Origin of the sequence: Pseudomonas sp. KK18 (assembly GCF_037094675.1) — a bacterium.
Lineage (GTDB): Bacteria > Pseudomonadota > Gammaproteobacteria > Pseudomonadales > Pseudomonadaceae > Aquipseudomonas.
The window spans coordinates 1,432,469-1,547,051 of sequence record NZ_CP146605.1; the positions used below are offsets into that span (position 1 = coordinate 1,432,469).

Annotated in this window: 107 protein-coding genes (2 of these 107 cut by a window edge); 57 read left to right on the forward strand and 50 right to left on the reverse strand. The window is 60.9% G+C overall.

The features are described from left to right. From rseP to ispD, 16 genes are all read left to right on the forward strand, one after another. Positions 1-810, forward strand: the 3' portion of a protein-coding gene (rseP, locus tag V6607_RS06285) for a sigma E protease regulator RseP (protein ID WP_008432227.1). 543 nt of this gene lie to the left of the window's left edge; the window shows 810 of its 1,353 coding nt (coding positions 544-1,353); its start codon lies beyond the left edge, outside the window; the stop codon is at positions 808-810. A gap of 74 nt (positions 811-884) precedes the next feature. Beyond that, on the forward strand, positions 885-3,272 hold the full coding sequence (bamA, locus tag V6607_RS06290; protein WP_008432225.1) for an outer membrane protein assembly factor BamA: 2,388 nt from the start codon (positions 885-887) through the stop codon (positions 3,270-3,272). Between the two features lie 45 nt (positions 3,273-3,317). Next, positions 3,318-3,821, forward strand: coding sequence for an OmpH family outer membrane protein (locus tag V6607_RS06295; protein ID WP_003219314.1), 504 nt, complete (start codon positions 3,318-3,320; stop codon positions 3,819-3,821). 3 nt (positions 3,822-3,824) lie between these two features. Further along, a complete protein-coding gene (gene lpxD / locus V6607_RS06300) occupies positions 3,825-4,880 on the forward strand; it encodes a UDP-3-O-(3-hydroxymyristoyl)glucosamine N-acyltransferase (RefSeq protein WP_008432224.1) in 1,056 nt (351 codons plus the stop codon). A gap of 110 nt (positions 4,881-4,990) precedes the next feature. Continuing rightward, a complete protein-coding gene (fabZ, locus tag V6607_RS06305; protein ID WP_003219309.1) occupies positions 4,991-5,431 on the forward strand; it encodes a 3-hydroxyacyl-ACP dehydratase FabZ in 441 nt (146 codons plus the stop codon). Beyond that, positions 5,428-6,204 (forward strand): acyl-ACP--UDP-N-acetylglucosamine O-acyltransferase, encoded by a 777-nt coding sequence (gene lpxA / locus V6607_RS06310; RefSeq protein WP_003219308.1) that lies wholly within the window; start codon positions 5,428-5,430, stop codon positions 6,202-6,204. Before fabZ ends, lpxA begins: the two co-directional genes overlap by 4 nt. Continuing rightward, complete coding sequence (gene lpxB, locus V6607_RS06315) at positions 6,204-7,346, forward strand: lipid-A-disaccharide synthase (protein WP_166742187.1); 1,143 nt, start codon at positions 6,204-6,206, stop codon at positions 7,344-7,346. Before lpxA ends, lpxB begins: the two co-directional genes overlap by 1 nt. Next, entirely contained in the window at positions 7,343-7,975 is a 633-nt protein-coding gene (gene rnhB, locus V6607_RS06320) for a ribonuclease HII (RefSeq protein WP_003219305.1), read from the forward strand. Before lpxB ends, rnhB begins: the two co-directional genes overlap by 4 nt. A 75-nt stretch (positions 7,976-8,050) precedes the next feature. Further along, positions 8,051-11,572: a DNA polymerase III subunit alpha gene (gene dnaE / locus V6607_RS06325; RefSeq protein ID WP_008432221.1), complete on the forward strand. Its 3,522-nt coding sequence runs from the start codon at positions 8,051-8,053 to the stop codon at positions 11,570-11,572. Between the two features lie 139 nt (positions 11,573-11,711). Beyond that, positions 11,712-12,659 (forward strand): acetyl-CoA carboxylase carboxyltransferase subunit alpha, encoded by a 948-nt coding sequence (locus tag V6607_RS06330; RefSeq protein ID WP_003219302.1) that lies wholly within the window; start codon positions 11,712-11,714, stop codon positions 12,657-12,659. Between the two features lie 175 nt (positions 12,660-12,834). After that, positions 12,835-14,154 (forward strand): tRNA lysidine(34) synthetase TilS, encoded by a 1,320-nt coding sequence (gene tilS, locus V6607_RS06335; protein WP_134325831.1) that lies wholly within the window; start codon positions 12,835-12,837, stop codon positions 14,152-14,154. Positions 14,155-14,427: 273 nt separating this feature from the next. Beyond that, on the forward strand, positions 14,428-16,059 hold the full coding sequence (locus V6607_RS06340; protein WP_003219298.1) for a CTP synthase: 1,632 nt from the start codon (positions 14,428-14,430) through the stop codon (positions 16,057-16,059). A 5-nt stretch (positions 16,060-16,064) separates the two neighbouring features. Further along, the gene (kdsA, locus tag V6607_RS06345; RefSeq protein ID WP_003219295.1) at positions 16,065-16,910 is read left to right on the forward strand and encodes a 3-deoxy-8-phosphooctulonate synthase; all 846 of its coding nucleotides are present in this window, start codon (positions 16,065-16,067) and stop codon (positions 16,908-16,910) included. Positions 16,911-17,066: 156 nt separating this feature from the next. Further along, positions 17,067-18,356 (forward strand): phosphopyruvate hydratase, encoded by a 1,290-nt coding sequence (gene eno, locus V6607_RS06350; RefSeq protein ID WP_003219294.1) that lies wholly within the window; start codon positions 17,067-17,069, stop codon positions 18,354-18,356. A gap of 171 nt (positions 18,357-18,527) precedes the next feature. Then, entirely contained in the window at positions 18,528-18,806 is a 279-nt protein-coding gene (ftsB, locus tag V6607_RS06355; protein ID WP_003219292.1) for a cell division protein FtsB, read from the forward strand. Further along, on the forward strand, positions 18,803-19,513 hold the full coding sequence (gene ispD / locus V6607_RS06360; RefSeq protein WP_134325832.1) for a 2-C-methyl-D-erythritol 4-phosphate cytidylyltransferase: 711 nt from the start codon (positions 18,803-18,805) through the stop codon (positions 19,511-19,513). Before ftsB ends, ispD begins: the two co-directional genes overlap by 4 nt. A gap of 26 nt (positions 19,514-19,539) precedes the next feature. Here ispD and V6607_RS06365 read toward each other — a convergent pair whose 3' ends face one another. Beyond that, on the reverse strand, positions 19,540-20,436 hold the full coding sequence (locus tag V6607_RS06365) for a LysR substrate-binding domain-containing protein (protein WP_003219287.1): 897 nt from the start codon (positions 20,434-20,436) through the stop codon (positions 19,540-19,542). Between the two features lie 109 nt (positions 20,437-20,545). Between V6607_RS06365 and V6607_RS06370 the strand changes: the two genes are divergently transcribed. From V6607_RS06370 to rpoS, 8 genes are all read left to right on the forward strand, one after another. Beyond that, positions 20,546-21,658, forward strand: a complete 1,113-nt coding sequence (locus tag V6607_RS06370; RefSeq protein WP_134325833.1) for an S-(hydroxymethyl)glutathione dehydrogenase/class III alcohol dehydrogenase — start codon at positions 20,546-20,548, stop codon at positions 21,656-21,658. A gap of 8 nt (positions 21,659-21,666) precedes the next feature. Next, complete coding sequence (gene fghA, locus V6607_RS06375) at positions 21,667-22,512, forward strand: S-formylglutathione hydrolase (protein ID WP_003219284.1); 846 nt, start codon at positions 21,667-21,669, stop codon at positions 22,510-22,512. A gap of 54 nt (positions 22,513-22,566) precedes the next feature. Beyond that, on the forward strand, positions 22,567-23,040 hold the full coding sequence (gene ispF / locus V6607_RS06380; protein ID WP_003219282.1) for a 2-C-methyl-D-erythritol 2,4-cyclodiphosphate synthase: 474 nt from the start codon (positions 22,567-22,569) through the stop codon (positions 23,038-23,040). Beyond that, positions 23,037-24,095 (forward strand): tRNA pseudouridine(13) synthase TruD, encoded by a 1,059-nt coding sequence (truD, locus tag V6607_RS06385; RefSeq protein WP_338743465.1) that lies wholly within the window; start codon positions 23,037-23,039, stop codon positions 24,093-24,095. Before ispF ends, truD begins: the two co-directional genes overlap by 4 nt. Continuing rightward, positions 24,083-24,832, forward strand: coding sequence for a 5'/3'-nucleotidase SurE (gene surE, locus V6607_RS06390; protein WP_003219278.1), 750 nt, complete (start codon positions 24,083-24,085; stop codon positions 24,830-24,832). The genes truD and surE overlap by 13 nt, the downstream gene beginning before the upstream one ends. A gap of 41 nt (positions 24,833-24,873) precedes the next feature. Then, the gene (locus V6607_RS06395) at positions 24,874-25,509 is read left to right on the forward strand and encodes a protein-L-isoaspartate(D-aspartate) O-methyltransferase (protein ID WP_010176736.1); all 636 of its coding nucleotides are present in this window, start codon (positions 24,874-24,876) and stop codon (positions 25,507-25,509) included. 210 nt (positions 25,510-25,719) lie between these two features. Next, positions 25,720-26,556: a peptidoglycan DD-metalloendopeptidase family protein gene (locus tag V6607_RS06400; protein ID WP_032898924.1), complete on the forward strand. Its 837-nt coding sequence runs from the start codon at positions 25,720-25,722 to the stop codon at positions 26,554-26,556. Between the two features lie 105 nt (positions 26,557-26,661). Further along, on the forward strand, positions 26,662-27,666 hold the full coding sequence (gene rpoS, locus V6607_RS06405) for an RNA polymerase sigma factor RpoS (RefSeq protein ID WP_003219274.1): 1,005 nt from the start codon (positions 26,662-26,664) through the stop codon (positions 27,664-27,666). 334 nt (positions 27,667-28,000) lie between these two features. Here rpoS and V6607_RS06410 read toward each other — a convergent pair whose 3' ends face one another. After that, positions 28,001-28,210, reverse strand: a complete 210-nt coding sequence (locus V6607_RS06410; protein WP_002554837.1) for a cold-shock protein — start codon at positions 28,208-28,210, stop codon at positions 28,001-28,003. A gap of 378 nt (positions 28,211-28,588) precedes the next feature. Here V6607_RS06410 and dcd point away from each other — a divergent pair, with 378 nt between their 5' ends. Then, positions 28,589-29,155, forward strand: a complete 567-nt coding sequence (gene dcd / locus V6607_RS06415; RefSeq protein ID WP_003219273.1) for a dCTP deaminase — start codon at positions 28,589-28,591, stop codon at positions 29,153-29,155. Positions 29,156-29,262: 107 nt separating this feature from the next. Beyond that, positions 29,263-29,466, forward strand: a complete 204-nt coding sequence (locus tag V6607_RS06420; RefSeq protein ID WP_003219272.1) for a hypothetical protein — start codon at positions 29,263-29,265, stop codon at positions 29,464-29,466. A gap of 31 nt (positions 29,467-29,497) precedes the next feature. Here the strand turns inward: V6607_RS06420 and pdeM are convergent, their stop codons facing one another. The 11 genes from pdeM to V6607_RS06475 form a co-directional block, all read right to left on the reverse strand. Next, the gene (pdeM, locus tag V6607_RS06425) at positions 29,498-30,154 is read right to left on the reverse strand and encodes a ligase-associated DNA damage response endonuclease PdeM (RefSeq protein WP_003219271.1); all 657 of its coding nucleotides are present in this window, start codon (positions 30,152-30,154) and stop codon (positions 29,498-29,500) included. Continuing rightward, positions 30,154-32,631, reverse strand: coding sequence for a ligase-associated DNA damage response DEXH box helicase (locus V6607_RS06430; RefSeq protein WP_134325835.1), 2,478 nt, complete (start codon positions 32,629-32,631; stop codon positions 30,154-30,156). The genes pdeM and V6607_RS06430 overlap by 1 nt, the downstream gene beginning before the upstream one ends. 895 nt (positions 32,632-33,526) lie before the next feature. Then, positions 33,527-34,291 carry an ATP-binding cassette domain-containing protein gene (locus V6607_RS06435; RefSeq protein ID WP_102606227.1) on the reverse strand — a complete coding sequence of 255 codons (765 nt, stop codon included), beginning with the start codon at positions 34,289-34,291 and terminating at the stop codon, positions 33,527-33,529. A 13-nt stretch (positions 34,292-34,304) separates the two neighbouring features. Next, complete coding sequence (locus V6607_RS06440) at positions 34,305-35,423, reverse strand: succinylglutamate desuccinylase/aspartoacylase family protein (RefSeq protein ID WP_134325836.1); 1,119 nt, start codon at positions 35,421-35,423, stop codon at positions 34,305-34,307. A gap of 9 nt (positions 35,424-35,432) precedes the next feature. Continuing rightward, positions 35,433-36,143, reverse strand: coding sequence for an ABC transporter permease (locus tag V6607_RS06445; RefSeq protein ID WP_003209532.1), 711 nt, complete (start codon positions 36,141-36,143; stop codon positions 35,433-35,435). After that, positions 36,140-36,868 carry an ABC transporter permease gene (locus V6607_RS06450; protein WP_134325837.1) on the reverse strand — a complete coding sequence of 243 codons (729 nt, stop codon included), beginning with the start codon at positions 36,866-36,868 and terminating at the stop codon, positions 36,140-36,142. Before V6607_RS06450 ends, V6607_RS06445 begins: the two co-directional genes overlap by 4 nt. A gap of 57 nt (positions 36,869-36,925) precedes the next feature. Further along, complete coding sequence (locus V6607_RS06455) at positions 36,926-37,705, reverse strand: transporter substrate-binding domain-containing protein (RefSeq protein WP_134325838.1); 780 nt, start codon at positions 37,703-37,705, stop codon at positions 36,926-36,928. A gap of 329 nt (positions 37,706-38,034) precedes the next feature. Further along, positions 38,035-39,669 (reverse strand): ATP-dependent DNA ligase, encoded by a 1,635-nt coding sequence (locus tag V6607_RS06460; RefSeq protein WP_134325839.1) that lies wholly within the window; start codon positions 39,667-39,669, stop codon positions 38,035-38,037. Further along, on the reverse strand, positions 39,666-40,670 hold the full coding sequence (locus tag V6607_RS06465; RefSeq protein WP_003213671.1) for a ligase-associated DNA damage response exonuclease: 1,005 nt from the start codon (positions 40,668-40,670) through the stop codon (positions 39,666-39,668). Before V6607_RS06465 ends, V6607_RS06460 begins: the two co-directional genes overlap by 4 nt. A 199-nt stretch (positions 40,671-40,869) precedes the next feature. Continuing rightward, positions 40,870-43,311, reverse strand: coding sequence for a penicillin acylase family protein (locus V6607_RS06470; protein ID WP_134325840.1), 2,442 nt, complete (start codon positions 43,309-43,311; stop codon positions 40,870-40,872). Between the two features lie 233 nt (positions 43,312-43,544). After that, positions 43,545-44,189: a glutathione binding-like protein gene (locus V6607_RS06475; RefSeq protein ID WP_003213676.1), complete on the reverse strand. Its 645-nt coding sequence runs from the start codon at positions 44,187-44,189 to the stop codon at positions 43,545-43,547. A 96-nt stretch (positions 44,190-44,285) separates the two neighbouring features. On the opposite strand from V6607_RS06475, the gene V6607_RS06480 reads away from it, so the two are divergent. After that, on the forward strand, positions 44,286-44,837 hold the full coding sequence (locus V6607_RS06480; protein WP_134325841.1) for a cysteine hydrolase family protein: 552 nt from the start codon (positions 44,286-44,288) through the stop codon (positions 44,835-44,837). A gap of 158 nt (positions 44,838-44,995) precedes the next feature. Here V6607_RS06480 and V6607_RS06485 read toward each other — a convergent pair whose 3' ends face one another. The 5 genes from V6607_RS06485 to V6607_RS06505 form a co-directional block, all read right to left on the reverse strand. Further along, positions 44,996-45,784: an ABC transporter ATP-binding protein gene (locus V6607_RS06485; protein WP_134325842.1), complete on the reverse strand. Its 789-nt coding sequence runs from the start codon at positions 45,782-45,784 to the stop codon at positions 44,996-44,998. Continuing rightward, complete coding sequence (locus tag V6607_RS06490) at positions 45,781-46,839, reverse strand: iron ABC transporter permease (RefSeq protein ID WP_134325843.1); 1,059 nt, start codon at positions 46,837-46,839, stop codon at positions 45,781-45,783. The genes V6607_RS06485 and V6607_RS06490 overlap by 4 nt, the downstream gene beginning before the upstream one ends. 161 nt (positions 46,840-47,000) lie before the next feature. Then, entirely contained in the window at positions 47,001-48,116 is a 1,116-nt protein-coding gene (locus V6607_RS06495) for an ABC transporter substrate-binding protein (protein ID WP_134325844.1), read from the reverse strand. 28 nt (positions 48,117-48,144) lie between these two features. After that, positions 48,145-48,825, reverse strand: coding sequence for a Fe2+-dependent dioxygenase (locus V6607_RS06500; RefSeq protein WP_134325845.1), 681 nt, complete (start codon positions 48,823-48,825; stop codon positions 48,145-48,147). Between the two features lie 3 nt (positions 48,826-48,828). Next, entirely contained in the window at positions 48,829-51,210 is a 2,382-nt protein-coding gene (locus tag V6607_RS06505; RefSeq protein WP_003213690.1) for a TonB-dependent siderophore receptor, read from the reverse strand. A 196-nt stretch (positions 51,211-51,406) separates the two neighbouring features. Here V6607_RS06505 and V6607_RS06510 point away from each other — a divergent pair, with 196 nt between their 5' ends. Both V6607_RS06510 and V6607_RS06515 read left to right on the forward strand, forming a co-directional pair. After that, positions 51,407-52,117 carry a response regulator gene (locus tag V6607_RS06510; protein ID WP_003213692.1) on the forward strand — a complete coding sequence of 237 codons (711 nt, stop codon included), beginning with the start codon at positions 51,407-51,409 and terminating at the stop codon, positions 52,115-52,117. Then, on the forward strand, positions 52,114-53,505 hold the full coding sequence (locus tag V6607_RS06515) for an ATP-binding protein (protein ID WP_134325846.1): 1,392 nt from the start codon (positions 52,114-52,116) through the stop codon (positions 53,503-53,505). The genes V6607_RS06510 and V6607_RS06515 overlap by 4 nt, the downstream gene beginning before the upstream one ends. A gap of 140 nt (positions 53,506-53,645) precedes the next feature. Here V6607_RS06515 and V6607_RS06520 read toward each other — a convergent pair whose 3' ends face one another. The 4 genes from V6607_RS06520 to V6607_RS06535 all read right to left on the reverse strand — a co-directional run bounded on the left by V6607_RS06520 (position 53,646) and on the right by V6607_RS06535 (position 55,377). Next, positions 53,646-53,846: an SEC-C metal-binding domain-containing protein gene (locus V6607_RS06520; protein WP_003213695.1), complete on the reverse strand. Its 201-nt coding sequence runs from the start codon at positions 53,844-53,846 to the stop codon at positions 53,646-53,648. Further along, a complete protein-coding gene (locus V6607_RS06525; protein WP_003213697.1) occupies positions 53,843-54,343 on the reverse strand; it encodes an LEA type 2 family protein in 501 nt (166 codons plus the stop codon). The genes V6607_RS06520 and V6607_RS06525 overlap by 4 nt, the downstream gene beginning before the upstream one ends. A 61-nt stretch (positions 54,344-54,404) precedes the next feature. Further along, the gene (locus tag V6607_RS06530) at positions 54,405-54,875 is read right to left on the reverse strand and encodes a YchJ family protein (protein ID WP_003213699.1); all 471 of its coding nucleotides are present in this window, start codon (positions 54,873-54,875) and stop codon (positions 54,405-54,407) included. A gap of 4 nt (positions 54,876-54,879) precedes the next feature. Further along, positions 54,880-55,377 carry a DUF6231 family protein gene (locus V6607_RS06535; protein WP_008432105.1) on the reverse strand — a complete coding sequence of 166 codons (498 nt, stop codon included), beginning with the start codon at positions 55,375-55,377 and terminating at the stop codon, positions 54,880-54,882. Positions 55,378-55,557: 180 nt separating this feature from the next. On the opposite strand from V6607_RS06535, the gene V6607_RS06540 reads away from it, so the two are divergent. From V6607_RS06540 to V6607_RS06550, 3 genes are all read left to right on the forward strand, one after another. Continuing rightward, positions 55,558-56,253 carry an OmpA family protein gene (locus V6607_RS06540; protein ID WP_008432103.1) on the forward strand — a complete coding sequence of 232 codons (696 nt, stop codon included), beginning with the start codon at positions 55,558-55,560 and terminating at the stop codon, positions 56,251-56,253. A gap of 128 nt (positions 56,254-56,381) precedes the next feature. After that, positions 56,382-56,675 carry a DUF1145 domain-containing protein gene (locus tag V6607_RS06545; RefSeq protein ID WP_087694264.1) on the forward strand — a complete coding sequence of 98 codons (294 nt, stop codon included), beginning with the start codon at positions 56,382-56,384 and terminating at the stop codon, positions 56,673-56,675. Next, positions 56,668-57,426 (forward strand): hypothetical protein, encoded by a 759-nt coding sequence (locus tag V6607_RS06550; RefSeq protein ID WP_003213707.1) that lies wholly within the window; start codon positions 56,668-56,670, stop codon positions 57,424-57,426. The genes V6607_RS06545 and V6607_RS06550 overlap by 8 nt, the downstream gene beginning before the upstream one ends. A 102-nt stretch (positions 57,427-57,528) precedes the next feature. On the opposite strand, the gene V6607_RS06555 is transcribed toward V6607_RS06550, so the two are convergent. Next, on the reverse strand, positions 57,529-57,993 hold the full coding sequence (locus V6607_RS06555) for a CopD family protein (RefSeq protein ID WP_003213709.1): 465 nt from the start codon (positions 57,991-57,993) through the stop codon (positions 57,529-57,531). 99 nt (positions 57,994-58,092) lie between these two features. On the opposite strand from V6607_RS06555, the gene dinG reads away from it, so the two are divergent. The 6 genes from dinG to V6607_RS06585 all read left to right on the forward strand — a co-directional run bounded on the left by dinG (position 58,093) and on the right by V6607_RS06585 (position 66,625). Further along, entirely contained in the window at positions 58,093-60,237 is a 2,145-nt protein-coding gene (gene dinG, locus V6607_RS06560) for an ATP-dependent DNA helicase DinG (protein WP_008432096.1), read from the forward strand. Positions 60,238-60,332: 95 nt separating this feature from the next. Then, on the forward strand, positions 60,333-62,660 hold the full coding sequence (locus V6607_RS06565; protein WP_134325847.1) for a beta-galactosidase: 2,328 nt from the start codon (positions 60,333-60,335) through the stop codon (positions 62,658-62,660). A 92-nt stretch (positions 62,661-62,752) separates the two neighbouring features. Further along, positions 62,753-63,898 carry an EstA family serine hydrolase gene (locus tag V6607_RS06570; RefSeq protein WP_003211696.1) on the forward strand — a complete coding sequence of 382 codons (1,146 nt, stop codon included), beginning with the start codon at positions 62,753-62,755 and terminating at the stop codon, positions 63,896-63,898. A gap of 142 nt (positions 63,899-64,040) precedes the next feature. Beyond that, positions 64,041-65,204, forward strand: coding sequence for an OmpA family protein (locus tag V6607_RS06575; protein ID WP_134325848.1), 1,164 nt, complete (start codon positions 64,041-64,043; stop codon positions 65,202-65,204). Positions 65,205-65,231: 27 nt separating this feature from the next. Then, a complete protein-coding gene (gene pdxH / locus V6607_RS06580) occupies positions 65,232-65,879 on the forward strand; it encodes a pyridoxamine 5'-phosphate oxidase (RefSeq protein ID WP_003211693.1) in 648 nt (215 codons plus the stop codon). 281 nt (positions 65,880-66,160) lie between these two features. Further along, positions 66,161-66,625 carry a glycine zipper 2TM domain-containing protein gene (locus V6607_RS06585; RefSeq protein ID WP_003189251.1) on the forward strand — a complete coding sequence of 155 codons (465 nt, stop codon included), beginning with the start codon at positions 66,161-66,163 and terminating at the stop codon, positions 66,623-66,625. 75 nt (positions 66,626-66,700) lie between these two features. Here the strand turns inward: V6607_RS06585 and V6607_RS06590 are convergent, their stop codons facing one another. The 3 genes from V6607_RS06590 to nhaA form a co-directional block, all read right to left on the reverse strand. Then, positions 66,701-67,036, reverse strand: coding sequence for a hypothetical protein (locus tag V6607_RS06590; RefSeq protein ID WP_134325849.1), 336 nt, complete (start codon positions 67,034-67,036; stop codon positions 66,701-66,703). Further along, complete coding sequence (locus tag V6607_RS06595) at positions 67,033-68,262, reverse strand: S-type pyocin domain-containing protein (RefSeq protein ID WP_134325850.1); 1,230 nt, start codon at positions 68,260-68,262, stop codon at positions 67,033-67,035. The genes V6607_RS06590 and V6607_RS06595 overlap by 4 nt, the downstream gene beginning before the upstream one ends. A 156-nt stretch (positions 68,263-68,418) precedes the next feature. Continuing rightward, positions 68,419-69,606, reverse strand: coding sequence for a Na+/H+ antiporter NhaA (gene nhaA / locus V6607_RS06600; protein ID WP_134325851.1), 1,188 nt, complete (start codon positions 69,604-69,606; stop codon positions 68,419-68,421). Positions 69,607-69,819: 213 nt separating this feature from the next. On the opposite strand from nhaA, the gene V6607_RS06605 reads away from it, so the two are divergent. After that, complete coding sequence (locus tag V6607_RS06605; protein ID WP_173406096.1) at positions 69,820-70,917, forward strand: PLP-dependent cysteine synthase family protein; 1,098 nt, start codon at positions 69,820-69,822, stop codon at positions 70,915-70,917. 135 nt (positions 70,918-71,052) lie between these two features. Here V6607_RS06605 and V6607_RS06610 read toward each other — a convergent pair whose 3' ends face one another. Together V6607_RS06610 and V6607_RS06615 are read right to left on the reverse strand one after the other, a co-directional pair. Continuing rightward, complete coding sequence (locus tag V6607_RS06610; RefSeq protein WP_102368251.1) at positions 71,053-72,666, reverse strand: NAD(P)/FAD-dependent oxidoreductase; 1,614 nt, start codon at positions 72,664-72,666, stop codon at positions 71,053-71,055. 107 nt (positions 72,667-72,773) lie between these two features. After that, the gene (locus V6607_RS06615) at positions 72,774-73,445 is read right to left on the reverse strand and encodes a hypothetical protein (RefSeq protein ID WP_003211681.1); all 672 of its coding nucleotides are present in this window, start codon (positions 73,443-73,445) and stop codon (positions 72,774-72,776) included. A gap of 172 nt (positions 73,446-73,617) precedes the next feature. On the opposite strand from V6607_RS06615, the gene V6607_RS06620 reads away from it, so the two are divergent. Beyond that, on the forward strand, positions 73,618-73,977 hold the full coding sequence (locus V6607_RS06620) for a hypothetical protein (RefSeq protein ID WP_003211679.1): 360 nt from the start codon (positions 73,618-73,620) through the stop codon (positions 73,975-73,977). A gap of 16 nt (positions 73,978-73,993) precedes the next feature. On the opposite strand, the gene V6607_RS06625 is transcribed toward V6607_RS06620, so the two are convergent. After that, a complete protein-coding gene (locus V6607_RS06625) occupies positions 73,994-74,593 on the reverse strand; it encodes a short chain dehydrogenase (protein WP_134325852.1) in 600 nt (199 codons plus the stop codon). 104 nt (positions 74,594-74,697) lie between these two features. On the opposite strand from V6607_RS06625, the gene V6607_RS06630 reads away from it, so the two are divergent. Then, positions 74,698-75,606, forward strand: a complete 909-nt coding sequence (locus tag V6607_RS06630) for a LysR family transcriptional regulator (protein ID WP_003211675.1) — start codon at positions 74,698-74,700, stop codon at positions 75,604-75,606. Here V6607_RS06630 and V6607_RS06635 read toward each other — a convergent pair. The 10 genes from V6607_RS06635 to V6607_RS06680 form a co-directional block, all read right to left on the reverse strand. Continuing rightward, on the reverse strand, positions 75,603-76,088 hold the full coding sequence (locus V6607_RS06635) for a DoxX family protein (RefSeq protein WP_003211673.1): 486 nt from the start codon (positions 76,086-76,088) through the stop codon (positions 75,603-75,605). The two genes, V6607_RS06630 and V6607_RS06635, sit on opposite strands and share 4 nt — an antisense overlap. Next, positions 76,085-76,861 (reverse strand): DNA-binding domain-containing protein, encoded by a 777-nt coding sequence (locus tag V6607_RS06640; protein ID WP_003211670.1) that lies wholly within the window; start codon positions 76,859-76,861, stop codon positions 76,085-76,087. Before V6607_RS06640 ends, V6607_RS06635 begins: the two co-directional genes overlap by 4 nt. Beyond that, complete coding sequence (locus tag V6607_RS06645; protein ID WP_134325853.1) at positions 76,858-77,733, reverse strand: DUF692 domain-containing protein; 876 nt, start codon at positions 77,731-77,733, stop codon at positions 76,858-76,860. Before V6607_RS06645 ends, V6607_RS06640 begins: the two co-directional genes overlap by 4 nt. Before the next feature lie 26 nt (positions 77,734-77,759). Further along, a complete protein-coding gene (locus tag V6607_RS06650) occupies positions 77,760-78,065 on the reverse strand; it encodes a DUF2282 domain-containing protein (RefSeq protein ID WP_003211666.1) in 306 nt (101 codons plus the stop codon). 260 nt (positions 78,066-78,325) lie between these two features. Continuing rightward, complete coding sequence (locus tag V6607_RS06655; protein WP_003211664.1) at positions 78,326-79,027, reverse strand: ABC transporter ATP-binding protein; 702 nt, start codon at positions 79,025-79,027, stop codon at positions 78,326-78,328. A gap of 1 nt (position 79,028) precedes the next feature. Continuing rightward, positions 79,029-79,796 (reverse strand): high-affinity branched-chain amino acid ABC transporter ATP-binding protein LivG, encoded by a 768-nt coding sequence (livG, locus tag V6607_RS06660; RefSeq protein ID WP_003211663.1) that lies wholly within the window; start codon positions 79,794-79,796, stop codon positions 79,029-79,031. After that, on the reverse strand, positions 79,793-81,046 hold the full coding sequence (locus V6607_RS06665; RefSeq protein ID WP_003211661.1) for a high-affinity branched-chain amino acid ABC transporter permease LivM: 1,254 nt from the start codon (positions 81,044-81,046) through the stop codon (positions 79,793-79,795). Before V6607_RS06665 ends, livG begins: the two co-directional genes overlap by 4 nt. Next, positions 81,043-81,966: a high-affinity branched-chain amino acid ABC transporter permease LivH gene (gene livH, locus V6607_RS06670; RefSeq protein WP_003211659.1), complete on the reverse strand. Its 924-nt coding sequence runs from the start codon at positions 81,964-81,966 to the stop codon at positions 81,043-81,045. The genes V6607_RS06665 and livH overlap by 4 nt, the downstream gene beginning before the upstream one ends. After that, positions 81,966-82,148: a hypothetical protein gene (locus tag V6607_RS06675; protein ID WP_003211657.1), complete on the reverse strand. Its 183-nt coding sequence runs from the start codon at positions 82,146-82,148 to the stop codon at positions 81,966-81,968. The genes livH and V6607_RS06675 overlap by 1 nt, the downstream gene beginning before the upstream one ends. 45 nt (positions 82,149-82,193) lie before the next feature. Then, entirely contained in the window at positions 82,194-83,321 is a 1,128-nt protein-coding gene (locus V6607_RS06680; protein ID WP_087693197.1) for a branched-chain amino acid ABC transporter substrate-binding protein, read from the reverse strand. 340 nt (positions 83,322-83,661) lie between these two features. Between V6607_RS06680 and V6607_RS06685 the strand changes: the two genes are divergently transcribed. Beyond that, positions 83,662-83,964 (forward strand): DUF2288 domain-containing protein, encoded by a 303-nt coding sequence (locus V6607_RS06685; protein ID WP_003211652.1) that lies wholly within the window; start codon positions 83,662-83,664, stop codon positions 83,962-83,964. 1,035 nt (positions 83,965-84,999) lie between these two features. On the opposite strand, the gene V6607_RS06690 is transcribed toward V6607_RS06685, so the two are convergent. Both V6607_RS06690 and V6607_RS06695 read right to left on the reverse strand, forming a co-directional pair. After that, complete coding sequence (locus V6607_RS06690) at positions 85,000-87,177, reverse strand: hypothetical protein (RefSeq protein ID WP_023659116.1); 2,178 nt, start codon at positions 87,175-87,177, stop codon at positions 85,000-85,002. A gap of 206 nt (positions 87,178-87,383) precedes the next feature. Beyond that, entirely contained in the window at positions 87,384-89,645 is a 2,262-nt protein-coding gene (locus V6607_RS06695) for a bifunctional diguanylate cyclase/phosphodiesterase (RefSeq protein ID WP_008430421.1), read from the reverse strand. Positions 89,646-89,926: 281 nt separating this feature from the next. On the opposite strand from V6607_RS06695, the gene V6607_RS06700 reads away from it, so the two are divergent. Further along, positions 89,927-91,273, forward strand: a complete 1,347-nt coding sequence (locus tag V6607_RS06700; RefSeq protein ID WP_134325855.1) for an MFS transporter — start codon at positions 89,927-89,929, stop codon at positions 91,271-91,273. Between the two features lie 185 nt (positions 91,274-91,458). On the opposite strand, the gene rapA is transcribed toward V6607_RS06700, so the two are convergent. After that, entirely contained in the window at positions 91,459-94,305 is a 2,847-nt protein-coding gene (gene rapA / locus V6607_RS06705; RefSeq protein WP_003210909.1) for an RNA polymerase-associated protein RapA, read from the reverse strand. 216 nt (positions 94,306-94,521) lie between these two features. Here rapA and V6607_RS06710 point away from each other — a divergent pair, with 216 nt between their 5' ends. After that, positions 94,522-94,863 (forward strand): hypothetical protein, encoded by a 342-nt coding sequence (locus tag V6607_RS06710; RefSeq protein ID WP_008430424.1) that lies wholly within the window; start codon positions 94,522-94,524, stop codon positions 94,861-94,863. Here V6607_RS06710 and V6607_RS06715 read toward each other — a convergent pair. From V6607_RS06715 to V6607_RS06725, 3 genes are all read right to left on the reverse strand, one after another. Beyond that, complete coding sequence (locus tag V6607_RS06715) at positions 94,860-96,047, reverse strand: aminotransferase class V-fold PLP-dependent enzyme (RefSeq protein WP_134327633.1); 1,188 nt, start codon at positions 96,045-96,047, stop codon at positions 94,860-94,862. The genes V6607_RS06710 and V6607_RS06715 overlap by 4 nt on opposite strands. 5 nt (positions 96,048-96,052) lie before the next feature. Next, positions 96,053-96,523: a RidA family protein gene (locus tag V6607_RS06720; RefSeq protein ID WP_134325856.1), complete on the reverse strand. Its 471-nt coding sequence runs from the start codon at positions 96,521-96,523 to the stop codon at positions 96,053-96,055. An 88-nt stretch (positions 96,524-96,611) separates the two neighbouring features. Further along, positions 96,612-97,484 carry a LysR substrate-binding domain-containing protein gene (locus tag V6607_RS06725; RefSeq protein WP_102368259.1) on the reverse strand — a complete coding sequence of 291 codons (873 nt, stop codon included), beginning with the start codon at positions 97,482-97,484 and terminating at the stop codon, positions 96,612-96,614. Here V6607_RS06725 and V6607_RS06730 point away from each other — a divergent pair. Further along, a complete protein-coding gene (locus tag V6607_RS06730; RefSeq protein ID WP_134325857.1) occupies positions 97,471-97,779 on the forward strand; it encodes a hypothetical protein in 309 nt (102 codons plus the stop codon). The two genes, V6607_RS06725 and V6607_RS06730, sit on opposite strands and share 14 nt — an antisense overlap. Positions 97,780-97,922: 143 nt before the next feature. After that, positions 97,923-98,039: a cytochrome c oxidase subunit CcoM gene (ccoM, locus tag V6607_RS06735; RefSeq protein WP_003210916.1), complete on the forward strand. Its 117-nt coding sequence runs from the start codon at positions 97,923-97,925 to the stop codon at positions 98,037-98,039. Here ccoM and V6607_RS06740 read toward each other — a convergent pair. The 3 genes from V6607_RS06740 to V6607_RS06750 form a co-directional block, all read right to left on the reverse strand. Further along, positions 98,036-98,266 carry a hypothetical protein gene (locus tag V6607_RS06740; protein ID WP_166742128.1) on the reverse strand — a complete coding sequence of 77 codons (231 nt, stop codon included), beginning with the start codon at positions 98,264-98,266 and terminating at the stop codon, positions 98,036-98,038. The genes ccoM and V6607_RS06740 overlap by 4 nt on opposite strands. A 733-nt stretch (positions 98,267-98,999) precedes the next feature. Continuing rightward, complete coding sequence (locus tag V6607_RS06745) at positions 99,000-100,475, reverse strand: inorganic phosphate transporter (protein WP_003219836.1); 1,476 nt, start codon at positions 100,473-100,475, stop codon at positions 99,000-99,002. 310 nt (positions 100,476-100,785) lie between these two features. Continuing rightward, a complete protein-coding gene (locus V6607_RS06750) occupies positions 100,786-100,986 on the reverse strand; it encodes a hypothetical protein (RefSeq protein ID WP_003219834.1) in 201 nt (66 codons plus the stop codon). A gap of 667 nt (positions 100,987-101,653) precedes the next feature. Between V6607_RS06750 and pcaR the strand changes: the two genes are divergently transcribed. The 11 genes from pcaR to pcaC all read left to right on the forward strand — a co-directional run bounded on the left by pcaR (position 101,654) and on the right by pcaC (position 112,549). Then, complete coding sequence (pcaR, locus tag V6607_RS06755; protein WP_003219833.1) at positions 101,654-102,496, forward strand: pca regulon transcriptional regulator PcaR; 843 nt, start codon at positions 101,654-101,656, stop codon at positions 102,494-102,496. A gap of 148 nt (positions 102,497-102,644) precedes the next feature. Further along, positions 102,645-103,991, forward strand: coding sequence for an MFS transporter (locus V6607_RS06760; RefSeq protein ID WP_003219832.1), 1,347 nt, complete (start codon positions 102,645-102,647; stop codon positions 103,989-103,991). A gap of 147 nt (positions 103,992-104,138) precedes the next feature. Continuing rightward, positions 104,139-104,996 (forward strand): CoA transferase subunit A, encoded by an 858-nt coding sequence (locus tag V6607_RS06765; protein ID WP_003219830.1) that lies wholly within the window; start codon positions 104,139-104,141, stop codon positions 104,994-104,996. Further along, positions 104,993-105,775 carry a CoA-transferase subunit beta gene (locus tag V6607_RS06770; RefSeq protein ID WP_172834582.1) on the forward strand — a complete coding sequence of 261 codons (783 nt, stop codon included), beginning with the start codon at positions 104,993-104,995 and terminating at the stop codon, positions 105,773-105,775. The genes V6607_RS06765 and V6607_RS06770 overlap by 4 nt, the downstream gene beginning before the upstream one ends. After that, positions 105,772-106,977, forward strand: a complete 1,206-nt coding sequence (gene pcaF, locus V6607_RS06775) for a 3-oxoadipyl-CoA thiolase (RefSeq protein ID WP_177437410.1) — start codon at positions 105,772-105,774, stop codon at positions 106,975-106,977. The genes V6607_RS06770 and pcaF overlap by 4 nt, the downstream gene beginning before the upstream one ends. A gap of 28 nt (positions 106,978-107,005) precedes the next feature. Then, positions 107,006-107,710, forward strand: coding sequence for a protocatechuate 3,4-dioxygenase subunit beta (gene pcaH / locus V6607_RS06780; RefSeq protein WP_003219824.1), 705 nt, complete (start codon positions 107,006-107,008; stop codon positions 107,708-107,710). 1 nt (position 107,711) lies between these two features. Beyond that, positions 107,712-108,278: a protocatechuate 3,4-dioxygenase subunit alpha gene (pcaG, locus tag V6607_RS06785; RefSeq protein ID WP_003219820.1), complete on the forward strand. Its 567-nt coding sequence runs from the start codon at positions 107,712-107,714 to the stop codon at positions 108,276-108,278. A gap of 180 nt (positions 108,279-108,458) precedes the next feature. Then, the gene (locus V6607_RS06790) at positions 108,459-109,754 is read left to right on the forward strand and encodes an MFS family transporter (protein ID WP_003219818.1); all 1,296 of its coding nucleotides are present in this window, start codon (positions 108,459-108,461) and stop codon (positions 109,752-109,754) included. Between the two features lie 49 nt (positions 109,755-109,803). Then, on the forward strand, positions 109,804-111,168 hold the full coding sequence (locus V6607_RS06795) for a 3-carboxy-cis,cis-muconate cycloisomerase (protein WP_008431146.1): 1,365 nt from the start codon (positions 109,804-109,806) through the stop codon (positions 111,166-111,168). A gap of 10 nt (positions 111,169-111,178) precedes the next feature. Further along, complete coding sequence (pcaD, locus tag V6607_RS06800; RefSeq protein ID WP_003219815.1) at positions 111,179-111,970, forward strand: 3-oxoadipate enol-lactonase; 792 nt, start codon at positions 111,179-111,181, stop codon at positions 111,968-111,970. A gap of 186 nt (positions 111,971-112,156) precedes the next feature. Continuing rightward, on the forward strand, positions 112,157-112,549 hold the full coding sequence (gene pcaC, locus V6607_RS06805) for a 4-carboxymuconolactone decarboxylase (RefSeq protein ID WP_008431145.1): 393 nt from the start codon (positions 112,157-112,159) through the stop codon (positions 112,547-112,549). Here pcaC and V6607_RS06810 read toward each other — a convergent pair. Together V6607_RS06810 and V6607_RS06815 are read right to left on the reverse strand one after the other, a co-directional pair. Further along, a complete protein-coding gene (locus V6607_RS06810) occupies positions 112,546-113,445 on the reverse strand; it encodes a polysaccharide deacetylase family protein (RefSeq protein ID WP_166742188.1) in 900 nt (299 codons plus the stop codon). The two genes, pcaC and V6607_RS06810, sit on opposite strands and share 4 nt — an antisense overlap. A gap of 78 nt (positions 113,446-113,523) precedes the next feature. Next, positions 113,524-114,583 carry the 3' portion of an OprD family porin gene (locus tag V6607_RS06815; RefSeq protein ID WP_008431143.1) on the reverse strand. It continues 191 nt past the right edge of the window, so the window shows 1,060 of its 1,251 coding nt (coding positions 192-1,251); its start codon lies beyond the right edge, outside the window; its stop codon occupies positions 113,524-113,526.

Sequence of the window (114,583 nt, forward strand, 5' to 3'; positions counted from 1 at the left end):
GTGCGCGATCAGGATTCCACCACCGAAACCTCGCGCGAGCTGGCCCTGGACCACTGGCTGAAAGGCTCCGATGAGCCTGACCCGATCAAATCCCTGGGCATTCGCCCATGGCGTCCGGCCTTGCCGCCGGTGCTGGCGGAGCTGGATCCGAAGGGGCCGGCCCAGGCCGCGGGTCTGAAAACCGGTGATCGCCTGCTGGCCCTCGATGGCCAGGCGCTGAGTGACTGGCAGCAGGTGGTCGACCTGGTGCGTGTACGCCCTGATACCAAAATTGTGCTGAAAGTTGAGCGCGATGGTGCTCAAATCGACGTCCCTGTGACCCTGGCGGTTCGTGGGGAAGCCAAGGCAGCCGGGGGTTACCTGGGGGCCGGCGTCAAAGGTGTCGATTGGCCACCTTCGATGGTTCGAGAGGTCAGCTTCGGGCCGTTGGCAGCGATTGGCGAGGGTGCGAGACGCACCTGGACCATGAGTGTACTGACCCTCGATTCCCTCAAGAAAATGTTGTTCGGCGAGCTCTCGGTAAAAAACTTGAGTGGACCGATAACCATTGCTAAAGTGGCGGGCGCTTCTGCCCAGTCGGGCGTTGTAGATTTCCTGAATTTCCTGGCTTATCTGAGTATTAGCCTTGGGGTTCTGAATTTGTTGCCCATTCCAGTATTGGATGGGGGGCATCTGTTGTTTTATCTGGTCGAGTGGGCGCGTGGTCGCCCCTTGTCGGATCGGGTGCAGGGTTGGGGGATACAGATCGGTATCAGTTTGGTGGTCGGGGTGATGTTATTAGCCCTGGTCAACGATCTGGGACGACTGTAACGCTTCGCTGAATTGCGAATCTGCCGCATTTTGCGGCAGTTTGTTTATTGCCAGTTGGAATAAGAAAGGACTTCATGAAACGTCTGCTGCTAACTGCGGTTCTCACCGTATTGATGATCGCCGAAGTTCACGCCGAGTCCTTCACCATCTCCGATATTCGCGTCAACGGCCTCCAGCGGGTTTCCGCGGGTAGCGTCTTTGGTGCCTTGCCGTTGAACGTCGGGGAACAGGCTGATGACCGTCGCCTGGTGGAATCCACTCGTGCGCTGTTCAAAACCGGGTTCTTTCAAGATATCCAACTGGGTCGCGAAGGTAACGTCCTCGTCATCACTGTCGTCGAGCGACCTTCTGTCGCCAGTATCGAGATCGAAGGCAACAAGGCGATCTCCACTGAGGACTTGATGAAAGGCCTCAAGCAATCCGGCCTTGCCGAAGGCGAGATCTTCCAGCGTGCCACCCTCGAAGGCGTGCGTAACGAACTGCAACGCCAGTACGTTGCCCAGGGTCGTTACTCGGCTACCGTCGAGACCGAAGTGGTGCCGCAACCGCGTAACCGCGTCGGCCTGAAGGTCAACATCAACGAAGGCACCGTGGCGGCCATCCAGCACATCAACGTGGTGGGTAACACCAAGTTTGCTGATGACGACCTGATCGACCTGTTCGAACTCAAGACCACCAACTGGCTGTCGTTCTTCAAGAACGATGACAAGTATGCCCGTGAAAAACTCTCCGGTGACCTGGAGCGCCTGCGTTCCTACTACCTGGACCGCGGCTATATCAACATGGATATCGCTTCGACCCAGGTGTCCATCACCCCGGACAAGAAGCACGTCTATATCACTGTCAACGTCAACGAAGGCGAGAAGTACAAGGTTCGTGACGTCAAGCTCAGCGGCGACTTGAAAGTGCCTGAAGACCAGGTCAAGTCCCTGTTGCTGGTGCAGAAGGACCAGGTGTTCTCGCGCAAGCTGATGACCACCACCTCCGAGCTGATCACCCGTCGCCTGGGTAACGAAGGCTATACCTTCGCCAACGTCAACGGCGTACCGACCCCGCACGACGAAGACCACACCGTGGACATCACCTTCGTTGTAGACCCGGGCAAGCGTGCCTACGTGAACCGCATCAACTTCCGTGGCAACACCAAGTCTGCCGACGAAGTGCTGCGCCGCGAAATGCGTCAGATGGAAGGTGGCTGGGCGTCGACTTACCTGATCGACCAGTCCAAGGTTCGCCTCGAGCGCCTGGGCTTCTTTAAGGAAGTCAACGTTGAAACCCCGGCTGTACCGGGTGTGGATGACCAGGTTGACGTGAACTACGCCGTAGAAGAGCAAGCCTCCGGTTCGATTACCGCCAGTGTCGGTTTCGCCCAGAGTGCCGGCCTGATCCTCGGTGGTTCGATCACCCAGAACAACTTCCTCGGTACCGGTAACAAGGTTTCCATCGGCCTGACCCGAAGCGAATACCAGAGCCGCTATAACTTCGGTTATGTCGACCCCTACTGGACTGCTGACGGCGTGAGCCTGGGCTACAACGCCTTCTATCGTACAACCGACTACAAAGACCTCGACGTTGACGTTGCAAGCTATGCAATCGACAGCTTCGGTGTTGGTGCCAACATTGGTTACCCGATCAGTGAGACCTCGCGTCTGACCTTCGGCCTGACCGCGCAGCAGGACAAGATCAAGACCGGTGTGTACACCGTGGATGAGATCTTCAACTTCGTGCGTAAAGAAGGCGACCAGTTCCTGAACTTCAAGGCTTCGGCCGGTTGGTCGGAATCGACCCTGAACAAAGGCGTACTCGCGACCCGCGGCCATTCCCAGAGCCTGACCCTGGAAGCCACCACGCCGGGCAGCGACCTGTCGTTCTTCAAACTCGACTACCGTGGCCAGTTGTTCCAGCCTTTGAGCGAAAACTACACCATGCGCCTGCACACCGAGCTGGGTTATGGCGACGGTTACGGTTCGACCAGCGGCTTGCCGTTCTATGAGAACTACTATGCGGGTGGTTTCAACTCGGTACGTGGTTTCAAAGACAGCACCTTGGGTCCTCGTGGTACCCCAAGCCGTGGCGTGGGTGTGACCGGTAACCAGGGGACTGTGGCTGACTCGGACAACGACCCGCTGCCATTCGGTGGTAACGTGCTGATCCAGGGTGGTGCTGAGATTCTGTTCCCGCTGCCATTCGTTAAAGATCAACGTTCCCTGCGTACTTCGGTCTTCTGGGATGTGGGTAACGTGTTCGACTCCAAGTGCGAACAGGTCACCAACCCGAATGGCTCGAAGTCCAACACGCAGTGCAACGATGTGAGCTTCAGCAACCTGGCAAGCTCTGTCGGTGTCGGTGTGACCTGGGTTACCGCGCTTGGCCCATTGAGCTTTGCTCTGGCCATGCCGGTCAAGAAACCGGATAACGCTGAAACCCAGATTTTCCAATTCTCCCTCGGCCAGACGTTCTAAGCGTCTGACCCAAGATAACGACAACGGATTCTGTAGGAGTGCATCGTGCGTAAGTTGACTCAATTGGTTCTCCTGGCGACTGTCCTGGTAGCGACCCCGGCCTTTGCCGAAATGAAAATTGCCGTTCTGAACTATCAGATGGCGCTGCTGGAATCCGATGCGGCCAAGAAATATGCCGTAGATGCCGAGAAGAAATTCGGTCCTCAACTGACCAAGCTCAAGACGCTGGAAAGCAGCGCCAAGGGCATCCAGGATCGTCTGGTAGCCGGTGGCGACAAGATGCAGCAAGGCGAGCGCGAGCGTCTGGAGCTTGAATTCAAGCAAAAGGCCCGTGACTACCAGTTCCAGTCCAAGGAGCTGAACGAAGCCAAGGCTGTTGCCGACCGCGAAATGCTCAAGCAGCTGAAGCCGAAACTCGACAGCGCTGTGGAAGAAGTCATCAAGAAAGGTGCCTTTGACCTGGTATTCGAACGCGGTGCAGTCATCGACGTTAAACCTCAGTACGACATCACCCGTCAGGTGATCGAGCGCATGAATCAGCTGAAGTAAGCCATGACTGCGACTATCAAGCTCGGCCAATTGGCCGAGTTCCTGGGAGCCACCTTGCGTGGCTCCGCGGAGAAGGAAATCACTGGGCTAGCCACCTTGCAGGAGGCTGGCCCAGCTCAGTTGAGCTTCCTGGCAAACCCCCAATACCGTAAATACCTGGGCGAAAGCCGCGCCGCAGCCGTGCTGCTGAAGGCCGCTGACGCCGAAGGTTTTGCCGGGGACGCGCTGGTTGTTGCCGATCCGTACCTGGCGTATGCCCGGGTGTCGCACCTGTTCGATCCGAAACCCAAGGCCCCCGCCGGTATCCATCCGACGGCGGTGATCGCCGATGACGCTCAGGTTGACCCTGCCGCGAGCATCGGTGCTTTTGTGGTGATTGAAAGCGGTGCACGCATCGGGGCGGGTGTAACGCTGGGTGCCCAGTGTTTTATCGGCGCGCGCAGCGAGATTGGTGCCGGTGGCTGGCTGGCTCCGCGTGTGACCCTGTACCACGATGTGCGTATCGGTGAGCGTGTGGTGATTCAGTCCGGTGCCGTGATTGGCGGCGAGGGCTTCGGCTTCGCCAACTCGAAGGGTGTCTGGCACAAGATTGCCCAAGTGGGCGGCGTGTTGATTGGCGATGACGTTGAAATTGGCGTCAACACTGCCGTTGACCGCGGGGCCCTGGCCGATACCGTCATTGGTAACGGCGTGAAACTGGATAACCAGATTCAGATCGCCCACAACGTGCAGATTGGCGATCACACCGCCATGGCCGCCTGCGTGGGGATCTCCGGCAGCACCAGGATCGGCAAGCATTGCATGCTCGCCGGGGGTGTTGGCCTGGTGGGCCATATCGAAGTGTGCGACAACGTATTCATCACCGGCATGACCATGGTGACCCATTCGATTACCGAGCCTGGGTCCTATTCATCCGGTACGGCCATGCAGCCTGCGGCCGAATGGCGCAAGAGCGCGGCGCGTCTGAGGCAGCTCGACGATATCGCTCGGCGCCTGAAACATCTGGAAAAGCGTGTTGGGGACGTGACCCCTGACGGTAATGCTTCATCAGATGGCTGATACCATTTCCATATCAAGTGTGCACAGCCGCTAGACTGCCTCCTTGATTTGCTAGAGGGGCGTGCCTTAGTCCGCACGCTCCCAATCTTTATTACAGGCTTCCCCCCGAAATGATGGACATCAACGAGATTCGCGAATACCTGCCTCACCGTTACCCGTTCCTGCTGGTGGACCGGGTCACGGACCTCAATGTTGAGGAAAAGCGCATTCGTGCCTACAAGAATGTCAGCATCAACGAACCGTTCTTCAACGGTCACTTCCCTGCGCATCCCATCATGCCAGGCGTATTGATCATCGAAGCGATGGCCCAGGCTGCCGGTATCCTTGGTTTCAAAATGCTCGACCTGAAGCCTGCCGATGGCACGCTCTACTATTTCGTGGGCTCTGACAAACTGCGCTTCCGCAACCCGGTAACTCCGGGTGACCAGTTGATCCTTGAAGCCAAGTTCATCAGCTGCAAGCGCCAGATCTGGAAGTTCGAATGCCAGGCCTCGGTCGACGGCAAGCCGGTGTGCTCGGCTGAAATCATCTGTGCGGAACGCAAACTATGAGTTTGATTGACCCTCGCGCAATCATCGATCCGACGGCCGTACTGGCCGCCGACGTTGAGGTCGGCCCTTGGTCGATCGTCGGCGCAGGTGTGGAAATCGGCGAGGGGACAGTCATCGGGCCGCATGTGATCCTCAAAGGCCCGACGAGGATTGGCAAACACAATCGTATCTATCAGTTCTCATCGATAGGCGAAGACACCCCGGACATGAAGTACAAGGGTGAAGAAACACGTCTGGTAATCGGTGATCACAACATCATCCGTGAAGGCGTGACCATTCACCGCGGTACTGTCCAGGACCGTGCCGAGACCACCTTGGGTGACCACAACCTGGTGATGGCTTATGCCCATATCGGTCATGACAGCGTAATCGGCAACCATTGCATCCTGGTCAACAACACTGCGTTGGCCGGCCATGTGCACGTTGACGATTGGGCGATCCTGTCCGGTTTTACCCTGGTGCATCAGTACTGCCATATCGGCGCCCACAGCTTTTCCGGCATGGGTACCGCCATCGGCAAGGACGTTCCGGCGTTCGTCACCGTATTCGGCAACCCGGCCGAGGCCCGCAGCATGAACTTCGAAGGCATGCGCCGTCGGGGCTTCAGCGAAGACGCGATCCACGCCCTGCGCCGCGCCTACAAGGTGGTTTACCGCCAGGGGCTGACGGTCGACCAAGCGTTGATCGAACTGACGGAGCCAGCCGCATTGTTTCCGGAAGTCGCGATATTCCGTGACTCTATCCAGTCGTCGACTCGCGGCATCACCCGCTGATCATGGCCAGGCTGCGTATAGCGTTGGTGGCCGGAGAAGCTTCCGGCGATATTCTCGGTGCAGGCCTGATGCGGGCCCTCAAGCTCCAGCATCCGGCGGTTGAATTCATCGGTGTCGGCGGTCCGTTGATGCAGGCTGAAGGCCTCACGTCCTACTTCCCTATGGAACGCTTGTCGGTCATGGGGCTGGTGGAGGTGCTGGGCCGTTTGCGCGAGCTGCTGGCCCGTCGCAAAAAGCTGATCCAGACCCTGATCGAAGAAAAGCCCGACGTCTTTATCGGAATCGACGCGCCGGACTTCACCCTCAATATCGAACTCAAATTGCGTCAGGCCGGGATCAAGACCGTGCATTACGTCAGCCCGTCCGTGTGGGCGTGGCGGCAAAAGCGCGTGCTCAAGATTCGCGAAGGCTGCGACCTGATGCTGACCCTGCTGCCCTTCGAGGCCAGGTTCTACGAAGAGAAGGGCGTGCCGGTGCGGTTTGTCGGGCACACCCTGGCCGATACCATTCCTCTGCAGGCCGACCGTGCTGCCGCGCGTGCCGAACTGGGTTTGCCCGAAGGTCCGCTGGTGGCCTTGATGCCGGGCAGTCGTGGCGGCGAAGTCGGTCGTCTCGGCGCGCTGTTTTTTGATGCAGCCGAACGCCTGCAGGCGCTGAAGCCGGGTGTGCGCTTCGTAGTGCCATGCGCCAGTCCTCAGCGCCGTGCACAAATTGAAGAATTGCTGGTAGGGCGCAACTTGCCGTTGACCCTGCTCGACGGCGGCTCGCACCTGGCACTGGCGGCGTGCGATGCGGTGCTGATCGCCTCCGGCACTGCGACCCTGGAGGCCTTGCTCTACAAGCGCCCGATGGTCGTGGCCTATCGCCTGGCGCCGCTGACCTACTGGATTCTCAAGCGTATGGTCAAAAGCCCCTACATCTCCCTGCCCAATTTGCTGGCCCAGCGTCTGTTGGTGCCCGAGTTGTTGCAGGACGATGCGACGCCTGAAGCCCTGGCGCAAACCCTTTTCCCGTTGATCGACGGTGGCGAAGAGCAGACCCGTGGTTTCGACGAAATTCACCGCACCTTGCGCCGTGATGCGTCGAACCAGGCGGCGGATGCCGTGCTGACGTTGATCGGTCATAAGCAGGAAGCCCTATGAAGACGCAAATGGGCCTGGATTTCAGCCTGGTCGCCGATGCCCTTGACCTGGTTGCCGGTGTTGACGAAGTCGGACGCGGCCCGCTGTGCGGCGCAGTCGTCACCGCCGCGGTGATTCTCGATCCAAACCGTCCGATCCTTGGCCTCAACGATTCGAAGAAACTCACCGAAGCCCGTCGCGAAAAACTCTACGACGAGATCTGCGAGAAAGCCCTGAGTTGGCACATCGCCCGCGCTGAAGTCGAAGAGATCGACAAACTGAACATCCTGCACGCCACCATGCTGGCCATGCAGCGCGCCATTGAAGGCCTGCATATCACGCCAAAAATGGCGATGATCGACGGCAACCGCTGCCCGAAGCTGACGATGCCCGCAGAAGCGGTGGTCAAGGGTGATAGCAAAGTGCCGGCGATTGCCGCTGCATCGATCCTGGCCAAGGTCAGCCGTGACCGTGAAATGGCGGCTTTCGAATTGATCTATCCCGGCTACGGCATCGGCGGGCACAAAGGCTATCCAACGCCCGTTCATCTGGAAGCTTTGGCTCGCCTGGGCCCGACCCCGATCCACCGCCGCTCGTTTGCCCCGGTTCGCCAGGCTTTCGAGGCTCGGGAAAGCCTGATCGAGGTTTAGCAGCAAGGCTGATGTTTTTGCCAAGGCCCGGTACAATCCGGGCCTTGTTGTCTCCACGTTTTGTACAGGATCACTATGCCGGCTTCATTCGTTCACCTGCGCCTGCACACTGAATACTCCCTGGTCGACGGCCTGGTACGGATCAAACCCCTGGTCAAAACGCTGGTGGGCATGAACATGCCTGCCGTGGCGGTGACCGACCAGAACAACATGTGTTCCCTGGTCAAGTTCTACAAGGCCGCCATGGGCGCCGGCATCAAGCCGATCTGCGGTGCCGACCTGTGGCTGTCGAACAAGGACCCGGATAACCCACTGAGCCGCATCAGCCTGTTGGCGATGAACGGCGTGGGTTATCGCAACCTCACCGAACTGATTTCCCGTGGCTTTATCGATGGCCAGCGCAATGGCTCGATCATCATCGAGCGCGAGTGGGTGGCCGAAGCCAGCGAAGGGCTGATCATGCTCTCGGCGGCCAAAGAGGGTGAAATCGGTATCGCGCTGTTGGGCGGCAATCCTCATGAGGCTGAAGTGCTCGCCCGTGAGTGGATGGAGGTGTTCCCCAACCGTTTCTACCTGGAAATCCAGCGCACCAACCGCCCCAACGATGAAGAGCAGTTGCACGCCGCTGTGGCCCTGGCTGAAAAGCTTGGCGCGCCGCTGGTGGCGACCAACGATGTGCGCTTTATCAAGAAGGAAGACTTCGAGGCCCACGAAACCCGCGTATGCATCGGCGAAGGCCGGGCGCTGGACGATCCGCGCCGCTCGAAAAACTACAGCGAAGAGCAGTACCTCAAAAGCGCCGATGAAATGGCCGAGCTGTTCAGTGACCTGCCCGAGGCCCTGGAAAACTCCGTCGAAATTGCCAAGCGCTGCAATATTGAAGTGAAGCTGGGCAAGCACTTCCTGCCCAACTTCCCGATTCCCGATGGCATGACCATCGACGAGTATTTCCGCAAGGTCTCGTTCGACGGTTTGGAGGAACGCCTGAGCGTCCTGCTGCCCAAGGACACCACTGAAGATTATGAAGCCAAGCGCCAGGTCTACGTCGACCGCCTGAATTTCGAGCTGGATATCATTATCCAGATGGGGTTCCCCGGTTACTTCCTGATCGTAATGGACTTTATCCAGTGGGCCAAAAGCAACGGCGTGCCGGTGGGCCCAGGCCGTGGATCGGGTGCCGGGTCGCTGGTGGCCTATGTGCAGAAGATCACCGACCTCGACCCGCTGGAATATGACCTGCTGTTCGAACGTTTCCTTAACCCGGAACGGGTATCGATGCCCGACTTCGACGTCGACTTCTGCATGGATGGTCGCGACCGGGTTATTGAGTACGTGGCCGAGAAATACGGGCGCAACGCGGTAAGCCAGATCATCACCTTCGGTTCCATGGCGGCGAAAGCGGTAATTCGCGACGTGGCCCGGGTACAGGGCAAGTCCTACGGCCTGGCTGACCGCCTGTCGAAGATGATTCCGTTTGAAGTCGGCATGACCCTGGAAAAAGCCTACGAGCAGGAAGAAATCCTGCGGGACTTCATCAAGGTCGATGAAGAAGCGGCTGAAATCTGGGACATGGCGCGCAAGCTCGAAGGCGTGGTGCGTAACGTCGGTAAGCACGCCGGTGGTGTGGTTATCGCGCCGACCAAGCTGACTGACTTTTCGCCGATCTATTGCGACGAAGAAGGCGACGGCCTGGTAACCCAGTTCGACAAGGACGACGTGGAGGCGGCCGGCCTGGTGAAGTTCGACTTCCTCGGCCTGCGTACCCTGACGATCATCGACTGGGCGCTGAAGACCATCAACCGCGACCGCGCCAAGGTCAATGAGCCACCGCTGGATATAGCGTTTATCCCGCTGGATGACAAGCCGACCTACAGCCTGCTGCAAAAAGCCGAAACCACGGCCGTGTTCCAGCTTGAATCCCGCGGCATGAAAGAGCTGATCAAAAAGCTCAAGCCCGACTGCCTGGAAGACTTGATCGCACTGGTGGCCCTGTTCCGTCCGGGCCCGCTGCAATCGGGCATGGTGGATGACTTCATCAACCGTAAGCACGGGCGTGCCGAGCTGGCTTACCCGCACTCCGACTACCAGTACGAAGGTCTCAAGCCGGTACTGGCACCGACCTACGGCATCATCCTGTATCAAGAACAGGTGATGCAGATTGCCCAGGTCATGGCCGGCTATACCCTCGGCGGCGCGGACATGCTGCGTCGAGCCATGGGTAAGAAAAAGCCCGAGGAAATGGCCAAGCAGCGCGGTGGCTTCATTGAAGGTTGCGCCACCAACAACATCGATGCCGACCTGGCCGGTAACATCTTCGACCTGGTGGAAAAGTTCGCCGGTTACGGCTTCAACAAATCCCACTCTGCCGCCTATGGCCTGGTGTCTTACCAGACTGCGTGGCTGAAGGCTCACTACCCGGCGCCGTTCATGGCGGCGGTACTGTCTGCGGATATGCACAACACCGACAAGGTCGTGACCTTGATCGAGGAAGTGCGCACCATGAAGCTGCGCCTCGACGCGCCGGACGTGAACACTTCCGAGTTCAAGTTCACGGTGAACGACGAAGGCCGCATCATCTATGGCCTCGGCGCGATCAAGGGCGTGGGCGAAGGCCCGGTGGAGGCGATTACCGAAGCGCGTCAGGACGGGCCGTTCAAGGACCTGTTCGATTTCTGCGCCCGGGTCGACCTCAAGCGCATCAACAAACGTACTCTGGATGGCTTGATCCGCAGCGGCGCCCTGGATCGCCTGGGCCCGTACTTCCATGACGAGCCGAAGGCGTACCAGGCCAATATCGACCGCAACCGCGCGGTATTGCTGACCGCCATGGAAGAAGCGATCAAGGCCGCCGAGCAGACCGCACGCACCCACGACAGCGGCCACGCCGACCTGTTTGGCGGGCTGTTCGTCGAAGAAGATGCCGACGTCTACGCCAACCATCGCAAGGCCAAGGAGCTGACCCTCAAGGAACGCCTCAAGGGTGAGAAAGACACCCTGGGCCTGTACCTCACCGGTCACCCGATTGACGAATATGAAGGTGAAATCCGGCGTTTCGCCCGCCAGCGCATCATCGACCTGAAGCCGGCGCGGGATACCCAAACCGTCGCAGGCATGATCATCGCGCTGCGGGTGATGAAGAATAAAAAGGGCGACAAGATGGGTTTCATCACCCTCGACGACCGCTCGGGCCGGATCGAAGCCTCGCTGTTTGCCGATGCATTCCATTCCGCCCAGTCGCTGTTGCAGACCGACGCGATGGTGGTGGTGGAAGGGGAGGTCAGCAACGACGACTTCTCCGGCGGCCTGCGCCTGCGGATCAAGCGCGTGATGAGCATGGAAGATGCCCGCACCAACCTGGCCGAAAGCCTGCGCCTGAAGGTCAAGACCGATGCGCTCAAAGGCGATCAGCTACGCTGGTTGGGTGACTTGCTTAAACGCCACCGTGGCGCCTGCCCGGTGACCATGGAGTACACCGGCAACGACGCCAAGGCGATGTTGCAGTTTGGTGAGACGTGGCGAATTGACCCCGCCGATGGCTTGATTCAAGCATTGCGTGACCAGTTCGGGCGTGACAACGTCTTCCTCCAATACCGTTGACGGTCAGGCAGTACGAAGATCGCCTGATCTCGACCGAACATTTAATCTCGACCTAACCGCGCCTCTCCCTTAAGGTAGGGCGCGAATAGACAACCGGCTGGCCAGGCACTCCTTGGCCGTCGACCCAAGACGGACGCTTATGAACCCGAATTTTCTTGATTTCGAACAGCCGATCGCTGACCTGCAAGCCAAGATCGAAGAGCTGCGCCTGGTCGGCAATGACAATTCGCTGAATATCGGCGATGAAATCGCTCGCCTGCAAGACAAGAGCAGCACGCTTACCGAAGACATCTTCGGCAAGCTGACCAGCTGGCAGATCGCGCGCCTGGCCCGCCACCCGCGCCGTCCGTACACCCTGGACTACATCGACCATATCTTTACCGAGTTCGATGAGCTGCACGGCGACCGTCACTTCTCCGACGACGCCGCCATCGTGGGCGGTATCGCTCGCCTGGACGACCAGCCAGTGATGGTCATCGGTCACCAGAAAGGCCGTGAAGTGCGCGAGAAAGTCCGCCGCAACTTCGGCATGCCGCGCCCTGAAGGCTACCGCAAGGCCTGTCGCCTGATGGAAATGGCCGAGCGCTTCAAGATGCCGATCCTGACCTTCATCGACACCCCGGGCGCCTACCCGGGTATCGACGCTGAAGAGCGCAACCAGAGCGAAGCGATCGCCTGGAACCTGCGGGTGATGGCGCGCCTGAAGACGCCAATCATCGCTACCGTGATCGGCGAAGGCGGTTCCGGCGGCGCATTGGCGATTGGCGTCTGCGACCAGCTGAACATGCTGCAATATTCCACCTACGCGGTGATCTCGCCGGAAGGTTGCGCCTCGATCCTGTGGAAAACCGCCGAGAAGGCACCGGATGCCGCGGAAGCCATGGGCATCACTGCCGATCGCCTGAAAGGCCTGGGTATCGTGGATAAAGTGATCGCCGAGCCATTGGGCGGCGCCCACCGTGACCCGGCTGCCGCTGCCGCGACCATTCGTGCCGAACTCAGCTCGCAGCTGGCGATGCTCAAGAAGTTCGACAACGAGGCACTGCTGGCCCGTCGTTACGAGCGCCTGATGAGCTACGGTCTCTAAGCCGACGCGTTACTAAATGTGGGAGCGGGCTTGTGTGGGAGCGGGCTTGCTCGCGAAGGCGGTGATTCAGTCAATATAGTTGGCGACTGACACACTGCATTCGCGAGCAAGCCCGCTCCCACATTTGCCTTGTGTATGCTGGTTATCGCATTCCAGATTGATGGCGTACTTTGCTATGAAGCCCACGTTAACCGCCAAGCTCCTGCAAGCCGTCGCGCCCTGGCGCAACGCCCCGGCCTGGCATATCGCCTTCTCCGGCGGCCTCGACTCCACCGTCCTGCTGCACCTCCTGGCCACGCTGGCCAAAATCGACAAGCTCCCGCCACTCAGCGCTATCCATGTTCATCATGGGCTGCAAGCTGCGGCGGATGCGTGGCCGGCCCATTGCCAGTCCGTGTGCGACGCCTTGTGCGTGCCTCTGCGGGTGATCCGCGTGCAAGTGCAACAAGGTGCAAGCCTGGAGCGCGCGGCCCGTGACGCGCGGTATCAGGCGTTTGCCGAGGTCACCGGGGCAGGGGAGTTGCTGGTCACGGGCCAGCACCGTGACGATCAGGCAGAAACCTTACTGTTTCGGCTGTTGCGTGGGGCTGGCGTGCGTGGCCTGGCGGCAATGCCCGCGCAACGCCCTTTGGCAGATGGCTATCTGGTGCGACCCTTGCTGGATGTGTCTCGCGCCGAGCTTGAAGCCTACGCCCGTGAACATCAATTGACCTGGATCGAAGACCCGTCGAACGCTGATCCGCGTTTCTCCCGCAATTACCTGCGCCACCATGTTTTCCCACACCTGACTGAACGTTGGCCCCAAGCCGTCAGCACCATGGCCCGCAGCGCCGAACATCTGAGCGAAGCCCACGGCTTGCTCGACGAACTGGCGCAGATGGACCTGCTGGCCGCCAGCCAGCACCCGGTGTTTCCCTGGCTGGCATTGCCTTCGCTGACCCTTGAACCGCTTGCCGCGCTCTCCGAGGCCCGCCAGCGCAACGCACTTAGGCACTGGCTGACACCGCTGACACGCTTGCCCGACAGTGACCACTGGACCGGCTGGGCGACCTTGCGCGACGCCAAACACGATGCACAGCCACTGTGGCGCCTGGCCGACGGCCAATTGCACCGTTGTGGTGGACTTATCTGGTGGTTACCTGCCAGTTGGTCGGAATTTTCTGACGCATCGGTGAGCTGGCCGCACCCGCAAAACCCACTACAGTTACCCGGTAACGGCCAAGTGCGCTTCAGCGGCAGTGCACCCGAAGGCCCCCTGAGCATCCGTTATCGCCAGGGCGGTGAAATCATGGAATTGCCAGGCCGGGGCCGGCGCGACCTGAAGCGCTTGCTTAACGAAAGTGCGGTGCCAGGCTTCATCCGTGGCAGATTGCCGCTGCTGTATCAGGGCCAGCAATTGCTGGCTGTGGCCAACCTGCCGGGGCTTGCGGCGGGTGGCGGTACCGGCTGGCAATTACATTGGATGCCACCAACCTGCGATCAAGGTTTGAGCTGATAGAGCCTTTCCGGTAGACTACGCTCCCTTCTTGATACAACTTCTGTGGATTCGCCTGAATCGCAGCAGTTGCCGATTACCAAGCAGTCTTTGCTGGGCGATTCCAAAAAATGTGTAGCGATCAACGTACCGGTGTTTCATTGCTGGTCTGTCACAACGCGGCGGTTTTTTTGAAAGGTGCACTGTGATTAATGCAGGTGATCGGGGGCTTCGGCCTTCCTTCGCTTTCCCCGGCGGCTCGGACCGCTTTAACGCAGACTTCTAGGGTTTTTCATGACGCGCTACATATTCGTCACGGGCGGTGTTGTTTCTTCATTGGGGAAAGGCATTGCCTCCGCTTCATTGGCGGCCATCCTGGAGGCGCGGGGACTTAAGGTCACCATGCTCAAGCTGGACCCGTACATCAACGTTGACCCGGGCACCATGAGCCCGTTCCAGCACGGTGAAGTGTTCGTCACCCACGACGGCGCCGAGACCGACCTGGACCTGGGCCACTACGAGCGGTTCATCCGCACGACCATGACCCAGAACAACAACTTCACCACCGGCCGTGTCTACGAGCACGTGCTGCGCAAGGAGCGCCGTGGTGACTACCTGGGTGCAACCATCCAGGTGATCCCGCACATCACCGACGAAATCAAGCGCCGCATCATCAAGGGTGCAGGCGATGCCGACGTGGCGATGGTCGAGATCGGTGGCACCGTGGGTGACATCGAATCCCAACCGTTCCTCGAAGCCATCCGCCAGTTGCGTTTCGAAGTCGGCGCCAAGCGCGCGATGCTGATGCACCTGACGCTGGTGCCGTACATCGCCACCGCCGGCGAAACCAAAACCAAGCCTACCCAGCACTCGGTCAAGGAACTGCGTTCCATCGGCCTGCAGCCGGACGTGCTGGTGTGCCGCTCCGACCACGCGATCGACATCGCGTCCCGTCGCAAGATCGCCCAGTTCACCAACGTTGAAGAACGTGCGGTAATCGCCCTGGAAGACGCCGACACCATCTACAAGATCCCGGGCATCCTGCATTCCCAGGGCCTGGATGATTTTGTCGTCGAGCGCTTCGGCCTGCAGTGTGGCGGCGCCGATCTGTCCGAGTGGGAAGCCGTGGTCGACGCCAAGCTCAACCCTGAGCATGAAGTCACCATCGCCATGGTCGGCAAGTACATGGAGCTGCTGGACGCCTACAAGTCGCTGATCGAAGCGATGAGCCACGCGGGCATCAGCAACCGCACCAAGGTCAACCTGCGCTACATCGACTCCGAAGACATCGAGAACCAGGGCACCGCGTTGCTGGAAGGCGTTGACGCCATCCTGGTTCCGGGCGGCTTCGGTCTGCGTGGCGTGGAAGGCAAGATCACTGCCGTCCAGTACGCTCGTGAGAACAAGGTGCCGTACCTGGGGATCTGCCTGGGCATGCAAGTGGCGGTCATCGAGTTCGCTCGTAACGTGATGGGCTGGAAAGACGCCAACTCCACCGAGTTCGATCGCACCAGCGGCCATCCGGTCGTGGGCCTGATCACCGAGTGGGAAGATGCCACCGGCGCCGTCGAAACCCGTACCGAGGCCTCCGACCTGGGCGGCACCATGCGCCTCGGCGCGCAGGATTGCCTGCTGGAGCCGGGGTCCCTGGTTCACGATTGCTACGGCAAGGACGTGATTGTCGAGCGTCACCGTCACCGCTACGAAGTGAACAACAACCTGCTGCCGAAAATCATGGAAGCCGGCCTGAAAATCTCCGGTCGTTCCGGTGATGGCGCGCTGGTTGAAGTGGTTGAAGCACCGGATCATCCATGGTTCGTGGCTTGCCAGTTCCACCCGGAGTTCACCTCGACCCCGCGCGACGGTCACCCGTTGTTCAGCGGCTTCGTTAAAGCAGCACTGACGCAACATCAGAAGAAGGCGTAAACCTGATGGCCCAGAAGATCATTCGCGTAGGCGACATCGAGATTGCCAACGACAAGCCCATGGTGCTGTTCGGCGGCATGAACGTGCTGGAAAGCCGCGACATGGCGATGCAGGTCTGTGAAGAGTACGTGAAGGTGACCGAGAAACTCGGTATCCCCTACGTATTCAAGGCCAGCTTCGACAAGGCCAACCGTTCGTCCGTGACCTCCTACCGCGGCCCGGGCCTTGAAGAAGGCATGCGGATCTTCCAGGACATCAAGCAAGCCTTCGGCGTGCCGATCATCACCGACGTCCACGAGCCTGAGCAGGCTGCCGTGGTTGCCGAGGTGTGCGACATCATCCAGTTGCCGGCCTTCCTGTCGCGCCAGACCGACCTCGTGGTCGCGATGGCCAAGACCGGCGCTGTGATCAATATCAAGAAAGCCCAGTTCCTCGCGCCTCAGGAAATGAAACATATCCTGAACAAGTGCGTGGAAGCGGGTAACGACCAGTTGATCCTCTGCGAGCGTGGTTCGAGCTTCGGCTACAACAACCTCGTGGTGGACATGCTCGGTTTCGGCATCATGAAACAGTTCGAATACCCAGTGTTCTTCGACGTGACCCACGCGCTGCAAATGCCCGGTGGTCGCGCCGATTCCGCTGGCGGGCGCCGTGCCCAGGTACTGGACCTGGCCAAGGCCGGCATCAGCCAGTCCCTGGCAGGTTTGTTCCTGGAAGCCCACCCGGACCCGGACAACGCCAAGTGCGACGGCCCATGCGCCCTGCGCCTGGACAAGCTGGAGCCATTCCTGGCCCAGTTGAAGCAGTTGGACGACCTGGTCAAGAGTTTTCCGACGGTAGAGACCGCGTAAGCGCCATTTCTCCGGTAGACTTTCCCTCGCTTTACGCTCAGGCCCGCAGGCCTGAGCCTTGTCGCCTGCAAGCCTGCCCGTTGTTCCACCCTTGCGGTCGGTCAAAAGATTTCCTTCAGCTGCGTCGTTTTCGTCAACTTTGGAGTGTTTACAACAATGGCAAAAATCGTCGACATCAAAGGTCGTGAAGTTCTCGACTCCCGTGGCAACCCTACCGTCGAAGCCGACGTGCTTCTCGATAACGGCATCATCGGCAGCGCCTGCGCGCCGTCCGGTGCTTCCACAGGTTCCCGCGAAGCACTGGAACTGCGTGATGGCGACAAGAGCCGTTACCTGGGCAAGGGTGTACTCAAGGCGGTGGCCAACATCAATGGCCCGATCCGCGACCTGCTGCTGGGCAAGGATCCACTTGACCAGAAAGCCCTCGATCACGCGATGATCAAGCTCGACGGTACCGAAAACAAAGGCAGCCTGGGCGCCAACGCCATCCTCGCCGTGTCCCTGGCCGCTGCCAAGGCCGCTGCACAGGACCAGGACCTGCCGCTGTACGCCCACATCGCCAACCTGAACGGCACTCCGGGTGTCTACTCGATGCCGGTTCCGATGATGAACATCATCAACGGTGGCGAGCACGCTGATAACAACGTCGACATCCAGGAATTCATGGTGCAGCCGGTTGGCGCCAAGACCTTCTCCGAAGGCCTGCGCATGGGCACCGAGATTTTCCATCACCTCAAGGCTGTGCTGAAGGCCCGTGGCCTGAGCACTGCAGTGGGTGACGAAGGTGGTTTCGCGCCGAACCTGGCGTCCAACGAAGACGCACTGAAAGTGATCTCCGAAGCCGTGGCCAACGCTGGCTACAAGCTGGGCACCGACGTGACCCTGGCCCTGGACTGCGCGGCCAGCGAATTCTACGAAGACGGCAAGTACAACCTGTCCGGCGAAGGCCACGTGTTCACCTCGGAAGGTTTTGCTGACTACCTCAAGGGCCTGACCGAGCGCTACCCGATCATCTCGATCGAAGACGGCCTGGACGAGTCCGACTGGGCTGGCTGGAAAGTGTTGACCGACAAGATCGGCGAGAAGATCCAGCTGGTGGGCGACGACCTGTTCGTGACCAACACCAAGATCCTGAAAGAAGGCATCGACAAAAAGATCGCCAACTCGATCCTGATCAAGTTCAACCAGATCGGCACCCTGACAGAAACCCTGGAAGCCATCCAGATGGCCAAGGCTGCGGGCTACACCGCCGTGATCTCCCACCGCTCCGGCGAAACCGAAGACTCGACCATTGCCGACCTGGCCGTGGGCACTTCGGCTGGGCAGATCAAGACCGGTTCCCTGTGCCGTTCCGATCGCGTTTCCAAGTACAACCAATTGCTGCGTATCGAAGAGCAACTGGGCGGCAAAGCCAAGTACAACGGTCGCAGCGAGTTTCGCGGCTGATTGTTAAATGGTAAAAGGTCAGCGGATTACGTCGGAAAAATCACGGCAGCGTGAATTTCGGCGCTAATCTCATGACTAACAAGCACAAGCCTGGTTTTTCCAGGCTTCGTGCTATCAGTTGCTGCAAAAGTTTTGCATGGCTGTCTTTTTTCACTGGATACCCGATATTCGATGCGCAGTCCCAATTGGTTGTTCCTCGTCTTGCTCTTGCTGCTGGCTGGCCTGCAGTACCGCCTTTGGGTGGGGAATGGCAGCTTGGCGCAGGTCACCGAACTGACCCAGCAAATTGCCGCACAGCACGCCGAAAACGAGGTGTTGCTGGAGCGCAATCGCGTGCTCGATGCCGAAGTACTTGAATTGAAGAAAGGCATGGAGACCGTTGAAGAGCGGGCTCGCCATGAGTTGGGCATGGTCAAGGAGGGCGAAACCCTCTACCAGTTGGCCCAATGAGCATTTCGTCACCGGCCTTCTGGGCCGTGATTCCTGCCGCGGGCGTGGGTGCCCGTATGGCCGCGGACCGTCCCAAGCAGTACTTGCAATTGGGTGGGCGCACTATTCTCGAACACAGCCTTGGCTGTTTCCTCGATCATCCGGGCCTCAAGGGGCTGGTGGTCAGCGTTGCGATGGATGACCCTTACTGGCCGACCCTGGCTTGCGCCGCCGACCCACGCATTGTGCGCGTTGACGGCGGCGAAGAGCGCTCGGGTTCGGTCCTCAATGCCTTGCTTTACCTGCACGGCCAGGGCGCCAGCGATGACGATTGGGTGCTGGTGCATGACGCCGCCCGGCCGAACCTCAGCCGCGATGACCTGGACAAGTTGCTCTTTGAACTGGCCGACGACAGCGTGGGTGGGCTGCTGGCCGTGCCGGCGCGGGACACCCTCAAGCGCGCCGACAAGCACGGGCGCGTGTTGGAAACGGTTGATCGCACGCCGATCTGGCAGGCCTACACCCCGCAGATGTTCCACCTTGGCGCGCTGCACCGGGCCTTGGCCGACAGCCTGGTCTCGGACGTGGTCATCACCGACGAAGCCTCGGCCATGGAATGGGCCGGGCATGCGCCTCGCCTGATCGAAGGCCGTTCCGACAACCTCAAGGTCACCCGCCCGGAAGACCTTGAATGGCTGCGCCAGCGTCGGGCCTTCCAGTCTTCCTGACGATCAGCCAGCCGGGCCGTAGCAGTCTATCTCAGGTAGACGGGATGGTTGCCCAGGCCCTCCTTGAGAAAGTCCACCAGTTTTCGCACCTTGGGCGAAAGGTGGCGTTGTTGCGGGTACAGCGCCCAAACCGCGGTGTTGGGCGGTTGATGGGCTTCGAGTAACGACACCAGTGCGCCGCTGTGCAAATGCTCCAGCACGTAATAGTCCGGCAACTGGCAAAGACCGACACCTTGCAGGGCCGCATCCAGCACCGCTTGCCCGCTGTTGCAGCGCCAGTTTCCCTGTACCCGCTGGGAAAATTCGCGCCCGTCCTGGGCCAGTTGCCAAATATCCGAGCTGCCGATCAGGCAGTTATGCCGGCTTAACTCCGACAAGCTATGTGGCCGCCCGTACCTGGCCAGGTAGGATGGTGACGCGCACAGGTACATACGTCGCGGCGCGAGGCGGCTGGCAACCATGCGCGAATCCGCCAGGCGCCCGAGGCGAATCGCCAGGTCCAGGCCTTCGTGCACCAGGTCCAGCTGGCGGTTGGTCAATTCCACGTCCACGCGCAATTGCGGATAAAGCGCCATGAACCGCGTCACCAGCGGCACGATAAAACGCTCGCCGTAAGCCACTGCGCAGGTCATGCGCAACATTCCCTTGGGCTCGCTGGCCAGGTCGCCCACGGCGCGCAAGGCTTCTTCGCGACCGTCCTGCAATCGCTGGCAATGTTGCAGGAAGGTCTGGCCGGCTTCGGTCAATGTCACCTTGCGCGTGCTGCGATACAGCAAGCGTGTTTGCAGGCGCTCTTCCAGTCGCGCGACCTGGCGGCTGATATGGGACGACGACACGCCCAGGCGCTCGGCGGCCGCGGTGAATTGGCTGCATTCGGCCACGGCGACGAACTCGTCGATGCCCTCCCAGCGGTTTTCCAGCATGCTGATTGTCCCTGTGCGGCAATAATGTTTTGCTTTTGTCTGGATTATTAATCAGATGAGCATGTTTTACACTGCCGGTCTTACGTTTTTAACCCGATGGAGAAACCGGATGATCAAGTCCCGCGCGGCCGTAGCCTTCGAAGCCAAGAAACCCCTCGAGATCGTTGAAGTGGATGTGGCCATGCCCAAGGCGGGCGAGGTGCTGTTGCGGGTGGTGGCGTCCGGTGTGTGCCATACCGATGCCTACACCCTGTCGGGCGCGGACCCGGAAGGCATTTTCCCGTCGATCCTCGGCCACGAGGGCGGCGCCGTGGTTGAAGCCATCGGCGAAGGCGTGACCTCGGTGGCGGTGGGCGACCACGTGATCCCTCTGTACACCCCGGAATGCGGCAAGTGCAAATTCTGCCTGTCGGGCAAGACCAACCTCTGCCAGGCGATTCGCGCCACCCAGGGCAAAGGCCTGATGCCCGACGGTACTTCGCGCTTTTCCTACAAGGGCCAGCCGATTTTCCACTACATGGGCACTTCGACCTTCTCCGAATACACCGTGCTGCCGGAAATCTCCGTGGCCAAGATTCCCAAAGAAGCGCCGCTGGAAAAAGTCTGCCTGCTGGGCTGTGGTGTCACCACCGGTATCGGTGCAGTGATCAACACCGCCAAGGTCAAGCCGGGCGACACCGTGGCCATCTTCGGCCTGGGCGGCATCGGCCTGTCGGCGGTGATCGGCGCGGTGAAAGCCAAGGCCGTCCGCATCATTGCCATCGACATCAACCCGGCCAAGTTTGAAATCGCCAGGCAGCTGGGTGCCACCGACTGCATCAACCCGAAAGACTACGACCGCCCGATCCAGGACGTGATCGTCGATTTGACCGACGGCGGCGTCGACTTTTCCTTCGAGTGCATCGGCAATGTCCAACTGATGCGTGCGGCCCTTGAGTGCTGCCACAAAGGTTGGGGCGAGTCGGTGATCATCGGTGTGGCCGGTGCCGGCCAGGAAATCGCGACCCGTCCGTTCCAACTGGTCACCGGCCGCGTCTGGCGCGGTTCGGCGTTCGGCGGCGTGCGCGGTCGCAGCGAGTTGCCAAGCTATGTGGAAATGGCCCAGGCCGGTGAAATCCCGCTGGATACGTTCATCACCCACACCATGGGCCTGGAAGATATCAACAAGGCGTTTGACCTGATGCATGAAGGCAAGAGCATCCGCACCGTCATTCACTTCTGAGGTCGGCCATGAGTCTGGAAAACCTGTCGTGCCAGAAAAGCTTCGGCGGCTGGCATAAACGCTACAAGCATCATTCCGACGTGCTGGGTTGCGACATGACCTTCGCCGTGTACCTGCCGCCGCAAGCGGAGCAGGGCGGCAAATTGCCGGTGCTGTACTGGCTATCGGGCCTGACCTGCACCGATGAGAACTTCATGCAGAAGGCCGGCGCGCAACGCATGGCAGCCGAGCTGGGGTTGATCATTGTTGCGCCGGACACCAGCCCGCGCGGCCCCGGTGTGCCGGGTGATCCGGACAACGCCTGGGACTTTGGCCTGGGCGCCGGTTTCTACCTGAACGCCACCCAGGAGCCCTGGGCCCAGCACTATCGGATGCATGACTACGTGGTGCAGGAGTTGCCGGCATTGGTCGAGGCGCATTTCCCGGCGTCGGCCAAACGCGGGATCAGCGGCCACTCCATGGGCGGCCACGGCGCGCTGGTGTGTGCCTTGCGCAACCCGGGGCGTTATCAGTCGGTGTCGGCGTTCTCGCCGATCAACAACCCGATGGATTGCCCGTGGGGCCAGAAGGCATTCTCCCGCTACCTCGGCGAAGAGCGCTCGAAATGGCGCGAATGGGATGCCTGCGTGTTGATCAGCGAAGCCTCGGAAAAGCTGCCATTGCTGGTGGACCAGGGCGACCGCGACGATTTCCTCGCGGTGCAGCTCAAGCCTGAAGCGTTGCAACAAGCGGCCAGGGCGGCGAACCATCCGCTGGAGCTGCGCCTGCAACCGGGCTATGACCACAGCTACTTCTTTATCGCCAGCTTCATCGAAGACCACTTACGCCATCACGCGCGCGCTTTGCTCGGTTAATGTGAGGCAAAAGTAGGTAGAATCACGCCCTGAATTAAATCGGGGCGTTTTTTTATGCGTATTGGCCACGGCTATGATGTGCACCGTTTCGCCGAAGGCGATTTCATCACCCTGGGCGGCGTGCGGATCGCGCACCACCACGGGTTGCTGGCTCATTCCGACGGCGACGTGGTGCTGCATGCCTTGAGCGATGCCTTGCTCGGCGCAGCCGCGTTGGGCGACATCGGCAAGCACTTTCCGGACACCGACCCGACCTTCAAGGGCGCGGACAGCCGTGTGCTGTTGCGTCACGTGGTCGGCTTGATCCATGCCAAGGGCTGGAAGGTCGGCAACGTCGACAACACCATCGTCGCCCAGGCGCCCAAGATGGCCCCGCATATCGAAACGATGCGCGCGCTGATTGCCGCGGATCTTCAAGTTGAGTTGGATCAAGTGAACGTAAAAGCCACCACCACCGAAAAGCTCGGGTTTACCGGTCGCGAAGAGGGCATTGCCGTGCACTCCGTTGCCTTGTTGCTGCGCGCATGAATGATCTGCAACTGCTGGGCCCGCGTGCCTATGGCGAGGCCTTGGGCAGCGCTGTTCTGAAGGCCACCGCTGAAGACTTCCAGGTGGATGAAGTGCTGGATATCCCGCTGACCGGCGAGGGTGAACACCTGTGGTTGTGGGTGGAAAAGCGCGGCCTGAATACCGAAGAGGCGGCGCGGCGGATTGCCAAGGCGGCGGGCGTGCCGTTGCGTACCGTCAGCTACGCCGGGCTCAAGGACCGCCAGGCGCTGACACGCCAGTGGTTCAGCGTGCAGTTGCCGGGCAAGGCGGACCCGGACCTGAGCGCGGCTGAAAACGACACCCTGAAGATCCTCAAGACCGGCCGTCACAAGCGCAAGCTGCAGCGCGGCGCGCATTCGGCCAACGGCTTTACCTTGCGCCTGACCCAGTTTGCCGGGGATGCGGCGGCCATCGACGCCCGCCTGCAACTGATCGCCAGGCAAGGCATTCCCAACTATTTCGGCGCCCAGCGTTTCGGCCATAACGGCGGCAACGTCGTCGATGCCCGTGACTGGGCGGCGCGCAAGGCCTTGCCGGAGCAGCGCAATGTGCGTTCGCGCCTGCTCTCGACGGCCCGCAGCTTCCTGTTCAATAAAGTGCTGGCGGCGCGGGTGGCCGACGGTTCCTGGCAGCGCGCCCAGGTCGGTGACTTGCTGGCGTTTACCGACAGCCGCAGCTTTTTCCCGGCGGGGGAGGCTGAATGCAGCGACCCGCGCCTGGCAATCCTCGACCTGCATCCCACCGGCCCGCAGTGGGGCGAAGGTGATTCGCCGGCGGCGGGGGCAACCTTTGCGCTGGAACAGGCGATTGCCGACGGTGAAGCCGAACTGCGGGATTGGCTGGTGAAAGCCGGCATGAGCCAGGAACGTCGCATTCTTCGACTGCCCATTGGCGGGTTGACGTGGCATTATCCCGAACCTGACATTCTGCAATTGGAATTCGTCCTGCCGGCTGGATGCTTCGCCACTGTCTTGGTGCGCGAGCTTGTAGATCTGGTGCCGGTGGGGCAGACGGACAGCCCATGCGTATTCTGATATCTAACGACGACGGGGTCACTGCACCCGGCCTTGCCGCGCTTCATGCTGCGCTGGCGGATTACGCCGAGTGCGTGGTGGTTGCCCCGGACCAGGACAAAAGCGGCGCCAGCAGCTCGCTGACGCTCGACCGTCCGTTGCATACACAGACGTTGCCCAACGGCTTTATCAGCGTGAATGGCACGCCGACCGACTGCGTGCACCTGGCGATCAACAGCCTGCTGGACCGCGAGCCGGACCTGGTGGTTTCCGGGATCAACCTGGGCGCCAACCTGGGTGACGACGTGCTGTATTCCGGTACGGTGGCGGCAGCCCTTGAAGGGCGCTTCCTCGGTCGGACCTCGTTCGCTTTTTCGTTTGCGTCCCGTCAATTGGACAACCTGGCGACTGCGGCGTATTTCGCCCGCAAGCTGGTGGAGGCCCATGACACCCTGGTCCTGCCGCCGCGCACGGTGCTCAACGTCAATATTCCCAATCTGCCCCTGGACCACATTCGCGGTATCCAGCTGACCCGCCTCGGCCACCGTGCCCGTGCGGCAGCGCCGCTGAAGGTGGTCGACCCGCGTGGCAGGGAAGGGTACTGGATTGCCGCTGCCGGCGATGCCGAGGACGGTGGCGAGGGCACGGACTTTCATGCGGTGATGCAAGGTTATGTCTCGATTACCCCGTTGCAACTCGATCGCACCTTCAGTGATGCCTTCAGTAGCCTCGATGGCTGGCTGGAGGGGCTGCGCTGATGGCTCGTGAACAAGACGACCTGCTGCGCCGGGGCATCGGGATGACCTCCCAGCGCACCCGCGAGCGATTGATCCAGCGCCTGTATGAAGAAGGGCTGTCCAATGCCCAGGTGCTGGAAGTCATCCGGCGTACCCCGCGGCATCTGTTTGTCGATGAAGCCCTGGCGCACCGCGCCTATGAAGACACAGCCTTGCCCATCGGCCACAACCAGACCATCTCCCAGCCCTATATGGTGGCGCGGATGAGTGAGTTGCTGCTGGCGGCGGGCCCGCTGGACAAGGTGCTGGAAATCGGCACCGGCTCCGGCTACCAGACGGCCGTGTTGTCGCAGCTGGTGGAGCGGGTGTTTTCCGTGGAGCGCATCAAGGTGTTGCAAGACCGGGCCAAGGAACGCCTGGTGGAGTTGAACCTGCGCAACGTGGTATTCCGTTGGGGCGATGGCTGGGAAGGCTGGCCGGCACTGGCGCCATACAACGGCATTATCGTCACCGCCGTGGCGACCGACGTGCCCCAGGCGTTGCTCGATCAATTGGCTCCCGGCGGGCGCCTGGTGATTCCGGTGGGCTCCGGCGAAGTGCAACAATTAATGTTGATCATTCGCGAGGAAGAGGGCTTTTCCCGGCATGTGCTCGGCGCCGTGCGTTTTGTCCCGCTGCTCAACGGTCCGCTGGCCTGATCAATTATTCCTGCGTACTGAATTCTATTGCCGGGTATGTGTCTTACAGCGGGGTCTGTTGAGTCCACATCATCAGCCGTCGGAGTTAAACATGATGAAATTTTCTTTAGAGTCGTGTTTCCAGTAAAAACCCAACGGCCAGTTATACTTGCGTCATATTTCAAGCCTGATACAGGCGTTCATAGTCAGCCACCACAAAGGGAGCGGCGGGTGAGTCTCACGGTCATTGCACAGCGTATGAGTCAAACAAGCTTTCAGCGACTGGTGATTGGCCTTGTCTTGAGTTCCTTGCTGGCGGCTTGTTCAAGCACGCCATCCGGTGGTGCGCGGGTGGTCGACCGCAATAACGCGGTACCGCAGAAACCTACCGTTACCACAGGCCAATACGTCGTGCGCAAGGGCGATACGATGTTCTCGATCGCCTTTCGTTATGGCTGGGATTACAAGGCGCTCGCCGCCCGTAACAACATCCCTGTGCCATACACGATACATCCAGGTCAGACCATTCGTTTCGATGGACGAACCGGTTCAACACCGACCGCGGTAGTCACAAACACGGCTTCTTCGCCGTCGTCTTCGAGCAAGACCACCATCATCACCCGGCCTGCAGGCACCGCCGCGCCTAGCGTTGCGAGCAAGCCGGCACCTGCGCCGATGCCGCCGGCGGGGCCCGCACCGACCGGCTGGGGATGGCCCTCAAATGGCATCCTTATTGGAAAATTCTCTTCAAACGGTAGTTTGAATAAAGGCATTGATATCGCCGGGGATTTGGGACAGCCTGTTTTAGCTGCGTCTGATGGGACAGTGGTATACGCCGGGAGTGGTTTACGGGGCTACGGCGAGCTGGTCATCATCAAACACAGCGATACCTACGTCAGTGCCTACGGTCACAACCGCAGGCTGTTGGTTCGGGAGGGGCAGCAGGTCAAAGTCGGACAGACAATTGCCGAAATGGGGTCAACTGGTACAGACCGGGTGAAACTGCACTTTGAGATTCGCCGCCAAGGGAAGCCTGTTGATCCGCTGCAATTCCTTCCCCGTCGTTGATGTGTTGCACAGCCTGTTCCTCACGTAGTAGGAACAGGCTCCAGCGTTGCCAAGGATAAAGGCGTCGCTTGAGCTTGAGGTCGAACTCACCAAAGGACTATAACAATGGCTCTCAGTAAAGAAGCGCCGGAGTTTGACATCGACGATGAGGTTCTCCTTATGGAGACTGTCATCGATACGGAATCGATGTCGAATGAGGGACCTGCTGTACCTTCAGTTCGCACCAAATCCAAGAACTCCACCGCGTTAAAGCAACACAAGTACATTGATTACACACGGGCGCTCGACGCGACTCAGTTGTACCTCAATGAAATCGGCTTTTCCCCTCTGCTCACTCCCGAAGAAGAAGTCCATTTTGCGCGCTTGTCGCAAAAGGGCGATCCGGCTGGGCGCAAGCGCATGATTGAAAGCAACCTGCGACTGGTGGTGAAAATCGCCCGACGCTACGTCAATCGTGGGCTGTCCCTGTTGGACTTGATCGAAGAGGGCAATCTCGGCCTGATCCGGGCGGTGGAAAAGTTCGACCCTGAGCGGGGCTTCCGCTTTTCGACCTACGCCACCTGGTGGATTCGTCAGACCATCGAACGGGCGATCATGAATCAGACCCGTACGATCCGGTTGCCGATCCATGTGGTCAAGGAGCTCAACGTCTACCTGCGGGCGGCGCGTGAGCTGACACAGAAACTCGATCATGAACCTTCGCCTGAAGAAATCGCCAACCTGCTGGAAAAACCGGTGGGAGAGGTCAAGCGCATGCTCGGTCTCAATGAGCGGGTGTCTTCCGTCGATGTCTCGCTGGGTCCGGATTCGGATAAAACCCTGCTGGACACCCTGACCGATGATCGTCCTACGGACCCATGTGAGTTGCTGCAGGACGACGATCTGTCGCAAAGCATCGACCAGTGGCTTTCGGAGCTGACGGACAAACAGCGTGAGGTGGTGATTCGCCGCTTCGGGCTGCGCGGCCACGAAAGCAGCACCCTGGAAGATGTTGGCCTGGAGATTGGCTTGACCCGTGAGCGGGTGCGGCAGATCCAGGTCGAGGGCCTCAAGCGCTTGCGCGAGATCCTCGAGAAGAATGGCTTGTCGAGTGAGTCGTTGTTTCAATAAACGACGCAGGATGAAATGTGGGAGCGGGCTTGCTCGCGAAAACGGTGTTTCAGTCAGCCTATCTGGCGACTGATTCACCGCTTTCGCGAGCAAGCCCGCTCCCACATTTTTTTGTGCATGGAATTACATCGTGTGATTGGCAAATCCCGAGCACAAAAAAAGCCCCGCTTTGCTCGTTCCCACGCTCTGCGTGGGAATGCAGCCCAGGACGCTCCGCGTCCCAAAGCGTGACGCAGAGCGTCACAAGAGGCATTCCCACACAGAGCGTAGGAACGAGCGGGCACAAAAAAGCCCCGCTTTTGAGGGCGGGGCTTTTCGACTAAATCAGTACAAGTTAGATAACTTGAACTTCTTCAGCTTGCATGCCTTTCTGACCGCGGGTAGCGATGAAAGAAACCTGTTGGCCTTCTTTCAGGCTTTTGAAGCCGTCGGATTGGATAGCTTTGAAGTGAACGAACAGGTCGTCACCGGATTGTGGAGTGATGAAGCCGAAGCCTTTTTCATCGTTGAACCACTTAACGGTACCAGTTTGGCGATTAGACATGGTGTATCTCCTTGGACAAAGTTAACTGCGACTCAGGAAAAGCCCTGGCCGAGACTGAGTGCAAAGAGCAGGAAAAATTCTTGGAGATGGTTGGATCGAAATTCAACATATCGTGTAGAGATTCTCAGTGACACAAGCAGCACAGTGGCGCCACCTTAACCCTTTTTCCGGAACGTGCCAATGGTATTTCCGAAGGTTTCTCTATTTTCGTGACTGGCGGCACCCTGATACCGCACCAACACCCCACGATTGAAGGTGCGCCCCGCCCAGCAGGGGCTGCGCGGCGCCAAGAAAAACAGCCGCCCCTTTGAACCACGGGGCCAGCCCCGGTAAGATGCCCAACAGAATTTTTTCACCTCGCTATTCAGGACACCCGCCATGAGCATCAAATCGGACAAGTGGATTCGCCGCATGGCGCAAGAGCACGGCATGATCGAGCCCTTCGTGGAGCGCCAGATGCGTGGCGAAGGCGCTGAGCGGCTGATCTCGTTCGGGGTTTCCAGCTACGGCTACGACGTACGCTGCGCCGATGAGTTCAAGGTGTTCACCAACATCAACTCGGCAACCGTCGATCCGAAAAACTTCGACGAAAAAAGCTTCGTCGACGTCAAGAGCGACGTCTGCATCATCCCGCCAAACTCCTTTGCCCTGGCGCGCACCGTCGAATTCTTCCGTATCCCGCGTAATGTCCTGACTATCTGCCTGGGCAAAAGCACCTACGCGCGCTGCGGCATCATCGTCAACGTGACGCCGCTGGAGCCGGAATGGGAAGGGCACGTCACCCTGGAGTTCTCCAACACCACCACCTTGCCGGCAAAAATCTACGCCAACGAAGGCGTGGCGCAGATGCTGTTCTTCGAATCCGACGAAGAGTGCGAAGTGTCCTATAAGGACCGTGGCGGCAAGTATCAGGGCCAGCGCGGCGTCACTCTCCCACGCACTTGATCGAATCGTCTTACAGGCTAAGGGAATTTGTCAGCGGGCATGCACTCTATTGGGTGTACTGCCCCGACGCGTGCACAACGCGCCGGGCCACGCTTGAGGAGTCCCCTATGAAGCTCGATCCGCGAATCAGCGCCGAACTCGCCCGGCTTGAACCCAACCAGATTGGTGTGATGGCCTGGTCCTTGATGGCCGATCCCGCCGCAGGCGGCATTCCCGGCCAGCCAGGTCCCGATGATCCCTGGCCCAACCAGCCTGAAGAGCCTGGCGAACCTACTCTGCCTGACGAACCGCCTCCCGCCCCTGTGGCCTGATTTCCTGCACGTGTCGCCAATGGTCAGTTGCTCAACGCACTGGCCATACTTCCTGGTCTCCGATCACGAAGATCCGGCTGCCTTCTTCCTGCGTCACTGAATAACCCCCGGTAAAAGCGCCGAACGCCGGTAGCAGGCTGACTTGGTTGCCGATCAGGAAGCACGGCAGGCGCAAGCTTTGCCGGCCCTTGCCCCGCAGGCGATACACCGGATGCACGTGCCCGGCCAGCACATGGTGGCTGGCATGGGCGTCGGGCTCGTGCTGCAAGGCAAACGGGCCCATCAGCAAGGGTTCGGTCACCACCTCAATGTTCAGATCGCCAGGCGGGTCGCCGGCGCGTTTGTCGTGGTTGCCGCGAATCAGCGTGAGCGCCACGCCTGCATGACGCTCACGCCAGGCTCTCAGGGCGTTCAGGGTGCCGCTGGCGTGAGAGCCGGGCCCGTGGAGAAAGTCGCCGAGAAAGATCACCTGCGCGCCGGGGAAAGCCGCCAACAACCGGTCCAGGCGCTGCAGGTTGGCCGTCGTCGTGCCCTGTGGCACTGGCTGGCCCAGGCTGCGATAGGCCGACGCCTTGCCAAAATGCGCGTCGGCGATCAGCAGGCACTTTCTCGCAGGCCAGTACACCGCCTTGTCCGCGAGCAACCACAGCGCTTCTTCCGCCAGATGTATCGGGTAATGAGCGGGCATCAGGGCTTCCCGTTATCGGCGACTTTTTCCAGATCCTTGACCATCCGCGCAATCCGCTCCGAGAGTTTTTCCGAGCTCAGGCTTTCCCGAAAACGTTCCACCAGCAGCGGAAAGGCCAACGGCGTAGGCCGTTTGATGCGATGCAGGTCCAGCTTCAACCCAGACAGGTGGCGCAAGGTCTCTTCCAGGCGACGAATATCCAGCTCATCCCGCAGGACTTCTTCCCCGGCCTGGGTCAGCAGCAGGTTCTGCGGGTCATATTGCTTGAATACCTCAAAGAACAAACCGCTGGAAGCCTGGACCTGACGCGTACTTTTCGGCGCGCCCGGATAGCCTGCGAACACCAGCCCGGCGATCCGCGCGATCTCGCGAAAACGTCGCAGGGCCAGCTCACCGGCATTCAGGCTGGCTACCACGTCATCCAGCAGATGATCCGCGTTCAGCAGTTCGCCGCCCAATAACTCAGGCCAATCCACTTCGGTGGCACTCAGCAGTTCCAGCCCATAGTCATTGACCGCAATCGAGAACGTCACCGCCTGCCGCCGGCTGACGCGCCAGGCCAGCAGGCTCGCCAGCCCCAGATGCACCTGGCGCCCGGCAAACGGATACAGGAACAGATGCCAGCCTTCCCGTGACTTGAGGGCCTCGGCCAGCAAGTGATCGCGGGTCGGCAGTCCGGACCAGCGCAGCTGGGTTTCCAGCAAGGGTTGCACCGCTTGCATCTCCGGGCCGAGATAGTGACCGTGGGCAGCCGCATCAAAGCGCTCGACCACCGCCTGGGCCAGCTCGTTGGAAAGAGGCATGCGCCCGCCGTTCCAGCGTGGCACGGCAGCCTTTTTCGCGGTGCTGCGCTTCACATAAGCAGTCATGTTTTCCACCCGCACCAACTCCAGCAAGCGGCCGGCGAACAGGAAACCATCCCCTGGCTTCAGTCGTGCAATAAAGCCTTCCTCGACACTGCCCAGGGTCTTGCCACCGCCGCCTTTGCTCCAGAATTTCAGCTGGATGCTGGCGTCGCTGACGATCGTACCCACGCTCATGCGATGGCGCCGCGCCAGGCGTGCGTCGGGGACGCGCCAGATGCCGTGTTCGTCCGGCTCGACGCGGCGGTAATCCGGGTAGGCCGTCAGTGACAGGCCACCATGGCGCACGAAACCCAGGGCCCAGGCCCAATCTGCTGCGCTCAGGTCACGATAGGTCCACGCGGTGCGCACCTCCGCCAGCAGCTCATCCGGCACAAAGCCGCCGCCCAGCGCCATGCTCACCAGATGCTGCACCAGCACATCCAACGGCTTGTGAGGCGACTGGCGCGCTTCTATGCGCCGTTCAGCGATGGCGTCCTGCGCGGCAGCGGCTTCCACCATTTCCAGGCTGTGGGTTGGCACCAGCGTGACCCGCGACGGCCGGCCCGGTGCGTGGCCGGAGCGCCCTGCGCGCTGCATCAGCCGGGCTACGCCCTTGGCGGAGCCAATCTGCAGTACCCGTTCCACCGGCAGGAAATCTACCCCCAGGTCCAGGCTCGACGTACACACCACGGCCTTCAGTTGCCCCTCCTTCAGGGCTCGCTCCACCCAGTCCCGGGTTTCCCGGGACAGCGAGCCGTGGTGCAGGGCAATCACTCCGGCCCAGTCGGGGCGCGCGTCGAGCAGGGCCTGGTACCAGATTTCCGATTGTGCCCGTGTGTTGGTAAACACCAGGCAACTGCTGCTGGCATCAACTTCGGCCACCACTTGCGGGAGCATTTTCAGGCCGATATGGCCGGCCCACGGAAAGCGCTCGATAACCGGTGGCAACAGGGTGTCCACTCGCAACTGTTTGGTGGTTTGGCCTTGGACGTTGATCCCGCCGCCTTGTGGGATCAACACCTCCAACGCGTGGGCCTGATTACCCAGGGTTGCGGAAATGCCCCACACAATCAGCTCGGGTTGCCATTGCCGCAGGCGGGCGAGGGCCAGTTGCAATTGCACGCCGCGTTTGTTGCCGATCAGTTCGTGCCATTCGTCCACTACCACCATGCGCAGGTGCGACAGGCTGGGCTGGCTGTCGGCGCGGGCGAGCATCAGCGTGAGGCTTTCCGGGGTGGTGATCAGGGTGGTGGGCAGACGGCGGGTTTGGCGGGCGCGTTCGCTGCTGCTGGTGTCGCCGGTGCGCAGGCCGACGGTCCAGGGGATTTTCAGTGATTCGAGCGGGGCCTCAAGGGCGCGGGCGGTGTCGGCGGCCAGGGCGCGCATTGGGGTGATCCACAGGACGGCCAGCGGTTCGGCGGGGGCTTTGCGTTTGCGGGGTGTGGTTTCGGTGATGGCGAAGCGGTTGAGGGCGGCGAACCACAGGGCGTAGGTTTTCCCGGCGCCGGTGCTGGCGTGGAGCAGTCCCGACTGGCCTTCCTTGACTGCGTGCCATACGTCTTTTTGGAAGGCGAACGGTTTCCAGCCCTTGGCGGTGAACCAGTCTTTGGCGAAGTTGGGGGATTTGGCCATGCTTGGGGCTCTGGGGGGGTAATTCAGAGACCTTTGGGGTGGGGGAAAGGTTTAACTGCGATTTTTTTGGGGGGGGGTGTATATCCGTTATTTAGGTAACGGCTGCTTATGGTTCCGCTCTTACAGCGGGTCACTTTTTTACAAACGCCTAAAAAAGTAACCAAAAAACGCTTTGCCCCACCACTCGGTGCCTCGCCTAGGCTCGGCATGCCCGCACTCCGGCCCGATTCCGCGGGCCGCCGCGACGGGCCATCCATGGCCCGGCGCGGCTAAATCGGCATCCTTGCCGATTTACCCGCTCCACCGTGCCTACTTGCGGCCATCGTGGTTGACGGGGCTCGCAGATCAAAATCAAAAGCAAAAGCACGGCGGCCTGAAAGCCGACCTGAGTGTTAAAAGCCAGATCAAAAACCAGAGCGAAAACAGATCTGCTTTTCTGTGGGAGCTGGCTTGCCTGCGATGCAGACACCTCGGTGTATCAGGTACACCCAGTTGATGCCATCGCAGGCAAGCCAGCTCCCACATTTGACCGTGCCCGCTTTAGCTTTTGATTTTGCTCTTCAACACTCAAGCCGGCCGGTAGGCCGCTGTGCTTTTGCTTTTGATCTTGATTTTGATCTTAGGCGCCCCGTTAAACCACGCTGGCCGAACGCAGGCTTTGGAGCGTGGGTAACCTGGCAGGACGCCAGGTTAGCCGTCCTGGGCCAGGGATGGCCCATGACGGCGGCCCACGGTCCAAAGCCGGAGTGAGGGCACACCGAGCCTAGGCGAGGTGCCGAGTGGTGGGGCAAGAGCGTTTTGCTTACTTTTGCGCTGTTCAAAAGTGAGCCGCTGTAAGAGCGGAACCATAAGTGGCCGTTACCTAAATAACGGATATACACCCAACCCCTGCGGGCTACTTCAAATTCCCACTCAAAAACTGCTGCAACCGCTCGCTCTTCGGATTACCCAGCACATCCTCCGGCGACCCCTGTTCCTCCACCAACCCCTTGTGCAAAAACAGCACCTGGCTCGACACCTTGCGCGCAAAGCTCATCTCATGGGTCACCATGATCATCGTCCGGCCTTCCTCAGCCAAACCCTGGATCACCTTCAACACCTCACCCACCAACTCCGGGTCCAGCGCCGAAGTCGGCTCGTCAAACAGCATCACCTCTGGCTCCATCGCCAGCGCCCGGGCAATCGCCACCCGCTGTTGCTGGCCACCCGACAAAAACGCCGGATATTGACCGGCCACCCGCGCCGGCAACCCAACCTTGTCCAGATACCGGCGAGCGCGATCCTCGGCGTCCTTCTTGCTGCAACCCAGCACCCGGCGCGGCGCCATGGTGATGTTCTCCAGCACACTCATGTGGCTCCACAGATTGAAATGCTGAAACACCATCGCCAACCGCGTACGCAGGCGCTGCAACTCAGCATCATCCGCCACGCGCATCCCATGGCGGTCGCTGACCATGCGAATCTGCTGCCCATCCAGCGTCATGGCGCCGTCATTCGGCTGTTCAAGAAAATTGATACACCGCAAAAAGGTACTCTTGCCCGAGCCACTGGCGCCGATCAAGCTGATCACATCACCGGTCCTGGCCTTGAGCGAGACACCTTTGAGCACCTCATTGTCGCCATAGCTTTTATGCAGGCCTTCAACGGTCAATTTGTACATGGGGCGTGCATCCTCAAGGCGAAAGTAGGTAGCCGCTGCGATAGGCTTCAGTGCCGGCGACATGGGCAATGACCATCCCGGCAGTGGCCATGCGCCGCAGCGAACGAGCGTAAAGCAGCCCGGCATTGCGGCAATGCACTGGCGTTACGCGGTCGGAAATGGGGTCGATGATTTCGGCGATCAGTTGCCCGGCGTCCACGTATTCCCCAGGCAGCGCGCTGAATACCAGCAAGCCGCCCACGGGTGTGGCCACCGGCTCGACGCCCGCCAGCGGTGTGGCGGGGTAGGGCAATTCCGGCAGCGATGCCGGCTCGCCGCTGATTGCGCCGAAGTGAATCAGGTAATCGATGATCGCCTGGCAGTCGAGGCTGGCCAGGCCGTGGTTGACGTCGCCCTGGCCGCGCAACTCGACGGTCACCGAAAAGCTGCCCATCGGGATCGGGAAGTGCTCGCCAAACCGTTGCTGCAATTGCCACCACACCAGCGTGAAGCATTCATCGAATGACTGCCCGCCGGAGTCGGTGGCCAACAGGCTGGCTTCCGAACCGATATAGCGCGCCAGCGGCTCCACCCGGGGCCACGCTTCGGGGGTGGTGTACAGGTGCGCCACGGCTTCGAAGTCGCAGTGCAGGTCCAGCACCATGTCGGCATCACACGCCAGGCGTTGCAGCACCAGGCGTTGGGATTCCAGTTGTGTGACGGGCGTTTGCGCCGCCAGGGCCATGGTCAGCGCATCGCGGATCAGTTCGACGTTGTGCGCAGGATCATCTCCCAGCAGGCCTTCGACTTGATTGCCAACCTCGTCGGACAGGTCGACAAACAGGCGGTTGAAGTTCTGCCCGCTTTCCAGCTCGTAGCGGCCCAGGGGGATGTCCATCAACACCTGTTCCAGGCCGGTCGGGTTGGCGATCGGCACCAGCACGATCTCGCTGCGCAGGCGGCCGGCCGCAGCCAGCTCCGCCAGGCGCGCCTTCAAGTGCCAGGCCACCAGCATGCCCGGCAATTCGTCGGCGTGCAGTGACGACTGGATGTAGACCTTGCCTTCGGCCTGCTCCGGCCCGAAGTGGAAACTGTGGATTTGTCGCTCCGTGCCCGGCACCGGCGCCACAAGTGGATGAATCTGATGACGCATGAAGGCTCCTTAGTGGCTGGGGCCGAGAAAGGCCAGCCAGCGACGCTCCGCCAGACGAAACAGACCGACCAGGGCAAAGGTCACGGTCAGGTAGATCAGCGCAGCGATACCGAATGATTGAAAGGTCATGTAGGTGGCCGAGTTGGCGTCCCGGGCGACTTTCAGGATATCCGGGATGGTCGCGGTGAAGGCCACCGTCGTCGAGTGCAGCATCAGGATCACTTCATTACTGTAGTACGGCAGCGAGCGGCGCAGGGCCGACGGCATGATCACGTAGGCATACAGCTTCCAGCCGCTGAGGCCGTAGGCTTTCGCCGCTTCGACTTCGCCGTGGGCCATGCTGCGGATCGCCCCGGCAAAAATCTCCGTGGTGTAGGCGCAGGTGTTGAGGGCGAAGGCGAGAATCGTGCAGTTCATCGCATCACGAAAGAACGCGTCCAGCACCGGCTGCGCGCGAACCGCCGCGATGCTGTAGATCCCGGTGTAGCAAATCAGCAACTGGATATACAGCGGCGTGCCGCGAAACAGGTAGGTGTAGAACTGCACCGGCCAGCGCACCCAGCGATTGCGCGACACCCGCGCAATGGACAGCGGGATCGATACCAGGAAGCCGATGAAGATCGACGCGCTGAGCAGCCACATCGTCATGGCCAGCCCGGTGATGTGCTGGCCGTCGCTATAAAGGAAGGGGCGCCAGTATTGCTGGATAAGTTCGATCATCGCACTGCCTCCCGGGAGCCTGCGGAGTAGCGCCGTTCGAGGCGGCGCAGGACGAAGTTGGACGCGCTGGTGATCAACAGGTAGATAAACGCGGCGATCACCAGGAAATAGAACAGCTGATAAGTACTCTTGCCGGCATCCTGCGCGGCCTTGACCAGGTCGGCCAGGCCGATGATCGACACCAGGGCGGTGGCCTTGAGCATCACGCACCAGTTGTTGTTAATGCCCGGCAGGGCGAAGCGCATCATCTGCGGGAAGGTCACGAAGCGAAACCGCTGGCCACGCGTGAGCCCGTAGGCCGTGGCGGCCTCCAATTGGCCACGGGGCACGGCGAGGATCGCGCCGCGAAAGGTCTCGGTGAAATACGCACCGTAGATAAAGCCCAGGGTGATCACCCCGGCGCTGAATGGGTCGATCTCGATGTAGTCCCATTCCATAAAGTCGGTAAAGCTGGTCAGCCAGATTTGCAGGCTGTAGAAAATCAGCAGCATCAGCACCAGGTCGGGCACGCCGCGAATCAGGGTGGTGTAGATCTGCGCGGGAATCCGCAGGAACGGCAGGCTGGACAGTTTGGCAGTAGCCCCGAGCAGGCCCAGCAACACGCTGACGGCCAGGGAGAACACCGACAACTTGACGGTCATCCAGGTGCCTTGCAGCAACAGCGGGCCGAAACCCTTCAAGCTGAAGGCACTGAGCCCCAGGGTTTGCAAAAGATCTTCGAACATAAATCAGGACCTATGGCGATAAAAAAGCGCCCCTCCAGAGGAAGGGCGCCCCAGGCATTATTTGCCGCTGTACAGGTTCAGATCGCCAAAGTGTTTCTTCTGGATGGTGGCGTAGGTGCCATCATCGTGTAACGCTTTGATACCTTTATCCAACAAGGCCTTGAGGTCTTTGTTACCTTTTTTGATACCGACCGCAGTTTTGGACGGCAGCAGTGGATCGTCGATGGCCTTGCTGACTTCGTAGTCAGCACCGGCTGGCGACTTCAAAAAGCCCAGTTCGGCTTGCAGCATGTCCTGCACGGAAGCGTCCAGGCGGCCGGAAGTCAGGTCGGCGTACACCTGGTCCTGGTTGGCGTAGGCCTTGGTGGTGACACCGGCCTTGTCCAGTACGGCCTTGGCGTAGGCTTCCTGGATGGTGCCTTGCTCGTAGCCCACGGTTTTACCCTTCAGGGACTCAGGCGTGGAGAAGTTTGCGCCCTTTTTGAACACCAGCGAGGTTGGGCCGGAGAACAGCTCGTTGGAGAAGTCGATCGCCTTTTCACGGGCTTCGGTCACGGTCATCGAGGAAATCACGCCGTCAAACTTGTTGGCGTTGAGGCCTGGAATCATGCCGTCGAAATCACTTTCGACCCACTTGCACTTGACCTTCAGCTCGGCACAGATGGCATTGCCCAGGTCGATATCGAAGCCCACCAGGCTGCCGTCAGCGGCTTTAGACTCAAACGGCGCGTAGGACGGATCGACACCAAAACGCAATTCCTTGTATTCCTTGGCCAGCGCGGAACCGGCGGCCATGCACAGAGCCAGTGCAGAAAGGGTCAGCAATGCTTTTTTCATTATGTAATCCCTGGAAACCAAGATAAGCGCTTGTGGCGCGGTTAGGACTGTTACTGAACGGTGTCAGACCGGACTCAAGTAGCAATTTCTGCACCATAGTTCCGAATGGTCGTTTTAAAAGGTGAGATTAAGGAGTTGTGCCAGTAGGAAATGCCCGAAAATGGGCATTGATCAATCTATGCATTATTTTGGGGCGTGTGAGGTTTTCAAATGTGGGAGCGGGCTTGCTCGCGAATGCGGTGGATCAGTCGGTACATGTATTGACTGACACACCGCCTTCGCGAGCAAGCCCGCTCCCACATTGATCGGTGGCGTTCGTGAGAGGCGTGTCAGGCCAGTAAATCCTGCAGGGTCGCCAGGTTGTCGGCTTCCTCGACGGCCTTGTCCTGGCGCCAGCGCAACATCCTCGGGAAACGCACCGCAATTCCGCTCTTGTGCCGCTTGGACAGGGCAATCCCTTCAAAACCCAGTTCAAACACCATGCTCGGCGTGACGCTGCTGACCGGGCCGAATTTCTCCACGGTGGTCTTGCGTACGATGGCGTCGACCTTGCGCATTTCTTCATCGGTCAGCCCCGAATACGCCTTGGCGAACGGCACCAACGTACGCTCAGTACCGGGCGGGCCGTCCCACACCGCAAAGGTGTAGTCGCTGTACAGGCTGGCGCGCCGGCCATGGCCGCGCTGGGCATAGATCAGCACGGCATCGACACTGAACGGGTCGACTTTCCACTTCCACCACACGCCCATGTCCTTGGTCCGGCCCACGCCGTAGAGCCCGTCCCGGGCCTTGAGCATCATGCCTTCCACGCCCAGGCTGCGAGACGCCTCACGCTGCTCTGCCAAGTCTTGCCAGCTATCGCCGATCAGCACTGGCGACGTGCGCAATATTGGCTGGTCGCAGTCGCTGACCACCAGCTCCAGTTGCGCCCGGCGTTCGGCCTGGGTGTGGTTGCGCCAGTCTTCGCCGTGGTGTTCCAGCAGGTCATAAGCCAGCACGGCGACCGGCGCGTCTTCGAGGATTTTCTTGCCCAGGGTCTTGCGGCCAATGCGCTGTTGCAGCAGGGCGAAGGGTTGCACCGAGTCCTTCCACACCACGATTTCGCCGTCGATCACCGTGCCATCGGGCAGGCTGTTTTCCAGGTCATGAAGCTCCGGAAAGCGCTCGGTGACCAGTTCTTCGCCCCGAGACCAGATCCACAAGCGGCCTTCGCGCTTGACCAGTTGTGCGCGGATACCGTCCCACTTCCATTCCACTTGCCAGTCAGCAGGGGAGCCGAGCAAGGCATCGAACTGCTCCACCGGCTGGGCCAGGCCATGGGCCAGGAAAAACGGATAAGGCTGCCCGCCACGCTGGGCGTGTTCGTCGGACGATTCGGCGGCAATCAGCTTCAAGTAGCCTTCGGCCGTCGGACGGTTCGACAGGTCGGTGTAGCCCACCAGCCGCTGGGCCACGCGTTTGCTGTCCAGCCCGGCCATGGCGGCCAGGGCGCGGGTGACCAGCAACTTCGACACACCGACCCGGAAGCTGCCGGTGATCAGCTTGATGCAGAGCATCAGGCTCGGCTGATCCAGCTGTGCCCACAACGCGGGCAGGCGTTCTGCCAGTTCTTCTGGCGGCAGGCCACGCAAGGGCAGGAGTTTTTCTTCCAGCCACACGGCCAGACCATCGTCCGAGGTGTGGGGCGATTCAGGTAACAGCAGGGAAATGGTTTCCGCCAGGTCGCCTACCGACTGATAACTTTCTTCGAACAGCCACGGCTCAATGCTCGCGGCTTCGGTGGCCATGTCCCGCAGCAACCCGGTGGGTACCAGTTGTCGGGGCCGGCCGCCGGATAAAAAGTACACCGCCCACGCAGCATCTTCCGCGGGCGCCTGTAGGAAATAAGCCTGCAAGGCGGCGAGCTTGGCGTTGCTGGAGGTGGTGGCGTCGAGGTTGGCGTACAGCTCGGCGAAGGCTTTCATGACGTGGCCTCCTCTTCGTCATCGCCGTATTCGGTGGTGAATCCCTGGGCATCCAGGCCCTTTTCCCGCAGGTGCCTGACCAATACGCCCACAGAACCGTGGGTGACCATTACCCGCTCGGCACCGGTTTGCTCAATGGCCCATAATAGTCCGGGCCAATCGGCGTGGTCCGAGAGCACAAAGCCGCGATCCACGCCGCGCCGACGCCGGGTTCCGCGCAGGCGCATCCAGCCGCTGGCGAAGGCGTCACTGTAGTCGCCGAAGCGGCGCATCCAGGTGCTGCCACCGGCGGAGGGCGGGGCGATGATCAGGGCCTGGCGCAATAAAGGGTCGGTCTTTTTGAAGTCGCCGGCGTAGAGGGTTTCAGGGATATAGATGCCAGCTTCGCGGTACACCCGGTTCAAGGGTTCGACCGCGCCATGGCTGAGGATCGGGCCGATGCTGGCGTCGATGCCGTGGAGAATCCGCTGGGCTTTGCCGAAGGAATAACAGAACAACACGCTGGCCTTGCCGGCGGCGATATTGGCCTGCCACCAGTCGTTGATCCCGGCAAAAATCTGCGCCTGGGGCTGCCAGCGGTAGATCGGCAGGCCGAAGGTCGATTCGGTGATAAACGTATGGCAGCGCACCGGTTCGAACGGCGCGCAGGTGCCGTCGGGCTCGACTTTATAGTCGCCGGAGGCGACCCAGACTTCACCCTGGTATTCCAGGCGCACCTGGGCGGAGCCGAGGACATGGCCGGCGGGGTGGAAACTCAAGGTGACGCCGTGGTGGCGCAGGCTTTCGCCGTAGGCCAGGGTTTGCAGGTTGATGTCCTGGCCGAGGCGCGAGCGCAGGATACCTTCGCCGGGGGCGGCGGCCAGGTAGTGTTGGTTGCCGGTGCGGGCGTGGTCGCCGTGGGCGTGGGTGATGACCGAACGTTCCACCGGGCGCCAGGGGTCGATGTAGAAATCCCCGGCGGGGCAGTAGAGGCCTTCGGGCCGGGCGATAACAAGGTCCATGGGCGTGCCGTGGAGGTGGGCTTGTTAATTATGAGGCGGGGGCGGGTGGAGAAGTTCTATCGGAATGCATGCAATCAAATGTGGGAGCTGGCTTGCTCGCGAATGCGGTGTGTCAGTCAATAGATCTGGTGACTGATCCGCCGCTTTCGCGAGCAAGCCCGCTCCCACATTTTGATCCGGTTGAGTCTGGGAAACCGGGTTACTTGCCCGGCACCAGCGTCAACCGCGTCTTCCCGTACACCCCGTCAAAGTTCTGTGGCTGCATCGGGAAGCTCAGGTATTGCGCCTTCAGCCACGGGTCGATGCCATTGGCATAGTTCGGGCTGGCCGGGTTGCCGGATTGGCCGATGCCGCTTTGGCCCATCATCGGTTCCGCCAGGCCGAAGTCGACAATCATCCGCAGCGCCGGCACCTGGGTCGTGTCGAAACTCTGGCCCCAGCTATACGGTGCGCTGTTCAGCGTGTTGTGATCGCCGCCCGCGGCCAGTGGGCCGCGAATGGCCTGGCCGCTGGTGTTCTTCCAAGTGTAGCTGTGCAGTTTGCCCCACTGCCAGGCCTTGTGATCGGCGCCCAGCGCGCTGTCGCCTGCGGTGATCGCGGCGGCCAGGCTACGGGCGAGGATCGCCGGCTTGTCGGTTTTCTGCCCGGTGCGGGCGTCATTCCAGAACGGGCTGTCTTCGCGCCCCAGCAGGTGGTCGGCCACCGCCGAGTACGACAGGTTGGCGTTACCGATAAAGGCTTTCCAGGTGGCGCTGTTTTCCGGACCGAGTTCGTCGAGGAAAATCTGCTTGGCGCTTTCCTGCAGGAACAACTCATAAATCGCCGCGTCGGCGGAGGTGGATGCCAGCCGACCGTCGAAGGCCATCAGGCGGCCCAGTGCTTCCCGCGCCTTGGCCTGGTCTGCCACCGGCAATCCATCGATCGCCTGTTTCAGCGGCTGGGCCATGCCCGGCGCCTGGAACATGCTCTTGAGCTTGGCGGCGAACGTGGTGGTCTGGTCGTACTGCATGGCAATCATGCTGCGGCTGTCATGCTTGCCGCTGCCGGCCAGTTGCGCGATACGTTCGGCGCGTTCCGGCGCGGCCCACGAGTTGGACAGTTGCATGCCGTAGCCACGGGGAATGGTGCGCTGGTTGGCCGTGCCGATCCAACCCTGGGCCGGGTCCTGATCGTAGGGGTGCAGCATCGCATCGGCGTAGCCATCCCAGTCGAAACGCCCGTCCCAGCCCGGCGATGGCACCAGGCCTTCGCCTTCACGGCGGTTGGGGAACCGCCCGGTCACTTGCCAGCCAATGCTGCTGGCGTCGGCGAAGACCATGTTCAAGGCAATTGCGCGAATTTCCCGGGTGGCGTCAGACGCTTTACCGGCGGTTTGCGCACGGGACAGGTCGAAGAACGCGTCCAGGCTCTTGTCGTCCTTGAAATCGGCGGTTTGCAACGCCAGGCCGTAGCCGCTGGTCAGCGACTGGGCACTGTTGAGCAGCGGCCCGTGGCGGGTTTCGTACACCGCTTCGCGAATCGGCCGCTGGCCCTTGGCGAAGTAGGTTTCATTGCGCACGATGGCGGGCAGCCATTTGCCGTTGTTTTCGTAGTACAGCGCGTTGCCCTGGCGCTTGACCTTCTCCAGGAATACGTCCTGGGTGTCACCCGAGACCTGGCTCATGCTCCAGGCCACCTTGCCGTTGAAGCCGGAAAGCAGGGTTGGCAAACCGGCGATGGACACACCGGCGGCCTGGTATTTCGGCGAGCGGATCTGCACGTAGTTCCACAGCGACGGGGCCTGCATCGAGGTCGACAGGTCATTGGCCAGCAGGCTCTTGTTGCTGCGGCTGCGCTGCGGGCCGATCGCCCAGTTGCTGGAGCTGGACGTGCCCAGGGTGTTGAGGGTGCCGAGGTGCTCGCTGAGGCTGGTCAGCGCAGCGAGGCCCGGGATCTGGCCCAGGTTGATGCCCTTGAGCTTGTCGGACTCGGCCACTGGCAGCGGTTCATCCGGGTAGCTCGGGGTCAGCCAGGCGAGTTTGTCGGCACCGACTTTTTGCGCGAGCACCAATGACGACAGCTCTTCCTGCAAGTTGGTCGATTCGCTGAAATTCAGCAGGCAGAACAGCAGCGCCGAATCTTCCGGCTTCCAGTATTCAGGCTTGTAGCCAGTCTGGGCCAGGTCTGGCGGCAGCTTGTCGCGGTAGCGGAACAGGTAGGCGTTGACCCCGCGCGCATACACCTCAAAGAAGCGCTTGAGGCGCGGCGACGAGGCGTTATAAAGCTCGCCGGCGCTTTTGCGCAGGTTGACCGCCCGCATGAAACGGTCGACATCCAGCACATCCGGCCCGGACATTTCCGCCAGGCGGCCCTGGGCCAGCAGGCGCAGGGCGACCATCTGGGTGATGCGGTCGCTGGCGTGCACGTAGCCCAGGGTGAACAGCGCATCGTGGAAGGTGCTGCTTTCAATCAGCGGGATGCCCTGGCTGTTGCGGCGCACCGAAACGTTCTGCGCCAGGCCCTTGATCGGCTGTACGCCGGAAACCGGAGGCAGGGTGTCTTGGGTGCTCTGTAACTGGCAACCGGCCAGGCCCAAGGCACTGGCAATTGCCGCGGCAACGCCGAACCGGGGAAGAAAGTGTGAGAGGGCTGGCGAGGCCATGGCAAAGCTCCTGCGGGGGGTAGCGTCAGTAAAGGCGCTACGTTAGTGAGCGCGGCGAAACGACGCAAGCGGGAGGCGATGCTTATTTCAGGATTTGCGTAAGGTTTCCAGTCGGGCACAAATCAGTGTGGGAGCAGGCTTGCTCGCGAATGCGGTGTATCAGCTAAAAGAGTTGTGGCTGATCCACCGCATTCGCGAGCAAGCCCGCTCCCACATTTTGATCCCGTTGACCTTCAGGATTTTGGCGGATTGACCTTCTGCACCAGCTCATAGGCACGCACCGTCGCCGGGCGTTGCTTGATGTGGTTGAACCAGCGTTCTACATGTGGGAAGTCTTCCAGCTTCTGGCTCTGCCACTTGTGGGAAACGATCCACGGGTAGATCGCCATGTCGGCAATGCTGTATTCCTCGCCGGCCACGAACGTGCGGTCGGCCAGGCGCCGGTCCAGCACGCCATACAGGCGGGCGGTCTCATCCACATAGCGTTTGATCGCGTAGGGAATCTTTTCCGGGGCGAACTGGCTGAAGTGGTGATTTTGGCCGGCCATCGGCCCCAGGCCACCCATTTGCCAGAACAGCCATTGCAGCGCTTCCTGACGACCACGCAGGTCCTGGGGAATGAACTTGCCGGTTTTTTCCGCGAGGTACAGCAGGATCGCACCGGATTCGAACAGGGAAATCGGCGCGCCGCCGTCGGTCGGGTTCTGATCGACGATGGCCGGGATGCGGTTATTGGGGGCGATCTTCAGGAAGTCGGGCTTGAACTGATCGCCCTGGCCGATGTTGATCGGGTGTACCTCGTAAGGCAGGCCGGCTTCTTCCAGGAACAACGACACTTTGTGACCGTTGGGGGTGGTCCAGTAATACAGGTCGATCATGAAGCTCTCCAAGGGTGGTGATGCTTGAGCGAATGCCTGTAGGTATAGGTGATGTTAGGGTGACGAAAATTCAATGAAACATTTGGGTCTATCGATATGGAAATTCGTGCGGGCGCAGCGTTGATTCTGATTGACCAGCAAAAAGGCATTCACCATCCCAGGCTGGGACGGCGCAATAATCCGCACGCCGAGGCGCGCATGCAGGCGTTGCTGGCGCATTGGCGGCGCGAAGGCTGGCCGGTGATTCATGTGCAGCATCTGTCTCATTCGCCGGAATCGGTGTTCTGGCCGCAGCAGTCGGGGGTGGAGTTTCAGGATGCATTTATTCCGCAGGCGGGTGAGCAGTTGATCCAGAAACGGGTGCCGGACGCATTTTGTGGGACGGGGCTGGAAGCGAGGTTGCATGAGGCCGGGCTTCGGCAAGTGGTGCTGGTGGGCGTGGCCACCCATAACTCGGTGGAGGCCACGGCCCGCAGTGCCGGCAACCTGGGGTTTGAGACGTGGGTTATCGAAGATGCCTGCTACACCTTCGACAAGGCGGACTTTTTCGGGCAGATGCATTCGGCGCAGGCGGTACATGCCATGTCGTTGGGCAACCTGCACGGCGAGTACGCCACAGTGATTTCCTCCAAACAGTTGCTGGAGTGACCGTTGTGGCGAGGGAGCTTGCTCCCGCTGGACCAGGCTGGAGCTCCAGTGCGAAGCGCTCCCGAGTGCCTCACCTCAGTCCGCCTGAAGACGCGCGTGCACAGATTTTGGGGCTGCTACGCAGCCCAACGGGAGCAAGCTCCCTCGCCACAGAGGATCTAAGCCACCGCGCCGTCCACCAACACCTGCAACGTTTGTTGTGAGCATCGCTCGATGCGTACCCGCACACCATAGACTTCGGCAAACAGCGCCGTATCCAGCACGTCATCCGCCGCGCCACTGGCGTACAGCCGGCCCTGGCGCAGCACCGCGATATGGTCGGCATAGCGCGCCGCGAGGTTGATGTCGTGCAGCACCACCACGGCGATCAGGTTGTGTTCCCGCACCAGGTCGCGCACGCAATCCATGACCTTCAACTGGTAGTTCAAGTCCAGCGCACTGGTGGGTTCATCCAGCAGCATCACCTGTGGCCGGCGCGCAATCAGTTGCGCCAGGCTGACCAGTTGCCGCTGGCCGCCGGATAATGTGCTCAATAGCTGATCCGCCAGATGAGCGATGCCAATCCTTTGCAACGCATCAAAGGCCTCGCGCATGCACGCGTCGCTTGAAAGCGCAATGCCCTCGACGTTCGCCACCCGCAGCGCCGCGATCACGCTTTCCATCACACTCAGGCTCAAGCCCGGCGGAAGGTTTTGCGGCATATAGGTCACACGCCGGGCGCGGTCACCGACGGACATTTTCGTCAGGTCCAGGTCACCCAATCTGACAACGCCCTGCATCTTTTCCAGCCCCGCCACCGCCCGCAGCAACGTCGACTTGCCCGCACCGTTCGGCCCGATCAACGCGGTCAGGCTGCCGTGGGCCAAGGTTGGCAAACTCAGGTCATGCACAATCTGGCGCCGGCCATAGCTGACCTGGGCGTTCTGAATCGACAGCCCGCTGCTCATAACTGCCTCCCGCGCTTGAACACCAGCAACACGAAAATCGGCACGCCCACCAGCGCGGTGACGATACCCACGGGTACGATCACCCCGGGCATGATCAGCTTGCTGGCGATGGATGACAGCGACAACAGTAACGCGCCGACAAGCGCGCTGGCCGGCAGCAGGAAGCGCTGGTCTTCACCCACCAGAATCCGCGCGATGTGCGGACCCACCAGGCCGATAAATCCGATGGTTCCCACAAACGCCACGGCGGTGGCCGACAGCAGGCTGATACGCAACAACGAGAAAAACCGCAGGCGCTTCACATCGACACCGAAGCTTTGCGCGCGGTCTTCGCCCATGCGCAACAGGGTCAGGCGTGGCGCGGCCGCGAAGGAAAAGGGCATGACCACGGCGACCACCAACGCGAGGATGCCGAGCTTGTCCCAGTTGGCCCGGGTCACGCTGCCCAGGGTCCAGAACACCAGTTGTTGCAGCACATCTTCGGTGGCGACCAGTTGCAACAGGGCGACCACCGCGTTGCAACTGAACACCAGGGCAATCCCGAACAGCACCAGGCTTTCCACCCCGGCACCGCGCAGGCGCGACATGGCTTGCAGCAAAAAGACCGAGGCGGCGGCAAACACAAAGGCCGAAATGGAAATCGCCGTATTGGCCGACACCCACAGCGTCGTCACCGGAAACACAATCACCAGGGACGCGCCCAACGCCGCCGCCGAGGAAACCCCCAGGGTGAATGGACTGGCGAGCGGGTTGTTAAGGATCGCCTGCATCTCGGCGCCCGCCAGCGACAGCGCGCAACCGACCAACACCGCCATCAAGGCGTAGGGCAGGCGCACGTTCCAGATGATCACCTGGTCGGTGGCGCTCAGGTGGGCCGGGTGCAGCAAGCCATCGAGCAGGGCGCCAAGGCCCATGCCCGACGGGCCGCTGGCCAGGTCCACGAGGATCGCGCACATCAGCGCGCCACCCAGCAGGGCCAGCAGCCAGCAACGACGCGCGAGCAGGCGGCGATAGCCTTGGCTGGCGGTGGCGAGGTCGAGGGTTTGAGTGGTCATTGGATTCGCAGCCTTGAAAACGACGAAAATCCCTGCCGGTACACGGTCAGTGTGGGAGCTGGCTTGCCTGCGATGGCGATGGTGAATCCAACACCGCTATCGCAGGCAAGCCAGCTCCCACAGGAACCGTGTACAGGCAGGGAATGGGTTGTGAGCCTTAGTTACTTGGCCTTGCCATCAATCCAGTAAGCACCCTGCAGCGGCATGCCGAGGAACTGTTGGTTCATCGCTTCCATGGTCGCCTTGGGATCCAGCTTGGCGAACAATTCCGGATGCACCCACTTGGCCAGCGCTTCAATCGCCAGCAGGTTGTACGGCGAGTTGTAGAAGTCATGCCACAGACCGTGGGGATTGCCCTCACGAATCGCCCGAAGGTTCACAAACTCAGGGCGGGCCAGCACGGCGTCAAACGCGGCACGCGCGTCTTCGTTGCTCACGCCAGCACCCAGAATCAACCCGGGCTTGTGATTGCCGGTGGCCACATACACATCCGGGTCAGCTTTCAGCGCGTACTCGACACTGATATCTCCCAGCGCCCCCGGCACCACGTCGGCGGCGATGTTGCGCCCGCCCACCAGCTTGATCACTTCACCCATGCCGCTCTTGCCAGTGGTGTGCCCCGGTGCCTGCCAGGCGCCCGCCAGCAATTCCAGGAACACGCTCGGGCGCGGCCCGGCCGGCAAGGTGGCGACGGCGTCGGTGATCACCTTGATGTGCTGGTCATAAAAGTCGAGGAACGCCTTGGCCTGGGTTTCCCGGCCCAGGGCCTGACCCAGGGCGGTCATGCTGGCGTGGGTGCCTTGCACCGGGTTGATGCGGAAGTCGACGAACAACACTGCAATGCCCGCCTTGGCCAACACGTCCGCCACCGGGCTGTGTTCAGTCGGGCCATGGCCGGAAATGCTGAACACCGCCAGGTCCGGTTTCAGCGAAAGAATTTCCTCGGCGCTGACGCTTTGCTCCGACGCCTGGCCAATCAGCGGAATGTCTTTTACCGTCGGAAATTTCGCCACGTAGGCGTTATAGGTGTGGGCGTCCAACAGTTTCAAGTCATTCTGCCAGCCGACAATCCGTTGGAATGGCGCGTCCTTGTCCAGCAAGGCAAAGGCCGAAATCAGCCGGCCTTCGCCGAGCACCACGCGCTGCACGTGGTCTGGCACCTCGACCTTGCGGCCCAGCACGTCGGTGACTTCATGGGCGGCGGCGGTTTCGGCGTGGCCGAGGATCAGCACGGCAAACAGCGCGCCCAGCTTGAGGAAGTTGCGGGGTTTCAGCATGGCGAGAACTCCAGGTGAAGGCGGCGCATCAGACATCGCTCCAGCGCCGCAAAAGGTTGTGATAGGCGCCGCTCAGTTGCAGCAACGCGTGGTCGTCGGCGTGTTGCGCGGTGAGGCGTTGAATCGCCACGTCCATGTCCAGCAGCAGTTGGCGCTGGCTGTCTTCGCGCACCAGGCTTTCGATCCAGAAGAAACTGGCGATGCGCTCGCCGCGGGTGACCGGGTTGATCTTGTGCAAACTGCTGCCGGGATAAATCAGCAGGTGCCCGGCGGGCAGCTTCACCGCGTGTTCGCCGAAGGTGTCGCGGATCACCAGTTCGCCGCCGTCGTAGCTGGCCAGATCAGCCAGGAACAAGGTGGCGGAGATGTCGGTGCGCACCCGTTCGCGCACGCCCTTGAGGCCGCGAATCGCATTGTCGATATGCCAGTCGAAGGCCTCGCCGCCGCTGTAGCGGTTGAACAGCGGCGGGTAGATTTTCTTCGGCAGGGCGGCGGACATGAACAGCGCGTTGTCCGACAGCCGCGACAGAATCTGCTCACCCAGGCGAATCGCTACCGGCGCGTCTTCCGACAGCTGCCGGTTGTTTTTCGCCCTGGCCGAGCGTTGCCCGGCGGTGACCTTGCCGTCGACCCACGGTTGATCGAGCAGGGTGGCGACGGCCACCTCGACTTCTTCGGCACTCAACAGGCCGGGGATTTCGATCAGCACGGCTTAAAACTCATAGTCGACACTGGCGGTGAGCGTGCGCCCGGCGCCCGGAATGCCGTAGAGCTGGAAGCCGTCCAGGGACGCGCCGATCTGGCTGTAGTAGAACTTGTTAAACACGTTGTTCAGGTTGAGATTGACCGTGGTTTGCCTGGTCACTTTGTATTGCGCAGCCACGTTGTTGAGCCAGTAGCCGGGGGCCTTTTCGTGGTCGCGGGTGTAGATCGCGTACACGCCGGACGGGCCGGTGGCGTAGCTGCTGTTGTTGTTCAGGCCGCCGACGTATTTGTTGTCGCTGTAGCGGCGGCGTCCTACGTATTGCGCGCCGTAACTCAGGCTCAGGTCGTCGGTGACGGCGTAGGTGGTCCACAGGTTGGCGGTCAGGTCGGGAACGTTCTTGGCTTCCTCGCCTTTGTTGGCCCCTTTGGTCTGGGTGCTTTTCAGCGCGGAGAACCCGCTGTACACCGTCCAGCGCGGGCTGATATTGCCTTGCAGGCCCAGTTCCACACCGTCTACGCGCTTGGCGGGGAGGGCGCGTACCGGAGCGCTTTCGCCGTCCTGGTATTCCCAGGAGTTGTCCAGTTCGGTGCGGAAGATCGCGGCGGTGACGTTCAGCAGGTCGTGGGCAATGTCCCACTTGGTGCCGATCTCGTAGGTCTTCGACTTGGCCGGGGTGTAGTTGCTGGTGCTCGCGGCGCCGTAGATCTGGTTGTTGGTCGACGCGCCCAGGGCTGACGGTTGTGCCGCTTCGCTGTAGGACACGTAGATGCTGCCGTTAGGCAACGGCTTGTACACCGCGCCGACCCGGCCGCTCACGGCACCGTCGGTGCTGTCGATGGACGCTTGGCCACGCTGGGTGGTTTTGGCCTGCCAGTTGTCGTAGCGCAGGGAGCCGAGCACTTGCCACTGTTCATTCAGGGTGATGGTGTCACCCAGGTAGATGCCGGCGTTGTCGATCACTGAGCGTGGCTGGCCTTCACCCTTGGTCACTTCGCTGCTGGCGAAGCTGTGGTTCGGGTCGTTCATGTCGAAGAACAGGTCGCCGGCTGGCACTTCGGCGTTGCGTTTCAGGCCGCCGTAGGTCTCGTGATAGAACTCGAGCCCGCTGACCACCGCGTGTTCCAGCCCGCCGGTATTGAGCTTGAAGGCGAAGTCGGTCTGGTTGTCGAGGATGGTGTAGCGCGTCGACTGGCCGAAGTCGCTCCCTCGCAAAATACCGTAGGCGGTGTTACCGCTGTTGGCGTATCCCGGGTACGCATTTACCGTGCTGCCGGGCACTTGGCTGATCGGTCCTACGCCGGTGTAGCCCAAGGTCGCACAGCGCGTGCCGGTGCAGGTTTTCTGGCCATTGCCGTTGGCGGCGAAGAAGCGCGCGGGCGAGAGCACCGCGAAGTTGTCGGTGCGTTCCCACTTGGTCTGGTTCTTCAGGGTCGCTTCGTTCCAGTCGAAATCATGCTCGAAGCGGGTGGTCAGCGAAGTGGTTTTGGTCTGCTGGGTGTACAGGTGCGAGTCGCCATACCAGTTGGAGCGCTTGACTCCCGGCATGCGGTCGCCGTCGGTGCCGCGCTGGATCGGCACACCGCCGTCCGGCGTGTTGTCGTCCTTCTGGTAGAAGGTGTCGATAAACAGGCGGGTGTCGGTGCCCAGGCCGAAGCCGAGGGAGGTCGCGATGCCCCAGCGGTCGTAGTCCACGTCGTCACGCTCGGCCACCTGGTTGTAGTGCTTCATCAGGTTGATGCGCAGGGCGGTGGTGTCATTCAGTTGTTGGTTGAAATCGCCGGTGAGGCGGCGGTAGCTGTCGGTGCCGATGCCGGCCGAGAGTTTGTTGGCATCCCCCAGATGCGCCTCTTTACTCACCAGGTTGACGCTGCCGCCTACCGCGGAAACGCCGGATTCGATCGAGCCGGTGCCCTTGAACACTTCTGCCTGTTGCAGGTTGAAGGTGTCGGTGCGGGTCGATTGGCCGGCATCGCGCACACCGTCGACGGTCAGGCTCTGCTCCGAGGAAAACCCGCGAATCGAAAACAGGTCGCCCCAGCCCAGGTTGCCTTCGCCGGACATGAAGGTGATGCCCGGCACGTTGCGCAACACTTCCTGCAAGGTCTGCGCGTTTTGCTCCTTGAGCACTTGCTGCGGGACGATGGTTACGCTTTGCGGGGCATCAAGCAGCGGCTGGCTGATTTTTGCCGAGGTCACCCGGTCGACTTTAAAGGCGGAAGTGGCTTCACCGTCGATCTTGATTTCCGGCAGGCTCAGCACTGAATCATTCGACGCCGCCACCGGCGCATCGGCCCAGGCGGTGGGAGAAACGCTGCCGGCGGCAAGCAGGCCGAACATCGGCGCAAGGGTAGATTGCAGCGACAGGGCGCGAGGGGTAGGCAATGGCATTCGGAGTGACCTAGGCTAAATTACAATTAATCTCATTTAGATTCGGTAGTCTAAAGACCGATACCGGCCGCCATGCCGTGGCTTTGTAATGTGGATGAGTGATTACCGCTTCCCACAACATTCCATTACATTTGCGCGTACTCCTGGCTGAAGTTTCGGCTATCTCCTGCCTTTTGAGTTTCGGACGAATTGCCCCATGGCCAAGCAAGACCACCTGCTGATCGTTGATGACGACCCGCAAATCCGCCAATTGCTGTGCGACTACCTGAGTGACGCCGGCTTCCAGGTGTCCACCGCCGGCGACGGCAAGGAAATGCGCCGCCGCCTGGCGCTGAATGTCATCGACCTGATCGTCCTCGACCTGATGTTGCCCGGCGAAGACGGCCTGAGTTTGTGCCGCGAATTGCGCGTCAGCTCCAACACGCCGGTGATCATGCTCACCGCCAAGGGCACGCTGATCGACCGGATCGTCGGCCTGGAAATCGGCGCCGACGATTACCTGCCCAAGCCGTTCGACCCGCGGGAGTTGCTGGTGCGGATCAAGGTGGTGCTGCGCCGGGTGCAGAGTTTTCCGGACCGGGCGCGGCTCGATGAAGCACCGAGCATCAGCTTTGCCGGCTGGCAGCTGGACACCCGGGCCCGCCAATTGCTTTCGCCGGAAGGCGTGGTGGTCAGCCTCGGCAACTCCGATTACCGGGTGTTGCGCCTGTTGTTGCAGCATCCCAACCGGCCGCTGAGCCGCGACTTTTTGCTCAACCACGTGTTCGACAAAGACAGCACGCCGTTCGACCGCTCGATTGATGTGTGCGTCAGCCGACTGCGCTCGCAGTTGCCGGCCGGGTTGATCAAGACCGTGCGCAACGAGGGTTACATGCTCACCGCCGACGACGTGGCGCTGCAATCGTGAAACTGCTGCCGCGTTCGCTGTTCGGCCGGCTGGTGCTGATCCTGGTCAGCGGCATGCTCGCGGCCCAGGCCCTGACCAGCAGCATCTGGTACGACATGCGCCACGGCCAGGTGCTGGAAATCCCCAGCCGGCTGATCGCCACGCGGCTGGCGGACGTGGTGCGGCTGGTACACAGCGATCCGGCGCAGGCGGATGTGCTGATCAAGCTGCTCGATACGCCGCGCTTTCGCCTGACCCTGAGTGTCCAGGCCAGTGATGTGACAAGCAGCATCAGCGACAGCGACCAGGCCACCGAGCGCTTGCTGAATAAAGTGCTCTCGGAGAAAACCGGCTACACCCAGAACCTGCATCTGTTGAGCCTCAAGTTGCTGGATGCCGAGGGCCAGCATGCCGGGCTGTCGACTCTGCTCAGCTCCAGGCCTGTGGTGGGGCAATTCCTGATTGACCTGCGTTTGCCGGACGGGCGCTGGCTGCAGGTGCAGGCCACCGAGGAACAAGGCTGGACCAGTACTTCGCCGATGGACTTGCTGTTCGATTACGTGATGCGCATTTATCTGCTGCGGGTATTGGTGCTAGTGATCATTGCCCTGGTGGCGGTGCGCCTGGCCATTCGCCCGCTCAACGCCCTGGCCAAGGCTGCCGAAGCCTTGGGCCGGGACATCCAGCGGCCACCGCTGGCCCTCGATGGGCCCACCGAAGTGCGCCGTGCCGCCCAGGCGTTCAACGCCATGCAGCAGCGGCTGATCGCCAATATCGCCGAGCGCACGCGTTTCCTGGCGGCGATTTCCCACGACCTGCGCTCGCCCATTACGCGCCTGCGGTTACGTACGGAAATGCTCGACGACAACCGCACCAAGGAACGTTTTCGCAGCGACTTGGAAGAAATGGAGCACATGGTTTCCAGCACCCTGGACTTCGTCAGCAGCGGCGAAATCAACGAGAAGCGCCAGAACATCGACATCAACGCCTTGCTGCAAAGCTTGCAGGCGGACCTGCAGGACGTGGGCGAGACGGTGACGATAGAAGGGCGGGCCAAACAGCCATTGCCGGGGTATGCCCGCAGTCTCAAGCGTTGCGTGCAGAACCTGCTGGAGAACGCGGTGCGTTATGGCTCCGAGGTGGTGGTGCGGGTAGAAGACAAGGCGGACAGTTTGAAGATTGTCATCAGCGACCGTGGGCCGGGGATTCCCCAGGAGCAACTGGAACAGGTGATGGAGCCGTTTTACCGGGTGGAAGGCTCACGCAATGTGGAAACCGGTGGTTACGGGCTGGGGTTGAGTATCGCGCATACGATCGCCAGTGCCCATGACGGTCGGTTGAGCTTGAGCAATCGGGAGGGTGGGGGGTTGGAGGTGGTGGTGTTGTTTCAACGCAAATCGCAGCCTTGAAATGCAGACTAAATGTGGGAGCGGGCTTGCTCGCGAAAGCGGTGTATCAGTAACAGAGAGGTTGACTGACACTGCGCTTTCGCGAGCAAGCCCGCTCCCACATTTGGATGTGCAGTGTTTCGAGAATCGGGTTTCTTAACTCAAGCCCCGTGGCACTTCTTGAATTTCTTCTCGCTGCCGCACGGGCAAGGATCGTTACGACCCACGTCCTTCAACGTATTGCGCACCGGCTCCTGGTGAGCGTGGCCGCAGTTCGGGCCGTGGACATGGCCGTGGTCGTGATCATGATGATCGTGATCGTGGTTGCAGTCAGGACCATGGACATGGGGTTGCTGAGTCATCGATGTCGCTCCGGAATAAAATCGCCGGGGATTATCTCGCCATTGCGCAACACCTGCACGTCGTTCCCGATAAATAAACCGGTTTTCAACTCGCCTTCAAGACGATAGGGCACGGGATCGCGCGGATTTTTCAGCATGTCGACCACATCGCGGATCTGCGGCCACAGGTTGGTGCGCACCGATACCCGGAAAAAAGCGTGGCTGTGGGGTGGCACGGTCAGCCATTCGTTGGACTCGCCTTCGGTCAGCACCATCGTGCCGAGGCTGACCTTGTAAACCAGGCCGCGTACGGTCAGGTCGTTGTCGTCACGGTTATCCACGCGGAAATACAGCTTGAACTTCTGCTCCAGCAACTTGACCCGCACGGGGTCGACCTTGACCAGACGCACCTCGGGGGCGGGCGTATCGTCGGCGAACCACGACGCGCAGCCGGAGAGCCCCAGCATCAATGCCAGCAGAAGGCTGTAAGTCCTGAATACCCGCGCCTGAGAAACCATGCCGTTACTCCGTGTGAAGAGTCAGCATAGCAAGCGAGAGCCTGTCGGGTATCAATGAATGTCAGAGGTAGCCGGAACAGCACTTCTTGAATTTCTGCCCGCTGCCACACACGCAGGCGTCATTACGCCCGGCCTTCACGTCCACCGTCGGGTCGATAAAGTACCAGTGCTCATTGTTCTGTACGAAAGATGAGCGCTCGCGGTGGCTGTGTTCGCCGGTGCTGTCATGCCAGCGAGCGGTAAAGGTCACGAAGGCGTGTTCCGGCTGGCCGCCGAACACCTCGGAGCTTTCCACTGAAAGGCCCAGCCAGGTGCTTTGGGCGCTCCAGGCGCCGATGGCGGCCGTGTCCAGCCCGGCTTGCTGCGCAGGCAGGGTGGTTGCCACCAGGTAGTCCACCAGGCCCAGCACATAGGCGCTGTAGCGCGAACGCATCAACGCTTCGGCGCAGGGGGCCGGGTGGCCGGCGTGATAATGACCGCAGCAGGCATCCAGCAGGTTGCCGCTGCCGCAGGGGCAAATGGATGTACTCATCGGGTTACCACCAATACTTTCCAAAATTTTGCGGGTTGGCCCAGAAGCGGGCGTTCAGCCAATCCGGCACCTGTTTATAGTCAAGCAGATCATAGGTAAACAGCGTCAAAACCTGATCGTCGCGCTGGAAACGCTCGCTGGCTTGCAGGGCCAGGGAGAAGAAATCGGTGTCTTTCCAGTGGCAGGCCTCCAGGTCCACCAGCACCGCAATGCGACTGGCATTGAGGTTGCGGATGCCCCCCAGCAGGGTCAGGCCCGCAGGTTTTGACAGGTGTTCCAGGCAACCGACCGCCAGTGCCAGGTCAAAACGCTGGGCCGCGAGGTCGGTGGGCAAGGGGCCGGGCTCGGCGAAGGACACCACGGTATCCGGGTGTGCTTCCTTAAAGGCATCCAGCGCCGGGAACTGGCTGGCGCCCAATAACAGCAGGCGTTTGGGCGCGTGAAGATCAAGCAGCGCAGCGAGCGCTTGCTGGGGTGTACGGGAAGAAATACCGGCAGTCATCGAAGATCCTCACATCAGGACCGTAGAGACTAGCCTGCCTGAGCGTGCGGGCCTAGAGCGGGCGGCGAGAATAAACCGCTCGGCCCAATGAATACTGGGGTGTGACACGCTGGCGCAGATGAAAAGAGCCGTCTTTACTCCACTCGTCGGCCCCCGCCGATCCCCTCAGGAGAAAGTCAGATGAGCATCATGCGGACAGCTCTACCCTTGGTTCTGCTAACCGGAGTATTGACAGGTTGCGCAGGCTTGCAAAAAACCGACTGGCCCACCTGTGCCGCCGTCGGCGGTGTGACCGGTGCTGCCATTGGTGCGACCCAAAGCTCGTCCTATGCAGGCTACGGCGCACTGCTGATTGGCGGCATGGCTGGCGCCTATTGCTGGGTGCATGGCGACGGTGACGAGGACGGCGATGGCGTACCGGACAGCCGCGACAAGTGCCCAGGCACGCCAAAAGGCGTGCAGGTCGACGCCAATGGCTGCCCTCCGGTGCCGGTAGCGGTGGTTCAAGAGGAAGTGGTGGTGGTCAAGGAAGAAACCATCGTGATTCGTGACGTGCACTTCGAGTTCGACTCCGCGAAGCTCACGGCTGCCGACAAAACCAAGCTCGACGTGATTGCCACCCGCCTGAAAAAAGAGGCCCCGAGTGCGCAGCTGCGCGTCAGCGGGCATACCGACAGTGTCGGTAAAGATGCCTACAACCAGAAACTCTCTGAACGACGCGCTCATTCGGTGACCGACTACCTGGTCAGTTCCGGCATCCCGCGCAGCAGTTTTGTCTCCGTGACCGGCGCCGGCGAAAGCCACCCCGTAGCCGATAACAAAACCGCTGATGGCCGCGCGCTGAACCGCCGCGTGGAAATTCAGATCAACCGCTGACCCCGCCTCAAGGCCCCTGTGGAATCCCCAGGGGCCCCTTCATCAATTTTTTAATCCTTCACTGGCACAACGCCTGTAGAAGTCGTTACTGTGCGCCCAAAGAATAATGTGCAAGGGGAGCGTGCGGGATGAAGGTGTTTTGGGGGCTGGGTAAATTCTTGACGTTGCTGTTCTGGGTCGTGGTGGTGGTCAACCTGATCACACCGCTGATCAACCCGTTCCACCTGTTGGTCAACCTGGCCGGCAGCCTGTTGTTGCTGACCCATGTGCTGGAACTGCTGTTGTTCAACGGCAGTGTGAAAACCCGTGCCCATCCCTGGCGTGACCGCTTGCAGATCCTGCTGGTGGGTATGTTCCATGTGCAGAGCTTTTCGACGCCGACACCGGCTAATGATGTAAACAAGGAGGCCAATCATGCGTAAGGTTTTTCTGTTGGCCCTGCTGGTCAGCCCCATTGCCCTGGCCCAGAGCGTCAGCGTCGAGACCAACTCCTTGATGCGCCTGCCCAATAGCAGTGGTGTGTTGCAACTGGAGCGACTGGACGTGGCGGATTACGGCACCTTGCTGATTCCCGCCAATATCACCCAGGTGACCGTGGATGAACTGCACCTGGGCCGCGACGCGCGAATCGCCATCGTGCCTGGTAGCACCACGTTGCAACTGCAGGTGCGTCAGGCGCAGCTGGAGCAGGGCAGCCAGATCACCTCACGCGGCGCTCCCGGTACCCATGAGCGCCCGGCCAAGGCGGGGCGTGACCTGGTGTTGCGGATTAACTCGCTGACGGCCGATGAGCTGTCGGTGGATGCCCGCGGTGGCGCGGGTGCCCAGGGTTATGCCGGGCTGGATGGTGCCAACGGCGAAGACCCTGGCTGCACCTGGGGTTCGGCCGGGCGCGGTGCCAATGGCGACAACGGCGGCGACGGGCTGCCGGGCGCGGCGGGCGCGCAGGTCCGTGTGGAATTGCCGCAGGACTTCCCGGGCGAGAAGATCAAGGTCTGGGTGGACGGCGGAGCCGGTGGTTTGGCGGGCACGGCGGGCAAGCCGGGTAAAGGCGGGCAGTCCAAGGGGTGCCTGGTGTACCGCGCGGATGGCGGCGAAAAGGGCCGGGCCGGGTTGGAAGGGCAGCCGGGGCCAGCGGGGCCTGCGGGTGCTGTGACCATTCAGAGGCTCTGAGGCGACTGGCCTGACGCTTTCGCGAGCAAGCCCGCTCCCACATTTGAAACGCATTCCAAATGTGGGAGCGGGCTTGCTCGCGAAAGCGGTCTACTAGGCGCTTTAGAACATCGGCCGTGCCGAAGCAATCGCCACCAGCACCAACCCCACTATCAAGTTGATCCCCACCAATTTACGAATCTGCCCCAAGGCCGCAGCCCCGGCCGGCCAATCCTCCGCCGCCACCGCCACGCGCAGCTCCGGCAACTTCAGCGCCTGAATCCGGATAAACAGCGCCGTCATCACCACATACAACCCCATCATGACCTGTACATAACGCGGCGCGGTCTCAAACCCGCTGAAGCGCAGTTGCAGCAGGCCGACACCGCTGATCGGCAACACCAGCACCGCCACCCAGACCCACACGAAAAAACGTTGAAACACATTTACCCAGAGTTTCAGCCGGGCCGGCCCGTCCAGCGCGGCCATGGCGGCGGGGCGCAGGATCATCCAGGCGAAAAACATACCGCCGACCCAGATCAGGGCGGCCAGTACATGCAGGGTGTAAGCGAAGCTAAAGACGGTCATTGGGGTACTCCGTTCTGCGCGGGATTAATTAGCGGGGTATGATAGCGGCCGATCCGAACCACTGAAAATTTATCCAGCGTTTTTTGCGCCCGACTATCCATGATCAGCACTGAACTCAAAACCACGATCCAGGGCGCCTACTCGCGTTTTCTCGAAGCCAAGAGCTTGAAACCGCGGTACGGCCAGCGCCTGATGATCGCCGAAGTCGCCAAGGTCCTCGGGGATATCGATACCGACGACGAAGGTCGGCGCAGTGGCGACCCCGCCGTGGTGGCCGTCGAGGCCGGCACCGGTACCGGTAAAACCGTGGCCTACAGCCTGGCGGCGATCCCCACCGCCAAGGCCGCCGGCAAGCGCCTGGTGATTGCCACCGCCACCGTCGCCCTGCAAGAGCAGATTGTCTACAAGGACCTGCCCGACCTGATGCGCAACAGCGGCCTGAATTTCACCTTCGCCCTGGCCAAGGGCCGTGGGCGCTATATGTGCCTGTCCAAGCTCGACGTGCTGTTGCAGGAAGGTCACGCGCAAACCGCCACTGCCTCGCTGTTCGAAGAAGAAGGCTTCAAGATCGAAGTCGATGAGGTCAGTCAGAAGCTGTTTACCAGCATGATCGAGAAACTGGCGGGCAATAAATGGGACGGCGACCGCGACAGCTGGCCCAATGCCCTGGAAGACGCCGACTGGGCACGGCTGACCACCGATCACAGCCAGTGCACCAACCGTCATTGCCCCAACTTCGGCCAGTGCGCCTTCTACAAGGCCCGGGAAGGCATGGGCAAGGTAGACGTTATTGTCACCAACCATGACATGGTCCTCGCCGACCTGGCCCTGGGGGGCGGCGCCGTGTTGCCCGACCCGCGCGACACACTCTACGTGTTCGACGAAGGCCATCACCTGCCCGACAAGGCCATCGGCCACTTTGCTCACTACACGCGGCTGCGCTCCACCGCCGACTGGCTGGAAACCACGGCCAAGAACCTCACCAAGTTGCTCGCCCAGCACCCGCTGCCGGGCGACCTGGGCAAGTTGATTGAGCAGGTGCCGGAGCTGGCGCGGGAGATCAAGACCCAGCAGCAATTCATGTTCAGCGCCTGCGAACAGGTGGCAGACTTCAAGCCCGGCGAAGACGTGGAAGGCCGCGAACGGCCGCGCCATCGTTTCGTTGGCGGGCTGATCCCCGAGCACATGCGCGAAATGGGCGTCGAGCTGAAAAAGGGCTTTTCGCGCCTGACCGACTTGTTCACCCGTCTCACCGATTTGCTCAAGGAAGGCATGGATGGCGAGGTCAATATCGGCATCGCCAGCAACCAGGCTGAAGAATGGTACCCGCTGTTTGGCAGCCTGCTGTCCCGTTCCCAGGGCAACTGGGAGTTGTGGACCGCCTTTACCGTCGAAGACCCGGAAGACAACCCGCCCATGGCCCGTTGGCTGACCCTGTCGGAAAGCGGTGCGCTGTTCGATATCGAGGTCAACGCCAGCCCGATCCTGGCGGCGGAAATGCTCCGACGCAATCTGTGGAACGTGGCCTACGGTGCCTTGGTCACCTCGGCTACGCTGACGGCCCTGGGCACCTTCGACCGCTTCCGCATGCGCGCCGGGCTGCCGAAGAAGGCCGTCACCGCCGTGGTGCCCAGCCCGTTCCATCACGCCGACGCCGGTGTGCTGCGGGTACCGGACCTCAAGGCCGACCCACGGGATGCGCCGGCCCATACGGCGGCGATCATTCGTGATCTGCCATCATTGGTGGAGGGCTCACGGGGCACGCTGGTGTTGTTCTCGTCCCGCAAACAGATGCAGGACGTGTTCGACGGCCTCGACCGTGACTGGCGCAAGCAGGTGTTTATCCAGGGCAACCTGTCGAAACAGGAAACCCTGAACAAGCATAAGGCGCGGGTAGATGGCGGCGATTCCAGCGTGCTGTTCGGCCTCGCGAGTTTCGCCGAGGGTGTGGATTTGCCCGGCGCTTACTGCGAACACGTGGTGATCGCCAAGATCCCGTTCTCGGTACCGGATGATCCGGTGGAGGCCGCGTTGGCCGAATGGATCGAAGCCCGGGGCGGTAATCCGTTCATGGAGATCTCGGTGCCGGACGCCTCCTTGAAGCTGGTCCAGGCCTGCGGGCGCCTGCTGCGTACCGAAGAAGACCGCGGCACCATCACCTTGCTTGACCGGCGTCTGGTTACCCAGCGCTATGGGAAAGCTATCCTGAATGCTTTACCGCCGTTTCGGCGGGAAATTTCTTAAGGCCCAGTGGGCGAATTCGCCCACTTTGTGGTCTATCTCACCATCGCTTCACGTCATCAGGCCAGTCACCGGCCGTTTGGGAGAACCTTGTTCACATGATTCGCACGCTGCCCGCTGTTTTTGCCCTGTTGTTTGCCGCGCCATTGCTGGCTGCGCCTGCCGGGCAACAAACCTTGTTCAACTTTGTACGGCCCGCCGATGTGGTCAAGGTGGCGACCCAGGACGCCAGCCTGCCGCAATACAACGCCGAACAAACCGCTGAAGGCGAAGTGCTGCGCCGTATCACCTTCAACCCGGCGGCCGAACCGAGCCTGGTGCTCAGCCCGCAGACCGGCGCCTGGGACTGGTCGCAATCCGGTGCCATGAGCCTGCGTATTCAAAGTGCGATGGACTGGGCGCTGACCCTGTACGTCAAGGTGCAGAGCAATGACGGCCGAACGCTGTTCAGCCGTATCGACCTGCCAGCCGGTCCCGCGCAAACGCTGTTGATTCCGCTGCAAGCCAACTCGCCCCTGAGCCACGGGATGAAGGCCGGCCCGCCGATGCCGATCACCGTCGATGGCCAGCGCGTGCTGCTGGCCAGCAGCGAAGGGGAGATCGACCGCAGCCAGATCGTGTCGGTGACCCTGTCGATGATCAAGCCGAACGTTGCCCAAAGCATCTTGCTCGAACGCTTTGGCGTGCAGGACATCGCGCCGGTACTCAAGGCTACCTACAGCGATCTGGTGGACGCCTATGGGCAGTCCACCCGCGCCCGGTGGCCGGAGAAAGTCAGCAGCGACGAGCAGTTGAGGGCCGCAGCGGTCAAGGAACAGCAACAGCTCAAGGGCTGGCTGGCCGAGCGCGACAAGGCCTCCCTGGACAAATTCGGCGGCTGGAACAAGGGCCCGGCCTTTGACGCCAGCGGCTTCTTCCGCACCGAGAAGCGCGACGGGCGCTGGTACCTGGTGACACCGGAAGGCCATCCGTTCTACTCCCTGGGCGTCAACACCGTCGCCCCGGACAACAGCCAGACCTACGTAGCGGGCCGCGAATGGATGTTTGCCGCGCTGCCCAAGGCCGGCGAGCCTTTCGACAAATACTACGGCAGCGGTGACAGCCGCAGCGGCAATGGTGCCGATCAGGGGCGCAGCTTTAATGTCGGCCGCTGGTACGACTTCTATGGCGCCAACCTGCAGCGTACCTATGGCCAGCCGTGCGTGCCGCCGGCACCTTGTGCTCCGGAAGGTTTCGACCAGAAACGCTGGGTCAGCCACACCCTCGACCGCCTGCGGGCCTGGGGTTTCAATACTGTCGGCAACTGGAGTGCGCCGCAGCTGGCGACCGCCGACCGCGTGCCTTACACCTTGCCACTGTCGATCGTCGGTGATTACGCGAGCATCAGCACCGGCACCGATTGGTGGGGCGGCATGCCCGACCCGTTCGACCCGCGCTTCGCCATGGCCACCGAGCGTGCGGTGGCAATTGCCGCCCGTGACCATCGCGACGACCCGTGGCTGATCGGCTTCTTTGCCGACAACGAACTGGCCTGGGCCGGTCCCGGTGATGATGCGAAATCCCGCTACGCCCTGGCCTACGGCACCCTGCGCATGACCACCGACGTGCCGGCCAAGCGCGCGTTTCTCAAGCAATTGCGCGACAAGTACCGCAACCAGGAGGGGCTTTCCAGGGCCTGGGGCATCGAGCTGCCCGCCTGGGAACTGATGGAAGACCCGGGCTTTGTGCCGCCAATGCCAAGCCCGGAGCACCCGGAAATCGAAGCGGACTTCAAGTACTTCCAGAAGACCTTTGCCGACGCCTACTTCAAGACCATCTCCGATGCATTGAAATGGCATGCGCCCAACCAGCTGTTGCTGGGTGGCCGATACGCGGTCAGCACGCCGGAAGCGGTGGCGTCCTGCGCGCAATATTGCGATGTTCTGAGCTTCAACATGTACACCCTCAAGCCTCAGGACGGCTACGACTTTGCGGCCCTGCGGACGTTGGACAAGCCGGTGCTGATCACCGAATTCAACTTCGGCTCGGCGGACCGCGGCCCGTTCTGGGGCGGCGTGACGCAGTTGGCCCGGGAAGAGGACCGTGGGGTTGCCTACGCCAACTTCCTGAAGCAGGCCATGGCCGAGCCGTCGATCGTCGGCGTGCATTGGTTCCAGTACCTGGACCAGCCGGTTACCGGCCGTTTGCTTGACGGCGAAAACGGCCACTTCGGCCTGGTCGGCATCACCGATGTGCCGTTCCAGGGGTTTGTCGACAGTGTGCGCAAAAGTAACCTGGCTGCCGTCGATCAGCTGGGCAAGGAGGCCGAAAAGGCCAAGGCTGCCGCAGCGGTCCACGCCGGTGAGGGCGGCAAGCCCGGGCGTGAAGGCAATGCAGCAGCGCCGGGTGCAGAGCATTCCGGCGGGCATTCCGGCAAAGGTCATTGATGGGGGCTGATCGACGAGAGCGGGTTCACAAATCGCTCAATGGCTGGAACAATGTCGGCCACTTACTGTAGTACTTTTCCAAGGGGGCTTAGGTGCAGATTCAGGGTCATTACGAGCTTCAATTCGAAGCGGTGCGTGAAGCCTTCGCCGCGCTGTTCGACGACCCTCAGGAACGTGGTGCCGCGCTGTGCATCCAGATTGGCGGCGAAACCGTCGTCGACTTGTGGGCCGGTACCGCCGACAAGGACGGTGCCGAGGCCTGGCACAGCGACACCATTGCCAATCTGTTCTCCTGCACCAAGACCTTTACGGCCGTCACGGCGCTGCAACTGGTGGCCGAAGGCAAGTTGCAGCTGGATGCGCCGGTCGCCAAGTACTGGCCGGAGTTTGCTGCCGCGGGCAAGGAAGCCATCACCCTGCGCCATCTGCTCTGTCACCAGGCCGGGTTGCCGGCCCTGCGTGAAACGCTGCCCGCCGAAGCCCTGTACGACTGGCAGATGATGGTCGACGCCCTCGCCGCCGAAGCGCCATGGTGGAAGCTCGGGGAAGGGCACGGTTATGCGGCGATTACCTATGGTTGGCTGGTGGGCGAGTTGCTGCGCCGCGCCGACGGTCGTGGGCCGGGCGAGTCCATCGTGGCCCGGGTTGCACGGCCACTGGGCCTGGATTTTCATGTGGGGTTGGCAGATGAAGAGTTTTATCGAGTTGCCCATATAGCCCGAGGCAAGGGCAATGTTGGCGATGAGGCGGCACAACGTTTACTTCAAGTAACGATGCGCGAGCCGACGGCGATGACTACCCGTGCATTTACCAATCCACCGTCTATTCTGACCAGCACTAATAAACCCGAATGGCGGCGTATGCAGCAGCCAGCGGCAAATGGTCACGGTAATGCGCGAAGTCTGGCGGGTTTTTATAGTGGGCTGCTCGACGGTAGTTTGCTGGAAGCCGATATGCTCGAAGAGTTGACCCGCGAACACAGTATCGGCCCGGATAAAACCTTATTGACACAAACGCGGTTCGGGCTGGGTTGCATGTTGGATCAACCGCACGTGCCAAACGCCACGTTCGGCCTTGGCCCACGGGCCTTTGGGCATCCCGGGGCCGGTGGTTCGGTGGGGTTTGCCGATCCGGAACATGATGTAGCCTTTGGTTTTGTGACCAATACATTGGGCCCTTATGTACTTATGGACCCGCGGGCGCAAAAGTTGGTAAGAATATTGGCCGGTTGTCTGTAAATAGCTTGCTGTCTTGCGTTTTTTTGTTACAAAGGCACATACAAAAAGACGCTAGGCGAAATGTTGTAACTTTAATGTTCCAGAAGCGTCTGTTTAACGGGTCATTCAGGCCCCTGGTTTTTTCTCATTTTGTGGATATCTCATGTTATCGAACAAGTCCTTGGCACTGGCGCTATGCCTCACTATTACTGGCTGTGCACAAACCCCACAAAATGATGCCGAGGGCGGGCATTGGTGGTCATTTGGCTCCGATAAGGCTGCTACCAAGGACGCAGTGAGCCAGGCCGACACCAAGCCGGATGCCAAGCCGGCGGTCGCGGCCAAGGCGCCAGCGCCGGTAGCACCGGCTGCTGCACCTGCACCTGCACCGGTTGCGAAGGCGGATACCGGCTCGAGCTGGTGGCCGTTCTCGTCGAAAGCCGACGACGCCAAGGCAGACCTGAAGGCCGACCTCAAGGCGGCAACGCCTGCCTCCGGCGCCCCGGCTGATGCACCGGCCGCTGCACCTGCCGTTGCCAAGACGGATACCGATACCAAATGGTGGTGGCCGTTCGAAAGCAAGCCAAAGCCATTGGCCAAGGTCGACGTCGCCAACATCCCGATGCCTGATCCAAAAATCACCCAGGCCTGGCTGGACGACTACGAGCCACGCCTGCGTCTCGCGATCAAGGACAGCAACCTGCAACTGGAACGCCGTGACAACGTATTGGTGGTGATTGCCCCGGTTGATGGCTCCTACAACCCGAAACGCCCGGCGATGTTGCTGCCGGTGACCCTGGGTCCGTTCACCCGTGTTGCCAAGGCCGTTGAAGGCGATCCGAAGACCGCCGTACTGGTCCTGGGCCATGTAGATACCTCGGGTGCCGAGCCGGTGAGCCAGGCCCTGACCAAGGAACGTGCACAGTCCATCGCTTCGATCTTCAGCCTCAGCGGCCTGAAGCAGGACCGCCTGATGCTGCGTGGCATGGGCGACCTGATGCCGCGTGCCGCCAACGACAGCAACCAGGGCCGCGCCCTGAACCGTCGCATGGAAATCATGTTCACCCAGCGCACCACCATGCTGGCCTTGTTGAGCAAGTACAACTCGGCCAATCCGCCGAAGGCTGAAATGGTCGCTGTGCAGGACGTTCCTGCTCCAGCCGCTGCTCCGGTCAAAAAAGCTGCCGCTCCGGCGAAAAAAACCGTCGCCAAGAAAGCTGCCGCCAAGCCGGCTGCCAAAAAGGCCCCGGCCAAGCCTGCTGCTAAAAAGCCAGCACCTGCCAAGGCCGCCGCTCCAGCTGCTACCAACGACCAGGCGAAGAACTGATTATTTGAGCAAGAAGGATAAAGCCGCATGACCCAGGCACTGGCCGATATGCGCCGTGACTACACACGGGACGGTTTGAGCGAGGCCCAGGCCCCGGATGAACCGTTTGCCTTGTTCCACCAGTGGTTCGCCGACGCGGTGAAAACCGAACAGCCACCGGTGGAGGCCAATGCCATGACCCTGGCTACGGTGGACCAGGACGGTCGCCCGCACTGCCGGATCCTGCTGCTCAAAGGCCTGGATACACAGGGCTTTACCTTCTTCACCAATTATCAGAGCGCCAAGGGCGAACAACTCGCGGCGCGACCGTTTGCCGCCATGACCTTCTTCTGGCCGACCCTGGAGCGCCAGGTGCGCATCGAAGGTCGGGTGGTCAAGGTCTCGCCCGAGGAGTCGGATGCTTACTTCCAGGTCCGTCCCCTGGGTAGCCGCCTGGGTGCCTGGGCTTCACCGCAAAGCCGGGTAATCAGGGACCGCGAAGAGTTGCAGGCGCTGCTCAAGGCCACCGAACAACGCTTCAGCGATACCCAGCCTGATTGCCCCGAACACTGGGGTGGTTACCGCCTGCTGCCGGAGCGCATCGAGTTCTGGCAAGGCCGCGCGAGTCGTTTGCACGACCGCTTGAACTTCCGCTTGCAGGGGGCCGACTGGACCCGTGAGCGCCTGGCGCCCTGAGCCCACCTTTCGTCACCTCGCCTGAATGTAGCGCTGCACGCCGAAGTCTCTAGTCAGAGGCCTTGGATGGGTAGCGCTGCGCTGCGTTATGCGGCCGTTAGCTACAATGATGACAGCGTCCATCAAGATCCTGAGGGAGGTGGGAACGCTACCGTTCGTCGAGTTTTTCGGTACAGGTTCTCTGTACTAAGGCTGAATGAAAACAATTTTCTGCCCGGCATGCCGTGACAGGCGGCAAGCCACAGCGGTTTAATGGATACCTGTCCTTTGGAGTTGATGCTATGCGTAAGTCCGTTTTACTAGTTGCCTGCTTTACCACCCTGTCGCTGCTGCTGGGTGGCTGCGCCTCGAGTCTGACCGGCGACTCGTACTCCCGTGACGAAGCTCGTCGTGTACAGACTGTTCGCATGGGCACCATCGAATCCCTGCGTCCGGTGAAAATCGAAGGCACCAAGACCCCAATCGGCGGCGCTGCGGGCGCAGTCATCGGCGGCGTTGGCGGCAGCGCCATCGGCGGCGGCCGTGGCAGCATCGTGACCGCCGTTATCGGCGCAGTCGCCGGCGGCCTGCTGGGCTCGGCCACCGAGGAAGGCCTGACCCGCACCCAGGGTGTTGAAATCACCGTCCGCGAAGATGATGGCAGCATGCGCGCCTACGTCCAGGCGGTTCAAGAGAACGAAATCTTCCGCATCGGCGACCGCGTCCGCATCATGACGGTGGACGGAACCAGCCGCGTTACTCGCTAAGGGTAAGGTTGCAGGAAAAGAAAAACCCCAACCGGGTGGCCGGTTGGGGTTTTTTGTTGGAGAAAATCCGGGACGTCAGGTGAACATCTGAATATCGTCAAGTGCGTCTTGTACGACCCCACTCAGAGAAGGAGATTTTCTTTTTGCTTGCTGCAGCACGGGCGTAACCTTCGCCATATCCAACTCACCGAAACGGCGCGCAATGTGGCCTATCGCAATGATGGCAGCCGACGCGATGTCCTCGTTGTCATTGTTTGCGTACTTGAGACAGGTTTCTTGTGCCCAGATAGCATCTGTCTCGTTAAGGCCGATGGATATTAGAGCTTCTGTGACCTTGGTCAGGTCATTAGTGGCTATAAAGCTTATAGCTTCATCCTGACTTAAAGAAGGGTCGTGATAGCGCAAACTCATTTTTCGGCTCCCAGAATCTTTCCTTTTCGATCTGTTTTGTTCGCTTTTATTAAAGCATTTTTCATCTCTTGTCTTAGCTCACTCCACAGTCTCACATGACCGTGGTAAACGCCTTCTGAGGTGCGATCGATCACTACAAACTCTTTTGTGTGTGGGTCAATCCCTATGCGTCTACGTGAGTTTGGCGGATTCAGCTCTACCGAGTTATTAAGCGCATCCAGGCCGTTAGTCGGCTTTCTGCTTTTGACAGCGTTATCTTTTTTTCCATGATAGGGGGCGTCCTCATACCTCAGGCTTACGACGATATACAGAGGTCGAATACCCGAACCCGCCGGAAACACCAGAATAAAATCCCTGTATTCCGGCGGATAGATCGGATCAACGATGATGTTGTCGGCCTTCTCGGTTGGCGGATACACCCAGATTTGCGGCGCCTGCGGTGCAGCCTCCAATGCAGGAATGCCGAGGGTGCCAGCGGGGTCGACAGCAGGCGTCCAGATCAGCTCGACGCCGTCGCCCAAGTCCGCGATCTGCTGCGTGCCGCGCTGGCCAAACTGCACGACATCAACCATTTCCCAGTCGCGATTTTTCCCGGTGTAGAAGGCGTATCCCTTGAGCGTGCCGTCAGCAAGTTGCTCGATATGCAGGCGGGCTCGGGTGCGTGCCCGTGGCATTGAGCGCAGTTGACGGTCGCTGTAAAGCGCACTATCGCCCAGGCTGGAGGGCCAGACGAGGGCTGCAACCCCAAGCATCAGTCCGGCCCCAGCTGTTCCAACACTCGCTGCGATGCTGGAGGCGCCACTAACCGCTGAGCCACCCAGTGCCAATGTCCCTAGCCCAGCCGGGAGTGCGCTGCCGCTGATCTTTTTGAGTGACAGCAGCCCCTCGATGTCCGTTTCACGACCACCCAGCAGAACGTGCTCGCCATAGTCTCCTATGGGGTCAAGCGGTACATAGCCGGATGGATTGTTGTAGTCGATGTGGGCGTCCGGCAGGTTGCAGGACTTGGCGAATACGCAGCCCGCGATGGGCAATGTTGCTGGCGGTCGCTCCACTTTGCGTCTGGCCTCGTAGACCTCCTGACGGGCAAGCATGGCTTCGTATGCTCGCTGCCTGGCCTCACGATCAGCCAGCTCGCGCTCGCTCATGTACTCGAGCCGACGGTAACCCCCCGTGCCGGTCCCGTAGCATCGCCAGACTTGGGGGATATCCTTGCTGTTTGCCATCGTGCCCTCCTGGCGTGTTGCATAACGACGTCCGGCGGCGGAGCCGGGAGCACGACGTTATTGCAAGCCGCGGAGGGGGGATGTAGGACGCTTCTGTGAGATGGCGCCGAATGGGCCGAGAGGAGACTGGAGCCGGCAAGCCGGCTCCAAAAGTGATTAGACCTGAGCGAGTGCCTGCTTGCGACTGGCCATCGCCGTTACTGCATACCCGATCAGCGCCGCCAGTATCGACCCGGTCAGGATGCCCATCCGGTCCATACCCGCGTATTCACTGCTGCCCGGCACAAACGCCAGGGAGCCGACAAACAGGCTCATGGTGAAGCCGATGCCGCACAGGACCGCCACGCCCAGCACCTGGCCCCAGTTGGCGCCGGCGGGCAGTGCGGCAAGGCCGGTTTTTACCATGACCCAGGTGAAACCCAGTACGCCAACGGTCTTACCCAGCAGCAGGCCGGCGGCGATGCCCATTGGCACGTGGTGGGTGAAGCTTTCCAGGTTGACGCCCACCAGCGAGACGCCGGCATTGGCAAAGGCAAACAGCGGCAGGATCGCGTAGGCCACCCAGGGATGCAGGGCGTGTTCCAGGGTCAGCAGCGGCGATGGCTCGGCGTTTTTGGTGCGCAGCGGGATGCAGAACGCCAATGTTACGCCCGCCAGGGTGGCGTGTACGCCGCTCTTGAGCACGCAGACCCACAGGATCAGCCCGACAATCATGTAGGGCCCCAGCTTGACGACACCCAGCCGGTTCATGGCTATCAAGGCGATCAGGCATGCCGCTGCGCCGGCCAATGACGCCCCGGACAGGTCGGTGGAGTAGAAGATGGCGATCACGATGATTGCGCCAAGGTCGTCGATGATGGCCAGGGTCATCAGGAACAACTTCAGCGAAACCGGCACGCGCTTGCCCAGCAGGGCCAATACGCCCAGGGCGAAGGCAATGTCGGTGGCCATGGGGATTGCCCAGCCACCCAGGGCGGCCGGGTTGTCCTTGTTCAGCGCCCAATAGATCAGCGCCGGCACGACCATGCCGCCGATGGCTGCCGCTCCCGGCAGTACCACTTGCGAAGGCTTGGACAGTTGGCCGTCGAGCAACTCGCGTTTGACCTCAAGGCCGATCAGCAGGAAGAACAGGGCCATCAGGCCGTCGTTGATCCACAGCAGCGCCGGCTTGGCGATTTTCAGGGCGCCGATTTGTGCGATCACCGGCACGTCGAGAAAACTCGCGTAGAGGTGCGACAGCGGTGAGTTGTTGATGATCAGCGCCAAAGCGGCAGCAGCGATCAGGAGCAGACCGCTGGCGGCTTCCAGCTGGAAGAAACGGGTGAAAGTGCTACGCAGAGGCAAGGGATGCTCTCCAATCAAAGTTCAATAGGTGGGTACCCTAACCCGTACCGTTAGTTGTTAAAACAAAAGTTATATTCTTATTTGTTATAAGGAATCGGTCTGATCACTTGCGCGCCAGACCCCGAAAATTGTGTGTCCAATTGAGTCATGACTGTATCTGTGTGGAGTGTAGGAAACATCCTAAGATCAGGTCTGAAATCCTTAGAGAAACCGATCATGAGCGACAACCGCCAATGGGCCCGCGAAGCCATTCGCATTATTGAAGCGGACTTCCAGCGCAGCGCCGACACCCACCTGATCCCCTTGCCAATGCAGGGTTTGCCGGGTATCGAGTTGTATTTCAAGGATGAGTCCAGCCATCCCACCGGCAGCCTGAAACATCGGCTGGCGCGTTCGTTGTTCCTCTATGCGTTGTGCAACGGCTGGCTCAAGCCCGGTGCACCGGTGATCGAAGCCTCCAGCGGTTCCACGGCGATCTCCGAGGCGTACTTCGCCAGGCTGCTGGGCTTGCCGTTTATTGCGGTGATGCCGGCCACCACTTCCCAGGAAAAGATTGCGCAGATCGCGTTCTACGGGGGCAAGAGCCATCTGGTGCAGGATCCGACGCAGATCTACGCCGAATCCGAGCGCCTGGCGCAGGAAAGCGGTGGTCATTTCATGGACCAGTTCACCTATGCCGAACGTGCCACTGACTGGCGCGCCAACAACAACATCGCTGAATCGATCTTCCAGCAACTGCGCTTTGAGCGTTATCCGGAGCCGAGTTGGCTGATTTCCAGCCCCGGCACGGGTGGCACCACGGCGACGTTGGGGCGTTATGTGCGTTATCGCCAGCACTGCACCCGAGTGTTGTGCGCGGACGCGGAGCGTTCGGTGTTTTTCGACTACTACCTGAGCGGCGACGCCAGCCTGCGCCTGGACTGTGGCTCGCGCATCGAAGGCATTGGCCGGCCACGGGTTGAGGCGTCGTTCCTGCCGAAAGTGATTGATGCGATGGTCAAGGTGCCGGATGCGCTGTCCCTGGCGGCCATGCATTACCTGGCGCAGCGCTTGGGGCGGCGAGTAGGCGGCTCAAGTGGCACCAACCTGATCGGTGCATTGATCGCGGCGCAGCAGATGAAGGCGGCAGGGGAGTCGGGCTCGATCGTGGCGATCTTGTGCGACGGCGGTGAGCGCTATGCCACGACCTATTACGATCAGGCCTGGCTTGCAGGGCAGGGGTATGAGTTGGAGGGTTTGATTGCGGCCGTTGCGGCGAGTGTCGAGCGGGGGCAACCGTTGCCGGAAAGCATCCTGCGCGCCAATATCTAAAACACCGCATTATCAATGTGGGAGCGGGCTTGCTCGCGAATGCGGAGTGTCAGCCAATACATGATTCGGCTGATCCACCGCATTCGCGAGCAAGCCCGCTCCCACATTTGATCTGCTGCGTTTTCAGCGCAGTGGTTAAGCCTCCAGGCCCAACATATCCCGCGCCAGCGCCTCGGCAATCCGAATCCCGTCGACACCCGCCGACAAAATCCCACCGGCATAACCGGCACCTTCGCCCGCCGGGAACAGGCCTTTCACGTTCAAGCTTTGCATCGACTCATTACGGGTAATCCGCAGCGGCGAAGAAGTGCGGGTCTCGATCCCGGTAAGGACCGCGTCGTGCAGCGAGTAGCCCTTGATCTGCTTCTCGAACGCCGGCAACGCTTCGCGGATGGCTTCGATGGCAAACTCCGGCAACGCCAGCGCCAGGTCACCCAGGGCTACGCCGGGCTTGTAGGATGGCTCCACGGTACCGATGGCGGTGGACGGCTTGCCGGCGATGAAATCACCCACCAGCTGCGCCGGTGCTTCGTAGTTGCTGCCGCCGAGGATGAACGCGTGGGATTCCAGGCGTTCCTGCAACTCGATCCCGGCCAGCGGGCCGCCCGGGTAATCCACTTCCGGGGTGATGCCCACCACGATCCCCGAGTTGGCGTTGCGTTCGTTACGGGAGTACTGGCTCATGCCGTTGGTTACTACGCGGTTCGGCTCTGATGTCGCCGCGACCACGGTACCGCCCGGGCACATGCAGAAGCTGTACACCGAACGGCCGTTCTTGGCGTGGTGCACCAGTTTGTAATCGGCGGCCCCGAGTTTCGGGTGGCCGGCGTACTTGCCCAGGCGTGCAGCGTCGATCAGCGACTGCGGGTGTTCGATACGGAAACCCACCGAGAACGGCTTGGCTTCCATGTACACGCCACGGCCATGCAGCATGCGGAAGGTATCGCGGGCGCTGTGGCCGAGGGCCAGGATTACGTGCTTGGACAGGATCTGCTCGCCGCCATCCACCACCACGCCATTCAACTGGCCGTCTTCGATCAGCACGTCGGTGACCCGCTGCTCGAAGCGCACTTCACCGCCCAGGGCGATGATCTGCTGGCGCATGTTTTCCACGACGCCGGTCAGGCGAAACGTACCGATGTGCGGCTTGCTGACGTAGAGGATTTCATCTGGCGCACCGGCCTTGACGAACTCGTGCAGCACCTTGCGACCGTGGAATTTCGGGTCCTTGATCTGGCTGTAGAGCTTGCCGTCGGAGAAGGTCCCGGCGCCGCCTTCACCGAACTGCACGTTGGATTCCGGGTTCAGCACATTCTTGCGCCAAAGGCCCCAGGTGTCCTTGGTGCGCTGGCGCACTTCGCGGCCGCGCTCGAGGATGATCGGCTTGAAACCCATCTGTGCCAGCAACAGCCCGGCGAAGATCCCGCACGGGCCAAAACCGACGACGATCGGCCGCTCGGTCAGGCCTTCCGGCGCATGGCCCACGACCTTGTAGCTGATGTCCGGCGCCGGGTTGACGTTGCGGTCGTCGGCGAACTTGAGCAGCAGGGCCGCCTCGCCTTTGACTTCCAGGTCGATGGTGTAGATGAAGCACAGCTCCGACGATTTCTTGCGGGCGTCGTAGCTGCGTTTGAACAGGGTGAAATCGAGCAGGTCATCACTGGCGATGCCCAGGCGTTGCACAATGGCAGGCCGCAGGTCTTCTTCGGGATGGTCGATGGGCAGCTTGAGTTCGGTGATTCGTAACATGACAGGAATCCGGTAGGCGGCGGGCAAAGAGGCCGGCTGTTTTGCAAACCGGCGATTATAAGCCCCAACAGCGGTTTCCCGTCATGCTAAAACAGCGCAGGGCGCAATCAGTCGTCTCGCGAACCGCCGAACGACGCGCAACCGCGTTGCACCTGGCCGTTGACCCGAAGCTCAGCGGACATGTGCTGCAGGCTGCCGCTGGCGCTGTCGACACAGCGTTGCGGGGCCACCCAGAGTTCGATGTGCTGGTTATTCGCTTCGGTCATCAGGTTGAACCGTCCGTCGCCCGATTGCTCTTCCACATACGGCACGGCCAATGGTGGCTGGCCTTCACGCTCCAGCACCATGCCCTTGGCGGTGACGTTCATCGCCCAGGCCGGTTTGTGGCCGTTGGCCCGCAGGATCATGCGCTTGAAGTCCGGGTCATCACAGGCCGAGGTCGAGCGCTCGACGCGGTACACCTGTTGCAGGTCCACCGTGCCCTGGGTGCCGCTGGCGACGCCGGAGAACTTGCCACGCAGGTCGGCAAACAGTGCGCCTTGCTGGCCGGCCAGGGAGGCGGCCTCCTGCAGGATGCTGGTGCCACCGGTGTCGTTGACCACGTAGTTGCGTTTGTCGTTGCAGGGCTGGAACAGCAGTTTGTCACCCTGGGCCGTCAACTCGCCCTGCATGCGGGTCATCCCGGCGAGAGAGGGCTTGGCCGGCTCGTTATCGAACATCTGGCAGGCGGCGAACAGGGGCAGCAGGGCAAACAAGGCTAGGGTACGGGCGGCACGCATCATCGGGTCTCCTGATAAGTGCCGCCACGTTACGCAGGCTGGCGGTGCATCACAAGCCCGGGACACAGGTTGAATAAGGTGTGCCGGGGGCGATCATCCCTGCTGGGACTTTTCCTATAGAGGGATGTGAATGGTCATGGGAACGTCTTTCTCTTTTATTCGGAAAGCCGCGATGACTATTCGATGGAATCTGTGGGGGTTGTTACTGGTGACGGGTTCTGCACTGGGCAGTGAACCGGCGCGGCTGGAGTACTCCTCTGCCACTGACTTTACCGAGATCTCGATCACCGTGAAGAGGACGCCTGACAGTAGCCCGGACTTTATTTCGGTCAATGTCACGCTGAGCCCGGAGGCCAGGGCCCGCACGGCTGCAATTACGTTACTGGCTTACAACAAGCAGGTTTCGACATACGTAGACGGCTACAACGTGAGTGATGGCGCCACTGTCATGGGTGTGCTGAACACACGAGAAATACAGTTTTCCGTCCCCCAGGACATGCTCCGTAAATGGATGCCCTGGGTTCAACGGTGACGGCTTTTCAGGCTGGTCAACCAACGATAAACGTCTGCCCGGTCTGCAAGCCTTCCACGCTTTTCGCGTAGGCCAACGCCACTTCTGCACCCGGAGCCGGTTTGTACCCACGGAAGTACGGCGCGTAGCTGCCCATGGCTTCCAGCAGGACGGTAGGGCTGACCGAGTTGATGCGCAGGCCGCGGGGCAGTTCGATCGCAGCGGCTTTCACGAATGCATCCAGCGCGCCGTTGACCAGGGCAGCCGAAGCACCGGTGCGAATCGGATCGCGGTTGAGAATGCCGCTGGTGAAGGTGAACGACGCGCCGTCATTGGCGAACTCGCGGCCAATCAGCAGCAGGTTGATCTGGCCCATCAGCTTGTCTTGCAGGCCCAGGTCAAAATCGGTTTCGCTCATGTCGCCCAGGGGCACGAAGTTGACGCTGCCGGCGGCGCAGATCAGTGCGTCGAATTTGCCGGTCTGTTCGAACAGTTTGCGGATCGAGGCGCTGTCGCTGATATCGACCTGGAAGTCGCCACTTTTGCGACCGATGCTGATCACTTCATGCCGTTGGGACAGTTCTGCCTTGACCGCCGAACCCACGGTGCCGCTTGCGCCAATCAACAGGATTTTCATCGTGCCTTCCTCCAGATGTGTAGGTGAGGTTTCAGTCTAGAGTGATTTTTTGCGCGGATAAGTGCACTAATAGGCAACCTTTGGTTTTCAATTGGAAACAATCCATGAGCGAAATGGATGACCTCGCCGCGTTTGCCGTGTTGATCGAAGCCGGCAGCTTTACCTTGGCGGCCCAGCAACTGGGCTGCAGCAAGGGGCAACTGTCCAAGCGCATCAGCCAGTTGGAAGCGCAGTTTTCGGTGGTGTTGTTGCATCGCACCACCCGCCGCCTGAGCCTGACGGCGGCGGGTGCGGCGCTGTTGCCGCAAGCCCAGGCGTTGGTGGTCCAGGTGGAGCGGGCACGTCAGGCATTGGCCAGGCTCAAGGATGATCTCGTCGGCCCGGTGCGTATGACGGTTCCGGTGTCCCTGGGCGAAACCTTCTTCGACGGTCTGTTGCTGGAGTTTTCCCGGGAGTACCCACAGGTGCAGATCGAGTTGGAACTCAACAACCAGTACCGGGACCTGGCGCGGGATGGCTTCGACCTGGCGGTACGTTCGGAGGTCGCCAACGACGAGCGTCTGGTCGCCAAGCCGTTGCTCGCCTGGCACGAGATGACCTGCGCCAGCCCGGCTTACCTGGAACAGCACGGCGAGCCGCTGACGCCGGCGGAACTGGTGGGCCACAACTGCTTGCTGAACAGCCACTACAGTGGTCGTGAAGAGTGGCTGTATCACCAACAGCATGAGCTGCTGCGGGTTCGGGTATCCGGGACCTTTGCCTCCAACCATTACAACTTGTTGAAGAAGGCTGCACTGGTGGGGGCGGGCATCGCGCGCTTGCCGTCCTACGTGCTGCACGCGGAATTGGCTGACGGTCGCCTGCGCTGGCTCCTGCGGGATTATCAGACCCGCAGCATGCCGATGTACCTGGTCCATCCGTATCAGGGCGGCCTGCCGCGCCGCACCCAGGTACTCGCAGATTATCTGGTGGGCTGGTTCAAGCGCAGCGGCGAAGCCCTCGATCGCCTTTAGCGGTAGCGCCGGGCGATCAGGTGATCAATCGAGAAGCTGCCCGGCCCCTTGGCCATCAACAGCAGCAGCAATGCGATCCAGGTGCCGTGGGTCGGGTAGGCGTCCGGGTAGACGAAAAGCTGGATGGTCAGGGTCATGCCCAGCAGCGCCAGCGCCGAGAATCGCGTGGCAAACCCCACGAGGATCAGCACCGGGAAGAAATGCTCGGCGAACGCAGCCATGTGCGCCGCCACTTCCGCAGACAGCAGCGGCACGTGGTATTCGCTGCGAAACAGCGGCAGGGTGGACGGCGCCAAGTGCGGCCAGCCCAGTTGGAAGGTCCCGCCGATCAGGTCCACGGCAAGGCCTTCCACTTTGGTCTGGCCGGATTTCCAGAACACCGCTGCGATAGAGAAGCGTGCGACAAAGGCGATCAGGCTGTAGGGGATTTTCTCGAAGCACTGGATGATCCGTTGGATCAGCCCGGGAGCGGTGGTGTTCATGGCGATACCTTGGGTTCTGTGTGCAAGTGGGTGATGGCGCCGTGACCGATCAGCAGGGCCAGGCATTGGTGCAGGTCAAATTCGGCGGCCGCATCGAGGGCGTAGGCCACGGCCATTTCCAATGGCCAACCGTTGTTCAGGCTGTTGATAAACGTCGCTGAGCCGCTGTCGATGTGAAATACCTGCACGTGCAGGCCATTGCGTAGTACCAGCGCGCTTTGGGCATGGAAGGGGTCGAGGGTGGCGAGGGATTCGCCGGTCTGATGCGCCGCCCATAAAGCCACCACGGCGTAGGCCGAGTTCAGGGTGGCCAGGGATGGATGCAGTTGCAGGCGCAGTTCGCCCAGGTCCGACTGTTGTTGCAGGGTGGCGATGACCTCTTGTTGATCCAGCGGCTGTGCGTCTGCCGCGTGGTAGGCCCTCACCCGCAATCGCTCCAGGCGCGCCACATCAGCCAGGTAAGGCACGCTGGCGGCGGGGGCGAAGCCCTGGATAAAGTCCGCCAGGTCGCTGCCGTATTCATTGATCAGAGGGCTTGTCGGCGGGAAACCCTGGACATACACACCGGCCATCGCCCGAAAAAACTCATCGCCCACCAGTTGCAGGGTGACCGGGTAGCCGGCGGCCAGCGCGTTGATCAGCGAGCTATGGACATTGTTGCGATACACCGCAAAACGACCGGCCGGATCGGCGCCGTTGCGGCTGAACAAGCCTTGCGGGCAGTTTTCCTCGGGGGACAGCAGGGCGCGGCTAAAGACGTCCTGGCGGCTCATGCACGCACCTCCAGCAGAAACCGGTCGGCCTCGCGTGCTTCAGCGTGCAGCACGCTGAACGCCGGCACCTGGTTGTCGCGCTCGATCAGCGTGGCGACCGGCCCGGTGCGGCTGAGCACGTGCTGGTAGAGCTGCCATACCGCGTTGTCGATGGGGGCGCCGTGATCGTCAATCAGCAAACGGTCGCCGAGGCTGTCGGTGTCTTCGGCAAACCCTGCCAGGTGAATCTCGCCCACGGCTTGCAACGGCAAGGCCTCGATGTACTTCAGCGGGTCTTGCTGATGGTTGATGCACGACACATACACATTGTTCACGTCCAGCAGCAGCCCGCAGCCGGTGCGGCGAATCGCTTCGCTGATGAAGTCGGTCTCTTCCAGGGTGGAGCACTGGAATTGCAGATAGGTCGACGGGTTCTCCAGCAGCATGGTCCGCTGCAGGCGGGTTTGTACCTGGTCGATGTGTTCGCACACCCGCTTCAGGGTTTCATCGTCATACGCCAGCGGCAGCAAGTCATTGAGAAACACGGGGCCGTGGCTGGACCAGGCCAGGTGTTCGGAAAAGGAGTGGGGTTGATAGCGTTCGATCAGCGTGGCCAAGCGCGCCAGGTGCTCGTCGTTCAGCGGACCTTCGCCGCCAATGGACAGGCCTACACCGTGCAGCGACAGCGGGTACTGTTCGCGGATCAAGCCCAGGTAGTGATGGAAAGGCCCGCCGGCCACCATGTAGTTTTCGGCGTGGACTTCAAAAAAACCGATATCGGGGGACGTCTCGAGCACTTCACTGAAGTGCTCGTTCTTGAGCCCCAGCCCGGCCCGACGGGGGAGGCCGGGCGCCTGAGCCTGGGAGATGGAGTGGGTGAATGAGAGCGTCATCGTCAGTACTCAGGCTGTGCAGGGTTTCAGGACTTGGCGGTGAAGGCAGCTTCCTGGCCGAAGCCGGTTGGCGAGGTGGTGCTTGGGGTTTTCAGGCAGGTACCGGCCGGGACCAGTTTCCAGGCGTTGGCCTGATCCTTGACCTTCGAGGTGCCCGCGCAGGAAGTGCCGGCGCCTGCAGCGCAATCGTTCTTGCCGGCTTCGGCTACACCGAAGCATTTCTGCATGTCATCGGCGGCGTGGGCGGTGGTGGTCAGGGCGGACAGGCTCAGGGCCGAACCCAGGGCCAGGACGAGGGTGGCGGCGGACAGCGAGCGGGTTTTGGTAGTCATGGTGTATCTCCAGCAGTGGGTTGAGTTGGCAAGCATGTTCGCCTGCTTACACCACTAGAGAAAGGGGGAAGGGATTCGTTACAAAGCCGGGGAAAATAATTTCAGGTTTCGCCAAAGTCTTTGGTTCACACCAAACAAATGTGGGAGCGGGCTTGCTCGCGAAGGCAGTGGGTCAGTCACCCAACAAGTTGGCTGATCCACCGCCTTCGCGAGCAAGCCCGCTCCCACAAAAGCCCGCTCATACATTGACCAGATGGGCATCAACCGCCCAAATAAGCCTCACGTACTTTCGGATCGGTCAGCAGTTGTTCGCCGCTGCCCTGCATCACCACGCGGCCGTTTTCCAGCACGTAGGCGCGGTCGGCAATCTTCAGCGCCTGGTTGGCGTTCTGCTCCACCAGGAACACCGTCACACCGTCCTTGCGCAGCTGTTCGATGATGTCGAAGATCTGCTGGATGATAATCGGCGCCAACCCCAGGGACGGTTCGTCCAGCAACAACAGCTTGGGCTTGCTCATCAGCGCGCGGCCGATAGCGAGCATTTGCTGTTCGCCGCCGGACATGGTGCCGCCGCGCTGGCTGAAGCGTTCCTTGAGCCGCGGGAACAGGTGCAGCACCTTGTCCATCTGCTCCTGGTAATCGCCCTTGTCGGTGAAGAACCCGCCCATGGCGAGGTTCTCTTCCACGGTCAGGCGGGCAAATACCCGGCGGCCTTCCGGAACCACGGCAATGCTCTTGCGCATGATCTCGGAGGAGGCCTGGCCCACCAGCTCCTCACCCATATAGCGGATGCTGCCGCTGTGAGCCTGGGGCGAACCGCACAGGGTCATCAGCAGCGTGGATTTACCGGCACCGTTGGCGCCGATCAGGGTAACGATTTCGCCCTGGCGCACTTCCACGTTGACGCTGTGCAGCGCCTGGATCTTGCCGTAGAAAGTGGAAACGTTTTCGAATTGCAGCATTTTACGCTTCCCCCAAATAGGCTTTGATCACTTCCGGGTTGTCGCGGATCTGCTCCGGCGTACCGTCGGCCAGTGGCGTGCCCTGGTTGATCACGACGATATGGTCGGAAATGCTCATGACCAGTTTCATGTCGTGTTCGATCAGCAGCACGGTGGCGTTGTTTTCTTCACGCAGCACACTGATCAGCGCCTTGAGGTCTTCTGTTTCCTTCGGGTTCAAGCCGGCGGCCGGTTCGTCGAGCATGAGGATCCGCGGGCGGGTCATCATGCAGCGGGCGATTTCCAGGCGCCGTTGCTGACCGTAGGCCAGGGTGCCGGCAGGACGGTTGGCAAACTCGGTGAGGTTGACCTTGTCCAGCCAGTACGCGGCATATTCCATGGCCTCGCGCTCGCTCTTGCGGAACGACGGCGTCTTGAACAGGCCGGCAAAGAAGTTGGTGTTCAGGTGGCGATGCTGGGCGATCAACAGGTTCTCGACCGCCGTCATGTCCTTGAACAACCGCACGTTCTGGAAGGTCCGCACCACGCCCTTGCGGGCGATCTCGTGGCCGGCCAGGCCCTGGATCGGCTGGCCGTCCAGCAGGATGGTGCCGCCAGCCGGCTTGTAGAAGCCGGTCAGGCAGTTGAACACCGTGGTCTTGCCGGCGCCGTTGGGGCCGATCAGGGCCACGACTTGTTTCTCTTGCACGGTCAGGGCCACGCCGTTGACCGCCAGCAAACCGCCGAAGCGCATGCTCAAGTTTTCGACTTTCAGGATCTCGCGGCTCATTTGCGCAGCTCCATGTGGGGACGTTGCATGGGCAGCAGGCCTTGAGGTCGCCAGATCATCATCAGCACCATCATGGCGCCGAACATCAACATGCGGTATTCGCTGAATTCACGCATCATTTCCGGCAGCAGGATCATCACGATCGCCGCGAGGATCACGCCGAGCTGCGAGCCCATGCCGCCCAGTACCACGATGGCGAGGATGATTGCCGACTCGATGAAGGTGAACGACTCCGGCGTCACCAAACCTTGGCGAGCGGCGAAGAAGCTGCCGGCAAAACCGGCGAAGGTCGCCCCGAGGGTGAATGCCGAAAGCTTGATGACGGTCGGGTTCATGCCTAGTGCACGGCAGGCGATTTCATCTTCGCGCAGCGCTTCCCACGCGCGGCCGATCGGCATGCGCAGCAGGCGGTTGATCACGAACAGCGCCGCCAGTGCCAGCAGCAGGGCCACCAGGTACAGGAACACCACTTTGCTCACCGGGTTGTAGTCGATCCCGAAGTACTCGTGGAACGTCTGCATGCCTTCGGCCGCGGTGCGGTCGAACGTCAGCCCGAAGAACGTCGGCTTGGGAATGCTGCTGATGCCGTTGGGGCCGCCGGTGATATCGGTAAGGTTACGCAGGAACAGACGGATGATTTCACCGAAGCCCAGGGTCACGATCGCCAGGTAGTCACCGCGCAAGCGCAGTACCGGGAAGCCCAGCAGGAAGCCAAATGTGGCCGCCGCCATGCCGGCCAGTGGCAGGCAGATCCAGAAGCCCCAGCCCAGGTAATGCGAGAGCAGCGCGTAGGTGTAGGCACCCACCGCATAGAAGCCCACATAGCCCAGGTCGAGCAAGCCGGCCAGACCCACCACGATGTTCAGGCCCAGGCCCAGCAACACGTAGATCAGGATCAGCGTCGCGATATCCACCGCACCACGGGAGCCGAAGAACGGCCAGATCAACGCGGCCACGATCAGGCCGATGATGATGTAGCGCTGGGTGCGCGGCAGGGTCAGGAACTGGCTGACCTTGGGCGATACCAACGGGCCACGGTTGGACTTGAGGAGCGCACCGACCTGCTGGGTGAACAGCACGCGCAGGAACATCAACACCGAGCACAGGGCAATGATGGTCAACGTCACGGGACCGGTGCCATGCACTTCAAGGTTGATCCCGACAATGCTCAACTTGAGCCCGAGTACCGGGAAGGCCACGGCCCAGACCAGCAAGGCGCTGAAAAACGCCGATTTAAGATATCTGCTCATACTTTCTCAACCTCCGGACGGCCCAGAATGCCGGTCGGCCGGAACAACAGCACCAGAACCAATAGACCGAATGCCACCACGTCCTTGTACTGGTCACCGAATACGTCGGCGCCAAAGGCTTCAGCCACCCCCAGCACCAGCCCGCCGAGCATCGCACCCGGAATGCTGCCGATGCCGCCCAATACCGCTGCGGTGAAGGCCTTGAGGCCCACCAGGAAACCGGCGTTGGGGTTGATCACGCCGTACTGCATGCTCAGCAACACGGCAGCGATAGCCGCCAGTGCGGCACCGATGACGAAGGTCAGGGCGATGATGTTGTTGGTGTTTATGCCCAACAGGTTGGCCATCTTGATGTCTTCGGCGCAGGCCCGGCAGGCGCGCCCCAGACGGGAGCGGGAGATGAACAGGGTCAGGCCGAGCATCGCCACCAGGGTGACGACGAAGACCAGGATCTGCATATAGGAAATCAGCACTTCCTGTGCGCCGCCTGGGCCGAAGGAGATGCTCCCCGGGATCAGGTTGGGAATGGATTTGTCCTTGGAGTCCTGGGACAGCAATACGGTGTTCTGCAGGAAAATCGACATGCCGATCGCGGAGATCAGCGGGATCAAGCGGTTGCTGCCACGCAAGGGGCGGTACGCAACGCGTTCGATACTGTAGCCATAGGCACTGGTTACGACGATGGACGCCAGGAATGCGGCGGTCATCAACAGCGGCAGGGAATGGATACCCAGCATGGCCAGCCCGGCAAGGGCGATGAAGGCCACGTAGGAACCAATCATGTACACCTCGCCATGGGCGAAGTTAATCATTCCAATGATGCCGTAAACCATTGTGTAGCCAATGGCTATCAAGGCATAGGTGCTGCCAACGGTCATGCCGTTAACCAGCGTTTGGAAAAAATGATAGATCTCAGGCATTACAGCGCTCCTAAAAACCCGATACGCATTTCACTGGTGGAGTCAATTTCCGGCTCGGTGCCCTGTTCTGTGATCAGGTTGCACAAAGCGTTTGCCAGCGAACCGCTGGTGACGGTTTTAAGATTTTCAGGTGAGCCAGCGCCCGGATCGCGGGTGACAGGCCCATAAACCTCGTAAAACAAAGCCCACTGCTTGCACAGTGGGCTTGTTGACCAGTAACGCCTGGCTTACTGAGGGGAAACTTCGGTTTTTGGTTTGCCGAAGTGCCATTCGTAGACCACGAACTTGAAGTCCTTCAGGTCGCCCTTGGCGTCGAAGCTCAGGTCGCCGGTCGGGGTCTTGAAGGTACCGGCGTGGATGGCCGCTGCCACCTTGGCGGTGTCTTCGCTCTTCGCGGCAGCGATACCGCCGGCGATCACTTCAACAGCCGAGTAGGCCGGGAACACGAACGGACCGGTTGGGTCCTGCTTGTTCTTGGTGAACTCTTCAACGATTGCCTTGTTGGCAGGATCGGTGTCGAAGGATTTCGGCAGGGTAACCAGCAGGCCTTCGGAAGCGTTCTGGGCGATTTGCGAGATGGAGTCGTTGCCGACGCCTTCAGGGCCCATGAACTTGGCGTTCACGCCTTTTTCCTTGGCTTGGCGCAGGATCAGGCCCAGCTCAGGGTGGTAGCCGCCGTAGTAGACGAAGTCGACGTTGGCTTGCTTGAGCTTCTGGATCAGCGAACCGAAGTCTTTGTCGCCAGCGTTGATGCCTTCGAAGAGGGCAACTTTCACGCCTTTCTTCTCGAGGGTTTGTTTAACGGCAGTGGCGATGCCTTCACCGTATTGCTGTTTGTCGTGAATAACGGCTACGACTTTCGGCTTCACGTGGTCGGCGATGTAGTTACCGGCGGCTGGGCCCTGGGCGCTGTCCAGGCCGATGGTGCGGAAGACCAGCTTGTAGCCACGGGACGTGATTTCCGGGCTGGTGGCAGCCGGGGTGATCATGATCACGCCTTCGTCTTCGTAGATGTCGGATGCTGGCTGAGTGGAGCTGGAGCAAAGGTGACCGACCACGAACTTGACGCCGTCGTTGACCACTTTGTTGGCTACGGCCACGGCTTGTTTTGGATCGCAAGCGTCGTCGTATTCCTTGGCTTCGAGCATTTTGCCATCTACGCCGCCCTTGGCGTTGATGTCGGCGATGGCCTGCTTGGCACCCATGAACTGCATGTCGCCGTACTGGGTCACAGGGCCGGTTTTAGGGCCGGCAATACCGATCTTGATGGTGTCAGCTGCGAACGAATGGCTGGCAACCCCGGCCAGGACCATAGCGGCAAACAGTTTGGAAATCTGCTTAGTAGCCTTATTCATAGTGCTCCACTCTTACTGTTGTATTTTTTATAGTTCTAGCGGCCTTGTGAGCTGCAGAACCGGATCAGATATCTCGGATATCCCCCGGCAGCGGCCTGGCAACTGTACCGGTACAGTGTAGAGCGCCGGTTGATCGCTTGAAAAGCTGGCTGCTGGGGGCAAAACCCGGGTATGTCGCTTAAATGAAAGAAAAAGACAGAATTGCGGCGGGGTGATGCCAGAGTTTCGGGCAATCCTTGGCTTTCCTGACACTTTCGTTCGGTGCCTCATTTGCAACTGGGTTTTTCTGCCTGGGGCTCGACGGTATGATTGCGCCGATTTTTTCTTCAGGTGAACTCCCATGACGCAAGAACCTAGCACCCTCTATGCCAAGCTGCTTGGTGAAACTGCCGAAATTTCCTGGAAGGAGCTTGAGCCGTTCTTTGCCAAGGGTGCCCTATTGTGGGTCGATGCCGGGCTGGATTTGATCGAGGCCGCCGAGGGCATGGCTGAGGACAACCGTGAGAAAGTCGCTGCCTGGCTGGCTGCGGGGAGTCTTGGCGAGGTTTCTGCGACGCGGGCATTGGACCTGGTTGAGCGGGACCCGAGTTTGTGGGCGGTGGTGGTTTCGCCGTGGATTCTGATCCAGGAAAGGGCAGTGTAGGAAATGCATGCGCGAAAAAGGTGCGTGATTTTTCCGAGTTTAAGTGTGTAGGCGGGTAACTGCATTTGCGGTGATGGCACCTTGCCGTAGAGAAAGGTCACAGGCGGGGGTTACGTGCGCGTCATGGGAACAGTTTTGGTAGCGGCGGAGTGCGGGGGGAATTGTTTCTGGGTATGTGTACATATCCGTTATTTAGGTAACGGCCACCTATGGTTCCGCTCTTACAGCGGGTCACTTTTGGCAAACGCCCGGAATGCCGGCCCAGCCAAAAGTAACCAAAAGGTCTTTGCCCCACCACTCGGTGCCTCGCCTAGGCTCGGCATGCCCGCACTCCGGCACGGTTCCGCGGGCCGCCGCGACGGGCCATCCATGGCCCGGCGCGGCTAAATCGGCATCCCTGCCGATTTACCCGCTCCACCGTGCCTACTTGCGGCCATCGTGGTTAACGGGGCCCGCAGATCAAAATCAAAAGCAGAGCACAGCGGCCTCCCGGCCGGCTTGAGTGTAAAAAGAAAAAGCAAAGACCAGAGCGAAAACAGATCTGCTTTTCTGTGGGAGCGGGCTTGCTCGCGAAAAAACTGAGAGCGCCGCGTTTATCCAGAATGCCCGCGTCATCGTTAACGACCTTCGCGAGCAAGCCCGCTCCCACATTTTTTGGACCGTGCCCGCTTTAGCTTTTGATTTGGCTTTTAAACACTCAAGCCGGCCGGGAGGCCGCTGTGCTCTTGCTCTTGATCTGCTTTTGATCTTGATCTTAAGCGCCCCGTTAAACCACGCTGGCCGAACGCAGGCTTTGGAGCGTGGGTAACCCGGCAGGACGCCGGGTTAGCCGTCCTGGGCCAAGGATGGCCCATGACGGCGGCCCACGGTCCAAAGCCGGAGTGAGGGCACACCGAGCCTAGGCGAGGTGCCGAGTGGTGGGGCAAGAGCGTTTTGCTTACTTTTGCGCTGTTCAAAAGTGAGCCGCTGTAAGAGCGGAACCGATATAAGCCATCACCCAAATAACGGATATACACCCCACCTCAGCAACATAGCCTACGCCGTCTTCCCGGTATGGTTATTCAGCGAAATAACCTTGGTCTTCCCAATCCGGTGACGATAAATCTCACGCAGGTACTTGATCGCCTTCTTCACACAATCCCGCGACAGACGAATATCGTTGATCGACACAAACTTGTCCTTGTCGTTGATCAACTCACGATACTTCTTCTCGTACATCGGCTTGATCGCATACCAGTTGGTATCCAGGATCTTCGCCGGGTTCTCGAACTCGTTGAGCAGCTCATCAATCCGGTCTTCATCAAAATCCTCATGGATGATGAAATCCAGGATCGAATTATCCAAGGTGTCATCAAACCGATACGGATTACGCGCAAAACAGCGCTTGATAAATGCCACGATCAACGTCAAAAAATCATCCGACAGGCACGGGCTTTTAGCGATCAAGGTCGTGAGCGACAAGTTGGCCGACGCCCCGATCACCAGCGCATACCGTTTGAGCGTCGTATTGGGAAACAGGCTGTTGAGGTGCGTCTTGAGCCGATTCAGGTCCATATAGGACAGCTTGTAATCCTTGGGCAACGACACAATCGACACCACCGACGAGCAGTTCTTGAAGAAGTGCAGGTCATGCAACGCCGCCGCGTCATACCCGGAATTCTTGTACTGCTCCAGGGAGGCCTTGTACCGCTTGGACTCAATCGGCAACAGGCTGATGCCTTCGATCGCCTGGGTCACCTTGTTGAAGTGCGGCAGATCAATGGAACGGAAAAACAGGTCGTCGATGTTCAGCCGCTGCGGCTCTTTTTCGAACACCTTGAACTTGTCGCTCGAAGGCGCCGGCGTTTCCGGCACCACCGATTCGGCGTAGGCAATCGCCACCGGGCCGGCCAGGCTCATGAACAGGTCGTTGGCATCCAGGCGGATGGTCTCGCCAATGTCGATCCCGGCGCGACGGAAGTAGTTCTGGTCGTAGTCGGTGGTAACCGCCTGGGCCGTCAGAATGTTGAAGATCTGCTGCGAGATGTACTGGTTGGCGTGCTTTTCCATGGCATTGACATCAATGTTCTGGATGTTGCCGTCATCGCTTTCCTCGGCGTAACGCATGATGTCGTTGGAGATCAGCATCATCGCGTTCCACGGTCGGATACGGCCTTTCACGCTGGCTTCGCTGCTGTCTTCATTGTCGAAGTTGTACGAGAAGTCCCATTCTTCCGACAGGTATTTGCACAACAGCCGCCCGGCGTTGATGTGCAGCGCCTCGGACATTTCGCTGCGGTGATCGGAGATGTTCGGCAGCACACAAATCCCGCTGGTGAAGATCGGTTCGAACACGAAGGCGTGACCGCTTTTGCTGTCATGTTCATCGGCGGGCTTGGTGTCGAACGTCTTGTTCATGTACGAGTGCTGCTGGGCCAGGCCGAACTCCGAGGCCATGCCTGAACCGGTACCGCCGCCGGCACTGAAGATCGAGAAGTACAGGCGCGACTGGTTGGCCTTGATGCCGCAGGAGTCGATCAGGTACGAGTGGATCATCTTCCAGTCGGGGCTGGAAAAACGTTGGGTGTCTTTGTTGAGGATGATCTTGGCCAGGTACTGGCCGAGGATCGGCGCGTTACCGGCGCCGCCGGCATGGACTTCCGAGAGGTCCATGATTTTCATCTTGCTGTAGTCCCGCAGGAAACCGCTTTTCTCACCCTTGCGCGAGAAACGGATGCGCCCGGCAATGTCCTTGTCCAGGTCGCCCAGCATCACCAGCGGCTCGACCAGGAACACCGGTTTGGTGCCCTTGTTCGAACCCAGGCGCAGGTTGTTGCGAATCCACTGGGCGGGGCGGTAGCCCTTGTCGGTGGATTTGTCTTCGTTGCTGAATTCGTTGAGGTAGAACTTGCGGGCGTTGTACACCAGCTCTGCCACATCCAGGGCAATGTTGGAGCCACAGCGGCCCAGGCCGATCAGGCACACCGAGGGGAATTCCTGCTCATTGCGCAGTTCACCGTCGACTTCCAGGTGCGGTGCGCGCGGGAACACCATGTCGCGCAGGCCGTCGAGGTTGTCGAGGATGCGGTCGGTGTTGGTTTCGGTGAAGTACAGGTACTGCTGGGTGGCCAGTGGGCGGGCGGTGCTCAATGACTTTGAACCTGAGGGTTTTTCCGCAGGGGCTGTCAGCAACACGTCGGATACCGCGGTGGCAGAGTTATTTTTAGAAGTCATTGTGCGCCATGTGCCTGGACGGATGGCTGAGTAAGTATCAAATAGCCATCACAGAATGAGAGATCGCGACTTTACAGTGCGTCCTGGTCCTGGGCGATAGGGTTTAACCCTAGGGTTTTAAGGGGAAAGCCTGGCCGGACTCTGATGAATCGGCCGTTCGTCGGGGTTCTTTAGTGAAATGATGGCGAATTGCCAAATTTTCGGCGTCAGCGAATTGGCCGAACGATGGACGCCGGGCCCGCACGACCCGAAGGCGGATCTTTCGGCGCGGGGTCACCCCCCGTCAGGCCCAGCAGGCTGAACATGTTGTTCTGGTCCAGGCTGTTGATCACCGCGCTGATATCACTCAACGGCACCGCAGCGCTGAGCAGGTAACCCTGAACAAAATCACAGCCGTGTTTTTGCACCACTTCAAATTGTTGCAGGGTTTCCACGCCCTCTGTCACCACCTGCAGGTGCAGGGTGTGGGCCATGCCGATAATGGCCTGGACGATCTCAATGTCGGCGTTCGACTTGGGGATATCCTGGATAAATGAACGGTCGATTTTCAAGGTGTTCAACGGCAGGCGCTTAAGGTAGGCGAGGGACGAGTAGCCGGTGCCGAAGTCGTCGATGGACAGCGACACGCCCAGGGCGCGGATTTGCCGCAGCAATGCCAGGGTGCTGCTGATATTGCCCATCAGCGCGTTCTCGGTCACTTCCAGTTCCAGGCGATTGGCCGCGATCCCGCCGAAGCGCAGGGCGTTTTCGATCTCATCGGCCAACTCGTCACGCGTCAGGTTGAGGGCCGAGCAGTTCACGGCCATGACCAATTCAGTGTGGCCTTGCTCCGACAGCAGGCTCAGGTCGTGACAGGCCTGGCGCAGCACCCAGTGATCCAGTTCGGCAATCAGCCCGTTGCTTTCGGCAATGCCGATGAACCGGTCCGGGGTCAGCAGGCCATGTTGGGGGTGTTGCCAGCGCACCAGGGCTTCGAGGCGCGTGACCCTGCCTTTTTTCAGGTCAAGTATCGGTTGGTAAAACAGCACCAACTCGTTCTTGCCCCGCAGTGCGGCGCGCAGTTCCTCTTCCAGCTGCAGTTCCAGGAAGGCCCGGGTTTTCAGGTTGGAGCTGAAGAAGTTCAAGCTATTACGCCCGGCATCCTTGGACTGATACAGCGCCAGGTCAGCGGTCTTCAGCAGCTCTTCGCTGGTTTTGCCGTCTTCGGGAAACAGGCTGATGCCGATGCTGGTGGTCATCACCATGCGCCGGCCGGCCAGTTCGATGGGGTCTTTCATTTTCTGCATGATGCGCTGGGCCATGTGCCGCGCTTCATCGCGATGATGGATGCTGATCAGGATGCAGAATTCGTCACCGCCAAACCGCGCGACCACGTCGTCATGGCTGCGCACCGAGCTTTTGATATGGCCGGCCAGCACAGTCAGCAGTTCGTCGCCGGCGTCATGGCCGAGGCTGTCGTTGATGCGCTTGAAGTGGTCGATATCCAGGAAGATCACCGCCAGCATGCCGTCGGTGGCGGTTTTTTCCGCGAGTTTCTCGGCGAAGATCTGGTTGAAACCACGGCGGTTGAGCAGGGTGGTCAGGGCATCGTAATGCGCCACCTGTTGCAGCGAGGCGCGGGCCTGGTCCAGTTCGGTGAGCAGGGCGTTGACCCGGCGCAGGTCGGTTTCCTTGTGTTGCAGCTTCTTGTCCGCGAGGGCAGCACTGATGCTGCTGCCAATCACCAGCAGGGCGATGACCGCCACCAGCAGCCCCAGTTGGACCGGGTTGTTGTCCACCGGCAGTGCCGACTGTACGAGGTCTTCGGGTACCAGCAGCTGCATGGCCGCCATGCCGGTGAAGTGCATGCTGATAATGCCCGCGCCAAGCACCAGGCTGGCCGCGTACTTGAGCAATTGATGGAACATGCCGGTGCCGTTGCGCAGGTACAGCGACAGCAGCAACGCCGCCAGGCTGGCGCCGATCGCGATCAACACAGAGGCGAGGAACAAGCCAGTCTCGAAATACACGCCCGCCTCGGAGCGCATGGCTGACATGCCCACGTAGTGCATCAGCGCAATACCCAGCCCCATCCACACCGACGCCAGCACATATTGGTGGGCGCGCAGCCTTGGATGACTGAGGGTTTGCATGGCGAACAGCGCCGCGATCAGGGCGATCAGCAGCGAGGCGAACGTCATGATCAATTCGTAGTGAATCGCGATAGGCGCCTGGAAGGCCAGCATGCTGATGAAGTGGGTCGACCAGATGCCGCCTGCCAGGCAGCCCGCGCCTACCCAGCGCCAGTGCCGTTGAGCCTTGGGGTTGTCGACATGGCCGACCCGCTCGGCCATGTCCAGGGTGCCGAAGCCCGCTGCACACGCCACTACATACGCCAGTAGCACCAGAAAGGGGTTATGACTGCAATTGAGTAATAAGTGCCCACTGTCCGGAAGGTCGGTAAAAAAATGCAAACCAAGCCATTCCATAGCATGTCCCGTCACAGAGTTTTAGTCTGACTGCGTCTTTCAGTATAGAGAGCGTGAGCGAGTTACAAGGATTGATGGCAGATTGCTTCTAATCATTTGGCGATGAGTTTATAAACAACTAGAACCAAATGATTAGGGATGACCGCCCGGGTCGCCCGATGGAGTGACATCAGACTTACGAATCATTACAGACAATCCCCACGAGGCTGACTAGATTGCAGGTTCCGGGCTCAGGATGCGTCTGGCATCGCGGCTCACATAACAATAAAAGAGACGGACCCATGCAGAACTCGACCCAAGCGGCGAATGCCTGGCGCATTCTGTTCCTGCTGTTCCTGGCCAACCTGTTCAACTTTTTCGACCGCACCATTCCCGCGATCATCATCGAGCCGATCCGCATGGAGTGGCACCTCAGCGACTTCCAGCTCGGGATCATCGGTACCGCGTTCACCATTGTTTATGCAATTGCCGGCTTGCCGCTGGGGCGCCTGGCCGATACCGGCTCGCGCAGCAAACTCATGGGCTGGGGCCTGGCGGCGTGGAGTGGCCTGACAGCGGTCAATGGTCTGGTGGGCAGTTTCTGGACCTTTTTGCTGGTGCGCATGGGCATCGGCATCGGCGAGGCCAGTTATGCGCCGGCGGCAAACTCGCTGATCGGTGACCTGTTTCCCGCCCACCGCCGTGCCCGGGCCATGGGGATCTTCATGCTGGGCCTGCCCTTGGGCCTGCTGCTGGCCTTCTTCACCATTGGTGCGATGGTCAAGGCGTTCGACAGCTGGCGTGCGCCATTCTTTATTGCCGCGGTGCCGGGGCTGATCCTTGCGGTGTTCATGTTCTACATCAAGGAACCCAAGCGCGGCGCGGCGGAAGCCGTGCAAGTCTCCCAGGAGAAAGTCGACCGGCCGATTCGCCGGGTGCTGGCGGTGCCGACATTCCTCTGGCTGGTGCTGGCCGGGTTGTGCTTCAACTTCGCCACCTATGCCTGCAACTCGTTCCTGGTGCCGATGCTGCAACGCTATTTCCTGCTGCCGTTGCAGGATGCGGCAGTCGCCACCGGTGTCATCGTCGGTATTACCGGCCTGGTGGGCCTGACTCTGGGCGGCTGGATTGCCGACAAGATCCATCAACGTATCGCTAACGGCCGGCTGCTGTTCGCGGCGTGCAGTTTGATTATCTCTACAGTGACCACTGCCTGGGCGTTGCACGCGGGGCGGATCGAGATTGGTGTGTTTGTGGCGCTGTTCAGTGTCGGCTGGCTGTTTGCCTATAACTTCTACACCTGCGTGTACACGGCGATCCAGGACGTGGTCGAGCCGCGCCTGCGGGCGACGGCGATGGCATTGTTCTTCGCCGGCTTGTATTTGCTGGGCGGGGGCATGGGGCCGATTGTGGTGGGCGGGTTGTCGGATCATTTTGCCCATTCGGCGATGTATGCCGACGGTGCCCAGCAGATGACCGAGGCTTACAAGGCGGTGGGACTGCATGACGCCATGTACCTGATTCCGGTGGCGCTGTTTTTGACCATGCTGTTTCTGTTCCAGGCGTCCCGCAGTTTTGTGCGCGATGCCAAGCGGATGAAGGATGGGTTGGGGGTGGCGGAGGTGCCGGCCAGGGCGGTTACTGCCTGAGACCGAGGTGACGCCTTCGCGAGCAAGCCCGCTCCCACATTTGACCGCATTCTCAAGATGGAACTCGGTCAAATGTGGGAGCGGGCTTGCTCGCGAAGAGGTCATCAATAACAACGATGTCTACAGTGAATAAAAAAGGCCCGCATTGCGCGGGCCTTTTTGTTTGTCAGGGTAGGGCGGCGAAGTTAGCCCGCGACCAACACCCGAATCGCTTCCAGTCGCAGCGCCGCCTTGTCGAGCATCGCCAGGCCTTGCTCGCGCTGTTGGCGCAGGGCAACCAGTTCGCTGTCGCGCACGGTCGGGTTGACCGCTTGCAACGCGGTCAGGCGCGCCAGTTCTTCGTCGGTATCCGCCGCCAGGCGACGTTGAGCCTCGGCCACACGCTCGGCGTGACGCGGGGCGATCTTCTCTTCACCGGCGTTGATCCGCGGCGTCAGCTGGTCGCGCTGGGCCTGCACGAACTTGTTGGCGCTGGCCCGCGGCACGCTTTCCAGCTGGTCGTTCAAGGTCAGGAACGACACGCGGCCCGACAGGTCATTGCCGTTGGCATCCAGCAGGCAACGCAGTGCCGCCGGCGGCAGGTAACGGCCCAACTGCAGCGAACGCGGAGCAACCACTTCGCTGACGTAGAGCAGTTCCAGCAACACGGTGCCCGGCTTGAGCGCCTTGTTCTTGATCAGCGCCACTGCGGTGTTGCCCATGGAGCCGGACAGCACCAGGTCCATGCCGCCCTGCACCATCGGGTGTTCCCAGGTGATGAACTGCATGTCTTCGCGCGACAGCGCCTGGTTACGGTCGTAGGTGATGGTCACACCTTCGTCGTCGCCCAGGGGGAAGCTGGCGTCGAGCATTTTTTCGCTGGGTTTGAGGATCAGCGCGTTTTCCGAATGGTCTTCGCTGTCGATGCCGAAGGCGTCGAACAGGGTTTCCATGTAGATCGGCAGGGTGAACTGGTCGTCTTGCTCAAGGATCGCTTCCACCAGCGCATCACCTTCGCCAGCGCCGCCGGAGTTGAGCTCCAGCAAACGGTCGCGGCCGGTGTGCAGTTCGGCTTCGAGGCGCTCGCGCTCGGCACGGGCTTCGTCGATCAGCCCTTGCCACTCGCCGTCGTCGGCGTTTTCCAGCAGCGGCAGCAGGCGCGGGCCGAACTGGTGCTGCAAGGCGTTGCCGGTCGGGCAGGTGTTGAGGAACGCGTTCAGCGCCTCGTGGTACCACTGGAACAGGCGCTCTTGCGGGCTGGTTTCCAGGTACGGCACGTGCAGTTCGATTACATGTTTCTGGCCGATCCGGTCCAGACGGCCGATCCGCTGTTCCAGCAAGTCCGGGTGGGACGGCAGGTCGAACAGCACCAGGTGGTGGGAGAACTGGAAGTTGCGGCCTTCACTGCCGATTTCCGAGCAGATCAGCACCTGGGCGCCGAATTCTTCGTCCGCAAAGTAGGCGGCAGCGCGGTCGCGCTCGAGGATGTTCATGCCCTCGTGGAACACCGTGGCCGGGATGCCGGAGCGCACGCGCAGGGCGTCTTCCAGGTCCATGGCGGTTTCGGCGTGGGCGCAGATCACCAGGACTTTGGTGCGCTTGAGCATCTTCAGCTGGTCGATCAGCCACTCGACGCGCGGGTCGAAACGCCACCAGCGTTGTTCTTCATCGACGTCCGGCTGCGACTGGAAGCTGACTTCCGGGTACAGCTCGGCGTGCTCGCCCAGGGGCAGCTCGAGGTATTCGTCCGGGCACGGCAGCGGGTAGGCGTGCAGCTTGCGCTCCGGGAAGCCTTGCACCGCGGCGCGGGTGTTGCGGAACAGCACGCGGCCGGTGCCGTGGCGGTCCAGCAGTTCGCGGACCAGGCGGGCACTGGCTTCGGCGTCGCCATCGTTGACGGCGGTCAGCAGCGCTTCGCCTTCGTCGCCGAGGAAGCCCTGGATGGTCTTGTGGGCGGCGGGCGAGAGACGGCCCTTGTCCAGCAGCTCCTGGACGGCTTCGGCCACCGGGCGATAGTTTTCGCTCTCGGCGCGAAAGGCGTGCAGGTCGTGGAAACGGTTCGGGTCCAGCAGGCGCAGGCGCGCGAAGTGGCTGTCCTGGCCCAGTTGCTCAGGGGTTGCAGTGAGCAGCAGCACGCCCGGAATCACTTCGGCCAGTTGTTCCACCAGAGAGTACTCGGGGCTGGCTTTTTCTTCGTGCCAGACCAGGTGGTGCGCTTCGTCGACCACCAGCAGGTCCCAGCCGGCCGCGAACAGCGCGTCCTGGGCCTTCTCGTCGTCCACCAGCCATTCCAGGGCCACCAGCGCGAGCTGGGTGTCTTCGAACGGGTTGGTGGCATCGCTTTCGATAAAGCGCTCTTCATCGAACAGTGCGACCTGCAGGTTAAAGCGGCGGCGCATTTCCACCAGCCACTGGTGCTGGAGGTTTTCCGGCACCAGGATCAACACGCGGTTGGCGCGACCCGACAGCAACTGGCGATGGATCACCAGGCCGGCTTCGATGGTCTTGCCCAGGCCCACTTCGTCCGCCAGCAGAACCCGCGGCGCGATACGGTCGGCGACTTCACGGGCGATGTGCAATTGGTGCGCGATCGGTTGCGCACGCACGCCGCCCAGGCCCCAGAGCGAGGACTGCAACTGGCGGCTGGTGTGTTCCAGGGTGTGGTAGCGCAGGGAGAACCAGGGCAGCGGGTCGATCTGGCCGGCGAACAGACGGTCGCTGGCCAGGCGGAACTGGATGAAGTTCGAGAGCTGGGTTTCCGGCAGGGTGACCTGCTCGTTTTGCCCATTGAGGCCGTGGTAGACCAGCAGGCCGTCGACGTCGTCGACTTCTTGCACGGTCATTTTCCAGCCTTCGAAATGGGTGATGGTGTCACCCGGCGAAAACCTCACGCGAGTGAGGGGCGCATTCCGTAGCGCATACTGGCGAGTGTCGCCAGTGGCCGGATAGAGCACGGTTAACAAGCGGCCGTCCTGTGCCAGAACGGTGCCTAACCCCAGCTCTGCTTCGCTGTCACTAATCCAGCGTTGCCCCGGTTGATACTGCTGCGCCATGCTGCCTGACTCCCGCCGTGAAAAAGCCGACTATTCTAACGGAACACGGCTTCCAGACCAAAAGGAATAGGTGCAGCTTCGAGCTTTAAGCTACAAGCGGCAAGAAAAAGGGCGGTATCTTCGTCGGATAGATGACGATTGGTTCACAAGTTGGCGGCTTGACGCTCAAGTCGTCACCCACGCAGCCGACAGTCTGCTGAACAGGAGACTAATAATATGCTGCCACCCATGCTGCCCTTGAGTGTTGTGCCGGTCACGTCGCAGCTTGACCCGGTGCGCCAGAAGCCGGATATCCCGCCCGTGGCGCCGGTTCAGCCAGGCTCCAACGAAAGTACCATCGACTTGCAAAAGCGCGATCCCGAGGAAGCGGCTTTGCTGCTGCGCGAGGAGCAGCGTCGCCAGCAGGAACAGCAAAAGCGTCGCCGCGAAGCCGATGAAGACTCGCAGGAGCACCTGGCTGTTCCCGGTGACGAACTCAACGCCGACAACACCGTGCCGGTGGTGCCGTTGATTGAAGACGCACCACGGCAAGGCTTGTGGGTGGACGTCGAGGTTTAATCCCGCAGTTCGCGCAGGGCGGCGATCAGTTGCTCGATGTCTTGCGCCGTATTGAGGTAGCTCACGGAGATTCGCGCCACGCTGTCCAGCTCGCGGGCCTGCATGTCCAGTGGAGTGTAGGGCACACCATTGGCACCGATATTGATCCGCTTGAGGCCCAGGCGGCGCTTGAGCTCGAAGGCGTCCCAGCCGGCCAGGTTGAACGCGATCAGGCCGGACTGGTTTGCGCTGGTTCCCAGGTCATGCAAGGTAATCCCGTCGATTCGGCGCAATTGTTCACGGATTGTGTCGCTTAACAGCCGGACTGTCTCGCGGACCCGCTCGATCCCCAATCGATTGACCTCCAGCAACGCATTGCCCAGGCCTGCCAGCAAGGCGAATGACACTTCGCTGGTTTCAAAGCGCCGGGCGTCGTTGCGCAAGTCAAATCCCGCAGGGCTCCAGGGCGCCGAAAACACATCGCGTTGGGCAGGGTTCAAGCGCTCGAGAAAATCCGGCCGCACATAGAGCAGGGCGGTCCCGCGTGGGCCGCGCAGATGCTTGCGCCCGGCGCCCTTGAGCACATCGCAGTGCAGCGCTTGCACATCCACCGGCACCTGGCCGATGGCTTGCCCGGCGTCGATGAAATAGGCAATGCCATGACGCCTGGCCAACGCGCCGATGGCCTCGGCCGGGTTGATCAAGCCGCTGTTGGCGGGGAGCCAGGTCAGGTCGATCAACCGCACCCGGGCGTCGAGCATGGCTTCCAGGCCGGCGACGGATACCGCGCCGGTTTCATCGCAGGGGATCACTTCTACTTGTGCACCCGATTGCACGGCCGTCTGCATGCTCGCCAGGTTGCCGCCCCATTCGTGGCGGCCCACCAGAATGCGGTCGCCTGGCTGCCACGGGCCCAACGCCTGGAACGCCATGCTCCAGGCGGTCGAGCCACTGCTGGCGAAGGCAATCGATGACACGGGCGCATTGAGCAGTTGCGCGGCGGCGCGACGGGCTTTTTCTGTCAGCAGTGCACCGTGTTCGCCGGCCTCCATCGGGCCGTCGCGGGCTTCGCGCTGCAACTGGTCAATGATTGCATCAAGCGTCCCTTGGCTGGGCAGGGAGGCCCCGGCGTGGTTGAAGTGGACGATGCCGGACTGGCAGCCCGGCGTTTCGTCCCGCAACTCCCGGACCTCGGTCAGGGACAGCGCAGTCACGGCTGCAACTCGAAAATCGCGTCGATCTCCACGGCTACGCCGCCCGGCAAGCTGGCGACGCCCACGGCCGTACGGACATGCCGGCCTTTGTCGCCGAGGGCGTTGACCAGCAAGTTCGAAGCGCCATTGGCGACTGCACCCTGGCGCTGGAAATCACCGCTGCTGGCGATAAATACGCCCAACCGAATGATGCGCACCAGTCGCGACAGGTCATCGCCCAGGGCATCGCTTAATTGTGCCAGCAGGCCCAGCGCCGCGAGTTCGGCGGCCTTGGCGCCTTCGTCTTCGCTGATGGATTCGCCGAGTCTTCCGATGTAAGTCGGTTTGCCGTCCAGCAGCGGGATTTGGCCGGAGATGAACAGCTGGTTCTGGCTGATCACGTAATTGACGTAGTTGGCAATCGGCTGGCTGGGTGTCGGCAGGCTCAGGCCGAGGGCTTGTACGCGTTGTGAGATGGAGTGGCTCATGATGAATCCTCTTGGAAAGAGTCTTCAGCATGGGCGGGGCGATTTTCGCCGACAAACGGATAGATTTAACTCGACGTATCGAAATAACTCATGCGTCAGCGCAGATTTCCCTGAGCCATTCACTGAAACAAGCGGCCGCCGTGCTGGTTTCGCCATGCGGGGCAATCAGCCAGTAACCGATCTCGCTTTGATAGGGCGGCCAGTCGAAGGCTTCCACCAATGTGCCCTCCTTGAGCCTGCGTTCGATCAGGCGGTGGCGGCCCATGGCGATGCCCTGGCCGGCGACGGCGGCTTCGACCACGATGTTGTAGTCGTGCAGCAGCGCCTTGGGGTAGTGCTCCACATCCACCTGATAATGCCGGGACCAGTCGGTCCACTCGAAAGGGCGGTGCGAGGTGGCCATCAGCAGCGGGCCATTGGCCAGTTGGCTGGCCTTGAACGCCGGGCTGCAGACGGGTGACAGTGTTTCGCTCATCAGGCGCGTGGCCTGCACGTCGGTCCAGTCGCCCTTGCCGTAGCGAATCGCCAGGTCGACCTCGGCGGCGGCGACATCTGCCAGCTGAATCGCCGGCACCAACTCCACCTGGATGTGTGGGTAGCGGCTGAGAAACCCCGCCAGGCGCGGTGCCAGCCACAAAGTGGCGAACGAGGCGAGCAGGCCGACGCGCAGTACGCTGGTGGCGGGCGGTGTTTGCTGCTGGCGGGTGGCGGCGGCGATGGTGTCGAGGGCGGGGCGGATCTGGTCGTAGTAGTGTTGGCCGTCTTCGGTCAGATCGATGGCGCGGGTGCGTCGGATAAACAGCGGTTTGCCCAGGTGCTGTTCGAGTTTCTGCACTTGATGGCTGAGGGCGCTTTGGGTCACTGACAGCTCGGCGGCGGCCTTGATAAAACTCAAATGCCGGGCCACGGCCTCAAAGGCGCGCAGGGCCAGGAGTGGAGGAAGGTCCTTGTGCAGTGCCACGTCGAACGCTCTGTGTGAGGGTTGGGATGGGGGGATTTTGCGGGCAAATGCGCGCGATGACATCGATTTTGTTTACGCGGGATTGGCGCAGGACGCATTATTGGGGCATCCAAGCCATTACGTAAGCCAAGCCATGAGTGACGATGACAAGCTGATTGACCTGAATGCCGAACGGGCCAAACGTGTTCATGATCTGAATGACAAGCGACTGAATGAAGTGCGCCAGGCGTTTGAACAGGCGATGCCGTTGGGGAAGCCCAAGAAAAAGCCGAAAAGCAAACCGAAAAAGCGTTGATATAGCCTGCATCGTTTGATGCAGGTCAGTTATTTCCCTTCTTTACGCTCCGTCGCGGGCGACATTGATCCTCGTCAATTTCTTCTTTCGTCTTCTTGGTTAACTTAGCCCTATCGCAACAGGGCAAGTGCAGGAGGCCGGTCATGTTTTTCGATAATGTGGTGTTTGCCGGAGTGCTGACGGTTGGCCTCATGGTGATGTTCTTTGTAGGGTTTGGAATTTTTATCTGGAAAGACGCTAATAAGCGTAAGAGGCCTTAGGTCTTTTCGGATACATGAGCACGCAAGGCATTTTGGGCGACTTCGGTCGCCTTTTTTTTGTTTTGGATTTTTTGTTTTTGATTTTTTGATTTGTGTACATATCCGTTGCTGCGGTAACGGCTACTTATGGTTCCGCTCTTACAGCGGGTCACTTTTTTACAAACGCCTAAAAAAGTAACCAAAAAACGCTTTGCCCCACCACTCGGTGCCTCGCTTAGGCTCGGCATGCCCGCACTCCGGCACGGCTCCGCGGGCCGCCGCGACGGGCCATCCATGGCCCGGCGCGTCTAAATCGGCATCCTTGCCGATTTACCCGCTCCACCGTGCCTACTTGCGGCCATCGTGGTTGACGGGGCCCGCAGATCAAAATCAAAAGCAGATCAAGATCAACAGCACGCAGCCTCGCTGGCGCTCGACAGCTGCTACGGGCGGGGTGGCTCTGCTTTTCTGTAGGAGCTGGCTTGCCGGCGATGCAGACACCTCGGTGCATCAGGTACACCCAGTTGATGCCATCGCAGGCAAGCCAGCTCCTACAGTGGACCGTGCCCGCTTTAGTTTTTGATTTGGCTTTTAAACACTCAAGCCGGCCGGGAGGCCGCTGTGCTCTTGCTTTTGATCTTGATTTTGATCTTAGGCGCCCCGTTAAACCACGCTGGCCGAACGCAGGCTTTGGAGCGTGGGTAACCCGGCAGGACGCCGGGTTAGCCGTCCTGGGCCAAGGATGGCCCATGACGGCGGCCCACGGTCCAAAGCCGGAGTGAGGGAACACCGAGCCTAGGCGAGGTGCCGAGTGGTGGGGCAAGAGCGTTTTGCTTACTTTTGCGCTGTTCAAAAGTGAGCCGCTGTAAGAGCGGAACCATAAGTGGCCGTTACCTAAATAACGGATATACACCCAAACCCCAGCCATAAAAAAAGGCACGACCCTCACAGGTCGCACCCTCTTCACAAGCCCAAGAGCTGTCAGCTACCCAAAGCCTTGGAAGCCAACCAGAACAACCCGGCCGAAAGGCCCACAGTCGCCGGCAGCGTCAACACCCAAGCCATCAGAATGGTCTTGACGGTGCCACCTTGCAGCCCGCTCTTGTTCGCCACCATGGTCCCCGCCACACCCGAAGACAACACATGGGTCGTGGAAACCGGCAAGCTGAAGATATTGGCCAAGCCAATCATGCTGGCCGTGGTGATCTGCGCCGACATACCCTGGGCATACGTCATGCCCTGCTTGCCGATCTTCTCACCAATGGTCAGCACCACACGCTTCCAGCCCACCATGGTGCCCAGGCCCAAGGCCAGTGCCACCGCCAGGATCACCCAGAACGGCGCGTACTCGGTGGTCGCCGTCAGGTCCTTGCGCAACTTGTCCAGGTCCGACTTCTCACGCGCATCCAGGCCTGGCAACTTGCCCACCTTCTTCGCGGTGTCATCCAGGCACAACAGATAACGACGCACTTCAATCCGGTGCTCGGCGGTCAACGAATGGTAGTCAGAGACACCTTTCAAGGTCCCCAGCAGGGCGTTGATCGTCGGTTCAGTCTGCTGCGGATTGCACTGGAACTTGCCCGGCAAATCGTCTTTCACGCTTTTGCCCAGGGCCAGGAACTCACCGAGGGTTTCTTGATTGCGCTGGTAGAACTGATTCAAGTGCAGCGTGGCGTCGCGGGTGCGCTCGATCTGGTAAGTGGTGCTGCCCAGGTCCAGTACGAACTGCGCCGGCACGATACCGATCAGTACCAGCATGATCAGGCCAATACCTTTCTGCCCGTCGTTGGAGCCGTGCACGAAGCTCACGGCCATCGCCGAAATCACCAGGACCAGGCGGTTCCAGAACGGCGGGTGCTTCTTGTCGTCGAGCTTGCGGCGCTGGTCCGGTGTCTTGTGCATCTTCGACAGCGGGCGCCACCATTTCAGGCCCAGCAGCACCAGGGCGGCAACCACGAAACCAGCCATCGGCGAGAACACCAGCGAAGCGCCGATATCGATCGCTTTCTGCCAGTTGACGCCGTCAGCCAGGGGAATGTCGTTGATCAGGGCGTTGGCCAGGCCGACACCGAGGATCGAACCGATCAGGGTGTGGGAACTGGACGCCGGGATCCCGAAATACCAGGTGCCGAGGTTCCAGGTGATCGCCGCTGCCAATAATGAGAAGACCATGGCCAGACCGTGGCCGGTGTTCACATTGATCAGCAACTCCACCGGCAGCAGGTGCACGATGGCATACGCAACACCGACCCCACCGAGCAACACGCCGAGGAAGTTGAACACCCCGGAGAAGAACACGGCCAGATGCGGAGGCATGGCTTTGGTATAGATGACTGTGGCAACCGCGTTAGCGGTGTCATGAAAGCCATTGATGAACTCGAAGGCGAGGACAAAGGCCAGGGCGAGCAACAGGCTCACTAGAACCCAAGCATCCAGTCCGCTGAATAAATCGATCATGAAGGTTTTCTGACCCGGTCGTAAGGGGGCGCGATTATGCCAGAAAACATCGGTAATCAATGCACTAGCTGCTCATCGGTAACATTCTTCAACGAAAAAAAATGGGGGGGAGGCGTGCATCCCGGTGTTTTCGGGGCTTTGGCAAGTGATTGATTTATATGGAGGATCCATCAAATTCGCGGGATAAAGCGCCGGAAGGGAATAACTGAAACAATCGTATGAAATTTCGCTAAGGCCACATAACGGGCTTCCCTCCACCAGGGTGGTACTGGCAGAGAGATGGCACCTTTGGAAGCTCAACCCGAAACGCTTATGGCTCTTCGGCTTTGAGGTCCTGTTCAATCTTTTGGATTTCCTGGGCAAAGGCCTGGTCGAGCAGGCTGGCTCGTTTGCGCCATGGCTTGCGTTCAGGTTCTGGCTGGGCGGCGTAGGTGGTGACTTCCCCGCCGTAAACATCCTTGTAACGTTGTTCCTGGCGCTCAAGTTCCGCGCGCAGTTCGTCTTTCGTCACATTGTTACCTAATTGAGTTGAGTTTGATTCCGGCGAAACGCGATGCCGGGAAGTCGCCCCCGGTATACCGTCAATCTGAAGATCAGCGTGGAAAGGTATACAGGAAAAACCACTTCTTTATTGCACGCGGCCACGATACCGGAGAAGAGCAGTTGTCGTAGCAACAGTTTTCTTGTCACAGCCACAAGCAGTTGGCAGGCATTCGAAATGTGTGTCAGGTACTTGCGGCGGAGCCTGCACGCAGCCGGTGCACGACTGGGTGAAATCTATCCTCGGGGTCAGGCGAGGCTGGCTCCTGCACAGGATGCATTATAGCCACGCGCTTGAATAACACTATCGCCAACAAGTTAAAAATCGTCAACTTTGTGTGAGGGTTTTGTTACGCAGGTGTGTGGGGTATTTGCTGAACTATTGGCGCCATAAATCGTGCAATGTTCTACAGGCGTTAATCAACCTTAACTTCTCTCGTACATCAGTCGATTCTGAAAGGCACTCAAATGGATGTAGAGGGGTTCCGGCACCGGTCGGCGGTGACAAATTGCGATAATCGAATGACCGTCCGATAATCGCCCAATGTTGGTTGCCCTGCCTTGTGCAGCCATTGCACGGCGGCTTGTAATAGCGGTCACCCTCCCGCAGCGGTTAAAAATAAGAGAAAGGACCCCAAATGAACGATCAATTGCGCAACTCCTTCGCATCAGTGGCGCCGCCGATCGTTGCGTCACCGGCCAAGCGCATCCAGGCGTTTACCGGTGATCCGGATTTCATGACCTCCCTGGCACGCGGCCTGGCCGTGGTGCAGGCATTCCAGGAGCGCAAGCGCCACCTGACCATCGCCCAGATCAGCCACCGCACGGAAATCCCCCGCGCTGCCGTACGCCGTTGCCTGCATACCCTGATCAAACTCGGCTACGCCACCACCGACGGGCGTACCTATTCGCTGTTGCCCAAGGTGCTGACCCTCGGCCACGCTTACCTGTCGTCCACGCCCCTGGCCGTTTCGGCGCAGCCTTACCTGGACCGCATGAGCGAGCAGCTCCACGAGGCGTGCAACATGGCAACCCTGGAAGGTGATGACATCCTCTACATTGCCCGCTCCGCCACCACCCAACGCCTGATTTCCGTCGACCTTTCCGTGGGCGGCCGTCTCCCGGCCTACTGTACCTCCATGGGCCGTATCCTGCTGGCGGCGCTGGATGACGCCTCGCTGCAGGACTACCTCGACCACGCCGACCTGCAAACCAAGACCAGCCGCACCCTCACCACCCCGCAAGCCTTGCTCGAATGCCTGCAGGAAGTGCGGCAGCAGGGCTGGTGCATTGTCGACCAGGAACTGGAGCAAGGGCTGCGTTCCATCGCCGTGCCGGTGTACGACGCTTCGGGCCAGGTCCTGGCGGCACTGAACGTCAGCACCCATGCCGGGCGGGTCAGCCGCAGCGAGCTGGAGCAGCGTTTCCTGCCGAGCATGCTCAGTGCCAGCCAGGAGCTGAGTGCGCAGCTGTTTGCGTAAGCTGTTCGGTGACCGCACAGATCCCGGCTGGATGAATTGACGGTGTTTCCCAAGGCTTATTAATGTGCGGCAGCGCTTCAAGGCGCCGCCCCAATAATAATGACGACTCAAGGTCGTTCGCCCGCCCATCGGTGTGGAAATAAAAATAATGAATCAGCCTTCACCTGCTGTCGGTACTTGCCTGGACGTTCAGTCCTTCATCAACGCCCAGCCGCTGTCGCGGTATCAGTGGCGAGTGGTGATCCTGTGTTTTCTCATCGTCTTCCTCGACGGCCTCGACACCGCCGCCATGGGCTTTATCGCCCCGGCGCTGTCCCAGGACTGGGGCATCGACCGCGCCAGCCTCGGCCCGGTGATGAGCGCCGCGTTGATCGGCATGGTCTTCGGCGCCCTGGGCTCCGGCCCACTCGCCGACCGCTTCGGGCGCAAGGTGGTGCTGGTGGGGGCGGTGCTGGTGTTTGGGGCCTTCAGCCTGGCCTCGGCCTACAGCAGCAACGTCGATCAACTGCTGATCCTGCGCTTCCTCACCGGTCTCGGCCTGGGCGCCGGCATGCCGAACGCCACGACACTGCTCTCCGAATACACCCCGGAACGCCATAAGTCGCTGCTGGTGACCAGCATGTTCTGCGGCTTCAACCTGGGCATGGCCGGTGGCGGGTTTATCTCGGCCAAGCTGATCCCGGCGTATGGCTGGCACAGCCTGCTGATGATCGGCGGCCTGTTGCCGCTGATCCTCGCGGTGGTGCTGCTGTTCTGGCTGCCGGAGTCGGCGCGTTACCTGGTGGTGCGCAATCGCGGCACCGACAAGGTGCGCAAGACCCTGGCGCCTATCGAGCCGGGCATCGTCGCCCAGGCCTCGAGCTTCAGCGTGCCCGAACAGAAAACCGTCAAGGCGCGCAACGTGTTCGCGGTGATCTTCTCCGGCACCTACAGCGCCGGCACCTTGCTGTTGTGGCTGACGTATTTCATGGGCCTGGTGATTGTTTACCTGCTGACCAGTTGGCTGCCGACCCTGATGCGCGACAGCGGCGCCAGCATGGAACAGGCCGCGTTTATCGGTGCGTTGTTCCAGTTTGGCGGCGTATTGAGTGCGGTCGGCGTGGGCTGGGCGATGGACCGGTTCAATCCCCACAAGGTCATCGGTACCTTCTACCTGCTGGCCGGGGTGTTTGCCTACGCGGTGGGGCAGAGCCTGGGCAATATCACGCTGCTGGCGACTCTGGTGTTGATTGCCGGCATGTGTGTCAACGGTGCGCAGTCGGCGATGCCGTCGCTGGCCGCACGTTTCTACCCGACCCAGGGCCGCGCCACGGGCGTGTCGTGGATGCTCGGCATCGGCCGCTTCGGCGCGATCCTCGGGGCGTGGATGGGCGCGACCTTGCTGGGCCTGGGCTGGAACTTCGAACAGGTGCTGACCGCCCTGGTGATCCCGGCGGCATTGGCCACCACCGCGGTGGTGATCAAGGGCATGGTCAGCCATGCCGACGCTACCTGAAACGGACCGATAGCAAGACAACAATCCGTTCGATAATCGAACACTCAGTCGATTATCGGATTGTTTGGCCCCGACCCCCGGCTTAATCTTCAAGCACTTCGGCGCTGCCTCCAGCGCCTTTTTCGATCGATACCGGGAGCCCACCCCATGGCTGAAATCCTTTCGCTGGCTGATGCGGTAAAGCAGTTCGTGAATGACGGCGACACCGTTGCACTCGAAGGCTTTACTCACCTGATCCCTACGGCGGCAGGTCATGAAATCATTCGTCAGGGCAAGAAAGACCTGACGCTGGTGCGCATGACGCCTGACCTGATCTACGACCAGTTGATCGGCGCCGGCTGTGCACGCAAGCTGATTTTCTCCTGGGGCGGCAACCCGGGCGTGGGTTCACTGCATCGCCTGCGGGACGCCGTTGAAAAGCAATGGCCGCAACCGCTGGAGATCGAAGAGCACAGCCACGCCGACCTGGCCAATGCCTACGTCGCCGGTGCCTCCGGCCTGCCATTCGCGGTGTTGCGCGCCTACGCCGGCTCCGACCTGCCCAAGGTCAACCCGCTGATCAAGACCGTGACCTGCCCCTTCACCGGTGAAGTACTGGCGGCCGTGCCGTCGGTGCGCCCGGACATCACCGTGATCCACGCGCAAAAGGCTGACCGCAAGGGCAACGTGCTGCTGTGGGGCATCCTCGGGGTGCAGAAGGAAGCGGCCCTGGCGGCCAAGCGCTGCATCGTTACCGTTGAAGAAATCGTCGACGACCTCAACGCGCCGATGAACGCCTGCGTGCTGCCGACCTGGGCCCTGACTGCCGTGTGCCATGTGCCGGGTGGCGCGCATCCGTCCTACGCTCACGGTTACACCGAACGTGACAACCGTTTCTACCAGGCCTGGGACCCCATCGCCCGGGACCGTGAGACGTTTACTGCGTGGATCAACGAATACATCCACGGCACCGCCAATTTCAGTGAATTCCAGGCCAAGCTGGCCACCGCGCAGGAGGCCAAATAATGGCTTACTCGACCAACGAAATGATGACCGTCGCCGCCGCGCGCCGCCTGAAGAACGGTTCGGTGTGCTTCGTCGGCATCGGCCTTCCCTCCAAGGCTGCCAACCTGGCGCGCCTGACGTCGTCGCCGGATGTGGTGCTGATCTACGAGTCCGGCCCGATTGGCGCCAAGCCTTCGGTGCTGCCGCTGTCCATCGGTGACGGCGAGCTGGCTGAAACCGCTGACACCGTGGTGCCGACCGGTGAGATTTTTCGCTACTGGCTGCAGGGCGGGCGCATTGACGTCGGCTTCCTCGGCGCGGCCCAGGTCGACCGTTTCGGCAATATCAACACCACCGTGGTCGGTGACTACCACCAGCCCAAAGTGCGCCTGCCAGGTGCCGGTGGCGCGCCGGAGATCGCCGGCTCCGCGAAGAGCGTGCTGATCATCCTCAAGCAGTCGGCCCGCTCGTTTGTCGACAAGCTGGACTTCATCACTTCGGTCGGCCACGGCGAAGGCGGTGACTCGCGCAAACGCCTGGGTCTGCCAGGCGCCGGTCCTGTAGGGATTATTACCGACCTGTGCATCATGGAGCCGGAGGAGGGCAGCCACGAATTTGTCGTCACCGCCCTGCACCCCGGCGTGACCCGTGAGCAAGTAGTGGCCGCCACCGGTTGGGCGATTCGTTTTGCCGACCAGGTGACCACCAGCGCCGAACCCACCGAGATTGAACTGACTGCCCTGCGCGACCTTGAGGCACGCACCGCTGCCGCCCACGGCCAAGCCCCCGGAGAAGCCTGATGCGCGACGTATTTATCTGTGACGCCATTCGTACCCCCATCGGCCGTTTTGGCGGTGGCTTGTCCAACGTGCGCGCCGATGACCTGGCGGCACTGCCGATCAAGGCGCTGATGGAGCGCAACCCGTCGGTGGAGTGGAGCGCTGTGGACGAAGTGTTCCTCGGCTGCGCCAACCAGGCCGGCGAAGACAACCGCAACGTGGCGCGCATGGCGGCATTGCTGGCCGGCCTGCCGGAGAGCATCCCCGGCGTCACCCTGAACCGCCTGTGCGCTTCGGGCATGGACGCGATCGGCACGGCCTTCCGCGCCATCGCCAGCGGCGAGATGGAACTGGCGATTGCCGGTGGCGTCGAGTCGATGTCCCGCGCGCCGTTCGTGATGGGCAAGGCCGATGCGGCGTTCTCGCGCAACATGAAGCTGGAAGACACCACCATCGGCTGGCGCTTTATCAATCCGTTGATGAAGGCCCAGTACGGCGTCGACCCGATGCCGCAAACCGCTGACAACGTGGCCGACGACTATAAAGTCTCCCGCGCCGACCAGGACGCCTTCGCCCTGCGCAGCCAACAACGTACTGCCGCTGCACAGGCCGCCGGTTTCTTCGCCGAAGAAATCGTACCGGTGCGCGTCGCCCACAAAAAAGGCGAAACCGTGGTCGAGCACGACGAGCATCCACGGGCCGATACCACCCTGGAAGCCCTGGCCAAACTCAAGCCGGTCAATGGTCCGGAAAAGACCGTCACCGCAGGCAACGCCTCTGGTGTGAACGATGGTGCCGCCGCGCTGATTCTGGCCTCTGCTGAAGCCGTCAAAAAACACGGCCTGACCGCCCGCGCCCGGGTGCTGGGCATGGCCAGCGCCGGTGTGGCGCCGCGTGTGATGGGCATCGGCCCGGTGCCGGCGGTGCGCAAACTGGTGGAACGCCTGGGCCTGGCGGTAACTGATTTCGATGTGATCGAACTCAACGAAGCCTTCGCCAGCCAAGGCCTGGCCGTGCTGCGCGAGCTGGGGATTGCCGACGACGCACCGCAGGTCAACCCGAACGGCGGCGCGATTGCCCTTGGCCATCCGCTGGGCATGAGCGGTGCGCGCCTGGTACTGACCGCGCTGCATCAGCTGGAAAAAACCGGTGGCAGCAAAGGCCTGGCGACCATGTGCGTCGGTGTGGGCCAAGGCCTGGCCCTGGCGATCGAACGCGTTTGAGACCCACAAGAATAAAGAGGATTGCTCCATGAGTGACAAGCCCGGATACCGGCGCCCGCAAGCGGGTACTCAGCCTGACTACCTGCACCCGGCCTACCAGTCGACGAACCTGCGTTCGCCGTCCAAGCCGTTGGTGTTCCTGCCCCATTCCCTGTCGGAAATCACCGGCCCGACCATCGGCGCCGAGCGCGTCAACGAGAAGGACAACGACCTGACCGCCCAGCACGAAGGCGAGCCCCAGGGCGAACGCATCATCATTCACGGGCGCGTGCTGGATGAAAACGGCCTGCCCGTTCCCGGCATCCTCGTGGAAATCTGGCAGGCCAACGCTGCCGGCCGCTACAACCACAAGCGCGACCAGCACGACGCACCGCTGGACCCGAACTTCACCGGCACCGGGCGTACCGTCACCGACGCCGACGGCTGGTACCAGTTCCAGACCATCAAGCCCGGCGCCTACCCGTGGGGCAATCACCACAACGCGTGGCGCCCGGCGCACATCCACTTCTCGCTGTTCGGCCCGAGTGTGCTGACGCGGTTGGTGACGCAGATGTATTTCCCCGGTGACCCGCTGCTGGCCTATGACCCGATCTACAACTGCGTCCCGGACACGTCCGCCAAGGAGCGCCTGATCGCCTCGTTCGATCTGGAAAAAACCATTCCGCACTATGCCCTCGGCTACCGCTGGGACATCGTCCTGCGCGGCCGCGACGCCACGCCGATGGAGAAATGAGATGAGCCTCAACGCGACTACTTCCCACACCGTCGGGCCGTATTACCACATTGGCCTGACCTGGCTGAACCGCGAAGACCTGACCGTTGCGGCCACCCTCGGCGAGCGCGTGGCGATCACCGGGCAGGTGGTGGATGGCAATGGCGATGTGGTCAACGACGCCATGCTGGAAGTCTGGCAGGCCAATGCGGCCGGCAAGTACGACCATCCCGAGGATGAGCAGGACAAACCGGTGGACCCGAACTTCGAAGGCTTTGGCCGAGTGCCGGTGGACGCTGAAGGGCGTTTTCGCTTTACCACCATCAAGCCGGGCAGTGTGCCGGGGTTGAAGGGCACGACCCAGGCGCCGCACCTGGTGGTGCTGGTGTTTGCCCGTGGGCTGGTGAAGCACCTGCTGACGCGGATTTACTTTGACGGTGAAGCGGCGAATGGGGATGACGCGCTGCTGGCGTGTGTGCCGCAGGAGCGCCGCCGCACGTTGATCGCCAAGGCGGATGCGGCGGGTGTGTATCAGTGGAATGTGATTTTGCAGGGCACAGACGAAGAGACGGTGTTCTTCGATTACTGAGTGGGCTGCGGATCTATCGCAGGCAAGCCAGCTCCCACAGGGGAATGCATTCCAAATGTGGGAGCCGGGCTTGCCCGCGATGAGGCCGGCCCAGGCAACAAATATCCAAAAGTCTGCTTGCGGAACATGGTTGTTGCAAAGTATGTCTAGGCTATAACCGTTCCCACTGAGTGAAAAAACATGACAACAAAAACCAGCCACTACACCGGAGAAGAACGCAGCAAAAGGATTTTTGCGATTGTCGGTGCCTCTTCCGGCAACCTCGTCGAATGGTTCGACTTCTACGTCTATGCCTTCTGCGCCATCTATTTCGCCCCGGCGTTTTTCCCGTCGGACGACCCCACCGTGCAACTGCTGAACACCGCCGGCGTGTTCGCCGCCGGCTTCCTGATGCGCCCCATCGGCGGCTGGCTGTTCGGCCGGGTGGCGGATAAACACGGTCGCAAGAATTCCATGATGATCTCGGTGCTGATGATGTGCGCCGGTTCCCTGGTCATCGCCTTTTTGCCCACCTACAAAGACATCGGCGCCTGGGCCCCGGCCCTGCTGTTGGTCGCCCGGTTGTTCCAGGGCCTGTCGGTCGGCGGCGAATACGGCACCACCGCCACCTACATGAGTGAAGTCGCCCTCAAGGGCCAGCGCGGGTTCTTCGCCTCGTTCCAGTACGTGACCCTGATCGGCGGGCAACTGCTGGCGGTGTTGGTGGTGGTGATCCTGCAACAGATCCTCACCGAAGAAGAACTGCGGGCCTGGGGCTGGCGCATTCCGTTTGTGATCGGCGCCATTGCGGCGGTGATCTCGCTGTTGCTGCGTCGCACCCTGAAAGAAACCACCAGCAAGGAAATGCGTGAAGACAAGGACGCCGGCAGCATTGCCGCGCTGTTCCGCGATCACAAGGCGGCGTTTATCACCGTGCTCGGCTACACCGCCGGCGGCTCGCTGATTTTCTACACGTTCACCACCTACATGCAGAAGTACCTGGTGAACACCGCCGGGATGCACGCCAAGACCGCCAGCTACATCATGACCGGCGCGCTGTTCTTCTACATGTGCATGCAGCCGGTGTTCGGCATGCTGGCGGACAAGATTGGCCGCCGTAACTCGATGCTGTGGTTCGGCGCCCTGGGCACGCTGTGCACCGTGCCGATCCTGTTGACCCTGAAAACCGTCAGCAGCCCGTTCCTGGCTTTTGTGCTGATCACCCTGGCCCTGGCCATCGTGAGCTTCTACACCTCCATCAGCGGCTTGGTGAAAGCCGAAATGTTCCCGCCACAAGTGCGTGCATTGGGCGTGGGCCTGGCGTATGCGGTGGCGAACGCGATCTTCGGCGGTTCGGCGGAATACGTGGCCTTGGGTCTCAAGTCCATGGGCATGGAGAACACCTTCTACTGGTACGTCACGGCGATGATGGCGGTGGCGTTCCTGTTCAGCTTGCGCCTGCCCAAAGAGGCGGCGTATTTGCACCACGATCTGTAACCGGCTGGCGCGTGCCCGTTGCCGGGTATGCGCCACCTAGGGATGTGTTATGACGATGCGCACGAGCAACCAACTGTTCGACGCCTACTTCACCGCCAACGGCATGGCCGAAGTGTTCTGCGACCAGGGGCGTTTGCAGGGCATGCTGGATTTCGAAGCGGCGCTGGCCCGGGCTGAGGCTCAGGTCGGGTTGATCCCGCAAGCGGCCGTCGCGCCCATTGCCCAGGCCTGCCTGGCTTCTCTCTACGACGTAGATGCCCTCGGCGACGCCATCGCCACCGCAGGCAACTCTGCGATTCCGTTGGTCAAGGCCCTCGGCAAGTTGATCGCCAGCGAAGATGCCGGCGCCGAACGTTATGTGCATCTGGGCGCTACCAGCCAGGATGTGATGGACACCGGCCTGGTGCTGCAACTGCGCAGTGCGGTCGAGCTGATCGAACATGATCTGGCGCGGTTGGGAGACATTCTTGCCGCCCAGGCCCAGCGTTACGGGACAACTCCTTTGGCGGGCCGGACCTGGCTGCAGCATGCAACGCCGGTCACGCTGGGCATGAAGATCGCCGGTTGGCTCGGCGCAGTCACCCGCAACCGGCAGCGCCTCAGTGAGCTCAAGCCGCGTTTGCTGGTGCTGCAATTTGGCGGTGCTTCCGGAACCCTGGCGGCCCTCGGTGAACAGGCGATGCCGGTGGCGCAAGCACTGGCCGCCGAGTTGCAGTTGGGCCTGCCGGAGCAACCCTGGCACACCCAGCGCGACCGCCTGGTGGAGTTTGCCTCGGTGCTCGGTTTGATCGCCGGCAGCCTCGGCAAGCTGGGTCGCGACATCAGCCTGCTGATGCAGACCGAAGCGGCGGAAGTGTTTGAGCCGTCGGCCCCCGGCAAGGGCGGCTCTTCGACCATGCCCCACAAGCGCAACCCGGTGGGCGCTGCCGTGCTGATCAGCGCTGCCACGCGAGTGCCCGGCCTGGTGGCAACGATGTTCAGCGCGATGCCCCAGGAACACGAACGCAGCCTGGGCCTGTGGCACGCCGAATGGGAAACCCTGCCGGAGATTTGCCGGCTGGTATCCGGTGCATTGCACCAGGCGCTGCTGGTCAGCGAAGGCCTGGAAGTCGATCCCCGGCGCATGGTCCAAAACCTTGATCTGACCCAGGGCCTGGTACTGGCCGAAGCGGTCAGCATCGTCCTCGCCCAGCGCCTGGGCCGCGAAACCGCGCACCATCTGCTGGAACAATGCTGCAAACGCGCCGTCGCCGACGGGCGCCACCTGCGGGCGGTGCTGGGGGATGAACCGCAAGTGACTGCCGAGCTTTCGGCGGCCGAACTCGATCGCCTGCTGGACCCGGCGCACTACCTGGGCCAGGCGCACACCTGGGTCACCCGGGCCGTGGCCGAACATTTTGCTTTGACTGCCTGAGGAGGCTGCTGTGGGATTTGTACAACTCGCCGATGGCGAACTGAACTACCAACTCGATGGCCCCGAAGATGCACCGGTACTGGTGCTGTCCAACTCCCTGGGCACCGACCTGCATATGTGGGACATCCAGATCGAGGCGTTCACCCAGTACTTCCGGGTGCTGCGTTTCGACACCCGGGGCCATGGCAAGTCGCTGGTCACCGAAGGCCCCTACAGCATCGAGCAATTGGGCCGTGACGTGTTGGCGCTGCTGGATGCGTTGCAGATCGAGCGCGCGCATTTCTGCGGGTTGTCCATGGGCGGCCTGATCGGCCAGTGGCTGGGGATCAACGCGGGTGAGCGTTTGCGCCGGCTGGTGGTGTGCAACACCGCCGCGAAGATCGGCACGCCCGAGATCTGGAACCCACGCATCGAGATGGTCCTGCGCGACGGTGCGGCCGCGATGGTTGCCCTGCGTGATGCGTCAATTGCCCGCTGGTTCACCGCAGACTTCGCCGAGGCTCATCCTGACCAGGCCAAGCTGATCACCGATATGCTGGCGGCGACTGATCCCCAGGGTTATGCCGCAAACTGCGCGGCCGTGCGCGACGCGGATTTCCGCGAGCAACTGGCGTCGATCAAGGTGCCGACCCTGGTGATCGCAGGCAGCGAAGATGCGGTGACGCCGCCGGCGGGTGGGCACTTTATCCAGGCGCATGTGCAGGGCGCCGAGTATGCCGAGTTCTATGCCGCGCACTTGTCCAACGTGCAAGCCGGTGCGGCGTTCAGCGACCGTGTGCTGGAATTTCTGCTATCGCGCTGAGTATCGCTGAACCCTGTGGCGAGGGAGCTTGCTCCCGTTGGGCTGCTAGCAGCCCCTGAGCAGCCGCAACCCAACTATTTGTAAAACCCTGCAGCGGCCTCACTGGGGTCGCTGCGCGACCCAACGGGAGCAAGCTCCCTCGCCACAGGTATGTGCCTGTCGTCACCGTTGCATGAGGAGCGTTTTGTGGACGAGAAACAACGTTATGCCGAAGGCCTGCAAGTGCGCCGCGAAGTGCTGGGCGACGCCCACGTCGACCGCAGCCTCAACGCCCTGACCGAGTTCAACAGCGAGTTCCAGGAAATGATCACCCGCCATGCCTGGGGTGATATCTGGACCCGCCCGGGGCTGCCGCGGCATACCCGCAGCCTGATCACCATCGCCATGCTCATTGGCATGAACCGCAGCGAAGAGCTGAAGCTGCACCTGCGCGCCGCCGCGAGCAACGGTGTGACCCGCGCCGAGATCAAGGAAGTGCTGATGCAGAGCGCGATCTATTGCGGGATCCCGGCGGCGAATGCGACGTTTCACTTGGCCGAGTCGGTGTGGGATGAGTTGGGGGTAGAGTCGCGCGTCTAGTGCGAGTCAGCGTCCCACACCCAATTCCACACACCGGGCAGGTGCACCACTTCGTCGGCGCTTTTTACCGTGCGGGCCATGGCGGCTCGCTGCAAGGTTGCCCGGTCGGTGTAGAAAGGCTGTGTGGCGAGGGGCACGCCATTGATATGGGCGCTGTCCAGCAGGATTTGCAGGTATTCCTTCAAGTGCCAGGCGGTGTAGCGGTTGATATCGTGGAAGGTCACCACCACCGGGATCACGCCGTCCACCGTCGGTAATTCGCCTTTGGCGATGCGCTCACGCACCACCGAGAGTTGGCGTATCAGGTTTTCCCGTCGACGCGGGCTGCCGTTGAACACCCAGATCACCCCATCGTTTGCACTCAGGTCGGTCAGCAACACATGCATGCCGTGTTGCTGATAGGCGGCGAAGGTGCGCTTGTCGTAGTTCCAGAACGGCGGGCGTACCAGTGTGGGCGGTTGGCCGGTGATGGAGGTGAGGGTCGATGAACCCAGGCTGAGGTAGTGCTCCAGTTCAGCCGGATTCTGCAAGCGATGGTTGCTGTGCCACGGGGTCGCGGTGTGGAAGCCCAGGATATGGCCGGCCGCGTATTCGCGCTCCATGGTCTTGTAGCCCCGCGGGTTGCCGCCGGAGCGGGGCGCCTCGGTCTGCAGGAAGAACACCGCCTTGATCCCCGGCTGTATCGGGTTGTTCGCCAGGTCCGCCATCACCGAACGGCTGGGGTTCATGAAGCCCGAGGCGCTGGGGCCGTCATCGAAGGTCAGCAAAAAACGGATTGGCGCCTCGGTTTTCAGGCGTTGTTCGGTTTGCGGTGTCAGCGCCAGAGGCGGGCCGATGCAACCGCTGAGGCTCAGGGCCAGGGCTAGTGCGGCCGATACGGTGGCGAAGTGTTTCATGGCGGACTCGAATGACATTGGCTGCTGGGGCGGGTCATCCATGACACGCGCGCACCATACAACAAGACTGTCGAGGCTTTACAGCAGGCTTATCGGGTAACTGACGATCAACCGGTTTTCATCAAACTCGTTGTTATTGTAGTCCCGGCGCATGCTGGAGTTACGCCAGCGCACATTGAGATTCTTCAGCGCTCCGCTCTGCACCACGTAGGCCACTTCACTTTCCCGTCCCCATTCCTTGCCATCGGTCACCGTGCCGCTGTGTACGTTGCTGCCGCTGATGTAGCGGTTCATCAGCGTGAGGCCCGGAATACCCAGGGCGGCGAAGTTATAGTCATGGCGTACCTGCCAGGATTTTTCCTGGGCGTTGTCGTAGCTGGCGTTGTAGCTGTCGTTGGCCAGGGTGCCGCCGCTGGTGCCGTTGACGCGCATCCAGGCGCTGTTGCCGGTGAGTTTTTGCAGGCCGACGTAGAACGTGTTGCCGCCGTATCGGGCCGAGAACAGTCCGGACCAGGTCTTGTTGTCGAGGTCACCGGCGCGGGCGCTGCCGTCGTCCTTGCCATAGAAGAACCCGAGGTTGGCGCCCAGGGTCCAGTCGCCCACCGGTTGGCTGTGGATCAGGTTGAGGTATTGCTGGCTGTAGATGTCCTTGAGTTGGGCGTTCCACACACCGATCTGGGTGCGTTTGTCGTTGAAGGCATATTCGCCGCCCTGGAAGTTGAAGCGGTCGGAGGTGAACGCGGTTTTCCCGAACATGGACATGTCGGTCATGCTGCTGTCGTCCCGTGGGCTGTTGGCGCGGAACTGGCCGCCGTACAGGGTCAGGCCGTCGATTTCCTTGGAGGTGATTTGCCCGCCGCGCAGGGTTTGCGGGAGCGAGCGGCCATCGTCCGAACGCAGGATCGGCAGCACCGGCATCCATTCGCCGACTTTCACTTCTGTCTTTGAAACCCGTGCCTTGAACGCCACGCCCAGACGCCCGAATTCATCCGCCGGGCGGCCATCGTGGTCCAGCGGCAACAGCTGGGTGCCACCCGTGCCGCGTCCGCCATCGAGCTTCAATGAGTACAGGCCCAGTACATCCACGCCGAAACCGACGGTGCCCTGGGTGAAGCCGGATTTGGCGTCGAGGATGAAG

Bases quoted from the DNA above. Each gene is read 5' to 3' on its own strand.
- bamA (WP_008432225.1), top strand. From the start codon at position 885: ATGAAACGTCTGCTGCTAACTGCGGTTCTCACCGTATTGATGATCGCC.
- lpxD (WP_008432224.1), top strand. From the start codon at position 3,825: ATGACTGCGACTATCAAGCTCGGCCAATTGGCCGAGTTCCTGGGAGCC.
- fabZ (WP_003219309.1), top strand. From the start codon at position 4,991: ATGATGGACATCAACGAGATTCGCGAATACCTGCCTCACCGTTACCCG.
- lpxA (WP_003219308.1), top strand. From the start codon at position 5,428: ATGAGTTTGATTGACCCTCGCGCAATCATCGATCCGACGGCCGTACTG.
- rnhB (WP_003219305.1), top strand. From the start codon at position 7,343: ATGAAGACGCAAATGGGCCTGGATTTCAGCCTGGTCGCCGATGCCCTT.
- dnaE (WP_008432221.1), top strand. From the start codon at position 8,051: ATGCCGGCTTCATTCGTTCACCTGCGCCTGCACACTGAATACTCCCTG.
- V6607_RS06330 (WP_003219302.1), top strand. From the start codon at position 11,712: ATGAACCCGAATTTTCTTGATTTCGAACAGCCGATCGCTGACCTGCAA.
- tilS (WP_134325831.1), top strand. From the start codon at position 12,835: ATGAAGCCCACGTTAACCGCCAAGCTCCTGCAAGCCGTCGCGCCCTGG.
- V6607_RS06340 (WP_003219298.1), top strand. From the start codon at position 14,428: ATGACGCGCTACATATTCGTCACGGGCGGTGTTGTTTCTTCATTGGGG.
- kdsA (WP_003219295.1), top strand. From the start codon at position 16,065: ATGGCCCAGAAGATCATTCGCGTAGGCGACATCGAGATTGCCAACGAC.
- eno (WP_003219294.1), top strand. From the start codon at position 17,067: ATGGCAAAAATCGTCGACATCAAAGGTCGTGAAGTTCTCGACTCCCGT.
- ftsB (WP_003219292.1), top strand. From the start codon at position 18,528: ATGCGCAGTCCCAATTGGTTGTTCCTCGTCTTGCTCTTGCTGCTGGCT.
- ispD (WP_134325832.1), top strand. From the start codon at position 18,803: ATGAGCATTTCGTCACCGGCCTTCTGGGCCGTGATTCCTGCCGCGGGC.
- V6607_RS06365 (WP_003219287.1), bottom strand. From the start codon at position 20,436: ATGCTGGAAAACCGCTGGGAGGGCATCGACGAGTTCGTCGCCGTGGCC.
- V6607_RS06370 (WP_134325833.1), top strand. From the start codon at position 20,546: ATGATCAAGTCCCGCGCGGCCGTAGCCTTCGAAGCCAAGAAACCCCTC.
- fghA (WP_003219284.1), top strand. From the start codon at position 21,667: ATGAGTCTGGAAAACCTGTCGTGCCAGAAAAGCTTCGGCGGCTGGCAT.
- ispF (WP_003219282.1), top strand. From the start codon at position 22,567: ATGCGTATTGGCCACGGCTATGATGTGCACCGTTTCGCCGAAGGCGAT.
- truD (WP_338743465.1), top strand. From the start codon at position 23,037: ATGAATGATCTGCAACTGCTGGGCCCGCGTGCCTATGGCGAGGCCTTG.
- surE (WP_003219278.1), top strand. From the start codon at position 24,083: ATGCGTATTCTGATATCTAACGACGACGGGGTCACTGCACCCGGCCTT.
- V6607_RS06395 (WP_010176736.1), top strand. From the start codon at position 24,874: ATGACCTCCCAGCGCACCCGCGAGCGATTGATCCAGCGCCTGTATGAA.
- rpoS (WP_003219274.1), top strand. From the start codon at position 26,662: ATGGCTCTCAGTAAAGAAGCGCCGGAGTTTGACATCGACGATGAGGTT.
- V6607_RS06410 (WP_002554837.1), bottom strand. From the start codon at position 28,210: ATGTCTAATCGCCAAACTGGTACCGTTAAGTGGTTCAACGATGAAAAA.
- dcd (WP_003219273.1), top strand. From the start codon at position 28,589: ATGAGCATCAAATCGGACAAGTGGATTCGCCGCATGGCGCAAGAGCAC.
- V6607_RS06420 (WP_003219272.1), top strand. From the start codon at position 29,263: ATGAAGCTCGATCCGCGAATCAGCGCCGAACTCGCCCGGCTTGAACCC.
- pdeM (WP_003219271.1), bottom strand. From the start codon at position 30,154: ATGCCCGCTCATTACCCGATACATCTGGCGGAAGAAGCGCTGTGGTTG.
- V6607_RS06430 (WP_134325835.1), bottom strand. From the start codon at position 32,631: ATGGCCAAATCCCCCAACTTCGCCAAAGACTGGTTCACCGCCAAGGGC.
- V6607_RS06435 (WP_102606227.1), bottom strand. From the start codon at position 34,291: ATGTACAAATTGACCGTTGAAGGCCTGCATAAAAGCTATGGCGACAAT.
- V6607_RS06440 (WP_134325836.1), bottom strand. From the start codon at position 35,423: ATGCGTCATCAGATTCATCCACTTGTGGCGCCGGTGCCGGGCACGGAG.
- V6607_RS06445 (WP_003209532.1), bottom strand. From the start codon at position 36,143: ATGATCGAACTTATCCAGCAATACTGGCGCCCCTTCCTTTATAGCGAC.
- V6607_RS06450 (WP_134325837.1), bottom strand. From the start codon at position 36,868: ATGTTCGAAGATCTTTTGCAAACCCTGGGGCTCAGTGCCTTCAGCTTG.
- V6607_RS06455 (WP_134325838.1), bottom strand. From the start codon at position 37,705: ATGAAAAAAGCATTGCTGACCCTTTCTGCACTGGCTCTGTGCATGGCC.
- V6607_RS06460 (WP_134325839.1), bottom strand. From the start codon at position 39,669: ATGAAAGCCTTCGCCGAGCTGTACGCCAACCTCGACGCCACCACCTCC.
- V6607_RS06465 (WP_003213671.1), bottom strand. From the start codon at position 40,670: ATGGACCTTGTTATCGCCCGGCCCGAAGGCCTCTACTGCCCCGCCGGG.
- V6607_RS06470 (WP_134325840.1), bottom strand. From the start codon at position 43,311: ATGGCCTCGCCAGCCCTCTCACACTTTCTTCCCCGGTTCGGCGTTGCC.
- V6607_RS06475 (WP_003213676.1), bottom strand. From the start codon at position 44,189: ATGATCGACCTGTATTACTGGACCACCCCCAACGGTCACAAAGTGTCG.
- V6607_RS06480 (WP_134325841.1), top strand. From the start codon at position 44,286: ATGGAAATTCGTGCGGGCGCAGCGTTGATTCTGATTGACCAGCAAAAA.
- V6607_RS06485 (WP_134325842.1), bottom strand. From the start codon at position 45,784: ATGAGCAGCGGGCTGTCGATTCAGAACGCCCAGGTCAGCTATGGCCGG.
- V6607_RS06490 (WP_134325843.1), bottom strand. From the start codon at position 46,839: ATGACCACTCAAACCCTCGACCTCGCCACCGCCAGCCAAGGCTATCGC.
- V6607_RS06495 (WP_134325844.1), bottom strand. From the start codon at position 48,116: ATGCTGAAACCCCGCAACTTCCTCAAGCTGGGCGCGCTGTTTGCCGTG.
- V6607_RS06505 (WP_003213690.1), bottom strand. From the start codon at position 51,210: ATGCCATTGCCTACCCCTCGCGCCCTGTCGCTGCAATCTACCCTTGCG.
- V6607_RS06510 (WP_003213692.1), top strand. From the start codon at position 51,407: ATGGCCAAGCAAGACCACCTGCTGATCGTTGATGACGACCCGCAAATC.
- V6607_RS06520 (WP_003213695.1), bottom strand. From the start codon at position 53,846: ATGACTCAGCAACCCCATGTCCATGGTCCTGACTGCAACCACGATCAC.
- V6607_RS06525 (WP_003213697.1), bottom strand. From the start codon at position 54,343: ATGGTTTCTCAGGCGCGGGTATTCAGGACTTACAGCCTTCTGCTGGCA.
- V6607_RS06530 (WP_003213699.1), bottom strand. From the start codon at position 54,875: ATGAGTACATCCATTTGCCCCTGCGGCAGCGGCAACCTGCTGGATGCC.
- V6607_RS06535 (WP_008432105.1), bottom strand. From the start codon at position 55,377: ATGACTGCCGGTATTTCTTCCCGTACACCCCAGCAAGCGCTCGCTGCG.
- V6607_RS06540 (WP_008432103.1), top strand. From the start codon at position 55,558: ATGAGCATCATGCGGACAGCTCTACCCTTGGTTCTGCTAACCGGAGTA.
- V6607_RS06545 (WP_087694264.1), top strand. From the start codon at position 56,382: ATGAAGGTGTTTTGGGGGCTGGGTAAATTCTTGACGTTGCTGTTCTGG.
- V6607_RS06550 (WP_003213707.1), top strand. From the start codon at position 56,668: ATGCGTAAGGTTTTTCTGTTGGCCCTGCTGGTCAGCCCCATTGCCCTG.
- V6607_RS06555 (WP_003213709.1), bottom strand. From the start codon at position 57,993: ATGACCGTCTTTAGCTTCGCTTACACCCTGCATGTACTGGCCGCCCTG.
- dinG (WP_008432096.1), top strand. From the start codon at position 58,093: ATGATCAGCACTGAACTCAAAACCACGATCCAGGGCGCCTACTCGCGT.
- V6607_RS06565 (WP_134325847.1), top strand. From the start codon at position 60,333: ATGATTCGCACGCTGCCCGCTGTTTTTGCCCTGTTGTTTGCCGCGCCA.
- V6607_RS06575 (WP_134325848.1), top strand. From the start codon at position 64,041: ATGTTATCGAACAAGTCCTTGGCACTGGCGCTATGCCTCACTATTACT.
- pdxH (WP_003211693.1), top strand. From the start codon at position 65,232: ATGACCCAGGCACTGGCCGATATGCGCCGTGACTACACACGGGACGGT.
- V6607_RS06585 (WP_003189251.1), top strand. From the start codon at position 66,161: ATGCGTAAGTCCGTTTTACTAGTTGCCTGCTTTACCACCCTGTCGCTG.
- V6607_RS06590 (WP_134325849.1), bottom strand. From the start codon at position 67,036: ATGAGTTTGCGCTATCACGACCCTTCTTTAAGTCAGGATGAAGCTATA.
- V6607_RS06595 (WP_134325850.1), bottom strand. From the start codon at position 68,262: ATGGCAAACAGCAAGGATATCCCCCAAGTCTGGCGATGCTACGGGACC.
- V6607_RS06610 (WP_102368251.1), bottom strand. From the start codon at position 72,666: ATGTTACGAATCACCGAACTCAAGCTGCCCATCGACCATCCCGAAGAA.
- V6607_RS06615 (WP_003211681.1), bottom strand. From the start codon at position 73,445: ATGCGTGCCGCCCGTACCCTAGCCTTGTTTGCCCTGCTGCCCCTGTTC.
- V6607_RS06620 (WP_003211679.1), top strand. From the start codon at position 73,618: ATGACTATTCGATGGAATCTGTGGGGGTTGTTACTGGTGACGGGTTCT.
- V6607_RS06625 (WP_134325852.1), bottom strand. From the start codon at position 74,593: ATGAAAATCCTGTTGATTGGCGCAAGCGGCACCGTGGGTTCGGCGGTC.
- V6607_RS06630 (WP_003211675.1), top strand. From the start codon at position 74,698: ATGAGCGAAATGGATGACCTCGCCGCGTTTGCCGTGTTGATCGAAGCC.
- V6607_RS06635 (WP_003211673.1), bottom strand. From the start codon at position 76,088: ATGAACACCACCGCTCCCGGGCTGATCCAACGGATCATCCAGTGCTTC.
- V6607_RS06640 (WP_003211670.1), bottom strand. From the start codon at position 76,861: ATGAGCCGCCAGGACGTCTTTAGCCGCGCCCTGCTGTCCCCCGAGGAA.
- V6607_RS06645 (WP_134325853.1), bottom strand. From the start codon at position 77,733: ATGACGCTCTCATTCACCCACTCCATCTCCCAGGCTCAGGCGCCCGGC.
- V6607_RS06650 (WP_003211666.1), bottom strand. From the start codon at position 78,065: ATGACTACCAAAACCCGCTCGCTGTCCGCCGCCACCCTCGTCCTGGCC.
- V6607_RS06655 (WP_003211664.1), bottom strand. From the start codon at position 79,027: ATGCTGCAATTCGAAAACGTTTCCACTTTCTACGGCAAGATCCAGGCG.
- livG (WP_003211663.1), bottom strand. From the start codon at position 79,796: ATGAGCCGCGAGATCCTGAAAGTCGAAAACTTGAGCATGCGCTTCGGC.
- V6607_RS06665 (WP_003211661.1), bottom strand. From the start codon at position 81,046: ATGAGCAGATATCTTAAATCGGCGTTTTTCAGCGCCTTGCTGGTCTGG.
- livH (WP_003211659.1), bottom strand. From the start codon at position 81,966: ATGCCTGAGATCTATCATTTTTTCCAAACGCTGGTTAACGGCATGACC.
- V6607_RS06680 (WP_087693197.1), bottom strand. From the start codon at position 83,321: ATGAATAAGGCTACTAAGCAGATTTCCAAACTGTTTGCCGCTATGGTC.
- V6607_RS06685 (WP_003211652.1), top strand. From the start codon at position 83,662: ATGACGCAAGAACCTAGCACCCTCTATGCCAAGCTGCTTGGTGAAACT.
- V6607_RS06690 (WP_023659116.1), bottom strand. From the start codon at position 87,177: ATGACTTCTAAAAATAACTCTGCCACCGCGGTATCCGACGTGTTGCTG.
- V6607_RS06695 (WP_008430421.1), bottom strand. From the start codon at position 89,645: ATGGAATGGCTTGGTTTGCATTTTTTTACCGACCTTCCGGACAGTGGG.
- V6607_RS06700 (WP_134325855.1), top strand. From the start codon at position 89,927: ATGCAGAACTCGACCCAAGCGGCGAATGCCTGGCGCATTCTGTTCCTG.
- rapA (WP_003210909.1), bottom strand. From the start codon at position 94,305: ATGGCGCAGCAGTATCAACCGGGGCAACGCTGGATTAGTGACAGCGAA.
- V6607_RS06710 (WP_008430424.1), top strand. From the start codon at position 94,522: ATGCTGCCACCCATGCTGCCCTTGAGTGTTGTGCCGGTCACGTCGCAG.
- V6607_RS06720 (WP_134325856.1), bottom strand. From the start codon at position 96,523: ATGAGCCACTCCATCTCACAACGCGTACAAGCCCTCGGCCTGAGCCTG.
- ccoM (WP_003210916.1), top strand. From the start codon at position 97,923: ATGTTTTTCGATAATGTGGTGTTTGCCGGAGTGCTGACGGTTGGCCTC.
- V6607_RS06740 (WP_166742128.1), bottom strand. From the start codon at position 98,266: ATGCCGAGCCTAAGCGAGGCACCGAGTGGTGGGGCAAAGCGTTTTTTG.
- V6607_RS06745 (WP_003219836.1), bottom strand. From the start codon at position 100,475: ATGATCGATTTATTCAGCGGACTGGATGCTTGGGTTCTAGTGAGCCTG.
- pcaR (WP_003219833.1), top strand. From the start codon at position 101,654: ATGAACGATCAATTGCGCAACTCCTTCGCATCAGTGGCGCCGCCGATC.
- V6607_RS06760 (WP_003219832.1), top strand. From the start codon at position 102,645: ATGAATCAGCCTTCACCTGCTGTCGGTACTTGCCTGGACGTTCAGTCC.
- V6607_RS06765 (WP_003219830.1), top strand. From the start codon at position 104,139: ATGGCTGAAATCCTTTCGCTGGCTGATGCGGTAAAGCAGTTCGTGAAT.
- pcaH (WP_003219824.1), top strand. From the start codon at position 107,006: ATGAGTGACAAGCCCGGATACCGGCGCCCGCAAGCGGGTACTCAGCCT.
- pcaG (WP_003219820.1), top strand. From the start codon at position 107,712: ATGAGCCTCAACGCGACTACTTCCCACACCGTCGGGCCGTATTACCAC.
- V6607_RS06790 (WP_003219818.1), top strand. From the start codon at position 108,459: ATGACAACAAAAACCAGCCACTACACCGGAGAAGAACGCAGCAAAAGG.
- V6607_RS06795 (WP_008431146.1), top strand. From the start codon at position 109,804: ATGACGATGCGCACGAGCAACCAACTGTTCGACGCCTACTTCACCGCC.
- V6607_RS06810 (WP_166742188.1), bottom strand. From the start codon at position 113,445: ATGAAACACTTCGCCACCGTATCGGCCGCACTAGCCCTGGCCCTGAGC.